Source organism: Kitasatospora sp. NPDC058048 (assembly GCF_042885555.1).
Classification (GTDB): Bacteria; Actinomycetota; Actinomycetes; order Streptomycetales; family Streptomycetaceae; genus Kitasatospora; species Kitasatospora lactacystinica.
The window spans coordinates 1-115,343 of sequence record NZ_JBHVRT010000030.1 but is presented as its reverse complement, the minus strand read 5'-3'; the positions used below and the strand labels follow the sequence as shown (position 1 = coordinate 115,343).

Sequence of the window (115,343 nt, the reverse complement as noted above, 5' to 3'; positions counted from 1 at the left end):
CGAGGCCCGGGCCGCCGCCACCCCCGACGCGCCGGCCGTGGTCTCGCAGGACGGCACCCTCAGCTACGCCGAGCTGGACTCCCGGGCCGAGCACCTGGCGGCCCACCTGGCCGACGCCGGGGTCGGCGCCGAGACGCCGGTGGTCCTGCTGATGGACCGCTCCGCCGACCTGCTGACGGCGATCCTCGCGGTGGCCAAGGCGGGCGGCACCTACGTCCCGCTGGACGACCGCCACCCGGCCGAGCGGCTGCGCGGGATCACCGCCGAGACGGCCGCGGCCCTCGTCCTGGTCGACCCGGCCCACCGCGACCACCCGCTGGCCGCCGACGCCCCCTGCCCCGTCCTGCCGCTCACCGCGGGCTGGTTCGACGGTCCGCGCGAGCGGCGCGCCCACCGGGCCGCGCCCCACCCGGAGCAGCTCGCGTACGTGATGTTCACCTCGGGCTCCACCGGGGAGCCCAAGGGCATCGCGATCAGCCACCGGGACGTGGTGCAGCTCGCCACCGACCCGTGCTGGCGGCACGACGAGGGCCTGCGGGTGCTGTTCCACGCGCCGCACGCCTTCGACGCCTCGACCTACGAGATCTGGGTGCCGCTGCTCTCCGGCGGCCAGGTGGTCGTCGCGCCGCAGGGCGACCTGGACGCGGCCGCCATCCGGGAGCTGGTCCGGGTCCACGCGCTCACCCACGTGCACGTCACCGCCGGTCTCTTCCGGGTCATCGCGGAGGAGGACCCGGACATCTTCGCCGGCGTGCGCGAGGTGCTGACCGGCGGGGACGTGGTCTCCGCCCCGGCCGTGCGCCGGGTGCTGGAGGCAGTCCCGGGCATCGCGGTGCGGGCCCTGTACGGACCGACCGAGACCACCCTGTGCGCCACCCAGTACCCGATGCCCGACGCCGCCGCGGTGCCGAGCACGGTGCCGATCGGGCGTCCGCTGGCCAACACCCGGCTGTACGTGCTGGACGCCGGTCTGCAGCCGGTTCCGGCCGGCGTGGCGGGCGAGCTGTACATCGCCGGGGCCGGCCTGGCCCGCGGCTACGTCGGCCGTCCGGCGCTCAGCGCCGAGCGTTTCGTCGCCTGTCCCTTCGACGGGCCGGGCAGCCGGATGTACCGCACGGGCGACCTCGCCCGGTGGACCGCAGAGGGCGTCCTGGAGTTCCTCGGCCGGGCCGACGACCAGGTCAAGATCCGCGGCTTCCGGATCGAACTCGGCGAGGTGGAGGCCGCGTTCACCGCCCACGAGGGCGTCGGCCAGGCGCTCGCGGTGGTCCGCGAGGACCAGCCGGGCGACAAGCGCCTGGTGGTGTACGCCACCGGCAAGGCCACCGACGGCGAACTGCGCGCCTTCGTCGCGGACCGCCTCGCCGGCTACATGCTCCCGGCCGCCGTGGTCGTCCTGGACAGCCTGCCGGTGACGGCCAACGGCAAGGTCGACCGCCGGGCCCTGCCCGCGCCCGAGTACGCCGGGGCGGCCGAGGGCCGCGCCCCGCGCACCGAGCGCGAGCGGGAGCTCTGCGCCCTGTTCGCCGAGGTGCTGGGCGTGCCGGCGGTCAGCATCGACGACCGGTTCTTCGACCTCGGCGGCCACTCCCTGCTCGCCACCCGGCTGGTCAGCCGCATCCGCGCCACCCTCGGCGCGGAGCTGCCGATCCGCACGCTGTTCGACGCACCCACGGTGGCCGCCCTCGCCGCCGTCCTGCCCGGCGGCGAAGCGGCGCCGGCACCGAAGAAGGCCCGCCCGGCCCTGCGGCCGATGCGCCGCCCCGGAACCCAGGCCTGACCGGCGGCGGGACGCGGGTCCGCCCACCGGTCCCACCGGTGGCGCGGCCCGCCCCCGCCGCACGACCGCTCCGCCCTACCGGACGGAGCAGCCCCACCAGCCACAACCGCCGTACGTCGCCAGTCGGAGGCAGACCTTGATCCCGTTGTCGTTCGCCCAGCAGCGGCTCTGGTTCATCGAACAGTTCGAGGGACCGAGCGCCCTCTACAACACTCCGTTCGCCCTCCGGCTGACCGGCGGGCTCGACGCCGCCGCCCTCGAAGGGGCGCTCGGCGACGTGGTGGACCGGCACGAGGTGCTGCGCACCGTCTTCCCCACCACCGACGGCCAGCCCCACCAGCACATCCTCGCCGAGGGGCGCCCGCCGCTGCACCGAGTGCCGGTCGCCGACGAGGCCGAGCTGCACGCGCTGATGCACGAGGCCGCCGGGCAGGTCTTCGACCTCGCGGCCGACCTGCCCGTCCGGGCCTGGCTGTACGCCCTGCCCGCGCCGGACGAGCACGTCCTGCTGCTGCTGACGCACCACATCGCCAGCGACGGCTGGTCGGTCGGCCCGCTCTTCCGCGACCTCGCCGAGGCGTACCGGGCCCGGCTGGCCGGCACCGGGCCGCAGTGGGAGCCGCTGCCGGTGCAGTACGCCGACTACACCCTCTGGCAGCGCGAGCTGCTCGGCGAGGAGGACGACCCGGAGAGCGTCGTCTCCCTGCAACTCGCCCACTGGCAGCAGGAGTTGTCCGGCCTGCCGGAGGAGCTGGCACTCCCGTACGACCGTCCGCGCCCGGGCCGGCCGAGCCGCCGCGGCGGCGCCGCCGACTTCGAGCTCGACGCCGAACTGCACGGCGCGCTCACCGAGTTGGCCTCGGGCCGGCACGCCAGCCTGTTCATGGCACTGCAGGCCGCGGTCGCCACCCTCTACACCCGCCTCGGCGCCGGCACCGACCTGCCGCTCGGCACCCCCGTCGCCGGCCGCACCGACGAGGCCCTCGACGACCTGGTCGGCTTCTTCGTCAACACCCTGCTGCTGCGCACCGACACCAGCGGCGACCCGAGCTTCCACGAGCTGCTCGACCGGGTCCGGCGCGCCAACCTCGACGCCTACGACCACCAGGACATCCCCTTCGAGCGCCTGGTCGAACACCTCAACCCCACCCGCACCCCCGCCCGCCACCCGCTCTTCCAGACCGTCGTCACCCTGAACGCGGAGCGGGCCGGCGACCTCGCCTTCGGCGCCGCGACGGGCACCCCGGTCGAGGTCGGCGAGGCGCAGGCCCAGTTCGACCTCAACTTCAACTTCGTCGAGCGGCTCGCCCCCGACGGCACCTGCCTGGGCGTGCGCGCCGCCGTCGACTACGCCGCCGACCTCTTCGACCACGCCACCGCCGTCGCCCTCGCCGAACGGCTGGTGCGCGTGCTGCGCGCCGCCGCGGCCGCCCCGGACGCGCCGATCGGCGGCATCGAGATCCTCGACCCGGCCGAGCGCGAGCAACTGCTCACCGGCTGGAACGGGCCGGCCGTACCGGTCGACGAGCGGAGCCTGCCCCGGCTGTTCGAGGCCCGGGCCGCCGCCACCCCCGACGCCCTCGCCCTGGTCTGCGGCACCGAACGGCTCGACTACGCCGAGCTGAACGACCGCGCCAACCGGCTCGCCGCCCTGCTGCTGGAGCGCGGCCTGACCACCGAACAGCCCGTCGCGGTCCTGATGGAGCGCTCCGCCGGACTGCTCACCGCCGTCCTCGCCATCGCCAAGGCCGGCGGCACCTACGTCCCGCTGGACGACCGCTACCCGCTGGACCGCCTCCAGCACATCCTCGCCGACACCCGTACCGGCCTGCTGCTCGTCGACCCCGCCCACCAGGGCCACCCGGTGCTCGCCACCGAGGGCTTCGCCACCGTCGAGGTCACCGCGGCGCTGCTCGCCGAGGCCCCCGCGGCGGGCAACCCGGACGTGCCGGTCCTGCCCGGCCAGCTGGTCTACGTGATGTACACCTCGGGCTCGACCGGGGTGCCCAAGGGCGTCGCCGTCACCCACCGCAACGTGGTGGACCTGCTGGGCAACCCGCACTTCCGGGCCGGGCACCACGAGCGCGTACTGCTGCACTCGCCCACCGCCTTCGACGCCTCCACCACCGAGATCTGGGCGCCGCTGGTCACCGGCGGGGCGATCGTCCTCGCCGACCCCGGCGAGCTGGACATCCGCCGCCTCGCCGAGACCATCACCACCCACGAGGTGACCCTGGTCCAGGCCCCGTCCGGCCTGCTGCGGCTGATGGCCGACGAGAACCCGGCCGCCTTCCGCAACGTCCGGCAGGTGTGGACCGGCGGCGACGTCGTCCCGCCGGAGTCCGTGCGCCGGCTCCACCGGGTCTGCCCGGACACCGACGTGGTCGCGGTGTACGCGCCCACCGAGACCACCGCCATCAAGACCACCTTCACCATGAGCCCGGGCGGGCCCGTCCCCGCCGTGGTCCCGATCGGCCGCCCGCTGAACAACACCCGGCCGTACGTGCTGGACACCGCGCTGCGGCCGGTGCCGGCCGGCGTGGCGGGCGAGCTGTACCTCGCCGGGGCCGGCCTGGCCCGCGGCTACGTCGGGCGCCCCGGCCTGACCTCCGAGCGCTTCACGGCCTGCCCGTTCGGCGAGCCCGGCAGCCGGATGTACCGCACCGGCGACCTGGTCCGCTGGACCGCCGACGGCGTGCTGGAGTTCCTCGGCCGGGCCGACGACCAGGTCAAGATCCGCGGCTTCCGGATCGAACTCGGCGAGGTGGAGGGCGCGTTCACCGCCCTCCCAGCCGTCGGCCAGGCCTTCGCCGTGGTCCGCGAGGACCAGCCGGGCGACAAGCGCCTGGTGGTGTACGCCACCGGCGAGGGCGATCCCGCCGAGCTGCGCGCCGCCGTCGCCGACAGCCTGCCCAGCTACATGCTCCCGGCCGCCGTGGTCGTCCTCGACGCCCTCCCGGTGACCGCCAACGGCAAGGTCGACCGCCGCGCCCTGCCCGCCCCCGACTGGACCGGGGCCGGCGAGGGCCGCGCCCCGCGCACCGACACCGAGCGGGCGCTGTGCGAACTGTTCACCGACGTCCTCGGGCTGGACCGGATCGGGATCGACGACAGCTTCTTCGACCTGGGCGGCCACTCGCTGCTCGCCACCAAGCTGGTCAGCCGGGTCCGTACCGCGCTCGGCGCCGAACTGCCCGTCCGGGCCCTGTTCGACGCCCCCAGCGTGGCCGCGCTGGCCGCCGTCCTGCCCGCCCCGGGCGCCGCCCGCCCGGCCCTGCGGCCGGTCGAGCGGCCCGAGCGCGTCCCGCTCTCCCCGGCGCAGCGACGCCTCTGGTTCATCGACCAGTTCGAGGGCCCGAGCGCGCTCTACAACACCCCGTGCGCGGTCCGGCTGACCGGCCCGGTCGACGCCGACGCGCTCCGCACGGCCCTGGCGGACGTGCTCGACCGCCACGAGGTGCTGCGCACCGTCTACCCGACCACCGACGGGCAGCCGCACCAGCTGCTCCTGGAGGCCCCCGAGCTCCCCCTGCACACCGTGCCGGTGGACGGCGAGGAGGAGCTCGCGCGGGCGCTGGCCGAGGCCGGCTCGCAGGTCTTCGACCTCGCCCGCGACCTGCCGGTGCGCGCCACCCTGCTCTCGCTGCCCGGCGAGGAGCACGTCCTGCTGGTGCTGATGCACCACATCGCCACCGACGGCTGGTCCGTGGTCCCGCTGCTGCGCGACCTCGCCGAGGCGTACGGGGCCCGCCTCGCCGGCGCCGCCCCCGACTGGCGGCCGCTCGCGGTCCAGTACGCCGACTACACCCTGTGGCAGCACGAGCTGCTCGGCACCGACGAGCGGCCCAGCGCCCTGCTGAGCGAGCAACTCGCCCACTGGCAGCGCACATTGGCCGACCTCCCGGAGGAGCTGACGCTCCCCTTCGACCGCCACCGCCCCGCCGCCCCCAGCCGCCGGGGCGCCGCGGTGGAACTCCGGACGGACGCCGCACTGCACGCCTCGCTGGCCGCGTTGGCGCAGCGGAGCCGGGCCAGCGTGTTCATGGTGATGCAGGCCGCGCTGGCCACCACCCTGAGCCGGATCGGCGCGGGCACCGACCTGCCGATCGGCACCGTGGTGGCCGGGCGCACCGACGAGGCGCTGGAGGACCTGGTCGGGTTCTTCGTCAACACCCTGGTGCTGCGCACCGACACCTCCGGCGACCCGAGCTTCCGGGAGCTGGTGGAGCGCGTCCGGGTCGCCACCCTGGACGCCTTCGAGCACCAGGACGTGCCCTTCGAGCGGCTGGTCGAGCTGCTCAACCCGGTGCGCTCGACCGCCCGCCACCCGCTGTGCCAGGTGATGCTGACCTCCGGCGGCGAGGCCGGGGGGATCAGCCTCGGCGGCCTGCCCGGCCGGGTCGAGCAACTGGACTCCGACCTCGCCAAGTTCGACCTGACCTTCGCGTTCAGCGAGAGCTTCGACGCGGACGGCGCGCCCGCCGGGCTGGGCCTGACGGTGGAGTACGCCGTCGACCTGTTCGACCGGTCCACCGCCGAGGCGACGGCCGCCCGCTTCGAGCGCGTCCTGCGCGCGGTGCTGGCCGACCCGGACCGGTCCGTGGGCCGGGTCGACGTGCTGGCGCCCGAGGAGCGCGAGCAGCTGCTCACCGGCTGGAACGACACCCGGGAGGACCTCCCGCCCGGCACCTTCCCGGCGCTCTTCGAGGCGCAGGCCGCCGCCCGCCCGGACGCCGTCGCGCTCTCCTTCGGCACCGAGCAGGTCACGTACGGCGAACTCAACGAGCGCGCCAACCGCTTCGCCCGGCTGCTGATCGAGCACGGCGCGGGCCCCGAGCGGTTCGTCGCGATCGCCCTGGAACGCTCGATCGAGCTGATCGTCGCCCAGCTCGCCGTGCTCAAGGCCGGCGCGGTCTTCCAGCCGCTGGACCCGCGCTACCCGGCCGACCGGATCGCCTACATGCTGGACGACGCCCGGCCCACGCTGGTCCTCACCAGCAAGGCGCTGGCCGACGGCCTGCTCGCCGACAGCACCGTCCCGCGGCTGCTGATCGAGGACCTGGACGCCTCCGGCCACCCGGCGCACGACCTCACCGGTACCGCGATCACCCCGCACTCGGCCGCGTACGTCATCTACACCTCGGGCTCCACCGGCCGCCCCAAGGGCGTGGTGGTCACCCACACCGGCCTCGCCGCCATGGTGGAGGGCCAGCGCCGGGGCCTGGCCGTCACCCCCGACAGCCGGGTGCTGCTGTTCGCCTCGCCGTCCTTCGACGCGGCCGTCTGGGAGCTGGGCATGGCCCTGCTCACCGGCGCCCGGGCCGTCCTCGGCGACGCCGACCAACTGCTGCCCGGCCCCTCGCTGACCGACCTGATCGCCGAACAGGGCGTCACCCACCTGACCCTGCCGCCGACCGCGCTCGCCGTGCTGGCCCCGGACGCGCTGCCGCAGGGCGGCACCCTGGTGGTCGCCGGCGAGGCCTGCCCGCCCGACCTGGTCGAGCACTGGTCGGCCCGGCTGCGGATGGTCAACGCCTACGGCCCGACCGAGTCGACCGTCTGCGCCAGCATGAGCAGCCCGCTCAGCGGCCGGACCGCCCCGCCGATGGGCCGGCCCGTGCCGGACACCCGGCTCTACGTCCTGGACGCGGCGCTCCAGCCCGTCCCGGCCGGGGTCGAGGGCGAGCTGTACATCGCGGGCGCCGGCCTGGCCCGCGGCTACCTCAACCGGCCGGGCCAGAGCGCCGAGCGCTTCGTCGCCGACCCGTACGGCACCCCCGGCAGCCGGATGTACCGCTCGGGCGACCTGGTCCGCCGCCAGGCCGACGGCACCCTGGAGTACCTGGGCCGCACCGACCACCAGGTCAAGATCCGCGGCTTCCGGATCGAGCCCGGCGAGATCGAGGCCGTGCTCGCCCGGCACCCCTCCCTCGCCCAGGCGTTCGTGCTGGTCCGGGAGGACCGCCCGGGCGACCGCCGGCTGGTCGGCTACGCCGTCGCCCGCCCCGGGCAGACGGTCGACCAGGCCGCCCTGCGGGCCCACGTCGGCGCGACCCTGCCGGACTACATGGTGCCCTCGGCGATCGTCGCCCTGGACGCCCTGCCGCTGACCGCCAACGGCAAGGTCGACCGCAAGGCCCTGCCGGCCCCCGACACCGCCTGGCTCGGCTCCGGGCGGGCGCCCGCGACGCCCCGGGAGGAACTGCTCTGCGGCCTGTTCGCCGATCTGCTCGGACTGGAGAAGGTCGGCGTGGACGACAACTTCTTCGAGCTGGGCGGGCACTCGCTGCTGGCCAGCCGGCTGGTCGCGGGCCTGCGCGAACTGGTCGGCGAGGGCGACGAGATCGGCGTCCGCACGCTGTTCGAGGCGCCGACCGTCGCCAGGCTGGCCGAGCGGCTCGCCCAGGGCCCGGCCGCCGAGAGCTTCCCCGTCCTGCTGCCGATCCGCACCCGCGGCTCGCGCCCGCCGCTGTTCTGCGTCCACCCGGCCGCCGGCATCAGCTGGGTCTACACCGGCCTGCTGCGCCACCTCGACGCCGAGCAGCCGATCTACGGACTCCAGGCCCCCGGCCTGGCCGACCCGACCGCGCACCCGGCCTCGGTCGAGGAGCTGGCCCGCACCTACCTGGCGCAGATCCGCTCCGTGCGCCCCGAGGGCCCGTACGCCCTGCTCGGCTGGTCCTTCGGCGGGGCCGTCGCCCACGCGATCGCCGCGCTGCTGCGCGAACAGGGCGAGGAGGTCCGGCTGCTGGCCCTGCTGGACGCCTACCCGGGCACCGGCGAGCCGGGGCCCGAGCAGTGGCGGGACGACCCGGCGCAGCTCGCGGTGATCCTCGACTCGCTCGGCCACCCGGCCGGGGAGATCACCGCCTGGCCCGCGGACGAGGACGGCTACGCCGCGCTCGTCCGGGGCGGCGAGGGCCCGCTCGCCGGCCTCAGCGGCGCCGGGGTGGCCCGGGTGGTCTCGGTCTTCCAGTCCAACGCCGAGCTGTCCCACGAACTCCCGCTGCCCGGCTACGACGGCGACGCGGTGTTCTTCACCGCCGCCAAGGACCGGCCGGCCGACGCCCCCGACCCGGAGAGCTGGCGCCCGCACCTGGGCGGTCGGCTCGACGTCCACGAGGTGCCGAGCACCCACGGCGCGATGACGGGCTCCGAGGCGCTCGCCGTCATCGGCCCGGTGCTCGCCGCCCACCTGACTCCCTGACCCGCCCGCACCACCGACTCGACACCCCTACCGACCGCAGGCGACCGACCTGCGCAACCACGCGGGCCGCACCCGGCCCGCCCACCGAGAAACGGACACCACCATGACCACTGCGGCCATCCCCGACACCTGGCGTGGCATCACCCCGTCGCCGATCACCTCGACCGACGCCTACAACGGCTTCATCGCCGCCAACGTGATCTTCGCGCTGGACCGGATCGGCCTGCTGGAGACGATCGGGCGCGGCGAGCCGCTCTCGGCCGCCGAGGCCACCGCCCGGGCCGGCGACACCGCCCGCACCGAGGCCGTGCTGCGCGCCGCCGCCGACTACGGCTACCTCAAGGCCGACGGCGACGCCTACCTGCCCACCGAGGCGGGCCTGGAGATCGCCGCCGCGCGCGGCTACTTCACCTGGGCCGTCGGCGGCTACCACGACGTGTTCGGCCGCGCCGGCCACCTGAGCGCCGGCACCCACCGCTACGACCAGGACGTCTTCCGCGACGAGGCGATGGTCGCCCTCGGCTCCGCCCAGTGCGACCAGTCGCTGTTCGCCGCGCAGCTGACCGACGTGCTCAGCGGCATCGACTTCCGCACCATCGCCGACCTGGGCTCCGGCACCTCCGCCCGGGTGCGCCGCGTGGTCTCGCAGCGCGAGGGCACCCGGGGCCTGGGCATCGACATCAGCCGCCCGGCCACCGACATCGCCCGCCGCGACATCATCGAGGCCGGCATGCAGGACCGGGTCACCGCCGTCCGCGCGGACGTCCTGGGCCTGCTCGGCACCCAGATCGACAACGACGCCGAGGCCGCCGAGGTGGCCGAGGTCGACACCGTGATCAGCTTCTTCCTGCTGCACGACCTGCTGGCCGACCCGGCCACCCGCTCCTCGATCTTCACCCGGATGCGGGAGGCCTTCCCGAAGGCCCGCACCTTCGTCCTCGGCGACACCATGCTGCGCGACCCGGGCACCTCCGACGGCGCCCAGCCGGTCTTCTCGGTCGGCTTCGAGCTGGCGCACGCGATGATGGGCGTCCCGCTGCACACCAAGGCCACCTACGAGACCCTCTTCACCGACGCCGGCCTGCGGATCGACCGCGTCGAGGCGCTGGCCACCCCGCACTCCTGGCTCTACGTCCTCCAGGCCGACTGATGGCCGCCCCGTCGACCGCCAGACACCTGCTGGCACAGAACGAGCACCCGTACCCGCCGCTGCCGTCGGTGCTGGCCGCGCTGGCCGAGGCCAGCGCCGACCTGCACCGCTACCCGGACTTCCGGCCGGAGCGGATCGCCGGGATCGTCGCCGACTGGCAGGGCGTCCCGGCCGGCCAGGTCGTGGTCGGCCACGGCTCGGCGGGCGTGGCGCTGGACCTCTTCCACACGGTGGTCGAGCCCGGCGACAACGTGGTGCACTCGGATCCCTGCTTCGACGCGTACCCGCTGTTCTGCGAGATCGCCCGGGCCGAGGCCCGGCCGGTCCCGCTCGGCCCCGACGCCCGGCACGACCTGGCGGCGATGGCCGAGCGGATGGACGAGCGCACCCGGATCGTCGTGCTGTGCAACCCGCACAACCCGACCGGCACGGTCTACTCCTGGGCCGAGCTGACGGAGTTCTTCCGCCGGGTGCCGTCCACCGCGCTGATCCTGCTCGACGAGGCCTACGTCGACTTCGCCCGGGACTGGCAGGCCCCGGACGTGCCGGCCCGGATCGCCGAGTGGCCGAACCTGGTGGTGCTGCGCACCCTGTCCAAGTCCCACGGCATCGCCGCGCTGCGGATCGGCTACGCGCTGGCGGAGGAGTCGGTGGCCCGGCGGGTGCGGGACCACCAGGTGCCGTACGCGGTGAACCGGCTCCAGGAGGCGGGCCTGCTCGCGGCCGTCGCCGCCGAGGACGAGATGGCGCGCCGGATCGCCGAGATCGCCGCGGAGCGGGAGCGCACCGAGGCCGAACTGCTGCGGCTCGGCTGGACGGTGGCGCCCAGCGTCACCAACTTCCTGTGGGTCGACGCCCCCGGCGACCAGCTCCCGCTGCGCGCGGAGCTGGAGCGCCTGGGCGTCGCCGTCCGGTACTACCCCGGCCGGGGCATCCGGGTCGCCATCGGCGAGAAGGACGCCAACGACGCGGTGATCGAGGGTTTCGCCGCCGTCGCACCGCTCGCCCCGACCCACCCCGTCGCACCCTGACCGCCCGGCGCCCTGAGCACCCCGCGTGCGTCAGGGCGCACCCCCGGCCCCCGGGGCGCCGGCGGGCGCCCCGGCACCGGCGCACCACCGCACGGCCCTGTTCCACCGCGCCACCGCACAGCCCCGCACCACCCCGTTCCACCGCACACCCCCGCACACCCCGAAGCGCCGTCGGCGCAGCGAAGGAACCGCCATGCACCCGCTGTTGGCCCGCCCGGAGTTCCGGCGCTACCTCGCCGGGCAGACCCTGTCCGTTCTCGGTGACAGCGCCCTCTCCATCGCCCTCGGCATCTGGGCCAAGGTGCTGACCGGCAGCAACTCCGCCGCCGGTCTGGTGCTGTTCTGCTTCTCCGCGCCCCTGCTGCTGCTGCCGCTCGGCGGCCTGCTCGCCGACCGGGTCCGGCGCAAGCCGCTGCTGGTCGGGGTCAACCTGGCGGTGGCGGTGTCGCTGCTGCCGCTGCTGCTGGTCGACGGCCGGGACACGGTCTGGATCATCTACTGCACCGCCACGGTCTGCGGTCTGGCCGGGGCCGTCCTGGCCCCGGCGCAGAGCGCGCTGCTGCGCAGCATCCTGACGGAGCGTCAGGACTTCGGCGCGGCGGCCGGACTGACCCAGAGCGCCCGGGCCGGCACCACCCTGGTGGCACCGCTGCTCGGCTCCGGGCTCTACGGCTGGTTCGGCGGGCACGTGGTGGCCGTGGCCGACCTCGCCGTGCTGCTGCTGGCGGCACTGAGCTTCCTCACCCTGCGGGTGGCGGAGGTCAAGCCGGAGCCCTCGGGCCTGCGTTGGCGCACCGAGGTGCTGGCAGGCTTCGTCCACCTGCGCGGTTCGGTCGGGCTGCGACCGCTGGTGGTGGCCACCGCCGGCGCCGGCTTCGTGCTGAGCCTGCTCCAGCCGGTGCTGTTCGCGCTGACCCAGCACGGGCTGCACCGCTCGCCGCAGTTCCTCGGCGTCCTGGAGACCACCGAGGCGGTCGGCGCGCTGGTCGGCTCGGTGGTAGGCGGTCTGCTGATCGGCCGGCTCGGACCGCGCCGGACGGTCATGGCGGGATCGGCGGTGTTCGGCCTCGGCATCGTCCTGCTGCTGGCCCCGTCGCTGTACGTGGTGTCGGCCGGCCTGGTGATCGCGGGCGCGGGCATCCCGGCCGCCCTGGTCGGGCTCGCCACCGCCGCCCAGGCGTCCACCCCGCCGCAGCTGATGGGGCGCGCCCAGGCGGCCGTCAACCTCTCGCTCACCGCGCCGCAGGCGCTGGCCGTGGGCGTCGGCTCCGGTCTGGTGGCCGCCCTGGACTTCCGGGTGGTGCTGGGCGTGATGGTGGTCGGCGCGCTGCTCGCGGCCGCCCATCTGATCGGCAAGCCGGAGGCCCCGACGGAGCCGCCGGAGCCCGAGGGCGCGTCCGAGGGCGACGGCCCGGCCGAGCCGGAGGACGCCAAGGACCTCCAGCCCACCTGACCGGCCCCGGCCGGCCCACCGGCCCGCCCGCCCGGACTCCGCACCACGTGAACGTCGCACCACCCGAACTCCCGCACCAGCCGAACGTCCGCACCGCCCGAACTCCCGCACCACCGCCGCGCGCACCCGCACCGCCGGGCACGTCCGCCCGCCCGATCGCCCCTCAGCACCCTCCCGTTCCTCCTCACGAGAGAGCTCCTCAGATGACCGACCGTTCCTCGCCCGCCGTCACCCCGATCCCCGTCGAGCTGGACCACGTCGAGTTCTACGTGGCCGACCTGGGCGCCGAGACCGCCAAGCTGACCACGGAGTACGGTTTCGAGCTGCTCGTCCCGCCGACCGAGCGCGGCGACAGCGCCGAGCGCTGCCTGTCCGCGCTGGTCGGCCAGTCCGGCATCCGGCTGCTGATCACCCAGCCGCTGGCCGCCGGCCACCCCGCCACCGACTACCTGGAGCGCCACGGCGACGGCGTGGGCGCCCTCGGCCTGCGGGTGCCGGACGCCACCGACGCGTTCCGCACGCTGACCGCCCGCGGCGCCGCCGCCCTGCGCGAGCCGCAGGCCGCGGACGGCTGCGTCACCGCGGTGGTCGACGCCTTCGGCGACGTGGTGCACACCCTGGTCGAGCGCGGCCCCGAGGTCCCCGCCGGCCGCATCCCCGGCCTGCCGGACCCGGCCGCGCCGACCGGCGAGGGCGAGGTCGGCCTGCACTCCGTCGACCACTTCGCGGTCCTCATCCCGTTCGGCGAGCTGCGCAAGACCGAGCACCGCTACCGCGAGGTCTTCGGCTTCCGGACGATCTTCGAGGAGCGGGTCGAGGTCGGCACGCTCGGCATGGACTCGGCCGTCGTGCAGAGCGCCGACCGCAGCGTCACCCTCACCCTGATCGAGCCGCTCACCGCGGACGCGGGCGGCCAGATCGCCTCCTTCCTGACCGGCCACGGCGGCGCCGGCGTCCAGCACGTCGCCTTCGCCGCCGAGGACGCGGTGCACTCCGTCGCCACCATGGCCGAGCGCGGCGTGCCGTTCCTGCGCACCCCGCAGACCTACTACGACGCGCTGCCCGACCGCCTGACGCCGCTGCGGCACTCCTTCGAGCAGCTGCGCGAGCTGAACCTGCTGGTCGACCAGGACCACGACGGCCAGCTGTTCCAGATCTTCACCCGCTCCCAGCACCCGCGGAACACCTACTTCTTCGAGGTGATCGAGCGCATCCGGGCCCGCAACTTCGGCAGCAACAACATCCGCGCCCTCTACGAGGCCGTGGAGCTGCAGCGCAACGCCGGCGAAGTGGCCGGATGAGCGCGTCCGTCCGAAGCGTTCCACCGGCCGGCCCGGCCGCCGGGCGCCCGGTGCTGTCCGTCGCCGAGTACGCCGACCGGGCCCGGGCCGCGCTCGCGCCCGAGGTCTGGGAGTGGCTGGAGGGCGGCGCGGAACGCGAACTGACCCTCGCCGCCAACCGGGCCGCCTTCGACCGGGTGGGCCTGGTGCCCCGGGTGCTGACCGACGTCAGCACCCGGGACACCGCCGCCACCCTGGTGCGCAGCCGGGCGGCCCTGCCGGTGGCGGTGGCGCCCGTCGCCTACCACCGGCTGTTCCACCCGGAGGGCGAGCTGGCCTCGGCCCGCGCCTGCGCGGCCGCGGGCGTGCCGTTCACCGTCGGCACGCTCAGCAGCGTCGGCTTCGAGGAGCTGGCGGGGACCGGCGCCACGCTCTGGTTCCAGCTGTACTGGCTGCGCGACCGCGGCCGGCTGCTCGACCTGGTCAGGGCCGCCGAGGAGGCCGGCAGCGAGGCCCTGGTGGTCACCGCCGACGTCCCGTACATGGGCCGCCGGCTGCGCGACGCCAGGAACGCCTTCGCGCTGCCCGCCGACGTCCGCGCGGCGCTGCTGGAGGGCGGCGCGGCCGGTCGGGCGCACGAGTCCACCGCCGCCGTCTCGGCGGTGGCCGCGCACACCGCCGAACTGCTCTCCCCCGGCGTCACCTGGGCCGACCTCGAATGGCTGCGCGGGGAGACCGAACTGCCGCTGGTGGTCAAGGGCGTGCTCGACCCGGCCGACGCGCGGCGGGCCGCCGGGATCGGCGCCGCGGCCGTGGTGGTCTCCAACCACGGCGGCCGCCAGCTCGACCGGGCCGTGCCCGCGGTGACGGTCCTGCCGGCCGTCGCCGAGGCGCTGGCCGGCGAGGACTGCCAGGTGCTGATGGACAGCGGGGTGCGCGGCGGCTCGGACGTGCTCACCGCGCTGGCCCTCGGCGCCTCCGGGGTCCTGCTCGGGCGCCCGCTGATCTGGGGCCTGGCGGCCGGCGGCGAGGCGGGCTGCACCGAGGTCCTCGACCTGCTCGCCGCCGAGCTGCGGCACGCGCTCGGCCTCGCGGGCTGCGCCGACCTGCGGGCCGCCGCCGAACTGCGCACCACCACCCTGCCCGGCACCACCTGGAGCACCCCGTGACCACCATCGCCGCACCGCACGACCTGCTGCTGGCGGGCCTGCACACCTCCCTCGCCGACCCGGCGATGACCTCGATGAACCTGCTCAACGAGATCTCCATCCGCTACCCGGAGGCGGTCTCCTTCGCGGCCGGGCGCCCGGCCGAGCAGTTCTTCGAGCTGGACGCCGTCCACCGCCACCTGGACCGCTACCTCGACCACCTGCGCACCGAGCGCGGGCTGAGCGAGGAGGCGGCCCGCCGCCAGGTGCTCCAGTACGGGCGGACCAAGGGGATCATCCACGACCTGATCGCCACCCACCTCGCGACGGACGAGGGCATCGAGGTGCCCGCCGAGTCGATCGTGGTGACGGTGGGCTGCCAGGAGGCGATGTTCCTGGTGCTGCGGGCGCTGCGCCGCGGCCCCGAGGACGTGGTGCTGGCCGTCTCCCCCACCTACGTGGGCCTGACCGGCGCGGCGCTGCTCGCCGACCTGCCGGTGCGGGCGGTGGCCGACGGCCCGGACGGCGTGGACCTCGCCGACCTGCGCCGGCGGCTGGCCGCCGCCCGCGCCGAGGGCCTGCGCCCGCGGGCGCTGTACCTGGTGCCGGACGTGGCCAACCCGAGCGGGGCCAGCCTGCCGCTGGAGCTGCGCCGGGAGCTGCTGGCGCTGGCCGCCGAGGAGGACTTCCTGCTGCTGGAGGACAACCCGTACTGCGTCTTCGCCGGTGACGAGCGGCTGCCCTCGCTCAAGGCGCTGGACACCGAGCGGCGGGTGGTCCACCTCGGCTCCTTCGCCAAGACGGCCCTGCCCGGCGCCCGGGTCGGCTACGTGGTGGCGGACCAGCTGGTGGCGGACGGGCGGGGAGGCACCGAGCTGTTCGCCGACCTGCTCGGCATGATCAAGAGCATGACCACGGTGAACACCTCGCCGATCGCCCAGGCCGTGATCGGCGGCGCGCTGCTGGAGCACGGCCACAGCCTGCGGGCCGCCAACACCGAGGTGGCCGCGCTCTACCGGCGCAACCTCTCGCTGGTGCTGGAGGGCCTGGCCGAGCGCTTCCCGCCCGGCAGCGGGGTGACCTGGAACGAGCCGCGCGGCGGGTTCTTCCTGGTGCTCACGGTGCCGTGCGTGGTCGACGACGCGCTGCTGGAACGCTCGGCCTCGGAGCACGGGGTGATCTGGACCCCGATGTCGCACTTCTATCCGGGCGCGGGCGGGGAGCACCAGCTGCGGCTCTCCGTCAGCCAGGTCGACCCGGCCACCCTGGACCGGGGACTGGACGGGCTGGCCGCGCTGCTCGCCGCGCAGTCCTGACCCACCCGGAGGGGCGCCCCGCCCGGGGCGCCCCTCCGGCGCGTCCGGACCCGGGCCCGAGGGCGCGCGTAACGACCGTCCCGATGTCTGATCCATCGTCAACTTCCGGACGAATGAGCCCCACCGAGGCCATCCCAATGGCCCGACCCTGCTGCACGACCTCGGAGTTTCGGCTGTCGACCGGTCAGTTCCGGCCGGAACCCGACGGGTTGACCACATCGTTATTGAAAGACCTCTCGACGCCTGGGTATGGTCACGAACTGTCGTGATCAAGTCAGCCATGAGGGGACGATCATGGACGAACCGAGGCAGCGCCCGGACACCGTGCGATCCGCACAGGGCGGCGGCCGGGGGTGGTCGCTCGCCCCGGTCGCGATGCTGCGCCACGCGGGCTACCCGCTCTCGCTGCTGGACCGCGTCGTCGACCGACCGACCGCCCGGGCCGCCGACACCGTCCTCGCCCTGCGGGACAAAGCCGTCGAACTGGGGCGGGAGTTGAAGGCCGCCCTGCGCGCGGAACAGGCCGGCACCCGGGGCGACCTCGCCTCCGGCGTCGGCATGCTCCGCCCCTTCCCGCCCGCCGACCTCGCCCGGCTCGAAGCCGAACTCGGCCCCGCCGCCCTGGACTCGGCCAAGCGCTACCAGGACGCGGTGCAGGCCCTGGACGGCCACTGGAAGGCCTTCGAACAGCAGCATGGCGCCGCCCTCGCCCGGGCCCGCCGGACCGTCGTGGACCTGTTCCGCGAGCCCTCCCTCCAGCAGGTCCTGCTGCTGTCCAACGACGCCCGCTTCGAGGAGTTCACCGCCTGGATCGCCGCCGGCGGCACCGGGTCGGACGGACACGTCAAGCGGATGACCGACCTGCTCGCCATGTACCTCCAGCGGGTCACCACCAAGAACGAGACCCACTCGCACTTCGGCCCCCTCGCCGTCGCCCGGGCGGCCCCCGAGGGCACCGCCGCCACCGGCATCACCTGGTCCACCGGCCCGCTGCGCCGGATCGCCCTGCTCAGCCACTGGGCGGGCGAGGCGATGGCCGAGGTCTTCAGCGCCCGGCCGGAGGCCTTCGAGACGGTGCGCCCCCGCCGGCGCCCGCTCGCCTTCGCCGAGGGCCCCCTGGTCCGGCTGTACGCGTTCGAGTCCACCACCGGCATGCCGGACGGCTGGCGCTTCGTCGCCGTGAAGTCCGACACCTTCGACACCCACCGCTCCTGGCTCTGGGAGCACTGCGACGGGGAGCGCACGGTCGCGCGGCTGCGCGCCGCCTGGGCCGAACGCCCGGACCGCCCGGCCGACCTCGACTTCGACCACGTGCTCGCCGAACTCGTCGACCAGGACTGGCTGATCGGACGCTGGGAGATCCCGATCGGGTCCACCGACGTGCTGCGCTCGCTCGCCGGTCACCTCGCCGACGACTCCCCCGACCTCGCCGTGGTGCGCCGCTTCGAGGACGGGCTGCGCCGCTTCGCCGAGGGCCCGACGGCGCGGCGCGCGGCCCTGCTCGGCGAGCTCAAGGAGGCCTTCGAGGAGGTCACCGGATCGGCGGCCAACCGCTCCGAGGGCCGGCACTACGCCGACCGGAGCATCCTCTACGAGGAGGCGTACAGCCCGGTCGAGGACGTCGTCCTCGGCCCGGACGTCACCGGGCTGATCGGCCGCGAGCTGTCCGCGGTCTACGACCTGACCCTGCTCGTCCCCCGGCTGCGGATCCGCCGCGAACTGGAGGTCCTGCGGCACTGGACGGCACGGCGCTTCGGCCTCGGCACGCCCGTACCGCTGCCGGACTTCTACGCCGCCTTCTTCGCCGACAAGCCGCGCCTCGCCGCGCGGTGCGAGGAGGTGGACCGGGAGATCGAGGCGCTCGACCGCGAGGTCGTCGCCCTGCTGCTGGACGGCGCCGAGGACGGCCGGCCCGAGAGCGTCGTCGACCGGGCCCGGCTGGAGGAGCTCCTCGCCCGCCACCCGGACACCCCGCCCGCGCTGTGCAACCCGGACGTGATGCTCGCCGCGCCGGACGCCGCCGCGATCGCCCGCGGCGACTTCCTCGCCGTGGTCGGCGACTGCCACGCCGTGCGCGAGGCGCTCACCCACTCCAGCTTCGCCCCGATGCTCCAGGCCGAGGCGCCGGAACTGCTGGACGAGATCCACACCCGGTACCGGGAACTGCTCGACGAGGACGAGGTGCTGGTCGACCTCTCCCGCTCGCACCCCGACAAGACCGGCGCCCAACTCACCTACCCCTGCCCGGACCTGGAGGTGTACGGGCTCTCCCCGAAGGCCCGCGGCGACGTCCTGCGGCCCGACCGGCTGTACCTGGTGGCCACCGCCGACCGGATGGAGCTGCGCGCCCACGGCCTGGCGGGCCGGCTGAAGCTGCTCGCCCCGCTGGCCGGCGGCCCCAGCATCCGCCAGGACCCGCTCTCCCCGTTCGCCTTCCCCCGGCACTTCGGCGGGGTCGGCATCCGCGACCGGGACCGCGACCACGTGCCCCGCATCCGCTGCGGCCGGATCGTGCTGCACCGGGAGCGCTGGCGCATCCCCGCCGAGGCGCTGCGCGGCTGGAGCCCCGGCGTCCACCGGTCCAAGGGCGACGCCCCCGGGTTCGCCGCCGCCCGCAGGCTCCGCCGCGACCTCGGCCTGCCGCGCCACGGCTTCCTGAAGATCCCCGGCGAGCCGAAACCGGTCTACGTCGACTGGGAGTCCCCCCTCATCGTCCGGCAGGTCCTCCGGCTCGCCCGGAGGACGGCCGTCCCCCTGGAGTTCAGCGAAATGCTCCCCGCCCCGGAGCACCTCTGGCTCGACATCGACGGAGAACGTCACACCAGCGAGCTGCGTTGTGCGGTCTTCTCGCGCCGGTCCCACTGAGTGCTCCACGTCGAGGACCCCACGCCCTCACCGACCGAAGGCACCGCTCATGACCAAGAGCTGCATCGTCCAGTTGCCCTTCCCCTCCAGCCACGACCCCGACCCGAACCTGTCGCGCTACTACGACGACTACGACCGGCGCTTCCGGGCCCTGCTGCCCGAGTACTTCATCCCGACCGACGGCCTGTGGGAGATGCCGCTGTGGGTCGCCCACCTGACCGCCCTGCTGAACACCGCGGGGCTCGACTCCGTCTTCCGCGACCTGTCCAGGACCCCGGCCGAGCCGGAGGACTGCGCCGAACCGCTGCTGGACGCGACCGCCCCCGGTGACCTGGTCCTGATGTCCCCGCTCGCCCAGAACCTCCGCCTCGCCCTGGAGGTGGCCAAGCGGCTGGAGCACGCCGGCCGGCGCGTCGTCCTCGGCGGGAACATGGCCCCGCTCGCCCCGGACGGCGCCGTGCACGCCGTGCACCGCGGCCAGCTCGACGCCGGCTTCGTGCGCCGCCTCGTCGAACTCGCCTCCGGCTCCGGCGGCAGCCTGGAGAAGCCCCTGCTGCCCGGCCTGGTCTCCGACCGGATCACCTGGGCGCCGGACTACCGCCACCTCGGCGGCTACCACGGCCGGGTCCCGCTGCTGCGGCTCAACGCCAGCCACGGCTGCCTGTACCAGTGCTCGTTCTGCGGCGACGCCTGGAGCAAGCAGCTCACCCTGGTCGCCAAGGACGCGCTCGCCCAGGAGGTGGACGAGCTGACCACCCGGTTCCCCGACACCCGGCTCTTCTACATCGGCGACAAGACCTTCGGCCAGTCCCGCGAGGCCGTCGGCAACCTGCTGGATGTCTTCCGCGACCGCCCCGGCTACCGCTTCATCGTGCAGACCCACGTGATGCAGGTGAAGGAGTGGATCGTCGAGGCCATGCTCGAACTCGGCGTCGTCGCCGTGGAGCTCGGCTTCGAGTCGGCCGACTCGCAGATGCTGAAGCGGCTCAACAAGCTCTCCCGCGGCCTGGACGACTACACTTCGAAGATCCGTCAACTCAGCGATGCCGGGCTGAAGATCGTCCTCAACATGATGGGCGGCCTCGACGAGGAGACGGAGGCCGCGCACGGCCAGACCGTCGCCTGGATGCGGGAGAACGAATCGGCGCTGTGGCTCTTCAACCTGTACAACTTCGTGCCGTACCCGCTCACCCCGGACTTCCCCAGGCTGCGCGAGCGCATCTTCAACTGGGACTTCGCCGACTGGCGGGAGGACGCCCCGGTCGTCTACCGGCCCCGGCACCTGTCCCCCGAGGCCAGCTGGGACCTGTTCCAGGAGAAGATCGCCGCCGCGCACGACGTCATCCGAACCCCGCTGCCCGCCGCCGCGCCCACCCCGCCCGCCGCGCCCACCGCACCCACGGCGCCCGGCGTGCCCGCCGCGTCCGCCGTGCAGGAGGACTGACATGACCGAGCTCCCCGACTTCGAAGCGCTCCGGAACAGCGTCAAGCCCGAGGACTTCGAGCAGGACCCGCTGCCGGGCTGGGCCGGCGTCGGCACCCTGTTCGGCGCCCCCACCACCACCGCCGACCAGGTGGACGTCGGCGAGACGGGCTGGGTGGCGTCCGGTGTGCCCTACGACGCCACCGCCAGCTCCCGCCCGGGCGCCGCGGAAGGGCCGCGGGCGATCCGCCAGGCCAGCCTGGTCTTCTCCAGCTACCTCACCAGCCTCGGCCAGTGGCGGATGCTGGACACCCGCACCGGGCAGACCTTCCGCTACCACGCGCCCAGCGTCGCGGACGCCGGAGACCTGCACATCTACCCGACCGACACGGTGAAGACCTTCCAGGCCGTCGCCGCCGAGAGCCGCCGCCTGAGCTGCAACGCCCCGCGCCTGATCTTCCTCAACGGCGACCACTCCTGCACCTTCCCCACCTTCGCCGGCTTCCGCGCCGGACGGCTCGACCGCGGCGCCGGCCGGGTGGGGTTCATCAACATCGACCACCACTTCGACTTCGGCAACTGGAGCACCCTGCACGGTCCGCTGTACCACGGCTCCAACTCCCGCCGGATCAGCGAGATCCCGGGGATGCGCCCGGAGGACATCGCCTTCGTCGGCGTCGGGGACGTCACCAAGTACGACCAGTTCCGCGGCCTGCTCGACAGCGGCTTCCACGTCGTACCCGGCTCCTCCATCACCCGGGACGGCGCCGCCGCGGCCCTGCGCCCGGTGATCGAGGACCTCGGCTCGCGCTGCGACACCGTCTACGTCTCCCTCGACATCGACGTGCTCGACAGTGCCGCGGCGACCGGCACCGGGCACGTCACCATGGGCGGCATCGGCATCGGCGACCTCCTCGACGTCTACGAGGAGCTGCGGGCGCTGCCCGTCGGCGCCGTCGACATCGCCGAGATCGCGCCCCGCTACGACCCGTCCGGCGGCACCGCGCAGATCGCCGCCCGACTGCTCTTCGAGTTCCTGTTCCGCACCGACGTGGCCCCGGCCGAACTCGCGCCCTGGGCCCCCGGCACCCCCTCCGCACCCCAGGAGCACCGGTGAGATTCACCTCCCACGAAGCGCGGTTCGACTGCACCCCGCTGCTCTCCGACGCCCCCGCCGAGCGCGAGCGGGCGCTGGACGCCCTCGCCGCCGAGGCCGTCGAGGTCATCCACCGGACCGGCTGGGCGGTCTTCCGGATCGGCCGGCTGCGGCTCGGGGTCGAGGACAGCCGGCGGCTGTCCACCTCCATCGTCGAACGCGTCCGCACCACGCTGATCGCCCGCGGCGCCCCCGCGCGGATGCGGCTGGAGGTCGACCGGGCGCAGCAGACCCACGTGCCCGAGGGCTTCACCACCCGGACCCTGCTGCCCCACCACGACGGCCAGCACTGCTCGTACCTGACGCCCAGTCTCCAGGACGACCCCGGCTGGGACCCGGCCCGGCGCACCTACGGCGACTCCGGGTACACCACCACCCCCGCGCACAAGATGTACCAGGGCATCTTCCTGCCCGAGGTCGGCGAGGGGCTGAGCGTCACCACGTACTACGACTGGCTCGGCGTGATCGACGACGTGCTGGAGCGGCGCGGCATCGACCGGGGGCCGGACCCCGCGGCCACCGCGGCGCGCTGGCTCGGCGGCAACCTGGCCCGCGGCCTGGAGCGCCAGCCGGAGCACGGCTGCGCCTACCCCTCGCTGGGCGCCATGCTCGGACTGGAGGAGCCGCTCTGGCACGGCCTGTCCTTCCACCACGGCGAGGCCGTGCTGACCAAGGAGGAACGTCGGCGCTTCCCCGCCGCCGTGCCGCTGGCCCACGGCTGTCCGTGCGGCGAGTGCCGGGGCGAGGCGGCCCGGCTCTTCTGCCACCAGGTGCTCATGGCCACCGGCCTGACCTGGGCGCGGTTCCGCCGCCGCTGGGAGGTGCTCGCCCCGGGCGAGCACTGCGACCTGCTGCTCGGCCACAACCTGACCATGCTGCACGGCGGCCTGGCCGGCGGCGCGGGGCGGATCATCGAACCGCTCTGCCTCGTCGTGGACGACCCGTCCGGCCCCGAGTACGAGCGCTGGCTGGCCGCCTCCTGGCGGCGCACCCTGCCCGGAGCCCGCTGATGCGGGGGGCCTGCTGATGCCGATCCAGCCGATGCGGGGGGCCTGCTGATGCGGGGCGCGCCCGCCACCCTGGCCACCCCGGTCGACCTGCACCTGCACACCCGGCACTCGGACGGCGACGAGGCGCCGGCCGAACTGGCCCGGCGGTGCGTCGAGGCCGGCCTGCGGGTGGCCGCCGTGACGGACCACAACACCCTCGCGGGCGTCGCCGCCTTCGAGCGGGCCGCGGGCGGGCGCCTCACCGTGGTACCGGCCTGCGAGATCACCACCAGCTGGCGCGGCGAGGAGACCCACTGCCTGGCCTACTTCGTCGACCCCGGCGACGAACCGTTCCGGCAGCGGATCGGGCGCGTCCACGACGCCGAACTGGCCTGGTGGCGCACCTGGACCGACCGGGCGCAGGCCCTCGGGGTGCCGCTCGCCCGGGCCGACGTCGAGCGGCGCCTCGGCGGCGACCGGGTCGCCTACGTCAACGACTACCTGGCCCTGCTGCTGGAGGCCGCCGAGGGCGACCCCCGGTTCGCCCCGTACCGCGAGGGCGACGACCGCTTCGCCCGCCTCGTCGCCGACTGGTGCCGGCCCGGCCGGCCGCTGCACGTCGAACACCCGGTCAACCCCGACCTGGTGGAGGTGCTGTCCTGGATCGAGCAGGCGGGCGGGGTCGCCGTCCTCGCCCACCCCGGCCCGCTCACCGCCGGCCTGGACACCCCGCAGTGCGCGGCGCTGCTGGAGCCGCTGCGCGCGGCCGGCCTGGCCGGGCTGGAGGTGTGGACCAGCTGGCACACCCCGGCCGACAGCGCCCGGCTCGCCGCGGCGGCCGGGCGGCTCGGCCTGGTCGCCACCGCCGGGTCCGACTACCACGGGGTGCGGGTCAAGCCCTGGGCGCCGAGCCCCGGCCTGCTGCCCGCGCTCCCCGCCGACCCGCTCGCCGTCCTGGACGCCCTGCACGACCGGCGTCCGCCCGTCCACTCGATTCCCAGGTGAGGCTGTGACCACCGTCAACGACCCCCGGACCAGCACCGCCGAGCCCGGTGCGCGCGTCGCCTGGCAGCTCGCGCCGGTCGTCGTGCTCCGCCAGGCCGGCTTCCCGATGGAGCTGCTCGCGCCCCTGGCGGACCCGGCCGCCGCCGAGGAGGCCCGCGAACTCGTCGCCCACGGGCAGCGGTTGAAGGCGCTGGCCGAGGAGTTCAAGGCCGCCCTGCGCCGGCACCCGGTGCCCGGCGCCGCCCGGCTCTCCTCCCCGGCCGGCTTCCTGCTGCCCGTCCCCGAGCCCGCGCTCGCCGCCGCGGCCGCCGCCGTACCCGCCGAGGCGGCCGCAACCCTGCGCGGCTACCAGGACGCCGCCCGGCACTTCGCCGAGGAGCAGACCCGCTTCGCCGCCCGGCACCAGGACCGCCTCGACCGGGCCGGGGCCGCCGTGGTCGAGGCCTTCGGCGACGAACGCCTGCGGCAGGTCCTGCTGCTCTCCAACGACTCCGCCTACCCCACCTTCGCCGCCTGGCTCGACGGCCACGACGGCACGACCGGCCGGCGCACCCGCAAGATGACCGACCTGCTCACCATGTACCTCCAACGGGTCACCACCAAGAACGAGACCCACTCGCACTTCGGCCCCTTCACCCCCGGCCGCCTCGGCACCGCCCCCGGCATCACCTGGACCGGCGAGCGGGAGCTGGAACGGCACGCGCTGTTCAGCCACTGGGCCGCCGAGAAGCTCGCCCAGAGCGCCGCCGCCGTCCCCGGCCTGCTCGACCACGCCCGGCCCCGGCGCCGCCCGCTGTCCTTCCTGCGCGACGGCCGGATCGACCTGTACGCCTTCACCACCCGCGACGGCCTGGACACCGACTGGGACTTCCAGCACCTCGGCGGGCGGCCGGTGGAACCGTACGAGGCCTGGCTGTGGCAGCACTGCGACGGCGAACGCACTCTGCGCGAACTGCGGCAGGCCTGGCAGGACGAGCTGCCCGGCCCCGGCCCCTTCGACACGGCACTCGCCGAACTCGCCGACCGCGAATGGGTGGTCGTCGAGTTCGAGATCCCGATCGGCGACCACCGGCCGCTGGCCGCCCTGCGCGAGCAACTGCTCGCCGCCCCCGCCGGACCGGCCGCCCCGCTGCTCGCCGCGATCGACGGCTTCGAGGCGGACCTGACCCGCTTCGCCAGGCTGCCGCTGCCCGAGCGCGCGGCCGCGCTCGCCGCCGGCAAGGCCCGGTTCGAGCAGCTGACCGGCGGCCCCGCCAACCGCAACAGCGGCCTGCACTACGCCGACCGCAGCATCCTGTTCGAGGAGGCCCGCGGCCGTCCCGCCGACCTGACCGTCGGCCCGGACCTCGCCCGCTTCATCACCGACGAGCTGTCCATCGTGTACGAGACCGTGCTGGCCGGCCCGCGCCTGCGGATGCGGCGCGAACTGGTCATCCTCACCCGGTGGGTGGCCGAGCGCTTCGGCCCCGGGGTGGAGATCCCGCTGGACGTGCTCTACGCCGAGTTCTTCCGCGACCGGGACGCCATCGCCCGCGAGTGCCTAGCCGTCGAGGCCGAACTCGCCGAACTGGACCGGGCGATCGGCGCCGCCCTGCTCGGCGGGGCCGCGACCGACCCGGACCGCTCCGAGGTCGTGGTGGACCGGGACCGGATGGCGGCCGTCCTCGCCGGCCGGCCCAGCAGCCCGCCGGCCGTCTGCGACCCGGACGTCCTGTTCGCCGCCGCCAGCCGGGAGGACCTGGCCGAGGGCCGGTTCACCGCCGTCATCGGCGACTGCCACGCGGTGCGGGAGGTCATCACCCACACCAGCTTCGGCCCGCTGATCCAGGAGCACACCCCCGAACTGCTCTCCGAGGTGTACCGCGGCTACCAGTCCCTGCTCGCGGACGACGAGGTCCTCGCCAACCTGTCCCGCGGCCACCCCGACAAGTCCTCCACCCAACTCGTCTACCCCTGCCACGACCTGGAGGTCTACGGCCGCTCCGCACAGACCCGCGACCGGGTCCTGCAGCCCTCCCAGCTGTACCTGGTGCTGCGCGGCGACCGGCTGGAACTGCGCGCCCGCGGCGTCGAGGGCCGGCTGCGGCTGATGGCGCCCCCGGCCGGCGGCCCGAGCATCCGGCAGGACCCGCTCTCCCCGTTCGCCTTCCCCCGCCACTTCGGCGGCGCCGGACTGAACGCCCCCCACCTCGCGCACATCCCGCGCATCCGCTGCGGCCGCGTCGTCCTGCAGCGCGAGACCTGGCGCATCCCCGCCGAGCGGCTGCGCGACACCACCGCCCTCGGCCGGCCGACCGGCCGGGACGACGCCGCCCGGTTCGTCGCCGCCTGCCGGCTGCGCGCCGAACACCGGCTGCCCCGGCACGTCTTCGTCAAGGTCCCCGGCGAACCGAAGCCGGTCTACGTCGACTGGGAGTCCCCCCTGCTGGTACGGCAGTTGGGCCGGCTGGCCGCCAGGGCCGAAGGCACCCTGGAGATCTCCGAGATGCTGCCCGCCCCCGACCAGCGCTGGCTGGAGGTGGACGGCCAGCGGTACACCAGCGAACTGCGCTGCGCCGTCTTCTCGGCGGGGGACGGCGCCGGCGCCTGGGACAGCGCGCCCGCCGGGCCGGAATCCCTCCCGGAGCCGCGCGGGTGAGCACCGACACCGCAGTCCGTCCCTCCTCCGGCTACCACCGGGTCATCGGCGCCGCGGCCTCCTCCGCGATCGGCGACGGCATGCGCTTCGCCGCGCTGCCGCTGCTGTCCACCGCGGTGCTGCACGACGCCTTCCAGGTGTCCGCCGTCACCGCCGCGACCACGCTGCCCTGGCTGCTGTTCGCCCTGCCCGCCGGGGCCTACGCCGACCGCTTCGAACGCCGCCTGCTGATGGTCCTCGCCGACCTGCTGCGCGCGGCGGTGCTGGTCCTCGCCGTCGTGCTGCTCGCCGCCGACCGGCTGACCTTCTGGCCCCTGCTCACCGCCGCCTTCCTGCTGGGCGTCGGCGAGGTGCTGTTCGACTGCGCGTCCTTCGCCCTGCTGCCGAGCGTCGTCCCCGAGGAACGCCTGGAGTCGGCGAACGGCCGGCTCTTCGCCGTCCAGACGATCGGCCGCGACCTGCTCGGACAGGTCGTCGGCGGCGTGCTGTTCACCGTGGGCCGGGCCGTTCCGCTGCTGATCGACGCGGTCTCCTTCCTGGTCTCCGCGGTGCTGCTGCGCGGCATCCGCGGACCCGCCCCTGGCCCCGCAGCCGACCCCGAATCCGGATCGCCTGCGGAGAAGTCCCGCCCCCGCCTGCTGGCGGACATCCGCGAGGGCGTCGCCTTCGTCCTGCGCGATCCGCTGCTGCGCGCCCTGACCGTCTCCGCCGGCGTCATCAACGCCGTCTACCTGGGCCAGATCGCCGTCTTCGTCATCCTGGTGCACGACGTGCTGGGCCTTCCGGACTCCGCGTACGGGGCGCTGCTGGCCGCCGGGGCGGTCGGCGGCGTGATCGGCAGCACGGTCGCGAGCCGGCTCTCCACGGCGATCGGCCGGGTCCCCGCGCTGGTCGGCGGCCTGGCAACGATGGGCCTCGCCGGCCTGGCGGTGGGGGCGACCGACCGGGTGTGGGTGGTGTCCGCCGCCTACTGCGCCACCGGCTTCGCCCTGATGGTCTGGAACGTCGTCGCCGTCTCGCTGCGCCAGACGATCATCCCGGACCGGATGCTCGGCCGGGCCACCGGCGTCTACCGGCTGTTCGCCTGGGGCACGATGCCCCTCGGCGCGCTGGTCTTCGGCCGGGTGAGCGCCTCCGCCGGGCCGCGCGCCGCCTTCGCCCTCGGCGGCGTGGTCACCCTGCTGACCTGCCTGCCGATCGCCTACGCCCTGCTGAAGGACAGCAGGGCGACCGACCGTCGCAAGACTCCCGAGGATGCGCAATGAGTGAGCGTTTCGCCGTACTGGACCGACTGGCCGAACAGTGGGGCCTGAGCGGCCTCGAACTCGTCGGCAAGGGACTGGAGTTCACCGTCTTCCGGGCCCTGGACCGGGACGGCGCGCCGGTCGCCGTACGACTCGCGCACCGGAGGTTCGACTCCAACGCCAACGATCCGTACGTGGACACCCGCGCCCTGCTCGTCCAGGAGCACGCCATCGCCCGGCACCTCGCCGAACACGGCCTGCCCGTCGCCCGGGCCCGGGAACTGGTCCTCGCCGACGACCCGAACTCCCCCGACGTGCTGCTCTCCGACTACGTCGACGACGACGGCTCCCCGCTCGACTCCCACGCCCTCGGGCAACTCCTCGCCCAACTGCACCAGGTGACGCCACCGAGGCTGCACCCCGTAGCCGCCGAGGGCGGCAGCACGCTCGACGTCCTCACCACCCGGATAGGCCGCCGCTGGGCCGAACTCGCCCGCCGCACCGACGACCTGCCCGAGCCCCCGGCCGCCGACCTCCTGGCCCGCCACCTCTCCTCCCTCACCGGGACCAGCCTGCTCCACCTCGACATCCGCAGCTCCAACATCCGCCGCCACCGGGGCCGCACCACCGCCCTCCTCGACTGGTCCAACGCCCTGCTCGGCACCCCCGCCCTGGAGTTCGGCCGCCTCGCCGAGTACGCCCGCTACCCGGAGAACGACCTCGACCTGGCCGCCCTGCGCGCCGGCTACGCCACCGTCGCCCCCGTCCCCGACGAGGACGACCCCTGCCTCCTCGCCTGCCGCCTGGACGCCGCCCTGATGCTCGCCCTGGTCTTCCTCTCCGAAGCCCCCGACCCCACCCGCGGCCCCACCGCCGCCACCCACGCCCGCGACCTGGCGCTGCGCCTCACCCACCCGTAACCGCCCGGGCCCTGACGCACTTGAAACGACGCAGTCTTACCACCGTGACTCACCTCAGCTCCTCAGATGTCGCCCTCACGTCACCGCGCCGTCGCAGACGTCCTCATGGGCCCTCCTGCCAAAACGCGGGTAGCCCCACCGAAGTTCTTCGGTGGGGCTACCCGCGGAAATCTCAGAAAACCCTTCCAGCCCCGCCGCGCCCGCAATAACGAGCGCGGCGGGCTACAGGAAGGCCGAGATCTCCACCAGAGCACCGTCATCCGAGACTGCGACTGCGATGTTTTCGCAACGCAAATACCGGACAGGCTCTCGATCGGAAAACACCAGACCGATCCGCTCTTCCGACTGAATAAATCCCAGCCCCTCAACCGAGGAAGCAATGGGACCGTCAAGCGTCACGCCGTCCGGATTCTCTTTCCAACCCCAAATGGATCGATCAAGAATCGGGGTTAGATTGTGATCCCCTCCATCAAGGGGGATCCTATTTCCCACTTCGACCCGCGGAGGGGCATCGATGACGACCAATTGGCCGAGCGCTCCGGAAACCGGGTCGATCTTCATCTCGACCTCGCCGCCGTTGATCCCAGAAACCCTGAGATACAAAGGCCGCCCCTGAATCCTAGGTTCCCAGGCAACCTTCATAGCGATCCAAGGATCGATCTCGAGATACGCACCTTCGCAGCCTGCTGCGCCAAGTACAGATATCACACAACTTACCAATCACTCCGTGTAAAGGGCATGAATCAGAGCGGGAAGTTGCCCAGGGTTGCGCGGTGCACTGAATTTCAGCTCCCAACCCCCCACAACCATCAGGGTCTCGTAGGGGAGTCCTCCCTTCCCCGCCTCACGCACCGCAGACTGCAGGCTCGCAAGCTGAGCCTGCGCAGCCATATCTATCTGAGCCTTTGTTGCACCACGCCCGGCCATCCCGGAGAGGTACTCCGCAATGTGCTCTGTTGCATTTCCATGCACCCACACCTGAACGTCACCCGCGGAGAACTCAAACGACCGGGGAAGCTGACTTCCGACATAATTTGGCTGAGTGGCCTTTATTTGATCCCAGACCGTTCCCGTTCCGCATCCACTGGAATTGTGGACCAGGACCGGGGTCGAGCCAGCCAGTACATAGTACGTGTGGAGGTCGTCGACGGTGAGGTTGTAGGCGGGCTGGAGGGTGTTCCAGTGCCGGACGCCGGCGATGCGCTGGGGCTGTCCGGTCGAGTTGCGCAGTTCGTCGCCCGCCTGGAGGTCAGCGGCGTCGACCCACTGCTGCCGACTCTCGGACCAGAAGGGGTGGTGATCCGTGCTGGTCACGGACTGCCCGGCACCCAGGGAGATGTCCGTGAAATCACGGTCATCCGGCGTGTAGATAGTGGCCGAGACCTTGCGGGGGCCGGTCACTCCGGTGGTGGGGTCGGTGGCGAGGACCTCGTCGCCGATCCGCACGGTCTCGATCACTCGAGTAGAGCCATCGAACATCAGAACGCGGGTGCCGGCCGGGAAGCTGTTCAGACCCGGGCACGACGAGGGGAGACGCCCGACGAGCTTCTTGATGAACTCGACGGCCTTCTCGCCCCAGGAGCCGAACTTCTTGGCCCACTGGGCGAACTTGGCCACCGCGGCGCCATCACCGATGAAGGGGATCGCGCCGATGCAAGAGGTGACTGCGTCGGTAGTGCGGCCCTCGACGGCGTAGTAGGCGCAGTTGACGAGGTCGGCGATGTCGGCGAGCCCGGGGGCAAAGACCCCGCCGGCGCCACCGATGATGTCGAGCGTGAAGTGGATGCTCTCAGAAATAATGTGGTAGAAGGCGTTGGCGTTGTCGTTGTCCGCCTTCTGCTTCTTGATCTCCTCCTCCATAGCCGCGATCGCATCCTGCTTCGCCTTCGCGGCTTGCTCCTCCAGCTCCTTCTGAGCTGCCACGCGATCTGCCTCGACCTGGGCGATCCGGGCCTTCTCCTCGGCCTCGTACTTGGCCTGGTAGTTCGCATGGGCATCGTCGGAGGCGGCCTGCGCGGCCGTCGCGTCCTTACCAGCCGCCTCTGCGGAAGCGCGGGCTTCGGCTGCGGAGTTGTTTGCGTCGCTTGCGGCCCACCGCGCCTCCCGTGCCGACCGCTCGGCCCGGTTGGCGGAGTAAACAGCGCTGGCGGCATCCCGGTTGGCGGAGGCCTTGGCTGCGCCGGCGGTCTTCGCGGCTGCCGCAGCCTTGGTGGCGTCGGCCTGGGCGGCGTCGGCGGCGGCCTGGGCCTTGGCGACGTGCTCGGCAGCGGTGTTGGCCGAAGCCTGAGCCGCGACCTCGTAGCCCTTGGCCTCGGTGGCGGCGTCGCGGGCGATGGCAGCAGCGGCCTGGGCCGTGGCCGCGTTCTTCTGGGCGGTCGCGGCGGCGGCAGTGGCTTCGGCGATCAGGCCCTTGACGTCCGCGACGTGGACAGCGGTGAGCCGGTCCTTCTGCTGGGCGGTGTACTGGCCTTCGGCCACGAAGGCGCGCAGGTCCTGAACGGGGCCTTCGAGGGCGATCTTCGCCGCGGCCTTGAGCTCGGGCTCGGTGGTCTGCGCGTCCTCAAGACGGGTGGCGGTGAGGCGATCGTCCGCGGCCTGGGCGTCCGACAGTCCCTTGCCGAGGAAGTCCCGTAGCGCGGCGGGGGTGTTGACCCGCAACGCGGCGTCGACGGCGGCCTTGACGGCCGGGCCGGCGTTGTCGCTGATGCGGGTGATCGTCAGCCGGTTGTCCGGCGCCGCAGCCTCGTCCTGACCGCTGGCCAGGAAGGCGCTGACCTGCGCGCCGCCGCCCTGAAGCGCCGTGTAGGCAGCGTCGCGGACCGCACCGTTTTCCGTGTTCGTGTAGACCGAGGTGGCGCGGGCGCGGGCGTCCTGCTCCCCAGCCTGCTGTCGGCCGGCCTTGAGGTAGGAGAAGACGGCCGCGTCCGAGCCCGTGAGAGCAGCTTCGGCTGCCGAGGCTCCCCACTCCCCGGAGATCTTGCGGGAGATCAGGGCGAGCTTGCGGCCGTCGGTGGCGACCTGGGCCGGGGTGGCGCCGGGCTGGTTGGCCAGCTGGGCAAGGCGCTCGGCCTCAGCCTTCGCCTTCTGGACCTCCTGGGCGGCCTGGTCGGTCTGCGCCTGCTTGTCGGCCTGGTCGGCCTTGGCCTTGCGGGCCTTCTCCACGGCCGCCGCGGTGCGGTTGGTCAGGTCCTCGGCCTCGGTGCGGCGGGCCAGGTCCTGGATCTCGTTGGCCTTGTCGACCGCGGTCTGGGCGTCCGCGGCGAAGCCGGAGGCGGCGTTCGCGTGGTCGGTGGACTCCTGCGCGGCGTTGCTGCTCTGACCGGCGTGGTCGGCGGCGGCACGGGCGGCCTGCGCCGCCGCGGCGGCGTGCTCGCCCGCGGACTTCAGGAGCGCCTTGGCGGCCTCGGCCTGCGTGGATGCCTCCCCGGCCAGCTGCTGCGAGGCGGCGGCGGCACGGCCGGCCTCGGCGGCCGCGCGGCGCGTCGCCGCCGCAGCCTGCTTGGCCTTCGCCGACTGGCCGCCGGCGCTGTCCGCGTAGGCACCGGCCTGCTCGGCCGAACCCGCCGCGGAATCCGCGTTGCCCTTGGCACTGAGCGCGGCACCCGCCGCGTCCTTGCTGCTCTTGGCGGCCTCGTTCGCCTTGACGAGCGTGGCGTTCGCGTCCGCGGCGATCTTGGACGCGGCGTCGGCGGCGTCCGCCGCCACCCGTGCCTCGTGCGCCTTGGTCGCGTCACCGGCCGCCGCGGCAGCCGCCGTCCGCGCGTTCGCCGCGGCGCGCTGGGCCCCTGCCGCCGCGGCGGCCGCGTTCGACGCCGCGTAGGCGGCCGCGCGTGCACCCGCGTTGGCCGCGCGGGCGGCCGCCATCGCCGTCTTCGCCGCGGCACCCGCGCGGTCGGCCGCACTGGCGGCGTCGTTCGCGGCGGCGGTGGCCTTGGCCGCGTCGTTGCCGGCCTGCTGGGTCTCGGACGCGGCCCGCGCGGCGGCCTCCATGGCCTTCTGCGCCTCGTGGACCGCCGTGTCCTTGGCCTCGATCGCCGCGGCCGTCTCCTGGGCCGCCTGGGCGCTCGCGTCCTTGGCCTGCTGCGCCAGCTGCGCGATGCTCGCGCGCTCCTGGTCACGGCTCTGCGCGATGTACCGGCCGACGGCGAGGAAGTCGCGCACGTCCTGGATCGTGCCGTTCAGCGCGAGACGCGCCGCGGCCTGGACGTTGGGGCCACCGGAGCTCAGGATCTGGACCAGCTTGACCCGGTCGTCGGCGTCCTTCGCCGGGAACTGGCCCTCGGTCAGGAACCGCTGCAGGTCGTCACTGGTGTTGCTGCGCAGTGCGGCGTCGCCCGCGGCCTGAAGATTCCGTCCGGCGCCCATCGCGGGGTCGGTGATCCGGGTGATCCACAGCCGCCGGTCCGCGTCGAGCGCCGCCTGCCAGCCGCTCTCCAGGAAGGCTCGTCGGTCCGCGGCCGTCCCCTCGATCGCCTTGTCGGCGGCCTCGCGAACCTTCGGCCCGCCCACGCTGGAGATCTGCGTGGCGGCGAGCAGGTCATCCGCACTCTGCGCCCCGGCGAGTTCGTTCTCAACGAACCGCTTCACGTCCTGGTCGGAGCCCGCGAGCGCGGCCTCCGCGAGTGCGTGGAGCCGGGGGCCGCCGTTGAGCCACGCCCGCACCGCACGCTCGCGATCGCTCGGCTGAACCTGCCCGGCGACCGGCCCGGTGGCGGCAGCGGCGCTCGGACCCGCCGCCCCCACCAGCCCCGCCGTGAGCGCGAGCGGCAACAGCCCCAGGGTGAGCCTGCCCAACAGCGGCGGCCCTCCCCTCCCTCGCCGTCGTGAGCGGGATATCGATTGGCGCACGGGAAACCTCCACTGTCGACGTCGGCCGTATCCCGGCCGGGGCGGAGCCACGATAAATGACGTCACATCAGAGCGTCCACGAATTCTGGGAGTTGCCGGGCAAAGCGAGCGCAATGAAACACCCGACGGCGAGCATAGCCAAGCAAATACAACCGCATCGCCAACAAGCACCCAATGACCTCGAAAGCGTGACATCTTGCCTGGCCAGTCCCCGAAAGCGGTTGTCCGGGCACCGGCCCGTCTGGTTCGATGGACCGGATTCCGCCTGCGGCTCCGACATCTGTGGCGCAGTCAATTCGTGTCATTCGCACCGACAATGACGTCGCGCCATGCTCGGTTGGTTCGCCCACCATTCAGGCCGGTCACCCGATTCCGCGGATCTGCCCATCAGGGCAACGCGAGATGAACGAAGAGGATTAGTCATGGCAAAGCGCATGTCCCGCTGGCTCGTTGGCGGCGCCGTCGCCGCGGCCGCCACGCTCGGCGTCACGGCGATCGCGTCCGCCGACGGCACCCCGGCGGACAACTCAGCCGCGCCGGTGGCCGTCGAGGACTTCATCCACCCCGGCCCCGCCCCGTACCCGAACGTGAAGCTGCTGCGCGGCGACGGCCACATCGTGCTGTCCGACTGCACCGTCGACGACCAGATCAGCGTGCTCAGCTGGGACCTGCCCAACGACAAGGGCAACCAGATCTGCTTCCGCGCCACCGGCACCACCGGCTACCTCGCCGTCGAGGTCCCCAACGTGTTCCGGATCCGCACCGACGACTACTCGGTCAACGCCAAGCTCACCAGCGAGGGCGTCTCCCAGAGCGTCGACATCGCCAAGGGCACCGCCGTCCCCGTCGGGATCGGCAGTGGCAGCGGCAACGGCAAGCCCACCACCCTGCTCGAACTGCGCGTCACCGGCTGACCCGCGCCGCCCCCGCTCCCCGCCCCCCTTCCCGATGGAGCCCCAGGTGACAGACAACCCCTCCCGCACCCGGAGGACCGCCCGCCGGTGGCTGGCCACCGCCGCGGTGACCGCCGCGGCCCTCGGCGGCGCCTCCGCGATCGCCGCCGCCGACACCACCCCCGCCGACAACTCCGCCGCACCGCCGGCCGTCGAGGACTTCTCCTACCCCGGCGCCGCCGCCATCACCAAGGTGAAGCTGCTGCGCGGCGACGGCCACATCATGCTCGCCGCCGACTGCTCGAAGTCCCAGATCCAGATCGGGACCCTGGCCCCGGGCAACCCGGACAACCAGATCTGCTTCACCGTCACCGGCACGACGGGATCTCTCTCCCTGCAGCTGCCCGACGTCTTCTTCGTGCAGACCAGCGGCGGCCGCGCGGTCCGCGCCGGCCTCACCGTCGGCACCTCCACCCAGACCGTCGACGTCCCCACGAACGGCTTCCAGGGAGTCGGCGTAGGCACCGGCGGCGACTCGGCCGCCCTCGTCGAGCTGACCGTCACCGGCTGACCACCACCACCCGCATCACCACCTCTCACGTTCGGGAGCCCACTCATGCCTCGCAACTCCTCGTCCCGCAACCTGCGGGCGGGCGCGCTGACCGCCGTCCTCGCCGCCGGAGCCCTGACGACCCTCGCCACGCCCCCGGCCGGCGCCGTGGTCGGCAACGCGGCCGCCGACGGGTCCTACGCCTTCACCGCGCGCCTGGCGATCGGCGACACCCTGCGCGCCTGCACCGGTGCGCTGGTCGACCGCAACTGGGTGCTGACCGCCGCGTCGTGCTTCTCCGACGACCCGGCGCAGCCGCAGGCCCTGGCGGCCGGCGCGCCGAAGTGGAAGACCGTCGCGACCGTCGGCCGCACCGACCTGACCACCACGGGCGGCAGGACCGCCGAGGTGTCCGAGCTGGTGCCGTACGCCGGCCGTGACCTCGTCATGGCCCGGCTGGCCACGCCCGTGGACGGCATCGCCCCGCTGGCGGTCTCCACCGCCGCGCCGACCGCCGGGCAGACGCTGCGCGTGCCCGCGTACGGCCGGACCAAGGACGAGTGGGCTCCGCTCAAGCTCCACACCGGCGCCTTCTCGCTCGACACGGTGAGCGCGACCGGCATCGGCACCACCGGTACGGGCGGCGCGGCGATCTGCAAGGGCGACACCGGCGCCCCCGTGATCCGCGAGACGGGCGGCAGGGCCGAGCTGGTCGCCGTCGCCTCCCGCTCCTGGCAGGGTGGCTGCCTGGGCGTGCCCGCCACCGAGACCCGCACCGGCGCCTACAACACCCGCGTCGACAACGTCGCCGGCTGGGTGCAGCAGACCCGGGCGAAGTCCCTGGGCTGGAAGACCCAGGCCCTGGTGCGCAGCGACGCCAACCTCTACTTCGCCAGCCGTCTCTACGACGGCACCTGGACCCCGTACGAGGACGTCCAGGCCACGGCCGGCAACATCGGCGGGGTGCGCGCCGTCGCCTCGGCCGGCATCAACGCCGACACCCACATCATCGCCCTGGGCGGCGACGGGCACCTCCACTACGCCATCCGCAACCTCGACGGCGGCTGGAAGCAGACCTTCGCCGACCTCAACGTCGCCCTCACGGACCTCAGCGGCATCACCCAGGTCTCCATCGCCTCCATCAGCGACAACCTGCACGTGGTCGTGGTCGCCAACGGCACCCTCTACCACTCCATCCGCAACGGCGCCGGCCAGTGGACCTCGTTCAACGTGGTCACCGACGTCACCGGCCCGCTCAACGGCATCACCGCCATCTCCGCCGCCGGAGCGTCCGGGGACGCCGGACCCGAACTGCACATCGCGGCCGTGGCCGGCGGAAAGGTCTACCACACCCTGCGCACCGGCTCCGGCAACTGGGGCACCTGGGGGGCGGTCTCCGAGGCCGCGGGCAGCACCGGCCCGGTGAGCGGCGTCGCCGTCTCCCGCCAGGGCAACGACCTCAACCTCGCCCTCATCGCGAGCGACGGCCAGTACCACACCATGCGCTACCTCAACCACACCTGGCAGCCCGTGACCTCCCTCGGCGGCGTCATCGGCAACGTCACGGGCACCAGCATCAGCGCCGCGCCCGTCGACACCGACGCCGTGTTCGCCATCGCCACCACGGACAACAAGGTCCTGCTCACCGCCCGCCACAACGACGGCACCTGGGCCGCCCCCGAGAACCTCGACCTCACCGCCATCCCGGGCAACCACACCGGCACCACGATCACCGGCACGCTCTGACCGACGCGCTCCGGCCGGCGTCCTCCGACCGGCGCGCCCTCCGCGCGCCGGTCCGTCGTGCGTCCTGGTGCGGGGTGGTGGTCCACTCCCGCGCCAGGGCGCGCGCGTCAGGAACTCCCGAGGGCCGGCCGTCCCCGACCGCACCGTCCGTCCCCGACCCGTCGCGTCCCTGCCCCGCCCCCGACCGCACCGTCGGTCCCCGCCCCCTCCCCGACCGCACCGACCGCCCCCGGAGGCGGCCCCACCCCTCCCAGCACGTGCCTCGACCACGGGAAAACGCCCTGCCGCAGCCCGTCGCCGCCCTGCCCTGTCATGCACAGGGGTCTGCAAGCGGCTTACAGGGCGTGCGTTATCGTCAGCCGTGAGCATTTTCCCCCGGCAACGACCAGGTTCCTCGGGCCGCCGCAAGTCCGCCAAGGGCGGCCGTCTCGCCGTCCTGGACGGCCTGCGCATCCTGGCCGCGCTGATGGTGGTCTTCCACCACTACATCGGCTACGGCGGCGGTACCAAGCCCGAGATCAGCGCCTGGGGCAAGCCGGCCGAGCAGGTGTTCCACCGCGCCTCCGCGCCCGCCGCGTACCTCTGGACGGGCATCTGCCTGTTCTTCGTGATCAGCGGCTTCGTGATCTGCATGAGCAGCTGGGGCCGTCCGGTGGGCGACTTCGTCCGCTCCCGGGTCATCCGGCTCTACCCCGCGTACTGGTTCGCCGTCCTGCTCACCACCGCGGTCGTGACGATGTGGCCGCTCGTGCGCCAGCCGCTCCCCTCGGAGCAGGTCCTCGCCAACCTCACCATGTTCCACGTGGGTCTGGGGATCCCGAACGTCGACGCCGTCTACTGGACGCTCTGGGCCGAGCTGCGTTTCTACCTGCTGTTCGCCATCGTGGTCTGGCAGGGCGTGACCTACCGGCGGATCGTGGCCTTCTGCTCGATCTGGACGGTCGCCGGCATCGTCTCGGCGAGCACCAAGTGGCCGGTCCTGGAGTTCTTCGCGATGTCGGACGTCTCCTCGTTCTTCGTCGCCGGCCTCGCGCTCTATTTGGTCCACCGGTACGGTCCCAACCTCATGCTCTTCGGCATCGTCGGGATCAGCTGGATCCTCTCGGTGCTCTACACCATCCAGCACCAGCACGACGTGAACACCGTCCTGGGCCGGCCCGAGCTGCCGACCTGGCCCGCCGTCCTGCTGACCACCCTCTCCTACCTCGTGATCACCGCGGTGGCCATGGGCTGGGGCTCCCGGATCCAGTGGCGCTGGCTCACCTTCGCCGGCGCCCTCACCTACCCCCTCTACCTCCTCCACGAGGCCATGGGCTGGACCGCCCTGCGCGCCCTCTACGACCACGGCACCAAGCCCTGGACGGCGGTCGCCATCGTCATCACCGGCATGCTCGTCGCCTCCTGGCTGGTCCACCGGCTCATCGAGAAGCCCCTGACGCCCCGCCTCAAGACGGGCATGACCAGGAGCATCGACCAGCTCCGCGCCGCCGAACCCCTCCCCCCGCAGCCCGCCCCACAGCCGGCCCCGGCCCCCGGCGTCCTGGAGACCGTCACCACCCCCTGGGCCACCGCCTTCACCCCCAGGGACACCCACCCGCCGCGGCAGCACACCCCCGACTCCTACTGACCCACCCCACCCCCGCGGCCCGACAGGGACCGGCGCCACCCGGCACCGGTCCCTGTCCGCATTTCCGCCGGCACCCAGGAGACCGACACCTCCCCGGTCACCGCCACCACCACCGCAGGCGTCACCGTCACGGCCTCGGACTCCTTCAACGCGGCGACACCGCCCTCGACCCTGCTGGTCGGCCTCGGCACACTGGCCCTGGTCTCCGCCCGTGCCACCCGCCGCTTCCCGAGGCCCCGCTCCGGCAGGCAGTAGACCGCACACCGACCGACGGAACCAGCCACGGGCAGCCCGGTGCCGGCCAAGGGGCCCTTGACCCCCAGCGGCAAGTCCGGAGACGGCGAGCAGGGCGCGGGGCTCGCAGATGGTGTCGGCCGACCGGCAGATGCTCTGGCCCGCGGGCATGGCGGGTGGTCCTGCCCCCGCCCTGGGCCAGGAGCACGGTCCTGCCCGGGGTCATCTCCCGGAGCCGACTCCCAGGTTCGGTCTCGTCCTGGGTGCGGACGAACTCCCCCACCTCTGAATGGTCCTCTTGACCAAGGCCGGAAATCACCGGAACGATCCATCCAGAGGGGTTCCTCCGTGTACGAGAACGCACCGCACAGCCGCGTCCAACGTTCCCGCCGGGGCGGCCGGCACCGGGCGGTGGCGGCCGTGACCGCCGTGGCCGCCGGTGTCGTGGTGGCCGGGGCGCTGGCACCGAGCGCGGCGTTCGCGGGCAGCAAGCCGGACGGCGTCCAGCAGAGCCTGAACGCGCTGGTGAAGGACGACGGCCTGCCCGCCGCGCTGGCCTCCGTGAAGGGCCGTGACGGCCGCACCCGCACGTACACCGCGGGCGTCGGCGACGTCGCCACCGGGGCCAAGCCCCCCGTCGACGGGCAGGTGCGGATCGGCAGCAACACCAAGACCTTCACCGCCGTCGTCGTCCTCCAGCTCGTCGCCGAGGGAAAGATCGGCCTCGACGAGCCCGTCGAGACCTACCTGCCGGGGCTGCTGCGCGGCGACGGCATCGACGGACGCAACATCACCGTCCACCAACTGCTCCAGCACACCAGCGGCCTGCCCGAGTACGTGGACAAGGACTCCATCCTCACCAGCCCGAACCGGTACTACGAACCGCGCGAGCTCCTCGACGCGGCCCTGGCCCGGAAAGCCCACTTCGCCCCAGGTACGCGCTGGGAGTACAGCAACACCAACTACCTGCTGGCCGGCCTGATCATCCAGAAGATCACCGGGCGGCCGCTCGGCGAGGAGGTCAACCGGCGCGTCGTCGACCGCATCGGTCTGCGCCACACCTACTTCCCGACCCCCGGCGACACCACCATCCACGAGGCCCACCCCAAGGGCTACAACCGGGAAGCCGACGGCTCGCTCCGCGACTACACGGAGCTGGACCCGTCCTGGGGTTGGGCGGCAGGCGCTGTCGTCTCCACCCCCGGCGACATCACCCGCTTCTACACCGCGCTCCTCGGCGGCCGGCTCCTACCCCCGGCGCAGCTCGCCCAGATGCGCACCACCGTCCCCGCCGACGAGGTGGCTCCCGGCGTCCGCTACGGGCTGGGCCTGGTGAGCCATCCGCTGTCGTGCGGCGGCGTGTACTGGGGCCACGGCGGGACCATCCCGGGCTACTACACCGCCGGGGGCGCCACCGACGACGGCCGCGCCGCCGGCATCGCGGTGACCGCGATCCCGGGCGACGAGGCCGAGCAGCACGTCAAGGCCACGGTGGACGCGGCCCTGTGCCGCTGACCCCGCGGACCCTCCCCGGTCCGGCCTGAGCATCCGCGATCCGCACGGGCACCACCAACGGGTTCCGCGCGCCCCGGCACGCCTCGGCGCGCGGAACCCGCCCAGCCCGGCAATTCCCCCTTCAGCAGAGGAGTTCCTCCGTGAACGAGCACACACCGCACAGCCGCGTCCAACGTTCCCGCCGGGGCGGCCGGCACCGGGCGGTGGCGGTCGTGACCGCCGTGGCCGCCGGTGTCGTGGCGGCCGGGGCGCTGGCACCGACCGCGGCATTCGCGGGCGGCAGGCCGGACAGCGTCCAGCAGAGCCTGAACGCGCTGGTGAAGGACGACGGCCTGCCCGCCGCACTGGCCTCCGTCAAGGACCGCGACGGCCGCACCCGCACCTACACCGCCGGCGTCGGCGACCTCGCCACCGGGGCCAAGCCCCCCGTCGACGGACAGGTACGCGCCGGCAGCAACACCAAGACCTTCACCGCCGTCGTCGTCCTCCAACTCGTCGCCGAAGGAAAGATCGGCCTCGACGAGCCCGTCGACACCTACCTCCCCGGCCTGCTGCGCGGCGACGGCATCGACGGACGCCACATCACCGTCCGCCAGCTGCTCCAGCACACCAGCGGCCTGCCCGACTACCTGGAAGCCCCGGCCCTCTCGGACGAAACCGCCCTGCAGTTCCGCTACTTCGAGCCCCGCGACCTCCTCGACGGCGCCCTCGCCCAGAAGGCCCGCTTCCCCTCGGGAACCAGCTGGGAGTACAGCAACACCAACTACCTGGTCGCCGGACTGATCATCCAGAAGGTCACCGGACGGCCCGTCGGCGAGGAGATCACCAAGCGCGTCATCGACCGCATCGGCCTGCGCCACACCTACTTCCCCACTCCCGGCGACACCACGATCCACGAGGCCCACCCCAAGGGCTACTTCCGCAGCTCGCCGGACGCGCCCCTGGTCGACTTCACCGACATGGACTCCTCGATCGCCTGGGCGGCCGGGGCGATCGTCTCCACCAACACCGACCTCAACTCGTTCTTCACCGCACTCCTCGGCGGCCGGCTCCTGCCCCCGGCGCAGCTCGCCCAGATGCGCACCACCGTCCCCGCCGAACTCCTGGGCCCGGGTGTCCGCTACGGTCTGGGCCTGCAGAGCAAGCCGCTCTCCTGCGGCGGCCTGGCCTGGGGCCACGGTGGCACCGCCCGCGGCTACCGCTCCCGCGGCGGCGTCACCGACGACGGCCGCGCCGCCAGCATCACGGTCACCACCGTCCCGTTCGAGGACGGCGCACAGCACATGGCGGCCGCCCTGGACGCAGCCCTCTGCCGCTGACCCACCCCTCGGGCCGGCTCCCGCGCGCGCGGGGCCGGGCACCGGACGGCCTCGCGGCTCGGGGCGGTTCGGGGCAACCGGCCCCGCTCCCCCGTGGACCCGGCACCCGGGCAGTTCCCGGGTGAGCCGCTCAGTCGCCTGGACCCCGTCGAGCACTGGCATCCGGATGTCCATCACCACGACGTCGGGTCGGTGCCGGTGCGCGAGGTCGACCGCCCGCTGCCCGTCGTCGGCCTCAGCGACCACGTCGAACGCCGGGTCGGGGACAGGATCAGGGCCAGGCCCCGCCGCACCAGCGGCTGGTCGTCCGCGATCAGTACCCTGATCCGCTCCGGGGTTTCCGTCATCCGGGCCGTTCCTCACCGTCGACCGGCGCCACCGGCAGGCTGGCCACCACCCGGAAGCCACCACCGTCCACACCGCCTGCCGCCAGGCTGCCGCCGTGCAGCGCGACGCGTTCGCGCATTCCGATCAGACCGTACCCGGTGCGGCCCGCCCTCGGTCCGGCCGCACCGCCCGCCGCCGCCAGGGCGCCCACCGGTCCTGAGCGAGGACCGGCAGGCCGCCAGGATCGACCTGTTCCTCACCGCGGACTCGCAGTCCCAGCAGGCCCGTGACCTGGTCTCCGGACCGATCCGCGCCGCCGTCGACCGCGACCTGCGGTTGGTCTTCCCCGTGGCGGCCGCACTCATCGGGGTGATCCTCCTCCTGCTGCTGCGCAGCCTGCTCGCACCAGTGGTCCTGATGCTCTCGGTCGGCCTCGGCTTCGCGGCCACCCCCGGCGCGGCAGCCCTGCTGTTCCAGCACGCGATGGGCAAGCCAGGCGTCGCCCTGCCCCTGGTCCTGTTCGTGGTCGCGCTCGGCACCGACTACAACATCCTGATCAGCGACCGGATCCGGGCGGAGACGGAACACCCCGGTCCGCCCCGGGCCGCTCCGGGGGCGGTTACGGTGCTGCCCATGCCCTCCCCCATGCTGGCCCCGGACCAGATCCTGCGCGCCGCCGCACTCGAAGCCGCTGGAACGGCGACGACGACGCCCTGGCCCGGGACGCGCCCGGCGAGCAGCCCCTCCCGGCGCTGATCGCCCAGTACGGCGCCCTCATCCTGGACAGCACTCTGCTGACCGCCACCGACATCCGCACCCTGCCAGAAACCGAACAGCAGGACACCATCGAGGAGTTCAACACAACCCTTGACGGCCACCCGACCGAACTGACCACCGCACCGCCCTGCCTGAAGGACCCGGGTCCACACACCCATCGGCAGCGCCGTGGCACTGTGGCGCGGCGCCCCGGAGAACACGGCTGGCCGGCACCGGATCGAATGGATCGTCAACGAGGACATCCTCCGGGACCGCAGCACGCGGCTGGCCGAGCTCTCCGAACCACGGGTACGCGAGGAGGCCGACCCGGTCGTCCCGCGAGGACGACTCCAACCCCGGGAGCTCCACCCAGTCGAACTGGATCTCCTCGCCCAGAGGCACCACCCAGTCCGAGAGAAGGGGAAGCTCATGGGACAGCGTGCGCAGCGTGGTCGGGTGTACCGGCGGTGTGGTTGTTCGGACGGGCACGGGAGGCAGTTGGGTCCGTGGTGTGTGCGGTTGTTGGAGGAGGCGGGTCACGGGTCGTGGACGTACTGCGTCGACCTGGCCCCCGAGGACGGGAAGCGAAAGACCCGCCGGCGCGGTGGGTTCGCCAGCCGAGCCGAGGCGGCCCGCGAGATGAGGGCGGTGCTGGACGGTGAGCTGCGCGGGGTGTACGAGGACCGGCGCGTCACGGTGGCGAGCTTCCTGCGACAGTGGCTGGAGGTGAAGAAGGAGGAGCTCGCGCCGAACACGTACGCCGGCTACGAGGCGTGCGTGGAGCGGGACCTGATCCCCGCCTTCGGCAACTACCGTCTCCCCGACCTGCGTCCCAAGCACATCGCGCGCTGGATCGCCGCCCAGCGCAAGGCCAAGCGCGGCAAGGTCACCCTCTACCGGATCGTCTCCACCCTGCGCAACGCCCTCAACCACGCGGTGCGGACCTGGGGGCTGCGCTACAACCCCGCCAAGCACTCCGTGCCGCCCAAGCCCCGCGCCGCCGAGCGCACCTGCTGGACCCCCGAGCAGGCAGCCACCTTCCTGCAGCACGGCGCCGAGCAGTACGCGGACCAGCTGACCGACCTGTTCGAGGTCATGCTCGGCACCGGCATGCGCCGCGGCGAGATCCTCGCCCTGCACTGGTCCGACGTCCACCTCATGGACCGCAAGCTCTACGTCCGCTGGACCCTGGCCGCCATCGACAACGGGAAGATCCACCTCCGCGAGCCCAAGACCGAAGCCAGTAGGGCCTGGATCAGCCTCTCCCCCAGAGTCATGGCTGCCCTCCATCGCCAGGCCGCGATCCAGATGAACGCCCACCCGGACGGCCGGCTGGACGGGCTGGTCTTCGCCCGCCCGGGCGGAACACCGCTGCGACCTCAGTGGGTCCTCGACCAGCTCCGCAAGCGCACCACCGAATTCGGACTTCCCCGCATCGGCCTTCACGACCTCCGCCACACCGCCGCAAGCATCATGATCGCCGAAAGCATCCCCATCGCCGTCGTCTCCAAGACCCTGCGCCACTCCACCATCGCCGTCACCATCAACCTCTACGGCCACCTCCTCAAAGACTCCGCCGACCAGGCCGTCCGGGCGCTCGCCTCCGCCCTCGACCGGGCCCAGGCACGCCAGCTCCGGGCTGTCCCCCGTGACGACGACGACCTGCCCCTCGCGGCGTAGCCGAGCTGGCGCCCACCAGATCTCGAGCAGGTCCGACAGGGCGGCCCACTGCCACACCAACCACAGAATGTGACCGCCTGCTGTCCGAAGGGATTCGGTGGCCCTTCGGTCAGCAGGCGGTTGTGACCGTCAGCAGCGGACAAAGCCTCAGTGAGAATCCCTCCACGCGGGTTTGCGATCCTCGGCCGCCCCGGAGGGCGACCGCCACCGGCGGGTGTGCCCGTGGGCGGACACCACCTGGGAGGTTGCGATCCTCGGCCGCCCCGGAGGGCGACCGCCACAGGAGGATCAGCGCGGTCGCTCCCGCGCCCGCGTTGTTGCGATCCTCGGCCGCCCCGGAGGGCGACCGCCACTGCCGACGGACGTCTTCGAGGCGTTCAAGCGGGAGCGGTTGCGATCCTCGGCCGTCCCGAAGGACGACCGCCACAGGGGCGTGGAACGGGCGGGGCTCCATGGCGGCGGAGTTGCGATCCTCGGCCGTCCCGAAGGGCGACCGCCACCCGCGGGCCCTTCGATGTTCTGGGTCATGTACGGATCGTTGCGATCCTCCGCCGCCACAAGGGGCAACCGCCACGGGCGCTCTTACCGCCGCGGCTGTTGCGCGCATACAGGTTGCGATCCTCGGCCGCCCAAGAGGGCGACCGCCACACGCCTACCTCACCTCCGGCTTCACCCTTGTGCGTGACTTTCGATCCTCGGCCACGCGAAAGGGCGACCGCCACCGGCACGCACGGCGAGCACGGGCCACACATAGGAAGGTTGCGATCCTCGGTCGTCCCAAGGGGGCGACCGCCACCTGTTCGTTGCCGCCGCCCCAAGGACCAGGAGACGCCATGGCGATACTCGGCCGAACCGGGGAGCAACCACCAGTGCGGAAGGTCGGAATTCAGGCGAACAATCTGGTCGGTGCTGCGATCCTCGGCTACCCCGGGGGGCAACCGCCACCTCCGGGGCGGACTGGCCACCCTTGAGGTGGGCGTAGTTACGATCCTCGGCCCCCGGGAGGACGACCGCCACATCGCCGAGGCGGTCAGCGAGTCGCAGTCCAGCGTGTTGCGATCCTCAGCCGCCCTGCGGAGGCAACCGCCATCGTGCTCATCGGCTGGCCTCCTTCTTCTGAAGCAGGGCGTTGCACCCTCGGTCGCCCCCTTCCGCCGGGGGACGACCGCCACCTATCTGCCGCCGGACGGCGTTTGGCTCAGTGATGCGTTGCGGTCCTCGGCCGCCCCGCAGGGGCGACCGCCTCGCCACAGTACACGGCTCGTCACGGCGTCGGAGGCGGAGTTGCGAGCCCCGGACGCTCCTTAAGGTGAGAGCCACCGGCACGCCGAAAATCCTTGCGATATCGGGGACTTGGTTCCGATCCTCGGTCGCCCCAAGAGGGGGCGATCGCCACTTCGTATGTTGAGTGAGAGACGGCAGAACGTCGGGTTGCGATCCTCGGCCGCCTTGAAGGGCGACGGCCACGGTCTCAGCCAGGCCCGGCGTGCCAGCGTAGCCGTGGTTGCGATCCTCGGCCGCCCGGGCGGGTGACCGCCACCAGGGCGGCGCGCCTGACTTCGCCTACATGCACGTGCAGTTGCGATCCTCGGCCGCCCCGGAGGGCGACCGCCACTGGCCAGCTGATCGGGGTGTACCAGGGAGACAGTCAGTTGCGATCCTCGGCCGTCCCGAAGGACGACCGCCACCTCCTCACGGATGACGTCGCCGTGCCAGTGTGCGAGTTGCGATCCTCGGCCGTCCCGAAGGACGACCGCCACCGGTTCTTGAACAGGTGGGCCTCGTCCACCTGGATGTTGCGATCCTCGGCCGTCCCGAAGGACGACCGTCACCTGGGCACAGGTCCGCTGGCCCCACCACTAGTGAGTGTTGCGATCCTCGGCCGTCCCGAAGGGCGACCGCCACCACCAGCCTCCACGGCCTGCGCATCGCCGGGAGCGTGTTGCGATCCTCAGCCACCCGAGAGAGCGACCGCCACGCCGCCCCCCCTCAGGCCGTACGAGGGCTACGGCTGGCGGTTGCGATCCTCGGCCCGTCGAAAGGGCGACCACCACTTGCCCCGTAGGCCGACCAGATCGGCGAGGTCCTGTTGCGATTCTCGGCCGCCGGGGGAAGGCGACCGCCACCCGGGGAAGCCGTCGTGTGCGGCTTCGATGGGTCGTGGTTGCGATCCTCTGTCGCCCCCGGGGAGACTGCCACAGCCGCACACCGACCGTGGCCGGCCGGGATCAGAGGTTGCGATCCTCGGCCGCCGCGAAGGGCGACCGCACTGCTCTCAACCTGGCGCAGCAACATGGGCTCGGACGTTGCGGTCCTCGGCGGCCCAAGAGGCCACTGGCCTGGCCGCGGCCCGAATGCGGTCCACTGTTGAGTTCTCAAGTTGCGGTGTTGCTGCCCAGGCTGTTCGGGTCTGGCTAGTCGACCAGTGCGGCCAAGGTGACTCCGTCCGGGACGTCTGCGTCGACGGTGACCTTGTAGTCGGAGTACGAGCGTGCCGCGGTGTGGCCGAGTGGGGTGACGTGCACGCGCTCCAGGAGCTTGTGGGCGGGGATTTGGCCGTAGGCGTCGGAGTGGCTGAAGACCCAGAGCCCGCGGAGGGCCATGGAGGCGCGGGCGGCGGCCCGGTCGTGTTCCAGCATCATCTTGAAGGCCTGCCAGAGGGCTTGGAGGTCATCTGTGGTGACGCCGGTCTTGGCGGCGAGCGGGGCGGAGAAGTGGCCGGCGCCTCGGTAGAGGCCGTAGGGGACGATGTTCTTGGTGCCCATTTCGGTCTGCTTGGTGGCCAGGTCCTCGACTCGGGTCGGGGTGACGCGGGTGATGGGGACTTCGATCGTGGTGACGGGGTCGATGGACCTGCTGAACGTGAGCTGCAGGGGGCCCTGGACGCGGCCGGCGGTTCGGTCGCGGTTCTTGCCGGTGGTCATGACGGCGCCCATCATGCGGACGTCGTAGAACGTCTGGCACATCCAGTCGCGGGCTTCGGACTCGTTGGCGGCGCCGCCGGTGTCGTAGGCGCGCTCGTGTTGGGCGTTGAGGGCGACTCCGGCTTCCACGTAGATGTCGTAGCCGGGGCGGCCGGCGTTCAGGAGAGCGATGGTGTTGCGGATCTTTCGCTTGAGGGCGACGTCGGTGACGTAGCCCTGCATCGTGATCGGGTCGGTGCGGGGGGCGCCGCCGTTGTCGGGGTCGCCGTTGGGGTTGCCGTCGACGATGTCGAAGAGGAACACGAAGTCGTGCTTGCGCGCGGGGTCGAGGTGGGTGGGGACGGTCATGGCGGGTTCTCGCTTTCTGCTGGGTGGGGTTGTCAGGCGGTTTCGGAGTCGGCCGGGGCGGATTCGATGAGGTCCGAGACGTCAAACAGCGCACCGGCCTCGATGTATTGGGCCTCGGCCGTTTCGGCTGCCTGTTCCTTGGCCGCCTTGTAGGCGAGTGCGGCGGTGATGTCGGCGGCTCGCTGGTGTTCGTAGCCGAGGACGAAGCGGCCCTGCTCGGGGATGGTGAGCAGCAGGGGGACGTCGTTGAGGTGTTGGTAGATGTCGCGCATGCGGGCTTCGAGGGCGTTGGCGGTGGGCTGGTTGCGGCGGCGGATGATGCGGAGGTGGTTTTCGGCGCCGGCGCGGAGGTTGGCGAGGACGGTGGCGGGGCTGCTCATGGCGGTGCCGAAGTATTTGTCGGTGATGGTGGTGTTGACGGTGCGTCCGGTGTCTTTGGCGGCGCGGCGTTGGACGGCGGCGAGGGTGGCGAAGAGGCGGCCGCACATGTAGGCGGGGTCGTCGGCGGTGAGGTCGAGGCCGGGCATGCCGTGCTCCTGGGTGTGGTGGCGGGTGAGGGCGAGGCGTAGGAGGGCGGTGCGGGGGCCGTCGATGCGGCGGTCGGCGCGGATGCGGGCGAGGAGCCGGGGGAGCATCCAGGCGGGGGGTGGTGTGCCGTGGAGGGCGCTGTGGAGGAGCGCTTCGTCGAGGCCATCGGGGATGGTCTTGGGGTGGTACTTCTTCTCGGCCTTGACCCATCGCGCGCAGGCGAGGGTGAGCCTCCAGAGCGGGTAGACCTGGTACTGGGGGCCGGCGCCCGGACCGGGGTGGTCCGCCGTGCTCTGGTGGGTGGTGTGGGGTGACCAGGGGTCGAGGTACTGGTGGTCGCGGAACCAGCGGCCGAGGCAGTCCTCGATGACGGGCAGGGGGACGTCGATCCAGTCGCGTACGACGACGCGTGAGGCGTTCGCGCCGAGGGTGGCGGAGTAGAACTTGTTGACGTCGGCGGAGTATTCGGTGGTCCCGGTGCCCGGTTTGAAGATCTTTCCGATGAGGTTGGCGACGTCTTCGGGTTGCGGGTCGTCCAGGGTGCCGAAGCCGTTGCGTTTGACGGGTTCGCGGGTCCACCAGACCGTCACCGCGGTGTCGGCGCGCCTGCGGTGTTTCGGGTCGGCGAGGAGTTCGCCAAGTGAGGTGGTGGCGGCCGTCCCGCACTTCTCGCACAGCGGAGTGGCGGCGAGACCGGCGGTGACGCCGGCGCGGCCTTGTGCGGCGGTGTTCACGCTGACGAGCTGGGTGCTCTTGGCCTGCTTGGCGGGGATGGCGCCCATGGCGATCGAGACCGGCACGGTGGCGAGCAGCGGGCGTTCGTGTCCGCAGACGAGGCACAGGCCCGTGTTGCCGGCTCCTTTGGAGTCGCTGACCTTGTCCGCCCAGAACTGGAGCGCGCTCGGGTGCTGGTGGGCCCATTGGCCGTCGACGCTGATGGCGACCAGGTCGCCGGCGGCCATGTCGGCCGGGGCCTTCGTGGTGGTGGCGAGGAAGCGGACGACGGCCTCGGCGGTGGGGTCGCCGGGGTTGGCGGCTGCCCACTGGCGGGCGAGGTCGGCGAAGGCCGTGCGGCATTTCGCCGCGCGGGCGGCGTCCTTGTCCTTGACCTCTCCGGTTTTGGGGTCGGCCTTCGGTACGCCGAAGACGTACTGGGCGTTGTCGGCGAGCAGGCAGGGTGCGATGGCGACCGTGCGGGTGGAGGTCGGCACGGCCAGGCGCAGCGCGGGCTGGCCCTTGGGCACTCGCAGGTCCTGGACCTGCGAGTGGTCGCCGTCGAGGAGTACGGCCCATTTGATCGTGGCCGGTTTCGTGTAGGACGGTTCCTGGTCGGCGACGCGTTCGGTGAGGCGTTGCAGCAGCATGGTCAGGCTCCGGTTCGCCAGGAGCCGGTGGGCATGTGGACCTCGTCGTCGCCCAGGGGGCGCCGCGGAACGTGGAGCACGCCGTTGTCCAGGCGGGCGCGGAACCAGTGGTAGGTCTCCTGGCCGCGGTCGCCGTACCTGATCGAGTGCAGCATCACGCCGAGTTCCTCGGTGCGTTCGATCGGGCTGGCCTTCGCATCGGTGGGGCTGCCGGGCCATGATCCGCGCGGGCCGAAGCCCGCAGAGAACTCGCGGCATCCGAGGAAGGGCTGGGAGAAGCACCCGCCGCGTTCGGTGCGGCGGCGCAGCTGCTCGCGGTATTTGGCGGCCGGTGCCTTGGCGTTGCGGGTCGGGACGATCTGGGTGTTCACGCGGTAGGCGACGTCGCGCAGCGCGACGGTGTTGCGCTGGTCGCGGTCGTGTTCGACGTCGTAGCGCTCCCTGTGGTCCGTGCGCAGGGCTTTGATGCGGGGTGCGGTGATGACGGACTTGACCTCGTTGCGTCGGATGTTGATCCAGTCGATCGGGGTGAGGACCTCGATCGACTGGATGACGTACGTCATCTCCGGTTTCCAGAAGATGGCGCTGAGTGCTCCGACGGCCGCGGAGGGCGTCATGACGGGGTAGCTGACCCGTTCGACTTTCAGTTCGGGTCGCGTGAAGCAGGCCAGTGGTCCCCACAGTTCGACGGTCACCGGCGGCTCCGGCCAGCGTGTCTGGGCATGGCTCGGCAAGGTAATCACCCTCTCCAGGGCAATGTGACGATGTGTCAGGCATGGACCGTAGCATCACTAACACACCCATGAAGCTGCTTCATGGGAGTGCTTGACAGCTTCGGCGGTGTCGTGTTTGCGACGACCTTGCCTGTTGCTGAATGTGTATCAGGGGTCACTGACAATGACGCCCCCGCCGGCGAGCCGACGGGGGCGCGAGCGCGCGGACAGACACCAACACGCCTATGTTTCGATCCTCGCCACCCCCTCGTGGTAGGGCGGCGCCACGCTGGGGAGCCTACCCAACCCGCACCCTCCGGCCGGGCTCTCCCCGCCGGTTGGCCTCGCGCTCAGGACGGGGAAGGAGCCCGAAGCGCCTGCGCATGTGACCAACAGCCTGCTCCTAATGGGAAGTTGTCGGGGCCGCCACAAATCGGCCGGCTACCGCTACCGGCTGGGCGGTTCGATGCCGCGCTGTGGGTGGTAGGGGCCGACCCACTCGAGGAGGTCGTCGACGATGAGCTTCGCGTGGCCGGCTGCCAGCGCTGCGTCCGCCTCGGCCCTGGGGATGCCGGCGATGTGGGGCTGCAGGACGCGCTGGGTCTCGGGCCCGCAGGGCTGACCCGCGCGGAACATGTCGATGGCGGCACGGGCCGCAGCCTGGTCCTCGGGCTTCAGGTCGGGCCGGACATGGACGACGCTCGCCGTGCTCTCGCCGATCATGACGAACTGCTCCGCAACGGCGGGGAAGTCGAGTTCCCGGCGCAGCGCCTCGATCGGGTTCCCGAGGTTGGCGAGGCCCTGGAGCCGGTAGCGGGTCCTGGAGTAGTGGGCGAGTGCGGTGAGGTTGTCCGGGTCGGCCTTGTCGGGGCCGTCACCGAAGCGGTTGGCGGCGATGCCGAGGGAGAGCATGTACGACGGGTCCGGGATCCTGCCGCTGTCGTGGGCTTTGAAGATGATGACCGTTCCGCGGTGCAGGTGGCCCTCGCGGTTGCAGCGGCCGGCCGCCTGCTGGAGGTTCTCCGGTGGGGCCCAGGCGCGGAAGACGATCGGGAAGTCGAGGTCGACGCCGGCCTCGATCAGCGACGTGGACACGACCCGGACACACTGCTTGGCGGCGAGGAGCGTGCGGATCTCCTCGATCGTCTCCCGGCGGTGTCCCGAGGTCATGCGGGTGGACAGGTGCAGGGCGCCCGAGGGAAGTTGCTGGTGGACGGTGTTGGCGTCGCGGGTGGTCGAGACGACCATCAGCACCTGCTCGTGCCGGGATGCCTCGCTGGCCATGGCGGCCAGGGTGGTGTCCTCGCGCCACTCGTAGCGGACGCGCTCGAGAGCCGAGAAGAGCGGCGCCGGGTCGGGGATGACGTGCCGGTGCCCGGTACCGTCGATGCTGCTGAACTCGGGCTGGGTCGCGGACGACAGCAGCACCGTCGTGCCGAACCGCTCGGTCAGACCCCTCAGTGCCGACAGGATGGGAACCAGCAGCCGGTCCGGCAGCGCCTGGACCTCGTCCAGGACGATCACCGCACCAGCGAGCCGGTGGAGCTTGCGCATCCTCGACGGCGAACGGCTGAAGAGGGACTCGAACAACTGCACCGTGGTCGTGATCACGAACGGCGCATCCCAGTTCTCCGCCGCCAGCCGGGCCCATCCCGCACGTTCGAGATCGACGGAGGAGTGGTGTTCGAGGACGTCCCGCTCGCCGAGCATCTTCCGGTAGACGGAGGCGTTCTGCTCGGTGATGCTGATGAACGGCACCGCGACGATGATCCGCCGCTGGCCGTTGCGCGCGGCATGGCGCAGCCCGAACGCGGCCGCGGCCAGGGTCTTTCCCCCGCCGGTCGGCACGTGCAGCCGGTAGATCCCCGGCTCGCCGTCCGCCGCAGCCACAGCCTGCTCGTAGATGCCCGTACGGATCCCGTCGATCCGCGACGGCTCCCGGCCGGCGAGCATGGCCTTCCGGGCCTCCTCGAACCGCTCGCCGAGAGCGGCCATGTCCGCGTCCGGGCGCACATACGGAACCCGGCCCAGGTGGTGCGCGCGGGTGTCCAGGCGATCGGCGTCGATGACGCAGCTGAACAGCATCCGGACCATCAGGTCGACATCAGCGAAGTCGCTGTCGCTGTCGGGGTCTGACAGCCACCGCGGCACCGCGATCCCCGCAGACTCGATCTCGGGAACCTCCGCCGCGACCCGGCGAATCGCCTCCTCCACAGCACCGGGCCGCGCCCGCAGCTCCCTCAGCAGAGCACGCATCTCACCCCAGGACCGCAAACCCCCGTGATGACCCTCCACCACCCCCGCAAGAGGCCCCGGCAAACACTGCGCCGCAAGACGGACCCCCGCCCTCTTGTGGTCGAGACCAACCGTCCCACCGGTACCGGCAACCTCCACCAGCCGGTCCTGCCACGCACACCCGCCCTTCCCCACATCGTGGACCAACGCCAGATACTCAGCCGCGGCAGCCATACCGAACACCGCACCGAACCGCGCAGCCAGTTCAGCCGATCCACGAAGATGATCACCCAGCAGATGCCACCGGCCAGCACCATTGGGCGAGTGGGCATAGAGAGGCTCGTCACGCATGACCCACAAGGCTACCCACCCGCCACGACACACGAGTTGCGACTGCGACCAGCCCCCGCATCAGGTCGCTACACAAGCTCAAACTCTCTAGAAAAGAAGTAGCCATCCCAGGTGCGGGCGACCACCACCGGTGATGCGCTCGCCCGCCCAGACAGCGACCACCACGTCAGCCTTGCGGCAGAGGGATACCGTTGCGATCCTCGGCCGCCCAAGAGCGCGACCGCCACCTCGCTGCGGTACGTCGCCGCCAGGATGTTGAGGGTGTTGCGATCCTCGGCCGCCCCGGAAGGCGACCGCCACGACGTCCCGGCACGCCCACACCCCCGGCGTGTCCGTGTTGCGATCCTCGGTCGCCCGGAGGACGACCGCCACCCTTGCGGTAGGCCGCGTTCTGCTTGGTGGAGACGGTGTTGCGATCCTTGGCAGCCCCAGGGGCATCCGCCACTACGGGACTCGCCGTCCAGGTGGTCCCTGGTCAGGTTGCGATCCTCGGCCGCCCCGAAGGGCAACCGCCACTTGAAATGCACGCCGGGCGACGGGAGATCCACATAGTTGCGATCCTCGCTCGCCCCGGAGGGCGAGCGCCACGAGGGTGGGTTCGAAGTTGCGGCTGCAGGGGAAGCGGTTGCGCTCCTCGCACGCCCCGAAGGGCGAGCGCCACGCCCGTCGCCGTTGAACTTGAGGCCCAGCTCGGAGTTGCGATCCTCGCCCGCCCCGGAGGGCGAGCGCCACATGCAACCGGGGGGACCGGACCGGGAGCACACCCTGTTGCGATCCTCGCCCGCCCCGGAAGGCGACCGCCACCCCCCACCTGAGGCATCAGCTCGAACAGAGCCTGGAGTTGCGATCCTCGGCCGCCCCCGAAGGGCGACCGCCATGCCCACCTCTCGCAGGACCCAACGCTGCTGTTCATGTTGCGCTCCTCGGCCGCACCGAAGGGCGACCGCCACCATCACGGAGCTGACGATCTTCGGGATGTTGTACCAGTTGCGATCCTCGATCGCCCCGGAGGACAACCGCCACTCTGACCGGCGCATTCCGCAGTCTGGACGACGTGCTTATTGCGATCCTCGCCCGTCCCGGAGGGCGAGCGCCACGGGTCGATGACCTAACTCCACTGGTGGGAAGCCAGGTTGCGATCCTCGCCCGCCCCGGAGGGCGAACGCCACTTCCCCGACGGCGAGGGTACCGACGATCTGGGCGATGTTGCGATCCTCGGCCGTCCCGAAGGACGACCGCTCAGCCCGGCGACGGCCGGCTCGACCCGTCCGAGCAAGAGTTGCGATCCTCGGTCGCCCCGGAGGGCGAACGCCACATCTTCTGCGCGTTCCGCCTGGTAGGCCAGTTCATGTTGCGATCCTCGCTCGCCCCGAAGGGCGAACGCCACAGCTGCCCGGCGGCCGGTTCAGCGGCGGACGACGCTGTTGCGATCCTCGCTCACCCCCGGGGGGCGAACGCCACGCGCGCGCATGGCGCGCACAAGACCCGGGAGAGGATGTTGCGATCCTCGCTCGCCCCGGGGGGCGACCGCCACGCTCAGGCAGCGTCGCGGTCTCGGCCACCGGGGCGTTGCGATCCTCGGCCGCCCCGGAGGGCGACCGCCACGCCATGGCCGCCTTGCCAAGCAGGCCCGTCTTAGCGTCGCGATCCTCGGCCGCCCCGGAGGGCGACCGCCACGTCCAGCCAGGCCCGGACCGGCGCCGCGAAGGGCGGGTTGCGATCCTCGGCCCGCCCCGAAGACTGCGACTCCGTCAGCGTGGACTGGTTGTACAGGTTGCGATCCTCGGCCGCCCCCGGGGGGCGGCCGCCACGCGCAGACCACCGTCAGCGTCGGGCCGTCCCCGAGGTCGCAATCCTCGGCCGCCCGGAGGGGCGACCGCCACGCCGATCGCCGTCGGATGCCCCCACCACCAGCGGGCGTTGCGGTCCTCGGCCGCCTGGAAGGGCGACCGCCACGCGGCACCCTCCGGGCAGTGCCCGACCGAGTCACTGACGTTGCTATCCTCGGTCGCCCCGGAGGGCGACCGCCACGCGGCCGGGGGGATCGTGCTGGGGGACAGCCCGGCGTTGCGATCCTCGGCCGCCCCGGAGGGCAGCCGCCACCGGAGCCGACCCAGTCGGACCTGCGCGGCAACCAGTGCGATCCTCGACCGTCCGCAGGGGCGACCGCCACCAATCCGGCGAGGGGTTTGGCAGCCAGCGGCACGGTGTTCCGATCCTCAGCCGCCCCAGGGGGCGACCGCCTCGGCGATCCTTTCCGGCGGGCGCTGGTTCCAGGAGTGGTTCCAACCCTCGGCCGCCCCGGAAGGCGACCGCCGCGGGCGCGGAGGCCAGCAGACTCTCGGCGTCGTCGAGTTGCGATCCTCGCTCGCCCCGCAGTGCGAGCGCCACCCGGCAATGGCGACTTACGTGGTCGACGTCTACGGGTTGCGATCCTCGACCGCCCCGAAAAGCGACCGCCACCAGGGGGACCGACACCAGGCCCGCGTTCCACTCCGGTGGTTGCGATCCTCGGCCGTCCCGAAGAGCGACCGCCAACATCTCGTGGGTGTTGCGCCGGGGCCCATAGCCCGGGTTGCGATCCTCGGCCGCCCTGAAGCGCGACCGCCACGGGCTCCCTCGCTGGACGTCTCGCCGCTGGTCAACCCGTTGCGATCCTCGGCCGCCCCGTAAGGCGACCGCCGCAGGCGCAGGACGTCGGCCACGATCGAGGCGTGGTCGTTGCGATCCTCGGCCGCCCCGGAAGGCGACTGCCACGTCCGTGCCCGCCCGCGCGGACTATCGCGGGAAGGTGTTGCGATCCTCGGTCGCCCCGAAAGGCGACCGCCACGAGTTCCTCGTCGTCCCACACGCCCAAAGCCACATTGTTGCGATCCTCGGTCGCCCCGGAGGGCGACCGCCACTTGGGGTCGAGGTGGCCGATGATGCGGGCGTTGCGATCCTCGGTCGCCCCGGAGCGCGACCGCCACCCCGTACGCCGACCCGGACAGCGGCGTCCTGCGCAAGTTGCGATCCTCGCCCGCCCCTGAGGGCGAGCGCCACAGCCATCTTGGCCGGCGGGCACTGGTTCCAGGACTGGTTGCGATCCTCGCCCGCCCCTGAGGGCGAGCGCCACCGGCGGCGCCGGCCAGGTCGTCATCAACATCACGAACAGGTTGCGATCCTCGGTCGCCCCGGAGGGCGACCGCCACCCTCAAAATGGCCAGCGACTTCGAGGCCAGCATGCAGTTGCGATCCTCGGCCGCCCCGAAGGGCGACCGCCGCTTGGCCATCTCCCCTGAATCCACCAGGTACGGCGGGTTTCGATCCTCGCTCGCCCCGGAAGGCGAGCGCCAGGTGTACTCCCCCACCGCATGCCGGTCTCGTCGGCACTACGATCCTCGCTCGCCCCGAAGGGCGACCGCCACCATCGCGGCCTCCCTACGGCTTCCTGGCGATCACAGCGTTGCGATCCTCGGCCGTCCTAGAGAACGACCGCCACCGGATGCCCTTGCCCATCTTGCGGCCGATGGACTGGTTGCGATCCTCGCCCGCCCCGGAGGGCGACCGCCACTCGGCGGTGCGGGACCGTCGACCGTGACGGTCCTGCTGTTGCGATCCTCGGCAGCCCCGGAGGGCGACCGCCACCTCGGCGCCGGTCATCTCCTTGACCATGTATCTGGCGTTGCGATCCTCGGTTGCCCCGAAGGACGACCGCCACTCGGGGTGGCGGCGAAGGTGGTCTATGCAGCCTCCGTGTTGCGATCCTCGGCCACCCCGAAGGGCAACCGCCACCCCGCATCCCACTGTTGTACGTCTCGTCGAGGGCGTCGTTGCGATCTTCGGCCGTCCCGGAGGACGACCGCCACTGGCAGAAGCGAAGACGCCGTGGTCGCTGACTCTCAGTGTTGCGATCCTCGGTCGCCCCGGAGGGCAACCGCCACTGGTCGGGCCCAGGCCGGTGCTGGCGGGGGTGAAGCCGTTGCGATCCTCGGTCGCCCCGGAAGGCGACCGCCACCACCCGTGCCGAGCACCATCTCGTGCGCGGCCGTGCCGTTGCGATCCTCGGCCGCCCCGAACGGCGACCGCCACCGGTCGCCGCGACCGCGTTCCTGGCGGTCCACGACATGTTGCGATCCTCGGCCGTCCCGAAAGGCCACCGCCACGGGCACCAACACCGGCGCGATGCCGCGTACCGGCGCGTTGCGCTCCTAGGTCGCCCCGAAGGGCGACCGCCACCCGCTCAAGCGCGCCAACCTGCTCCAGGCCCAGGAGTTGCGATCATCGGCCGCCCCGGAAAGCGACCGCCACCGGCCGTCGCCAGTGCCGGCCACGTTGACCTTGATGTTGCAATCCTCGGTCCCCACGAAGGGCGACCGCCACTGCGGGAGGCCAGCGAATACCCGTTGACCCAGTACGCGTTGCGATCCTCGGCCGCCCCAGAAGGCGACCGCCACGCGAACATCGTCGCTCTGAACGCCATCACCGAGGCGTTGCGGTCCTCGGTTGCCCCGAGGGCGACCGCCACCGCCAGCGTCACGTTCAATCTCGGGTCGGTCCCACAGTTGCGACCCTCGACCGCCACCCCGGAAGGCGACTGCCGCCGTATCGGCCAGCGCCGGGCCCAGGTTCCCGGTCACGTTGCGATCCTAGGTCGGCCCGAAGGGCGACCGCCACCCGCCGCCGAGGAGATCCTCGACCGCGTCGACGAGGCGTTGCGATCCTCGGTCAACCGTTGCGCAAGGTAGCCGTCCGCTTGTTCGCTCACGTCGTCGTTGCGATCCTTGCCCGCCCCGGAGGGCGAGCGCCACCTTGGTGGTGAGCTTGAGGTCGCCAGGGCAGTCGATGTTGCGATCCTCGCTCGCCTCAGAGGGCGAGCGCCACGAGGCCCATGTCGCCAACGAGCAGCGCGCCTTCGAGTTTAGATCCTCGGTCGTCCCGAGGGACGACCGCCACGCGTCGGTGCGGGGGATACTGTCCAAGTGGTGTCCGGGTTGCAATCCTCGGCCGCCCCGGAAGGCGAGCGCCACAGTCGACCTCGCCCTGCACGTCGTTCTCGGCATGCAGGTTGCGATCCTCGCTCACCCGGAAGACGAGCGCCACATCCGCACCACACTTTCCCGGCTAGTGCCGGGAGAAGTTGCGATCCTCGGTTGCCCCGAAGGACGACCGCCACGACATGCCTGCACCTGGGGATCGTCGGAACCCTCCCAGTTGCGATCCTCGCGCGCCCCGGAGGAGGAGCGCCACAACCCAGCCCCTGCCCAGCGTTTCCTCGGCGAGATGTTTCGATCCTCGGTCGCCCCGGAGGGCGAGCGCCACCCCTCAACACCACGACTGAGAACAGCCAGGCGCTGTGGTTGCAATGCTCGGGCGCCCCACAGGGCGACCGCCACTGGATGCCGAGGGCCTGGTACGCCCGGCGGGTGAGGTTGCAATCCTCGCTCGCCCCGAAGCGCGAGCGCCACCTTCCCCCATCCGCTCGCCCGTGGAGTTAGGGTCCTCGGCTGCCCAGAGGGCGACCGCCACCTCCGCACCGTCCCGATGGTGGCCGACGTCCATGGTGTTGCGATCCTCGCTCGCCCCGAAGGGCGAGCGCCACGGGGACCTTCTTCTCCCCATCCGCTGGATCCACCTAGTTTCGATCCCTCGCTCACCCCAGAGGGCAAGCGCGACGGGGCCTCGGCGGCCTTGACGGGCTCGCGGATCGTGTTGCGATCCTCGCTCGCCACGGAAGGCGAGCGCCACATCCGCACCACCCTCTCCCGGCTGGTACCGGGAGAAGTTGCGATCCCCGGTCGCCCCGGAGGGCGACCGCCACGTGCGGGGCTCGCCGTCCAGGTGGTCCCCGGTCAGGTTGCGACCCTCGGCCGCCCGAAGGAGCGACCGCCACGCGGCTTACAGACTGCCTCCGGCGGGCCACTTCCAGGGTTGCGACCCTCGGCCACCCGGAGGGGCGACCGCCACAGGGTCGTGATCACCGCGAGGCCGATCACGCCCATGGCGTTGCGATCCTCCGCCGCCCCGGAGGGCGACCGCCACGAGGACCGCGGCGAGCGCGGCCGTCTCGATAGCGGTGTTGCGATCCTCGGCCGCCCCGGAGGGCAACCGCCACAAGCGCCACCGCCTACCGAGCCCGCGAGGACTTCATGTTGCGATCCTCGGCCGCTCAGAGGAGCGACCGCCACCCTGGCGGACACGATCACGCAGGTGCAGGAGTACGAGTTGCGATCCTCAGCCGACCCGAAGGGCGACCGCCACGGCCTGCCCGCTCCGAATGATCCGGGTGCTGTGGGAGTTGCGATCCTCGGTCGTCCCGAAGGGCGACCGCCACGCGGCAGTGCTGCTGCGGCTTACCGCGGGCACCATGTTGCGGTCCTCGGCTGCCCCGGGGGCAACCGCCACCCGGGGTATAGGTGTCGCCGGCGCCGCACCCCGCGTTGCGATCCCCGGCCGCCCTGGAGGGCGACCGCCACAGGCATCCTTTGGAGGCAGGGTCAGCCCGTTCGTGGTGTTGCGACCCTCGGTAGCCCCGAGGGGTGACCGCCACGTCCGCTCGGGCAACGCAGTGATCGGCATCTTCGCGTTGCGACACTCGGCCGCCCCGAAGTGCGACCGCCACCCCTGGGCGGGGTCAGCGTAGCCGGTTCCACGATGGTTGCGATCCCCGGCCGCCCCGAAGGGCGAGCGCCACCCGTGTTGCCGCGGAATGCATGCAACGGACTGCTGAGTTGCGTTCCTCGTCCGCCCCGGAGGGCGAGCTCCACGCTCGGCGCGCCAGCGGCCTGGGCCGCCGTGGTCGAGTTGCGATCCTTGCTCGCCCCGCAGGGCGAGCGCCACTTCGACTTCGGTGACGGGACCGCGCCGGTCACGGTGTTGCGATCCTCGCCCGCGCCGGAGGGCGAGCGCCATCTCGGCGAACGGCGCCGGTCCCGAAGCGGTCCCGCCGTTGCGATCCCCGCCCGCCTCGGAGGGCGAGCGCCACGATGTACATCCCGGCGGCCGAGGCCCACCTGATCGGGTTGCGATCCTCGCCCGCCCCGGAGGGCGAGCGCCACCACGGCGGCGTCCGGGACGGGCGGCATGGTGTCGATGTTGCGATCCTCGCCCGCCCCGAAGGGCGACCGCCACCTGCCGTGCCTCGGCCAGCCTTTGCACCGTCAACTCCGTTGCGGTCCTCGGCCGCCCCGAAGTGCGACCGCCACTGCAGCTGCGGGTCCTCGTCGCGGCTGAGGTGCTGGGCGGTGCGATCCTCGGCCGTCCCGAAGAGCGACCGCCACTCGCCGTCAGGGCTGTCATGAGTACGTGTACTCATGAGTTGCGATCCTCGGTCACCCCGGAGGGCAACCGCCACAGCCGCGCCCCCGTACCACCGTGAGCGTGATGGTGGTTGCGATCCTCGGTCACCCCGGAGGGCGACCGCCACGTGCGGGGCTCGCCGTCCAGGTGGTCCCCGGTCAGGTTGCGACCCTCGGCCACCCGAAGGAGCGACCGCCGCTCCCGCGGATCACCGTCACCAGGCTGCGGGACTACCAGTTGCGATCCTCGGCCACCCGGAGGGGCGACCGACACCCATGGACGAGGACGGCTGCCGCGCCCCCGGGATGTTGCGATCCTCGGCCGCCCCCGGAGGACGACCGCCACACCCGCAGAGGCGCTGGAGGCCCGCCAGGCCTACGAGTTGCGATCCTCGGCCGCCCCGGAGGACGACCGCCACACCGACCGAGCAGCGAGAACTTGGGTTCTGATTCAGGATTCTGAGGCGTTTCGAGGGCACAGATGCGTCGGGATCGGACATTTTGCTTCGGTGCGGTCCGCGTGTCGCGTGCACACTTCGAGTTCCGAACCATGACCACCGCAGGCGGACAAGCGGCAGTAGGGCCCGGTCATGGGAAGTCTGATCGATATGGAGGAGTCAAGCAGCGAAGTAACGCCCCTGTGGGCACACAGCCGCAACCTATCAGGCCAGCGCCACACCCTGGAGGAGCACCTGCCCGGATCGGCCGCCCTGGCAAGGCAGTTCGACGCCGTCTCCGGCTCGGCAGCCGTCCATCCCGGGTAGTGGTCGGACGAACCCCGCCTGTGTGCGCCTCCGGCAGGTCAGCGATCATGGTCGCCGAGCAGGTGCCGGGCAACACCCGGATCGAGAAGTTCCGCCCTCCAGCCTCAAGCCCCAGTCACACCACGTCAGGCTGTGGACTGGCCGTCAACCTTGTACTCCTCGGAGGGCATCGAGTCCCATTCGGTGTTCGCGCCGTCGCGCGTCACCATGAAGAGCGGACGCGATCGGAGGACCTGCCCGACCAATTGCCCGCGCAAGACAACCCCGGGATCATCCGGTCCCGCGTAGCCCTCGGGCGTGTAGCGAAGATGCACGTCCATTGCCTCGGCATAGGCGATTGCGTCGTTCTCCAACTCCGACAGGTCCCTCCCGACCAGTGGGAGTCCGTCGTACGTGACCTGCGGACCGTGCATGGCGTCGGAAGCGATGCAGAACAACCCCACGGCTTGGCTCACATAGGCCATGACGGCAGGTGGGGAAGGAGCCACCCCGCCACGGTGGACCTCGACCTTCCAGGTCGGCGAGAAGATCGCGTGTTGCCGTGCGCACTCGCGGACCTTCGTCTGACCGAGCACCTCAGCCGCCGCGACCACTTCGTCGACGGTCATGCCGAACCGAAGCGGTCCGACGCCGAGAGCCGGCGAATAGGACCACTCGCCTCGTTCGGCGACTCCGGTCTTGAACGCCATAGTTGCTCCTCCAGAGACACCTGAGACCTGCAGCTGCCCATCATGCCAACCGCCGACCAACGGTCTACCAGGTGCCGCGCAGGTCACTCAGAGTGAGACCCATCTGGGCACGGCCGCGAATTCGCGACACCTCAACATGCGCGCCTACCAGTCTCGCCCCCGAGTACACCCAGCAGCGGCCACAGAGAGTATCGATCGCGTTGGCCTGCTGGGCGTACTGGCGACGGTTGATTACGCGAGCCCACCAGTACCGAGGCCATACGAGAACCGCGTCAGCACCCTCGCGCCGATCGAACCGTCAGCGCGTCAAAAGTCTTGACAGCAACCCGGACTCTTCGGTCCGTTCCTACCGGGACCCCGTTCCCGGCCGAAGGAAGCCCAGCAAGATCTGATGACTCCGACCGGACACGGCCGGCCAGCATCTAAAATTCCTCTCCAAGCCGCCGGAGAGGACACCTCGCGAGATGACGGACCTGGAAGACACGCCCCGCACTGCGACAGGCGACCCTGCCCCTTCCGCCCCGGCGCCGGAAGACGCCGACAGGTCCCTTCGCCAGCGCATCACCGACAGGTGGAACCGTCCCGGGTTCACCGGCAAGGCGAGCGTCATTCTCGGCGCGGCGGCGGTGGTAGCTGCGGCCGTCGGAGGCATCTACGCCCTCGTTAACCTCAGCGACGACGAAGACGACGACGGTCTCGGAGACCGGATCGCAGGCATCCTCAGCCCGACCCCCGCCGATGATGACACCTCCAACACCCAGGCCGCGGAAGAGCAAAAAGCGGACACCGCAGGGCAGGACGCCACCTCTCCCCGCTACACGACGCCCAGCTGGACGTCGAACGGGTACACCCAGAACCGCTGCCCCAACACCCGCAGGCACCAAGATGGGTGCGAGCACACATCCCAGGATGTGGCCAGCTCCACCAAGCGCCGGAGCAAGGACCTGTTGGCCGAGGACGACGACGAGGACGAGGACGAGGCGGCCTGAGGCGCCAGCCGGGCAGGGAACGGGCGAAGCCCCCAGCTGTTGGTTCGGGGGTTTCGCTGCGAGCGCCAGCCAGGATTGAACCTGGGCCCCCAACCGTCCCCGCGCGCCTGGCCCACCCTCCGAATCACCGGACACCCGCGCCCTCGATGTCCCCGCACGCAAGGGCCTGCACCCTCTCTACGGGATCGTTGCCGACGTCGGCACGGCCCAGGCGCGCAATCGACCTGCACTTCTCCTCGCCGTTCAAGGGAGACCCGCAGGCCATAGGGGCCGCCCCTCCTTGCCGCCGACCCCGCCACAACAGCTGGGCCTTCGCCGTCGACGCTCCCTCCGTCGACGGCCACCGTCGAACCATCCGCCACGCTGGCTTCCCCGACGAACTCGACGCCCGCATCGCCCTGCGACGCTTCAACGAGTCCCTGCCCCTCTGCGTCGTCACCGACCCGAGGCAGAGCACCGCCGACTACCTCACCAGCTGGCTCACCGAGAAAGCCTCCACCTCAAACCCACCACCATCGCCCGCTACCGCGACTACATCACCCAGGACCTCATCCCCGCCCTCGGCGCCATCCCCCTTGACGACCTCACCCGCCAGCAGCCCTCCCGGAACCGACCGAGAACGCCGCCGGGGGGGGAGCCGACGAGTACCGGCGCAAGAAGGCTGAGCCTGCCCATTGCCCCGGCCGGGGACCTCCCATCCGGTGACCTCTCGAGCACGCCGGTCTCCGTGACGCCCACGCACCGCCGGTCTCGCTCGAACCCGTCGAGGAGCCCGCCACCTAGGCTTCAAGCGCCTCTGCCGTTGAGGGGCTTCGTTCTCTCGCAGCGGTCGGCGCCTGCCAGTTGCACGGTCCGGCGCTCTCTGGCGATGCGTCAGAATGGCTCGACGCCCGGCGGCGTTGCCGAGCAGATCACCGGAGGTACGGATTCATGACCCGCTACTGCATCGATCCCGGGCGGCACGAGCTGATCGCGACCTGGGGAACCGGCGAGGGCGACATCGCAACCCCTGTCGCTGCGGTCCCGGCCGGTACGGACGCCGCCGTGCTGCTGGGCTTGGCCCGCGCCCTCACCCACCTGTCCGAGGCCGCGTGGCGTACCTACACCCACCCGGCCAGCGCCGCCGCGTCCACGGATCCCAACTCCGAGGGCTGGCGCCGTGAGGAGGAACGCAAGTCCTTCGACGAGGTCCCCGGCGCCATCACCCGGCCCAACCTCCCCCAGGACGGCATGCTCGACGTCGAATACAGCCCCCTGGTCGAGTCCGCACACCGCGCTGGCCGCGCCCTGCACGCCCTCGGCGACGCGGACCTCACCGATGCTGTCCTCGCCGAGACCGGCACCGAACTCGCCGCCGTGGAGAACGCCGAACTCGGCGACCTCACCGGCCGCGCCCGCCAGGCCGTCCTCCTCAGCCGCGAAGGCGCCTCCCCCGTCCAGGTCGCCGCCGCCGACCACCTCCTCGAACAGAACCCCTTCGGCCCCGGCGCACTGTTCACCGACATCGACCCCACCGCCGCCGCCGTCGCCGCAGCCCACTGGCTCGCAGCCGCCGCCGAGGTCACCGCCGAAGCCACCGGCCACACCCCCACCACCGTGCTCCTCGAAGCCGACAACATCGAAGCCCTCCCCCACGAAACCCCCACCCTCGTCCTCCAACTCCTCCAAGCCGGCGCCTCCCCCTACGACGCGGTCACCGGCCTCGTACGCCACGCCCTCCACATCGCCGACGGCCTCCTCCCCGACCCCGCCGCCCTGCGCGAACAACTCGACAACATCGACGACACCCTCGCCCAGCACGCCGGCCCGGACACCGACCCCGAGGACACCGGCCTGCGCCTGACCCCGCTCGACCCCCAACGCCCCGCCCCCGACCTCCTCGAAGACCTCCTCGCCGGCATCCACGGCTGCCACCTCCTCCACGACGAATACGACGATGAAGACGACCTCGACGACGACCTAGAGGACTGGAACGACGAGCACGCAGAACAGCGCCAGAACCGCATCCACAGCCACTTCGCCCAACTCGTCCGCGAAGTCGCAGCCGCCCACCACGACCGGCTCATCTGAATCGCCTGCCGCAACCACCCATCGCGGATCAAGGCACCCGGACTGGCTGTTCACACTGCGTAGCCGCGCCGGAGGGCAGGAAACACTCCCCTGCCGCCCGCGTGTGCCCCCAGGGCAAGGCCCCGGCTAGTCACGTACGGTGACGGTTTTCGCATGCCCACATCGACCATGACAGGTGCCACAGCAACCCGTTGCGCATCAGCGGATCCTCACCGTGAACCGCAGGTCAGAGCCCTACTTCCGGGCTGGTGATCGCATGGTGGTCGCAGACGATCATGCGGTCGCGGCGCGTGTAACCTCCGTGAACTGATCAAGAGCCACAACCACAGGAGGTACACGGAGTGCGCAGGTCAGGACGACCGGGCCGGGTCTACCGCCGATGCGGGTGCCGCGATGCCACCCGACGTCAGCTCGGCGCGAAGTGCCCACGCCTGGCCGAGCAGGATCACGGCACGTGGACCTTCGCCGTCGACATCCCCTCCCTCACCGGCCGCAGGCGCACCGTGCGGCGCGGCGGGTTCGAGGACGAGTGGCACGCCGAGACGGCACTGCGGCGCTTCCTCGAAGGGCGCCGGCTGGGCTTCGACGCCGACCCGCACGAGACGGTGGCCGCCTACCTCACCAAGTGGCTCAAGGGCATGGAGTTCCTGCTCAAGCCCACCACCTATGTCCGCTACCGCGCCTACGTGCTCGGCGAGTTGATCCCCGTGTTCGGCAAGATGCGCCTGGAGGAGCTCTCCCACGACCACATCGCCGCCTACACCCACCGGCAGCTCGAAGCCGGCCGCGGACGTCAGGCCGTCTACCACTGCCTGGCCACCCTCTCCAGTGCACTGGGCACGGCCGTTCGCACCCACCGCCTCCCCTACAACGCGGCCCAGCCCCTGCCCATGCGCAGGCCCCAGGCCGCCGAACGCGTCCCCTGGACCGCGGAACAGGCCGTCACCTTCCTCTCCCACTGCCGAAACGTCGACCCCGCCTTCGCCGACCTGATCGAGGTCATCATCGGCACCGGCCTGCGCAAGGGCGAGGCGCTCGGCCTCCAGCGCCCGTGCGTGCGGCTCGACGACCGGGTCATGTACATCCGCCACACCCTCTCCGCCATCGACAACCACGAACTCGTCCTGACCGCCCCGAAGACGAAGAAGAGCCGCAACTGGGTGCCCCTGTCCGACCGCGTCGCCGCCGCCCTCCAGCGCGCCATGGACCGCAGCACGGCCACCGTCAACGGCCACGTCTTCCAGGACACCGACGGCAAGCCCCTCCACCCCGCCGCCGTCCGCCGACGCTTCCACGAACTGCGCGAACAGGCCGGACTGCCGCACGTCACCATCCACGACCTGCGACACCTCGCCGCCACCCTCGCCCTGGAGGGCAACGTGCCCATGGCCGTCATCTCCAAGACCCTGCGGCACTCCACCCTGTCGACCACCGCGAACATCTACAGCCACCTGACCTGGGACGTCGCCATGGCCGCGGTCCACACCATCGAAACCAGGCTCCACCTCGCCGAGTCCCGCACCCACTTCGGCGTCGACGCCTTCGCCGGCCCCTTGCCGAACCCGCTGTTCAGCCACGCGGCCTGACAGCTGCGCGCTACAACCACCCCGGTCCACCCAGCCGCTCAGAACGCGCAAGGACCAGCTAAACGGCCGGAACCGCCGGTCCATCACTGCACCCGCTCAGCCCCGGAGCCACCACCACACCTGACGCCGCGGGCTCCCCAAGCATGCCCACTTCCGGGAACCCATGCCTGCTTCAACATGGGACAGAAACCCACTCAGCGAAGAACTACGCTCAGTCACACAATCGAACGGACAAAAGTCGCATATCGATTACATCCAAGCGCTCCACGCCCCTGAATGCGCCCCCTGGGATGATGCAAACGAGCGCCCGCAACCACACTGCGACCACCACAGCAGAAAGAGCGGGCACCTGGTTTCCCAAGTACCCGCTCTCACAACCGACTTCACAGTCGGGACGACAGGATTTGAACCTGCGACCCCTTGACCCCCAGTCAAGTGCGCTACCAAGCTGCGCCACGTCCCGTGGTCTCGGCGCCTGCAGCGGGGCCTGGGGGGCTCTGCTGTGGGCTTCTCGACCTTGTCTCCGGTTGTCCCGGCGACGTGGAAAACAATACAGCACGTCGGGGGGTGCTCGCTGCCAGGTTTGGGGGGTGGGTGGGTCAGGGGGTGGGGTGGCGGGCGTCGTAGGTGAGGAAGGCGGGGCGGCGGGCGGCGAGGAGGAGGACGGCGGCGACGCAGGCAAGGCCGCCGGTGATCACGGAGGTGGCGGGGTTGGTGAGGGCGGCGACGGTGCCGGACTCGAAGTCGCCGAGGCGGGGACCGCCGGCCACGACCACGATGAAGATGCCCTGGAGGCGGCCGCGCATCTCGTCCGGGGCCGCGACCTGCATCATCGTGTTGCGGAAGATCATGCTGACGGTGTCGGCGCAGCCGGCGACCGCGAGCAGCAGGAGGCCGAGCCAGAGGTTGTGGAGGGCGCCGAAGGCCGCGATGGCCAGGCCCCAGGCGGCGACGGCGGCGAGGATGGCGGCGCCCTGGCGGTGCACACGGCCGACCCAGCCGGAGAAGAGCGCGCCGATCAGTGCGCCGACGGCCGGGGCGGAGACCAGCAGGCCGACGGTACCGGCGTCGCCGCCGTAGAAGGTGACCGCGATGGCCGGGAAGAGGGCGCGCGGCATGCCGAAGACCATGGCGGCCAGGTCGGCGAGGAAGCTGGTTCGCAGGTTGGGCTGGTCGCGCAGGAAGCGGAGGCCGTCGAGGACGGAGGCGCGGCCCTTGCGCTCGCCGAGCGGCCGCATGGCGGGCAGGCGCCACATCGCGTAGAGGGTGCCGGTGAAGGCGACGGTGTCGATCAGGTAGGCGGCCTGGGCGCCGTAGGTGCCGATGAGGACGCCGCCGAGCATCGGGCCGACGGTGAGGCCGAGGTTCATGCTGACGGTGTTCAGGGCGTTCGCCGCCGGGAGTTGGTGGCTGGGCACCAGGCGGGGGATCATCGCGGACCGGGCGGGCGAGCTGATCGCGAAGAACCCGGCCTGGGCGGCGACGGCGGCGTACAGGACGGCGACCAGCCCGAGGCCGGCCAGTGCCTGCGCGGCCAGGGCGGCGGAGACGACGGCCAGACCGGCCGAGCCGATCAGGCCCAGCCTGCGCCGGTCGACGGTGTCGGCGATCGCGCCGCCGTAGAGGCCGAAGGCAACCAGCGGGACGAGGGAGAAGATGCCGACCAGGCCGGTCGCGAAGGCGGAGCCGGTCAGTTCGTAGACCTGGACGGAGACGGCGACGGCCGTCATCTGCTGGCCTATGGAGGAGATGGCCTGCCCGGCCCAGACCCGGCGGTAGTCGGGGTGGTCGCGCAGCGGGCTGAGGTCGGCGAACGCCCGCCGGTACCAGGGTGAGCCGGCCGCCGGTCCCGGCCCGGGTCCGTCCCCCGGCCCGGGATCGGGTTCTGACTCGGCGGCGGAGTGCGAGGAGGTAGAGGGGGCCGGGGAGGGCGTGGATGCCGAGGGGGCCGAGCCGTGCGAGGTGGACGGGGCGGGCGACGAGGACCGGGACGACGACGGGGACGGCGTGGAATGTTGATTCTTCGACATAGTCCCCCATGCTCCGCTCCGCCCCCGGACGGTCTCCCACCGGGGCCCGTGCCAGGGCCCGCCCGAGCCGGAAGACGCCCGAGCCGAACCGCAGCCCGGCCCCGGCCTCGCCCCGCCCGGGCCGCTACCGGCTCAGCACCTGCCTCTCCCCCGCCTCCACCGCGAAGTCCAGCCGGTTGCCCGGCGGCGGGAAGGGGCAGATGAAGTGGTCCGAGAAGGCGCACGGCGGCAGGTAGGCCCGGTTGAGGTCGAGGACGGTGCGGCCCTCGGCGTCGGGCGCCGGCAGGGTGATGAAGCGGAAGCGGTAGGTGTCGGTGCCGCTGGTCGCGTCGGCGATCACGCCGCTGAGCCGCTCGCCCGACCCGCTGACGGTCAGGGTGCGGTGCTCGCCCGCCACGGTGAAGGCGATCTGCCCGGAGACGGCCAGCGGGCGTTCCCGGCCGTCGGCGTTCGGGACGACGACCGACCGCGCGTCGTCGTCCTCGAACGGGGTGAAGACGGCGGGCACGGCCCACTCGGGCGCGTACGGGTAGGCGGAGATGCCGGCGAACGCGACCCGGCGGGGTGCGGCCGGGTCGAAGACCCGCAGGGCCAGCTCGCCCTCGCGCTCGATCGGGACGAGCAGCAGGGCGCCCAGGGTGGCGGTGTCAGCGGCCGGGTCGCTGTCCGGGCGGAGCAGCACCTCGCCGTCCACGGGTGCGCCGCCGTCGACCGTGATGCCGTCGGAGGCCGCGGCTCGGACCCGCACGCCCTCGGCGTCGGCCCACCAGCGCCCGGGCAGGCCGGGGATCTCGGCCGGCTCGGGCTCCAGCCAGTGGGTGCCGGTGAGTGCGAGCTGGCCGTGCTCCGCGCTCACCGACGCCGCCCGGCCGTCGCTCCAGTGCTTCCAGTCCTCCGCGGCTGTCGCCGTCATCGGTCCACCCTCCCGGTCGGTTCGCGGACGGCCCGCCGTTCGGGCCGCCCCTCTCGGTCATCCACAACACCGTCCGATCGGACGGATCATTCCTGTCGGCCCGGAACCGCCGAAACCGCAACACGGCGGCAACGCGCCGACACGCGGCACAACACGGGGCACGGAACCGGCCGCACACATCGCCTACCGGTCAGGTCACCTACCCGTCGCGGCGCTTCAGCGGACGGAACAGTCCCTCCTGCATCACGGAGACCACCAGCCGACCGTGCCGGTCGAAGATCTGTCCGCGCGCGAGGCCGCGCGCGCCGTGCGCGATCGGGGACTCCTGCTGGTACAGCAGCCAGTCGTCCGTCCGGAACGGCTGGTGGAACCACATCGCGTGGTCGAGCGAGGCCATGTCGAAGTTCCGCTCGCCCCACAGCGGCTCGACCGGGGCGCGGACGGCGTCCAGCAGCGTCATGTCGCTGGCGTAGGTGAGGGCGCAGACGTGGATCAGCGGGTCGTCCGGCAGTCGGCCGTTGGTGCGCAGCCAGACGCCGCTGCGCGCCTCGACGCCCTCCAGTTCCTCCTCGGTCCAGCGCAGCCGGTCGACGTAGCGGATGTCGAAGGGCTGGCGGCGGCTGATGAACGGGGGCAATTCGCCGAGCCGTGATCCGACCTCGTCCAGGGCGCTGGGCAGGTCCTCGGGGGCGGCGACGGCCGGCATCGGGTACTGGTGGTCGATGCCGCCCTCCTCGGGTCTGTGGAAGTCGGCGGTGAGCGCGAAGATCGACCGGCCACCCTGGATGCCGAGCACCCGGCGGGTGGTGAAGGAGCGGCCGTCGCGGATCCGGTCGACCTGGTAGACGATCGGCACGCCGGGGACTCCGGGGCGCAGGAAGTAGGCGTGCAGCGAGTGGACCGGGCGCGCGTCGTCCACCGTGCGCCCTGCCGCGACCAGTGCCTGCCCGGCGACCTGGCCGCCGAACGTCCGTTGCAGCGCCTCCTCGGGACTGCGCCCACGAAAGATGTTGAGTTCGATCTGCTCAAGGTCGAGCAGATCGACCAGGTCGTCGACGGGGGTACCCATGCGCACGCTTCCTCTCCGGACTCCGAATGCATTCTCCAGCTCACTCGAATTCTCCGGCGACCCGGGTCATTCCCGCGCAGCAGTCCGGAACCCCCGGTTCACTCGAACGAGTAGACGAGCGACGGCCCCGCTTCCCGGGGCTACTCCCCCAGTCCCGACTCCCGGACCGTGATGTTGAGCCGCCCGACCAGCCCCAGTGCCGGATCGGCCGTCCCCGGCAGCGTCCGCACCACCCCGTGGTACGCGAACCGGGCCGGACCGCCGAACACCAGCAGGTCCCCGCTGCGCAGTTCCAGGTCGGTCCACGGACGGGTCCTGGTCTCGGCGTTCCCGAGCCGGAAGACGCAGCCGTCGCCCAGCGAGAACGAGACCACCGGCGCGTCCGCCCGCTCGTCGCGGTCCTGGTGGAGCCCCATCTTCGCGCCCTGCGCGTAGTGGTTGACGATCGCGATGTCCGGCTCGTACGACGCCGCGCCCGCGATCTCCCCCAGTGCGGCCCCGTACGCCTCGGCGACGGCCCTGCGGGCCAACTCCCCGAGCAGCGGCGGGAACGGCTTGACGGGCGCACCGTCCTCGGCGACCCGCCGGTACCCGTACGGGTACCAGTGCAGGCCGAGGCTCACCATCCGGACGGACATCATCCCGCCGGTGGGCATCCGCACGGCGTGCAGGCCGGCCGGCGGGCGGGCCCACTCCCGGCAGGCGGCGACCAGGCGTTGCTGAGCGCCGAGGTCCAGCCAGCCGGGCAGCAGGACGGCGCCGGGGGCCGGTTCGGAGCGCTCGCGCCCGTCCGGGCACCCACCCGGGTCGCCGAACAGCTCACCCTGGATCACCCCACCATCGTCCCGCACCGCGCCGGCCCACGAACGCCGACGGCCGCTCCCCCGGTCGGCGGGAAGAACCCGCGGGACGGAGAAGCGGCCGTGGAAGCCGTGCACATCGACACATCGGTACGTCAGCACATCCGTACATCCGTACATCGGTACGTCAGCACGTCCCTATGCCCTGATGCCCGTACGTCGGCACATCGGTACGTCGGCACGTCGGTTCGTCAGCACCTCGACAGGTCGGCGCATCGCCGCCCGGTCGGGCACCGGCGCCGTGAAGCCCGGCAGCCGATGCCGGCTGCGCACGGGACCTCAGCGCTCGGGGAGACCTCAGATGCTGAGGGTCTGGCCCGGGAGGATCAGGTCCGGGTTGCCACCGATGACCTTGGCGTTGTTCTGGTACAGGTCGTGCCAGTCCAGGCCCTGCGCGGCGGCGATGGAGCTCAGGGTGTCACCGGCCTTGACGGTGTAGTCGCCCTTGGCGGCCGGCTTGGCGTCGTTCGAGCGGTTCCAGGACTTGGCACCCTGGTCGGCCTTCGGCGCGGACTTCTGGGCGTCGGCCTTCGGGGCGGCAGCCTTCGGCGCGACGGCGTCGGTCTTCGGCGCGGCCTGGGCCTTGGGGGCGGCCTTCGGGGCCTCGGCCGGCTTGGCGGCGGCCTTCGGGGTCTGCGCCGGCTTGGCGGCGGTCGAGCCGGAGGTGGAGCCCGCCGAGGTGTCGACGGCGGCCGGGGCGCCGCCCTTGGTCAGACCGGCCTTGACGGAGCAGACGGGCCAGGCGCCCGGGCCCTGCGAGGCGAGGACCTTCTCGGCGACGGCGATCTGCTGCGCCTTGGTGGCCTGGTTGGCCTGCGGGGCGTAGGCGGTGCCACCGAAGGCGGCCCAGGTGCTGGAGGTGAACTGCAGACCGCCGTAGAAACCGTTGCCGGTGTTGATGGCCCAGTTGCCGCCGCTCTCGCACTGGGCGACGGCGTCCCAGGTGGAGACGGAGGCGGCGGAGGCCGAGGTGGCCGTGACGAGGCCGGCCACCGGCAGGGCCGCGACAGCGGCGCCCGCCACGACCGCCATCCGAACGCGGTTGCGCTTGGTGACGGTGGAGGTGGTGGCAGCGGCGGTCTCGTTACGGAAGGTCATGGGGTTCCTCTCGACAGCCCCGGGCGGACATGCGGAACCAGGCCCCGGAAGGGGCCTCGTTCGCTTGCCGCGTCCGTCGGACGGCCGTGCACGTGTCGGACGTGCCGCTGCCGCCCCGGCCACCCAGCCGCTCGCCGACGACCTGTTCGAGCGATCGCGTCGGCGGGCACCTGCCGCACCCGGCGGACCGGGGGGCTGTGCGTCGGGGGTGAACCCGGGTGGCGCTCGTTGCGCCGACCAAGAAGCTACGAGCCGGTCGACAAGGAAGCCAAAACTTCAACGATTTGCCCAGCTCAGCCTGGGGTTACCGATGGTAACGACCATGCAATCGTGACCGAAATATCCGCTTTGGCCATTGATTCCTAGATCAAACATCAGTGCGGCGTGACCCACCTCACTGTTTGATTCCGGCAGTCCAGGCACCGACATCGACAGATTGCGACCACGGGAACACGCCACGCGGTCGGATCAGACGCAATTCCCGTCAGCCTCGACGGGCACCCGTGACGCCTGACACAAGGGCCCGTTGGGCATGGCGACCTCCCTGTGTCCGCTCCGAACCCCCATCCGCACCCATCCGAGGAGACCCTGTGCCGCGCATGCTCGACGTCAGCGACGAGGTCCGGTCCGAGATCGGCGACGACGAGGCCGACCGCCTGCTAGGCGGTGACCGCGCCCCCGACGGCTACGAGTGCACCTCCTGCCGGACCCCCGGCGACACGCACGTGGAGCCCACCAGCACCGTGCTGTTCGTCGGCGAGGAGACCGCCGTCCTCGCCTTCGCGCACGCCCGCTGCATCCCTTCCCAGGTGGTCCCGGTCTCCGAGGAGCAGCTGGTCGGCGCCGTCCGCAGCATCAGCCAGTCCCAGCACGGCGGCCCGGACCTGGCCGTCCCCGCCGCCGCGCCGGGCGCCCCCGCACCAGTCCCCACCTCCGCCCCAGCCCCCGCCCCGGCCGCGGCCGCGGCCGTGCCCGGCGGAACCGCCCCGACCCAGCCGGCCGCGCCCGGCCAGGCCGCCATCCTCGGCATCACCTGCGGGCTGGTGCTGCACGGCAAGGTCGGGCACGCCTCGCTGGTGGTCGAGCCGACCGGGCCGGTCGGCCGCCCCGGCAGCACCTCGGGCGAGGACGAGTTCCTCGACCTGCTCCACGACGCCGGCTTCCAGCCCGTCACCGACCTGGACGAGACCCCGGACCAGCTGCCCGGCTGGTCCGTCCTGGTCGCGATGGGCAAGCTGCACGCGGTCCTCCAGCCCGCCGCGGCCGGCGGCAGCACCGGGTGGTGGCAGGCGCACCAGCCGCTCCAGGTCACCGACGCCTGGCGGATGGCCGCGAACCAGCTGTCCGAGGTGACGATGTACGCCGTGCCGGCCGGCATGGTCGGACGCCAGCCCCGCGAGGACCTGCTGCGCCAGGCACTGGAGCGGGCGGTGGCACTGGGCCAGGTGGTCGCCGCCTCCCTCCCGCTCGCCGGCACCTGATCCGTCCCGGCGCCCGGTCCCGCCCGGTTCCGCCCCGTACCCGCCGGAAGGCGGCCTCCTCCCCCGTGGCCGTCTTCCGGCGGGCGGGCGCGCCCAGCGCCCTAGCGCCCCGATACGCCCAACACCCCGGCGCACCGCCCGGCCCGTACCCCGGCGCCCCCGCACTCCGCCCGGCGCGCCCTACCCCTCCACGCTCCGGCGTGTGGGCACGCCCACACCCCGGCGCCCCGCATCCCCCCGCCCCTCTCACTCGTTGGCTCCTACGTGTACAGCTACGACGTCTCCGCAGCCCCCGGCCGGTCCGCCACCGCCTCGCGCTCGATCCCGGGCATGCGCCCGTCGTACGACGCCGAGCACCCGCACTCCGCCACGCCGATCTACGACGAGCTGTACTCCGAGTACCGACGCCTCTTCCGTGCCCTGCCCGGCGACCGCTCGGGGGAGGAAGACCTGAAGTTCACCGGCTTCGCGGTCCGCGACAGCTACCCGGTGCTCGGCGAGCAGCGCCCGTACCCGCCCCAGCAGCAGGCCTTCCACACCCTCGCGGGCCAGGCGCCGGGCCTCCCCCAGTTCATGCCGAGCTCCCAGCACCACGGGTCCGGGCCAACCGGCGGCCACCAGCACGGACATGCCGGTGCCCAGCAACACGGCCACAGCGGCACCCACACCGGCAGTCACCACGGAAGTCACACCGGTGATCACAACGGCTCGCACACCGCCGGAAGCCACGTCGGCGGCCACGCCGGCGCCCACGCCGCAAGCCTCACCGCCAGCCGTCACCACGGCCACCCCGGCAGTCACTCCAGCAGCCACCCCGAGCCCACCGCCACCACCCCCACACCCGCCGGAAACGGCCCGGGCCACGCCACCGCAGCCCCGCCCCAGGAGCAACCCGCCCTCCCCGCCGCCCAGTTCACCAACGGTCAGGGCTGGGTCGCGGCCGGCTATCTGGGCTCGTCCCCGCACCCCACGCCGATGCCGATGCCGGTCCCCGCACCCCAGCCCCCGGCACCGCCCGCGCCCTCCCCGGTGATGGGTACGGTCTCCGGCCTCGCCCCCACCCGGTCCACCGGCGGCCGCCACCGCCAGATGCTCTCGCTGCCCCCTGGTCCCACGGTCGACCACCGCTGACGCCCGCCGGGCCCCGAGCGGATCCGAGCGGGGGCCCCAGGCCGAACCCGGCTGCACCAGGTCGGACGCGCCCCCGCGCCCCGAAAACGCCGGAGGGCCCCGCCACCACTGCGGCGAGGCCCTCCGGCCGTCGGTCGGCGCACCGACCACTCCTTGCTACCTACTACTACTTCTTCTTGCGCTTCTCCCGGACCCGCACCGAGATCGAGATCGGCGTCCCCACGAACCCGAACTCCTCACGCAGGCGGCGCTCGATGAAGCGCCGGTAACCGGCCTCCAGGAAGCCCGAGGCGAACAGCACGAAGCGCGGCGGACGGATGCCGGCCTGGGTGCCGAACAGGATGCGCGGCTGCTTGCCGCCGCGGATCGGGTGCGGGTGGGCGGCGACCAGCTCGCCGAGGAAGGCGTTCAGACGCGCGGTCGGGATGCGGGTCTCCCAGCCCTCCAGCGCGCTCTCGACCGCCGGGACGAGCTTCTCCATGTGCCGACCGGTCTTGGCCGAGACGTTGACCCGCGGGGCCCACTGCACCTGGACGAGGTCGCGCTCGATCTCGCGCTCCAGGTAGTAGCGGCGCTCCTCGTCCAGCTGGTCCCACTTGTTGTAGGCGATGACGACGGCGCGCCCGGCCTCGACGGCCATCGAGATGATCCGGGTGTCCTGCTCGGCGAGGGTCTCGCTGGCGTCGATCAGGACGACCGCGACCTCGGCCTTCTCCAGCGCGGAGGAGGTGCGCAGCGAGGCGTAGAAGTCGGCGCCGGCGGTCAGGTGGACCCGGCGGCGGATGCCGGCGGTGTCCACGAACTTCCAGGTCTTGCCGCCGAGCTCGATCATCTCGTCGACCGGGTCACGGGTGGTGCCGGCCAGCTCGTTGACGACGACTCGCTCCTCGCCGGCGACCTTGTTCAGCAGGCTGGACTTGCCGACGTTGGGCCGGCCGATCAGCGCGATGCGGCGCGGGCCGCCGGGTGCGGCGTCGCCGAAGGTCTGCGGCGGGGCCTCGGGCAGCGCGTCCATGACGGCGTCCAGCAGGTCGCCGGAGCCGCGGCCGTGCAGGGCCGAGACCGGGAACGGCTCGCCCAGGCCGAGCGACCAGAGGTAGGCGGCCTCGGCCTCGGTGGAGGGGCCGTCGACCTTGTTGGCGCACAGGACGGTCGGCTTGCCCGCCCGGCGGATGAGCTTGATCAGGGCCTCGTCGGTGTCGGTGGCGCCGACGGTGGCGTCCACCACGAACAGCACCGCGTCGGCCTGCTCGATGCCCAGCTCGGCCTGGGCGGCCACCATGGCGTCGATGCCGAGGACGTCGATCTCCCAGCCGCCGGTGTCGACCACCTTGAAGCGGCGGCCGTTCCAGCTGGCCTCGTAGGTGACCCGGTCGCGGGTGACGCCCGGCTTGTCCTCGACGACGGCCTCGCGGCGGCCGATGATGCGGTTCACCAGGGTCGACTTGCCGACATTCGGGCGGCCGACGACGGCCAGCACCGGCAGTCGGACGTGCTCGGCACCGTCCACGGCGTCGAAGCCGTCGAGGTCGAAGCCCTCTTCGGCGGCGAGTGCCATGAACTCGGCGTAGTCGGCGGCGTCCAGCTCACCGGGGCCGGTGGCGGCGTGCTCTGCGGTCATGTTCGTCTGTTCCGTTTCCCGGCCCGGCCCTTCCCAGGGGCGTGCCGTGCGTACCTGCCCCGCTCGGGGCAGCGCGATGGTTGTCTCCGCGGCACCTCGACGGCCCGCGGTTCACTTCGGTCGTTGGTCGGCCCGAGTGTGCTCGGACCGGTCCTGATCGGACCGGCGGCCGTCGGTCAGACCGCGGACAGTCCGGCCCGTTCCTCCACCAGTCCGGCGATCCGGTCGATCACCTGCTCCAGGGTGAGGTCGCTGGTGTCGACCAGGACCGCGTCCGCGGCCTGGGCCAGCGGGGCCGTCTTCCGGGAGGAGTCGGCGGCGTCGCGGCGGGCGAGGTCGGCGGCCATCGCGGTGATGGTCGCCTCCTCCACGCCCTTGGCGCGCAGCTCGGCCGCCCGGCGCGCGGCCCGGGCCTGCTCGGAGGCGGTCAGGAAGACCTTGACGGTGGCGTCCGGGAACACCACAGTGCCCATGTCCCGGCCCTCGGCGACGATGCCGCGCTCGGCGACCTCGGCGCAGCCGCGCTGCAGTTCCACCAGCCGGGACCGTACGGCGGGGACCGCGGACACGGCGCTGACCTTGGCGGTCACCTCGGGGCCGCGGATCGGGCCCGACACGTCCTGGCCGTCCACCGTGATGGTGGGGCCGTCGGCGTCGGTGCCCGAGACGATCACCGGCTTGCCGCACGCGACGGCCACCGCCTCCGGGTCGTCGACGTCGACCTCGTTGGCCAGCATCCACCAGGTCATCGCCCGGTACATGGCGCCGGTGTCCAGGAAGCTCAGGCCCAGCCGGGCGGCGACCGCCCGAGAGACGGTCGACTTGCCGGAGCCGGAGGGTCCGTCGATGGCGACGACGACCGGGGCGTGCGCTCGGTCGGCAGTGTCCACGGGGCGAACCTCTCTCGAAGCATGGGAGCCGGAGCCTGGGCAGGCGGACGGCCGGGGATTGTCTCCCTCAAGGTTAATGGACCGCCGCCGTGACACTCTCCGCCGCTGTCCGGCCCGACCGGTCGAGACGGACCGGGCAGCGTGAACCGGGTCGGCGTGAACCGGTCGACCTCGGCCGGTCGACACGGATTGGTCGGTAAAGACTAGTCGATACCGACCGGTCGACCCGGACCGGTCGAACTTCCAGCATGCCGGTACGCCGATACCCCGTGTACTGGTTGTACTGGTACACCAGGTACACCCGGTACACCGGGCACAGGCCGGGCCGCTCGCCGGGGAACGTCAGTCCCGGACGCTCCAGCCGCTCGCCCGCAGCGCCTTGGTCAGCCGCTTCACCGCCGTCGGCGCGACCGACAGCTGGACGAAGCCGACCTGCTGCCCGGTCGAGTGCTCGATGACGACGTCCTCGATGTTGACCCCGGCGTCGCCGACCTCCCCGAACAGCCGGCCCAGCTCGCCCGGCTGGTCGCCCAGCACGACCGCCACGGTCTCGTACCGGGTGGGCGGCGCCCCGTGCTTGCCGGGGATCCGGGCCTGACCGGTGTTGCCGCGCCGCATGACGGCCTCGATCCCGGCCGCTCCGGCCTGGCGCTCGTCCTCCTCGACGGCTTCCATGGCGCGCAGCGCGGTGACCGTCTCGGCGAGGTCGCGAGCGACCCCCTCCAGGACGTCGGCGACCGCGCCCGCGTTGGCGGAGAGGATGTCGACCCACATGCCGGGGTTGGAGGCGGCGATCCTGGTGACGTCGCGCACGCCCTGACCGGACAGCCTTATGGCGGTCTCGTCGGCGTTCTCCAGCCGGGCCGCGACCAGCGAGGAGACCAGCTGCGGGGCGTGCGAGACCAGGGCGACCGCCCGGTCGTGCTCGGCGGCGTCCATCACGATCGGCACCGCGCCGCAGAGCGCGACCAGCTCCAGCGCGGCGTTGAGCGTCTCGGTGTCGGTGTCCGCGGTCGGGGTGAGCACCCAGGGGCGGCCCTCGAAGATGTCGGCGCGGGCGGCCAGCGGGCCGGACCTCTCACGGCCGGCCATCGGGTGACTACCGATGTAGTGGACGGTGTCGCAGCCGAGCTCGGCGATCTCGCCGCTCGGGCCGGCCTTCACACTGGCGACGTCGGTGTACCAGTGCGCCAGGTTGCGGCGCTGGCAGTCGGCGAGCACCTTGCCGACCAGCGCGGGCGGGACGGCGATGATCGCCAGGTCCACCGGGCCGTCGACCGGGCCGGTGATGCCCGCGCCGAGCGACTCGGCGGTACGGGCCGCGTCCGGGTCGGCGTCCTCCAGATGGACGGTCAGCCCGCGAGCGGTCAGCGCGAGCGCGGCGGAGGTGCCGATCAGTCCGGTGCCGACGACGACGGCAGTGCGCATGGCGGGTCGCTCTCCTCATCACGAATCTCGACAGGTGCCGGGACCGTTCGGGAGCACCCGCGCCCCATCCTCCCTCATCCACCCCGCCGAAGTCCCCACCCACTGCCCGGCAACCCGAACGGCAGCCCCGGCAGCTTCCGGCACCGGCAACCGCCACGAACCCGCCCCCGTCCCACACAGTGCGCACGTCGGACCCGGAAATCCTGCGACGCCCGCCCCGAAGCGGGGCAGACTGGCCGCCCGGAGGAAGGCACCGGCTGCACGGAACCTGGGCAACGCAGAAGAAACGGACCGGCAGCGGAACACCGCACAACAAGCACCGCACCGCCGACGCCACGCGGCGGGGGAACACCTCGGGGAACACGCGAACGAAGGGGTTGCGCATGGACGATCAGCACAACGGCCGGAGCGGGCAGTCGAAACCGCCGGCCGTACCGGCCCACCCGTCGGTCCTGGACTCCGTCGTGGTGTACGCCGAAGGCGCGGTGTGCCGCCGACGGGCCACCGTCCCGGTCCCGCCCGGGGGACGGCTGCGGCTGACCGGTCTGCCCGCCGCCCTGGACGGCCGCTCGCTGCGCGCCCGGGTGCTCTCCGGACCGGTCGGCACCGCCGTCACCGAGGCCCGGCTGGAACTGCTCGCCGAACTCCGCGAGCCGGATGAACTCCCGGACCTGAAGCGGGCGCTGGACGAGGTCACCGAGCGCCGCAGCGCACTCGCCGAGCGCCACCGGCTGGTCCTGGCCTCGATCGCCGAGACCGCCGCACTGCGCGCCGTCCCGCCGCAGCGCCGACGCGACGAGCCGCTGCGCCGCACGCCCGCCGACGCGTGGCTGGAGCTCGCCGACTTCGTCGACGAGCGGCTGGCCCGGCTCCAGGAGCGCGCCGAGCAGCTCACCCGGGAGCTGGAACTCACCGATCACGAGCTCGACTTGGCCGCCGACCGGCTGGAACGGGCGTCCACCGCCGACCGGGCCGAGCCGATCGGCACCAGCACCACCGTCCTGCTCACTCTCACCACTCCCGGCACCACCGAGGACACCGCCCCCGGCGGTGACCGCCTCGACCTGGAACTGGAACTGGAGTACGGGGTCCCCGCCGCCCGCTGGGTGCCCGCCTACCGGTTGTCCTACCGGACCGGCTCCGACACCGCCCACCTGGTCCTGCGCGCCGCCGTCGCCCAGCGCACCGGCGAGGACTGGACGGGCGTGCGCCTCGCCCTGTCCACCGCCGACCTCGACCGCCGCACCGACCTGCCCCGGCTCGCCTCGCTGCGGATCGGACGCAGCCAGCCCGCCCCGCCACCCTCCGGCTGGCGCGAGCCCCCGGCCGGCCTGACCGACCTCTTCACCGGCTACGACGCGGCCGACGCCGACCGCCCCGCCCCGCACCACCGGCCCCACCTCACCGCATCCCGCCCGATCGGCGCCCCCGCCCCGACGCCCGTCTCCGCCGTCCCCGCCGCCCCTGCCACCCGCTCCGCCCGTCTCCGCGGCGGCGCACGTCCGGGCGGCCCCCGGGCCGAGGCCTTCGGGGCCGACGAGCAGATCGCCCCCGCGGCCGGCCCGTACGGCGGCGGCCTGCTGAGCGCCGACGAGCCGATGCCCCCTCCCCCGGGCGGCCCCGGTGGCTTCGCCGGCTACGGCGCCCCGCCGCCGCTCCTGTCCCCGGCCCCGGTCGCCGCCTACGCACCGCTGCCGCAGGCTCCGGGCGGCCTCCCGCCCGGGGAGGCCCGCCGCCGCGTCGGCCACGCCGCCCCACCGCCGCCTCCGCCCGGTCTCGCCCCGGACGCCACTCTGCTCGACTACCCCGACCTCGTCCTGGCCGGCCCGGAGGAGTCCCCCACCCGGCGCGGCACCCTGCACGCCCGCCCCGAACGGATCGAGCGCGAGGAGCAGGCCTGGCCCCTGCCCGGCGGCAGCGGTACCACGCGGCTGCGCACCCTCGCCCTGCCCCGGCACGCCGTCCCGCCCCGCGAGTCGGCCGGCTCCTTCGACCACCGCTTCGACGCCGCCGCCCCCGCCGACATCCCGTCCGACGGCACCTGGCACACCGTCACCGTCGGCGAGATCCCCCTCGCCGTCCGACCCGAGTACGTCACCGTCCCCGCCGTCGAGGAGAAGGTGTACGCGACCCTGGTGCTCGCCAACCGCACCGACCAGGCCGTCCTGGCCGGCCCGGCCGAGGTCACCGTGGACGACGAGTTCCTGCTCACCGGCGCCCTGCCCACCCTGGCGCCCGGCGGCACCCGGCGGCTGGGCATCGGCGTCGCCGAGAGCATCGAGGTGGCGCGCCGCACCGAGCTGCACGAGTCCACCACCGGCATGCTGAAGGGCAACAGCACCGTCCTCGACCACCGGGTGCACGTCCGGCTGGCCAACCGGCTCGCACGCGCCGTCACGGTGGAGGTCCGCGAGCGGGTGCCGGTCACCTCCGACAGCGAGATCCGGATCGAGGAGCGGGCCGACTGGCACGCCCCGACCGTCTCCGCACCGGACTGCCCGCCCAGCACCCGGCTCTGGCGCGTCGACCTGCCGCCGGGCGGGCGCACCGAGCTGGACGGCGGCTACCTGATCAAGATCCCGGCCGGAAAGGCCATCGTCGGCGGAAACCGGAGGAACTGAGCGATGACCGTCGAGACCCTTCCCCTTCCCGTCACCGCCGTGACCTGCCTGGAGGACCGCAGCCAGGTCGAGCGCACCACGACGGTCGGGCTCGCCGCGGGCGTGCAGCGGCTGCGCCTCGGCCCGCTCACCGCCCTCGCCGTCGACCGCACCCTGCGCGCCGAATCCGCCACCGACGGCGTCCGGGTGCTGGACGCCCGGCTGGTGCGCGACTGGACCCCGCGCGCCCCGCTGCCGCCCGGCCCGGAGGACTCCGAACTGCGCCACCGGCTGCACCGGCTGGACGCCGAGACGCGCCTGGCCGACCAGACCCGGGCCCGGTTGGAAGCCCGGCTGGCACTGCTCGCCCAGCTCTCCGCCGACCTGCTGCGCGAGATCGGCGAAGGCGCCGGCCTCGGCGAGCTCGAACCCAACCGCTGGGCCCGGGAGCTCGGCCGGGTGGACACCGAACGCGAGCGCTACGGCGAGGACCTGCGCGCCACCCACTCCCGGCTGCGCCGCCTGGAGCAGGAACGCTCACAGGCCCTGACCGCACTGGACCAGGCGGAGGAGGACCCGGCCGAGCTGACCGCCCACCTGGAGCTCACCGTCGAGGCGGCGCAGCCCGGCCCCGCCGAGCTGACCGTCTCCCACCTGGTGCCCTGTGCGCTGTGGCGGCCCTCCTACCGGGCGACCCTGGACGGCGCCGACCTGCGACTGGAGTCGGAGGCGGTGGTCTGGCAGCGCACCGGCGAGGACTGGACGAACGCCCGGCTCACCTTCTCCACCGCCCGCTCCGCCCTCGCCACCGCCCCGCCCGCGGTCGCCGAGGACGTCCTGGTGCTGCGCGAGCGCACCGACGAGGAGCGCCGCACGGTCGAGGTCGAGCTGCGCGAGGAGGCGGTCGCCATCCTGGGCGCGGACTCCCGGGTTCCGGGCGTGGACGACGGCGGCGAGGTCCGGGTGCTGCCCGCCCCCGCTCCCGCGACCGTGCCCTCCGACGGCCGCGCCCACCGGGTGCCGCTGGGTGCCTTCACCGGGCCGGCGAGCAGCGAGTACGCCTGCGCCCCGGAACTGTCCCCGCTGGTCACCCAGGTGGTCCGGTTCCGCAACACGGCCGGGCACCCGCTGCTGTCCGGCCCGGTCGAGCTGGTCCGCGGCAGCGGCTTCACCGGCCGCGGCGAGCTCCGCTTCACCGCCGCCGGCGCCGAGGCCGAACTGTCCTTCGGCAGCTCGGACGGCTACCGGGTGGTCCGGGAGACCGAGGAGCGCCAGGCCACCGCCGGCCTCACCGGCCGCCAGACCACCACCCGGACGGTCCGACTGCACCTGTCCCGCTTCTCCGGCCCGGAGGAGCGCGACGAGCGGATCGTCACGGTGCGCGAGCGGGTCCCGGTCAGCGAGGTGTCGGCGGTCGAGGTACGGCTGCGCAAGGAGGAGTGCGCCCCGGCGCCGGATTCCTTCGACACCGAGGGCATCGTCCGGTGGGACGTCCCACTCGCCCCGGGCGCCCGGCGCACCCTCACCCTGGTGTACGAGGTGTCCGCGTCCGCCAAGGTCGCCGGACTCTGACCGCTGCGGTCGGCACGGCGGACACCGCCGTGCCGATGACGGCCGCTCAGGACCAAACCGGAGACAACGGGTAGAAAAGGAAGCATGATCCTCCACCTTGCTCCCCTGGACGACTGGCTGGCCGACCCCGGCCGCCCGTACGCCACCGCGTCGCTGCTCACCGACGGGTTCATCCACTGCTCGGCGGACGAGCAGACGGCGCTCGCGGTGGCCAACGCCTTCTTCGCCGACACCCCCGAACCGCTGATGGTGCTGCTGATCGAGGAATCGCTGGTGGAGCCGATGGTGAAGTGGGAGGCCCCGCACGGCGCCCCGCCACCAGGGGCCACCCCCGGTGTGCTGTTCCCGCACATCTACGGGCGGCTGAACCGCACCGCCGTGGTCGGCCTGGAGAAGGTCGAGCGCGGCCCGGACGGCCGCTGGGCCGCGCTCAGCCCCTGGAGCTGACGGGGCACGACCGGGGAAAGTTATGACAATTCCCGGGGTTCACGCGAGTCTCGCGGTTCACGCCGCTCCGGGGGTTCACGCGAATCCCGGGGTTCACGCGGTTCCGAGGAGCGGGCAGCTCCCCCGCTCCCCGCCGTTCCCGCGGAACACAAGGAACTCATGAAACACGCGGAACACGCGATACACACGGAGCACGCGGAACACGCGGAACACGCGGAACACGCGAAATGTCATAACAATGCGAATGGCCACGACTCCAAGGACCATCGCGCCGTCACGACACCAAGAATTGTCACAACATTCCCTACAGCCACCCCCGCTCCCTGGCCGCCATCCCGGCCTGGAAGCGGGTGGTGGCGCCCAGCGAGCGCATCAGGCTCTGGAGGCGGCGCTGGGTGGTCCGGGCGCTCCAGCCGAGCGAACGGGCGATCGACTCGTCGGTGAGCCCGGCCGCCAGCAGGCCCAGCAGCTTGCGGTGGTCGGCCTCCGGTCCCGACGCCCCGTCCTCCGATCCGGCGTCCGCCTGCAACCGCACGGCCCGCTCCCACTCCGCCTCGAAGAGCGTGTCCAGCGCCTGGAGCAGCGCCGAGGGATGGATCACGTACGCGGCGTCCAGCACGCTGTCACCGACGCTGATCGGAATGATGGCCATCCGGTCGTCCGAGATGATCATCTTCATCGGTAGCGCCGGCCGGACCCGCGCCTCCTCGCCGTCCTCGACCCCGGCCAGGATGTTCTTCTCCAGCCGCCCCGGCCAGGCCACCGCCTCCCGGTCGTAGATCGTCCGGAACTTCACGCCCTCGCGCAGCCGCCGCCGCTGCAGGGGCATCGGCGCCACCGGGTCCTGGATGTACGGCGGACGGTCGAAGCCGCGCACCTGGTACTGGCTGGTCTCGGTGATGTGCTCCAGCCGCTGGGCGATCGCCTCGCCGCCCGTCAGCACCTCCACCGAGTGCGCCGGGTCGGTGTACCGCGAGGCCTCCCGGAAGGCGTCCATCAGCCGGTGCATCTCGGCCCGGGCGTAGCGGAGCTCCGACTCCCGGTGCCCGATCAGCGTGCCGATCGCGACGTCCGGCGGGACCGGCAGGTAGCGGTGCCGGTCCACCGGCGCTCGGGTGGCCATGCCCTGCTGCGCCAACCGGTCCAGTGCGCGCACGCTCTGCTGGAACGTCAGCCCGCAGCTCTCCGCCAGCTCCTCCGCCGTGGACTGCGGGTTGGCCACCAGTGCCGCGTAGACCTGCCCGTCCGGCTCCGCCAGTCCCAGCGCGCCGAGGGCCTGTCCGCCGGCCCGTCCCAGTGCTGCATCGGACACGACGCCCTCTCCCCCTGCTCGCCCGTTCCCGTTGGCTCGTTCCCGCCCCGACCCGCGCGCCCCGTGCTGGCGCAGTCCCGCCACGCCGCGGCGTGGTGCGCCGGTGGCCATCCTCGGCCACGGATCATGACGCTGACAAGGCCGTGACCAGCGGTTGCGTCCCGGCTCACACCACTCGTCCGGAACGTGGACGTCCGCAGCGCCCGCCCGCACACACCCCACACCTGGACACCCGCACACGGACACCCGCGCGCCCCGGCCCGGCATCCCCCGGGAACGCCGGAGCCCCCGGCCGCAGCAGGTGCGGCCGGGGGCTCCGGCAGAGCGGACGGGGACGGGCCTACAGGCCGACCTCGCGCATCAGCTGGCCGACCTCCGGGTTGGTCAGACGGCGCAGCCAGCCCGACTTCTGGTCGCCCAGGGCGATCGGGCCGAAGTGGGTGCGCACCAGCTTCTCGACCGGGAAGCCGGCCTCGGCCAGCATCCGGCGGACGATGTGCTTGCGGCCCTCGTGCAGGGTCACCTCGACCAGGTAGTTCTTGCCGACGTTGGAGATCACCTTGAAGCTGTCGGCGCGCGCGTAGCCGTCCTCCAGCTCCACGCCCTGGGCCAGCTGCTTGCCCAGGTCGCGCGGGATCGGGCCCTGGATCGCGGCCAGGTAGGTCTTGGTCACGCCGTAGCGCGGGTGGGTGAGACGGTGGGCCAGCTCGCCGTGGTTGGTGAGCAGGATGATGCCCTCGGTCTCGGTGTCCAGGCGGCCGACGTGGAACAGCCGGGTCTCCCGGTTGGTCACGTAGTCGCCCAGGCACTGGCGGCCGTCCGGGTCCTCCATGGTGGAGACCACGCCGGCCGGCTTGTTCAGCGCGAAGAACAGGTAGGACTGGGTGGCGACGGTCAGGCCGTCCACCTTGATCTCGTCCTTCTGGGGGTCGACCCGCTTGCCCTGCTCGGTGACGCGCTTGCCGTTGACCTCGACCCGGCCCTGCTCGATCAGTTCCTCGCAGGCGCGGCGGCTGCCGATGCCGGCCCGGGCCAGCACCTTCTGCAGGCGCTCGCCCTCGGGCTCGCCGAAGGTCTTGGGGAGCTTGACGGCCGGCTTGTCGTGCCGGGCGAGGACGGCGTCCTCGATCTTGGCCTGCAGCTCGCGCGAGCGCTGCGGCTGACGGCGCGGGTCGCCCGGGGCGCCCTGGCCCTCACGGCGCGGGCGCGGGGCCGGGCCGGGGCGCCGGCCGGTGTAGCCGCCGCGGGCCGGGGTGGCGTTGGGGCCGCCGCCGTACTCGGGGCGGTCGTACTTGCGCTCCTCGGGCCGCAGCGGGCGGTCCGGGTAGCGGCGGTCGTCACGCCGGTCGTCCCGGCGGCCCTCGCGCCGGTCGTCACGACCGTACGAGCCGCCGCGCGAGCCCGACCCCGAAGCGGAGCCGCCCCGGCCACCGCCGCCGTACGAGCCCGACCCCGAGCCGGAGCCGCCGCGGCCACCACCGCCACCGCCGCCGTACGAACCCCCGCGCGCGCCCGAGCCGCCACCGCTGCGGCTGCTGCCGCCGCCGCCGTAGGAGCTGCCGCCCCGGCCCCCGCCCTGCCCGCCGCGACCGCTCCCGCCGCCGCTGCTGTTCCTGCCGTTGCCACTGCTACGCATCAAAGTGTCCGTACGTCGTTCCGTCTGGGATGTGCGGTCGTTTCGGCCGACCTCACCGCCCCCTACCGATCGGGCCCGGCCCGATCGGCCTCGCCACTGCCGTCCGCGGCCTGCGCGGCAGCGGCGGCGACCGCCTCCGCGATCATCGTGCCCTCCAGGGACTCCGCTTCCACGTCGTCGACCTCGGGCAGGAAGGGAGCAAGCTCCGGCAGCTCGTCCAGGCCGCGGAGCCCCATCCGTTCCAGGAAGTAGTTCGTCGTCCGATACAGGATCGCACCTGTTTCGGGCTCGGATCCGGCCTCTTCCGCCAGTCCTCGCTGTACCAGGGTACGCATCACGCCGTCACAGTTCACACCGCGGACGGCGGAAACCCGCGATCTGGACACCGGCTGCCGGTAGGCGACCACCGCCAGGGTCTCCAGCGCGGCCTGGCTGAGCCGGGCCTGCTGGCCGTCCAGGAGGAAGCGGTCGACGGCCGCGGAACAGGTGTCCCGGCTGTAGAACCGCCAGCCGCCCGCGACCAGCCGCAGGTCGAAACCACGGCCCTGGGCCGTGTACTCGGCGGACAGCTCCCGCAGCGCGGCCGCCACCTCGGCCCGGGACCGCTCCAGCACCCCTGCCAGCCGCTCCTCCGCCACCGGCTCGTCGACGACCATCAGGACGGCCTCCAGCTCGGCCCTCAGCCCGGCGTCGGCGGCCCCTTCGGCACCGGAAGTCGGCTGGGCCGACTTCTGACGCACGAGACGGGCCTCCGCCACCGCCCCACCCCCCGCCGACACCTCGGGTACCGCGGGCCCAGCGGGCTCCACCGGCTCGGCCCGCTCCCCGGACTCCACCAGCCCGACCGGCGCCACACGCTCGACCGGCTCGACACCCTCGACCCGCTCGGTGCGCTGCACGGGCTCCGCGGGTTCCGCGGGTTCCGCGGGTTCCGCGGGCCGGACCGGGTCCACCGGCTCCGGCAGCAGCTCGAAGGCCGGTTCCAGCCACTCCTCGGCCCGCGGCTGCCCGGGCAGCCCCAGCGGGCGCCGCACCGGCCGCCCGTTCTCGTTCCCGCCGCTCATCGCCGCTCGCCCTCCTCGCCCTCGCCGACCTCGCCCGCCGGCCGGTCGAACTCGTCCGTGACCTCGACCGCCACCCGGCCCTCCTCGGCCACCCAGCGCACCACCAGCTCGCCGAGCGCCTCCGGCTGCTCGAAGGCGAGCACCCGCTCCCGGTACAGCTCCAGCAGCGCCAGGAACCGGGCGACCACCACCAGGTCGTCCGGCGCGTCCTCGACCAGCCGCTGGAACGAGGCCTCGCCCAGCTCGGTGAGCAGCCCCACCACCAGGGAGGCCTGCTCGCGCACGCTCACCGGCGGGGTGTGGATGTGGTCCACGTAGACGACCGGCGCAGGCCTGGGCGCCATCGCCTTGGCCGCCAGCTCGGCGAGCCGCTGGGGCCCGACGCCGATGACAACCTCCGGCAGCAGCTCCGCGTGCCGGGGCTCCAGGGCGGCGCTCCTGGGCCGGCGCAGCAGCTCGGCCGCCCAGCGTTCGCCGAACAGCGCGGCCGCCCGCTTGTACGCCCGGTACTGGAGCAGCCGTGCGAACAGCAGGTCCCGGGCCTCCAGCAGGGCCAGGTCCGCCTCGTCCTCGACCTCCGCCACGGGCAGCAGCCGGGCCGCCTTGAGGTCGAGCAGGGTGGCGGCCACCACCAGGAACTCGGTCGCCGCGTCCAGGTCCCAGTCCGGCCCCATCGCCCGGATGTACGCCATGAACTCGTCCGTGACGGTGGCCAGCGCCACCTCGGTGACGTCCAGCTTGTGCTTGGCGATCAGGCTGAGCAGCAGGTCGAAGGGGCCCTCGAAGTTGTCCAGCCGGACCCGGAAACCGCCCCGCGACTCGTTCTCGGCCGCGCTCACGGCAGTGGCGGTGGCCGTCGCACTCACGGCGGCAGCAGTAGCGGTCGCGCTCGCGACGGCCGCGGCCGGTGGCTCGGTGGTTCCGGAGGCTTCAGCAACTTCGGCGGTTTCGGCGACTTCAGCGGTTTCGGCGGTACTGGACATGGCGGTCCATCTTCACCCGCCCCCGCCCCAGGACCCGCCCCAGGGCCATCGACACGCCGTTCCACCGGGCCCCGGACCAGCCTCCGCCCGCCTTCCGCCCACTTCTCACGAGGCCTCCGCCCGGCGCACCCGGGCCCGTACGAGGCCCTCGACGCGGCAGCCGACCCGTGGACCGACCCCGGATCCCCGGGAACGCCCCTCCGGAGCCCGACACGGTCCTCGGGCGCCGGGATCCCGCCCCGGCCCCACCCCGCGCCCCTCGGCGCCTTCCCGGCGCCCCGCGCCCCCTCCGACGCCCGCGCGCCTGCGGTGCCGCGCCACCCGCCCGGCGGCCTCCCCACGCCGGGCCCGCGGCCCTCGACACCCGGCGGTACCGACCGCCCCCACGAAGCCGGCGGTACGGACCGCCCCCCTCGACGCCCGGCGCCAACGGCCGGCCGCCCTTCCGCGCCGCCTACCGGCCGCGCAGGCGCCGAACCAGGATCGAGGCCTCGCCGCGCTGCTCCAGGTCCGCCAGGACGACCGCGATGGCCTCCCGGACGATCCGCCCGCGGTCCACGGCCAGGCCGTGCTCGCCGCGCAGCACCAGCCGGGTGTGCTCCAGGTCCATGAGCTCCTCGGCGGACACGTACACCGTGATCTTCTCGTCGTGCCGCTCGCGCCCGCTGGGCCGGCGCGGCGCGCGGCCGCGCGGCCGGGCACGTCCGGCGGCACCGGGCTGCTCCTCGGCGGCGCCCTGGTGCGTCCGGGCCGCCGGGGCGGAACCGGCTCCGCGGCCGCCCTGGACGGTCTTCCCGGCCCCGGCTGCGCCTGCGGCCACGGGCCCGACGGTCGCGCCGGAGCGCTGGACGGGCGGCTGCGCGGGCGCCGGCACCGAGGCGGGCGCCTGCTGCCCCGGCGTCACCTGCCGGTCGTCCTGGACGCCCTGGGCGGATTCGGTGCCCTCGGCGCCGTCCGGCTGGCCGTTGACGGTCCGCGCGGTCTCCGGTCTGGCTGCCTCGGCGGCCGGACGCGGCGCGAGGGAGGGCGACAGCGCCATCCCTCCCGTGGTCCGGAACAGCTCGTCGGCACCCGGGAGACTCACTCGGCGGGGCGGCACCGGTCGAGCACCTCCCTGGCGAGCTGGCGGTAGGCGGCGGCACCGACCGAGTTGGTCGCGTACGTCGTGATGGGCTCGCCGGCGACGGTGGTCTCCGGGAAGCGCACGGTCCGCCCGATGACGGTGTGGAAGACGTGCTCGCCGAACGCCTCGACGACGCGCGCCAGCACCTCGCGGCTGTGCACGGTGCGCGAGTCGTACATGGTGGCCAGGATGCCGTCCAGGCGCAGCTCGGGGTTGAGCCGCTCGCACACCTTCTCGATGGTCTCGGTCAGCAGCGCGACACCGCGCAGCGCGAAGAACTCGCACTCCAGCGGGACGATCACGCTGTGAGCGGCCGTCAACGCATTGACCGTCAGCAGGCCCAGCGAGGGCTGGCAGTCGATGATGACGTAGTCGTAGTCGGGCAGCAGCGGCTTCAGGGCGCGCGCCAGCGCGGACTCCCGGGCCACCTCGCTGACCAGCTGCACCTCGGCGGCGGAGAGGTCGATGTTGGAGGGCAGCAGGTCCATTCCCGGGACCGCCGTCTTCAGCAGCACTTCATCGGCCGTCAGGCCCCGCTCCATGAGCAGGTTGTAGACGGTGACGTCGAGCTCCATCGGGTTGACGCCGAGGCCGACCGAGAGCGCGCCCTGCGGGTCGAAGTCGACGAGCAGCACCCGGCGGCCGTACTCGGCCAGCGCCGCGCCCAGGTTGATGGTCGACGTGGTCTTGCCGACGCCGCCCTTCTGGTTGCACATGGCGATGATCTGGGCGGGGCCGTGCTCGGCGACCGGCGCGGGGATCGGGAAGTACGGCAGCGGACGGCCGGTGGGGCCGACCCGCTCGCGGCGCTGCCGCGCGGCGTCGGGGGCCAGCGTGGCGGCGTACTCCGGGTCCGGCTCGTACTCGGCGTCCGGGTCGTCGTAGGCGCCGTAGGCGAACTCGCCGTAGGCCAGGCCGTAGGCCGCCAAGTCGGCGTCGTGATCGGTCACCGTGGTCACCTGTGCTGTGTTCTGGCGTGCTTCGAAAGTACGGAGTGCGACCGAGCCGACCTCGGCCGAGCCCACGGAGGGCTGCCGGGCCCCGGACTCCTCACTCGGCTGGCCGGCGGTGAGCTCCGCCAGTCCTGGCTGACCACCCCCGGGAGCAATTGTCGACTCATTCACAAGTCGTCTTACCTCCTTGGGTCATCCAGGACTCTATGTCGATTCGTCAGCGTGGCAGCATGCCGACGGTTTGCGACTCTAGGCCGTTCAAGGCGTTCGCAGCAACACAATCCACGGTAGTGGGCAGGATGTGTCGAGTATCGAGCGGGCTGCTGTCAAGGGATGAGAGGGTCACCGGCCCCAACGTTTCTGCGGGCGGGTGACGTGACCGACAGATATTGACGACAGAGCGACCTGCCCGGTCGACCCGCTGATCACGGGCACGGCGAAGCCCCCGGCCCGAAGGGATCGGGTCGGGGGCGAACGACCGCCGGGCGGTCAGGGGGTTCAGGCGAGCACGCTCTCCAGGGAGACCGACTCCAGGCCGAAGGCCTCGGCCACGGCCGGGAAGGTGATCTGGCCCTCGTGCACGTTCAGGCCCTTGGCGAGCGCCTCGTCGCGGCGCAGCGCCTCCTTCCACCCGCGGTTGGCCAGCTCCAGCACGTACGGCATGGTGGCGTTGGTCAGCGCGTAGGTGGAGGTGTTCGGGACGGCGCCCGGCATGTTGGCCACGCAGTAGAAGACCGAGTTGTGGACCTTGAAGGTCGGGTCGTCGTGCGTGGTGGCGTGCGAGTCCTCGAAGCAGCCGCCCTGGTCGATGGCGATGTCGACGAGCACGGAGCCCGGCTTCATGCGGGAGACCAGCTCGTTGGTGACCAGCTTCGGGGCCTTGGCGCCCGGGATCAGCACGGCACCGACGACCAGGTCGGCCTCCACGACGGCCTTCTCCAGCTCGAAGGCGTTCGACACGATGGTCTTGACCTTGGTGCCGAAGATGCGGTCGGCCTCGCGCAGCTTGTTGATGTCGCGGTCCAGCAGGGTCACCTCGTAACCCATGCCGACGGCGATGGTGGCCGCGTGCCAGCCGGAGACGCCACCGCCGATGACGACGGCCTTGGCCGGGTGGGTGCCGGGCACGCCGCCCGGCAGGGTGCCGCGGCCGCCGGCCGGGCGCATCAGGTGGTACGAGCCGACCTGCGGGGCCAGGCGGCCCGCGACCTCGGACATCGGGGCGAGCAGCGGCAGCGCGCCGTTCGGCAGCTGCACGGTCTCGTACGCGATGGCGGTGGTGCCCGAGGCGACCAGCGCGTCGGTGCCGGCCCGGTCGGCCGCCAGGTGGAGGTACGTGAAGAGGGTCTGACCCTTGCGCAGCCGGTGGTACTCGGAGGCGATGGGCTCCTTGACCTTCAGCAGCAGGTCGGCGGTGGCCCACACCTCGTCGGCGGTGGGGAGGATGGTGGCGCCGGCGGCCACGTACTCCTCGTTCGGGATCGAGGAGCCGACACCGGCGTTGTCCTCGATGTAGACCTCGTGTCCGTTACGGACCAGCTCATGCACGCCGGCGGGCGTGATGGCCACGCGGTACTCGTGGTTCTTGACCTCGCGGGGGATGCCGACCTTCACGGGTGAACACGTCCTCTTGCCATGGGGGTCCCGACCGGAGAAGACCGGTGGGCGACGCGCACGTGGGGAAGCCTCCGGGGCAGCCCGGGGCGGGATCGCTGCGCGACTGAGTCCGAGTGTAATGAAGCCCAGTCGGCGTGTCAGCCTTCCAAAGTGAATAATTTTCCCGCACACATTGGCAGGTTCGTAGGCTTCCCCTGCGACTTACCCGCCAAAGACGTCCCAACCGGGCATCTTCGACAATACCTCCGAAATGCCTATCACCACCCGGCATCCACGCGTTCCCGCAGGTCCGCGAGGGCCCCGCCGACGGCCTCCCGGCCCCGCTCGTCGCCCAGCCGGCGCAGCACCGCGAGCGCGGCCCGGTACTCCCGGTCGGCCTCGTCGAAGCGGCGCTGCGCGGTGTGCGCCTCGGCCACCCGGGCCAGCAGCCGGGCCTCGGCCGCGTGGTCCCCGAGGGCCTGCCGCAGGCCGAGCGCCCGCCCGTACCAGTCGGCGGCCCGCACCGCGTCGCCGAGCGCCCGGTGACAGTTGGCGGCGCTCTCCAGGGCCCGGGCGCAGAGCGGCTCGTCGTCGGCCCTGCGGGCGTGCTCCAGGGCGGCCCGGTAGTGGACGGCGGCCGGCTCCCAGCGGCCCGCCGAGGCCTGGAGGTCGCCCAGGTTGAGCAGCGCGGCCGAGGCCCGGCGGGGCCGGCCGGCGCGCTCGGCGACGGTCAGCACCAGCTCGTGCAGCCGGTAGAGGTCGGTGGGGGCGGCGGCTCCGGTCAGCGGCAGCGTCCGCAGCAGCGCGGTGACCAGCCGCCCGGCCGAACCGTCCAGGTCGCCCTGGCCGATCGCGTCGGCCACCGCGCCGAGCAGCAGCTCCCGCTCGCCGAGCAGCCACTCACGGGCGTGCGCGGCCGACCGCAGCCGCAGCGGGGCGGGCAGCGGCTCCGGGACGGGGCCGACCGCCGGGTCGAGCAGCGCGCGGGCCGACTCGGTGAGCCGGACCATCCGCTCCAGCAGCCGGGCCCGGGCGAGCTCGGTCTCGGTGGGCCGGTCCTCCTGCTCGCGCAGCCGGACCAGCCGGGGGTACAGCCGCCCGGGCACCCGGTAGCGCGCGGTGCCGTCGGCGGCCGGCGCCTCCTCGCCGAGCAGCTCCCGCTCGGCGAGCGCGGCCAGCGTCACGGCCGCGTCCGGTACCGGGCAACCGACCAGCGCGGAGGCGGTGCGCGGGTCTGCGGTCTGCGCCGGGGCCAGGGTGAGGGTGCGCAGCATCCGCGCCTGGGCGGCCGGCAGCCCGCGGTACAGCAGGGTGAACGCGCCGAGCAGCGGGTCGTTGTCGGGGACGGGCACCGGCTCGGCCGGCTCCGGGCCGGGCTTCACCCAGGCCGCCGGATCACCGGCCGACTCCCTAACCGCGGCAGCGGAAGCGGCAGCGGCACCGCGAGAGACAGCCGCACCGGCACCGGGAGCGGACTCACCGGCCCGGCCCTGCGTCGCCGCCGTCCCCGTCCCCGTCCCCGGGACCGCCTTCCCCGGGACGGGCTTGCCGGTCCCCTGCTTGCCCGACGGACCCGACGCCGCCCCGACCGCCCCGGTGGCCCCGCTCACCCCGGTGGCCCCGGTGGCCCCGGCCGGAGCAGCCCCGGAGGACCTCGCCGCCCGCTCCCGCTCCCCTTCCCTCTTCCCCGGTGTTCTCCCCGGCCCCTTCTGCTTCTCCCTCTGCTTCTCCCTCTGCTTCTCCCTCTCCTTTTCCTTCTGCCTGTCCTTCTCCTCGACCCCGGCACCCGCGGCAGGGTCCACCGAAGCCGCTGTGACCGTCGTCTCCTCCCCCACCACCCGGTTGAGCTCGCGCGCCGCATCGGTGACCGCGATCTTCGGGTTCCCGCGCAGCCACCCCGCCATCAGCCGCAGTGCGGCCGGCCGGGCGGCGCAGGCCTCGGCCAGGTCGGCACCGCCGACCGGGTCGCAGGAGATCCGGGTGCCGCCGACCAGGTCGGCCAGCAGCTCGCCGGAGGCCTGCCGGTCCAGCCCGCCGAGGATCACCGGGTCGATGTCCTCGATCCCGGTGAGCGGTCCGGCCGTGGTGGCGAGCACCAGACAGCCAGGCTCGTCGGTCAGCAGCGGCCACACCTGCCCGGCGTCCCGGACGTCGTCCAGCACGAGCAGCACCCGCAGCCCGGCGAGCGCCTCGCGCAGCGCCGCACAGCCCGGTTCGTCCCGCCCGTCCTCGCCGGCGCCGGGCAGCGGCACGACGGCCTGCGGGTCGAGCTGTTCCAGCAGCAGCCGGGCGGCCCGGGCCGGCGGCACCCGGCCGCCGTCCGGGGCGGACAGCCGTACGAACAGCACGCCGTCCGGGTAGTCGGCGGCGACGGTACGGGCGAAGCGGGCCGCCAGCACGGTCCGGCCGGAGCCGGGACGTCCGGCCAGCACCAGCACCGGGCAGCGTCCGCTCGCCGGGCGGGCGGCGGCCGCCCGCAGCGCGGCCAGCTCGGCGCGCCGCCCGACGAACAGCGCGGGCGCGGCCGGCAGCCGCTCAAGGCCCGGGACGGCCCCGGCGGGCGCGCCGGGGCCGGGGTCCATCGTCGCCGTCTTCCTCGCCACCCGTGCCACTCCCGACGTCATCACGCGCTCGGCATCCGACGCTCGGCATCCGGTGCCCAGCCTCCGGAGCTCAGCGGAGGCGGCCCGGGACGGGCGCCCTGTCTGCGAAGCGTAGTTCGACCGTCCGGCTCAGCCGAGGTGACATCCGGTCGTACGAATCGGCAAATCACCCCAACGACTCAACGCACGGCGGCCGGCCGTCCCCCGACCGGCCCTCTCGTCCCCCGTCTGCCATCCCGGACCCGGACCGGCCACCCCGCCCCGTCCGACCCCGCCCCCCGGAGCCCGACCGGCCGGCCCGGACCCCGACCGCTCGCCGTCCCGAACCTCGACGGGACCGCCTCAGGCCTCGAAGGGACGGGCCGGCCAGGGCGAGTCCGCCGGGCGCAGCGCGTCCAGCCCGTCCGGGCCGGTGAGCGCGGCGTGCACCGCGAGGGTGCCGGTGACCAGGGTCGGGTTGTGCAGCTTCCCGGCCTGGATCAGCCGGATCAGTTCCGGCACCGGCACCCAGGCGACCTCGATCTCCTGCTCCTCGCCCTCGGCCGCGTAGCGCTCGCCCTCGGCCGGCGCCAGGTCGGTGGCCAGGAACATCCGCAGCGCCTCGTCGGTGCCGCCCGGGGAGGTGTAGTAGTCGGCGAGGATCCGCCAGGTGCCGGCCTTGCAGTACGCCTCCTCGTACAGCTCGCGCTGCGCGGCGCGCCACGGGTTCTCGCCGGGCACGTCGAGCAGGCCGGCCGGCAGCTCCCACAGCCGCTGGCGCACCGGGTGGCGGTACTGGCGCAGCACCAGCACCCGCTGCTCGTCGTCCAGGGCGAGCACCGAGACGGAGCCGGGGTGGGTCTGGTAGTCGCGGCGCGCCCAGCTGCCGTCGGGCATCCGGACCTCCTCGCTGCGCACCCCGGTGACCTTGCCCTGGAACGGCGTTCCGCTCTCCCGGACCTCCCACTCCTCGGCCACGTCGAAGATCCCCTGGCGGCCCTGCTCGTCCATCGTTCTCCCCTTTTCGTCAGTACGACACAATCTAACGCCGAACGGCGGCCCCGCGGGAATCGCGGGGCCGCCGTCGGGTGAACGAGCGCTGTCGACGACCGCAGCCGACGACAGCCGACTGCGACGACCGGGGACTACTCGGAGGCCGCGGTCTTGATCTCGATGGCCGCCTTGACCAGGCCCGCGAACAGCGGGTGCGGGCGGGTCGGGCGGGACTTCAGCTCCGGGTGGGCCTGGGTGGCCACCAGGTAGGGGTGCACCTCGCGCGGGTACTCGACGTACTCGACCAGGTCGCCCTTGGGCGAGAGGCCGGAGAACACCAGGCCGGTCTTCTCCAGGTCCGCGCGGTAGGAGTTGTTGACCTCGTAGCGGTGGCGGTGGCGCTCCTCGACGTACTGCTCGCCGTCGTAGACCTCGCGGACGATCGAGCCCTCGGCGAGCTTGGCCGGGTACAGGCCCAGGCGCATGGTGCCGCCCAGGTCGCCCTTGCCGTCGACGATGGCCAGCTGCTCGGCCATCGTGGAGATGACCGGGTGCTTGGCGGCGGCGTCGAACTCGGTGGAGTTGGCCTCAGGCAGGCCGGCCAGGTTGCGGGCCGCCTCGATGACCACGCACTGCAGGCCCAGGCACAGGCCCAGCAGCGGGACCTTGTTCTCGCGGGCGAAGGTGATCGCGCCGACCTTGCCGTTGACGCCGCGGTCGCCGAAGCCGCCGGGGATGCAGATCGCGTCGACGTCGCCGAGCTGCGCCCGGGCGCCCTCGGGGGTCTCGCAGTCGTCCGAGGTGACCCACTTGATCTCGACCCGGGCGTTGTTGGCGAAACCGCCGGCGCGCAGCGCCTCGGTCACCGACAGGTACGCGTCCGGCAGGTCGATGTACTTGCCGACCAGGGCGACCTTGACGATGTGCTGCGGCTCGTGGACGCGGCGCAGCAGGTCGTCCCAGGTGGTCCAGTCCACGTCGCGGAACGGCAGGTCCAGGCGGCGCACCACGTAGGCGTCCAGGCCCTCGCCGTGCAGCACCTTGGGGATGTCGTAGATCGACTTGGCGTCGATGGCCGCGACCACGGCCTCCTCGTCCACGTCGCACATCAGCGAGATCTTGCGCTTGATCGCCTGCGGGACCTCGCGGTCGGCGCGCAGCACGATCGCGTCGGGCTGGATGCCGATGTTGCGCAGCGCGGCGACGGAGTGCTGGGTGGGCTTGGTCTTCAGCTCGCCCGAGGGGCCGATGTACGGCAGCAGGGAGACGTGCACGAAGAACACGTTGTCCCGGCCGACCTCGTGGCGGACCTGGCGGACGGCCTCCAGGAACGGCAGCGACTCGATGTCGCCGACGGTGCCGCCGACCTCGGTGATCACCACGTCGACGTCCTCGGTCGCCATCCGGCGGATCCGGGACTTGATCTCGTTGGTGATGTGCGGGATGACCTGGACGGTGTCGCCCAGGTACTCGCCGCGGCGCTCCTTGGCGATGACGGTCGAGTACACCTGGCCGGTGGTGACGTTCGCCGAGCCGTGCAGGTTGGTGTCCAGGAACCGCTCGTAGTGGCCGATGTCCAGGTCGGTCTCGGCGCCGTCGTCGGTGACGAACACCTCACCGTGCTGGAACGGGTTCATGGTGCCCGGGTCCACGTTGAGGTACGGGTCGAGCTTCTGCATCGTCACGCGCAGGCCGCGGGCCTTGAGCAACGCGCCGAGGCTGGAGGCGGTGAGCCCCTTTCCGAGAGAAGAGGCGACACCCCCGGTGACGAAGAGGTGCTTGGTCGTCACGGCGCGGCCGTTCGCTGCCTTGCCGGAATGGGGCTGTGCCAAGAGGGGGCTCCCGTGGGTCGCGTGTCGAAGCAGACGTGGGCGGGAGGCTCGGGGTTCGCCGGGCGACGGAGGCCGGCTCGGTGCGCGGCGCTCGTTGGGTCGTCGGTTCGGCTGGTCCGGGGCGTTTGATCCCGCCGGTCCACGGGATACCAGGGTATCAGCGACCGGACCCGAACGCCGTTCCGGGCCGAGCGCGCCTCCCCGGGGGCGCGCGCGCGGGGCGCACCACCGGCGCATCACGCGCCACAGATTTCACACCGGTCGCACAACCCGCCGGACCGGGCCAGAGCGCGGTATCCGTCCGGACCATCGCGGCTCATCCGGCCGGACCAGCCGGAGGTGATCCTTCCGGACCATCCTGCGCCGCGCCCTCGCGATGCACGGCATTTCCGCCGAATTGCGGCGCCACACCGGGCTGCGCCCGCGTGCTTCGCCCCTTTCGTCCGTCGTAAGCTGCTCGGACGCATCGCCGACAGCACGAGCACGCGGAGGGCGTGGGAGGGTCAGGACACTCCCGGTCCCCGATGCGCGACCGGACCTCCCCGTATTCCAGCCCATCCCCACCCACTCCAGGGGCTCGACCGAGCCCCGCGGACACTCCAGCAAGGCCTGCCACCACCCCCGGCAGGCCGGACGTCCCGGGGTGGACCTCCGGCCCCGCAGACCGCTCGCTCCCTCCGCTCGCCGATGCCCTGACCACATTGCGAACTGGAGATCCACGTGGCCGGCCGTATCGAGGACTACGCACTCATCGGGGACATGCAGACCGCTGCCCTGGTCAGCAGGGACGGGGCGGTGGACTGGCTCTGCCTTCCCCGCTTCGACTCGCCGGCCGTGTTCGCCGGCCTGCTCGGCACCGATGAACACGGCTTCTGGCGGATCGGCCCGGCCGAGGCCGTCCTGACCGAGGTCCCCGCACCGGCCGCCGCCACGCCCCCCGCCGACGCGGGCCGGGCCCGCATCGCCGACACCGCCGACCTGCGGGTGCCCCCGCCCACCGCCGCCGCCCCCGCCGTTCCCGCCGACCGCCGCCGCTACCGGGGCGACTCGCTGGTCCTGGAGCAGGAGTGGGACACCGACGGCGGCACCGTCCGGGTGATCGACTTCATGCCGCCGCGCCCGCTGGCCGGCAAGGACGCCGTCCCCCAGGTGATCCGGATCGTCGAGGGCGTCACGGGCACCGTGCGGATGCGCTCGGCCGTGCGGATGCGTTTCTCCTACGGCCGCATCGTGCCCTGGGTGCACCGCGTCGAACAGGCCGACGGCGGCCACCGCACCGTCGCCGTCGCCGGCCCCGACTCGGTCTGGCTGGACGGAGAGGCCGAGACCTACGGCCGCGACCTCACCACCTACGCCGACTTCACCGTCACCGCCGGCGAGCGGATCGCCTTCGCCCTCACCTGGCAGGCCTCCCACCTCGACCCGCCCAGGCCCCCGGACGCCGAGGGGATGCTCGACGCCACCGCCGACTTCTGGCACGAGTGGGCCGACCAGTGCACCTACCAGGGCCCCTACCGCGAGGCCGTGATCCGCTCCCTGATCACCCTCAAGGGCCTCACCTACGCCCCCACCGGCGGCATCGTCGCCGCCCCCACCACCTCCCTGCCCGAGGACATCGGCGGCGAACGCAACTGGGACTACCGCTACACCTGGCTGCGCGACGCCGCCATCACCCTCTCCTCCCTGCTGCGCACCGGCTACCGCGAGGAGGCCCGCGCCTGGCGCGAGTGGCTGCTGCGCGCGGTGGCCGGCGACCCGGAGAACCTCCAGATCATGTACGGCATCGCCGGCGAGCGCGAGCTCACCGAGTCCTCGCTGGACTGGCTGCCCGGCTACGAGGGCTCCCAGCCCGTCCGGGTCGGCAACGGCGCCGCCGGACAGCTCCAGCTCGACGTCTACGGCGAGGTCGTCGAGGCCCTGCACCTAGCCCACATGACCGGCCTGGTCCGCAACGACCACGCCCACCACCTCCAGCTGCGCCTGATCGACTACCTGGAGGAGCACTGGCAGGAGCCGGACGAGGGCATCTGGGAGGTCCGCGGCCCGCGCCGGCACTTCGTCCACTCCAAGGTGATGGCCTGGGTCGCCGTCGACCGGACCATCAAGCTGCTGGAGCAGACCCCCGAGGACGAGCCCACCGGCGGCCACCTGGAGCGCTGGCGCGCGCTGCGCGCGCTGATCCACGCGGACGTCTGCGAGAAGGGCTACGACCCGGAGCGCAACACCTTCACCCAGTACTACGGCGGCAAGGAGCTGGACGCCTCGCTGCTGCTGATCCCCCAGGTCGGCTTCCTGCCCCCGGACGACAAGCGCGTCATCGGCACCATCGAGGCGATCCAGCGCGAACTGTCCACCGAGGACGGCTTCGTCCTGCGCTACCCGACCCACGACGAGAGCGGCAACAACGTCGACGGCCTCTCCGGCCACGAGGGCGCCTTCCTCGCCTGCTCGTTCTGGCTGGCCGACGACCTCGCCATGATCGGCCGGGTGCAGGAGGCCCGCGAACTGTTCGACCGGCTGCTGGCGCTGCGCAACGACCTGGGCCTGCTCGCCGAGGAGTGGGACCCGCGGCTCAAGCGCCAGGTCGGCAACTTCCCCCAGGCCTTCAGCCACGTCCCGCTGATCGACACCGCGCTGCGGCTGACCGCCTGCGGCGCCGCGTACCTGTCCGCCCAGCCGGACGGCCCGGCCGCCGACCGGGTCGAACGGGCCACCGTCTGACAGGCCACGGTCCAGCGGGCCACCGTCCGGCGGGCCACCGCCCGGAAGCCGGTCTAGCCGCGCTGCACCAGCTCGTCGTAGGTGCTGAGCACCTGGGCGACGGTGGCGGCCTCGTCCGGCCAGGTCTCGGCCTGCTGCCGGCCGGCCGCCACCAGCTGCTCGCGGCGGGCCGGGTCGGCCAGCAGGGCGCGCACCGCGCGACCGAGCGCCGCCGGGTCGCCGGAGGGCACCAGTACGGCGGCGTCGCCGACCAGTTCGGGGATGCCGCCGACGGCGGTGGCGACCACCGGCACGCCGGCCCGCATCGCCTCCTGCACCACCAGCGAGCGGGCCTCCCAGCGGCTGGGGATCACCACCACGTCGGCGGCGGCCAGCAGGTCGGGCACGTCGGTGCGGTAGCCGAGCAACCGCACCGGCAGCTTCTCCGCGGCCGTCCGCTCGCGCAGCACGCCCGCCTCCGGGCCGTCCCCGGCGAGCAGCACCAGCGGCTCCGGGTCCAGCGCGGACAGCTCCCGGGTGGCGTCCAGCAGCACTCCGAAGGCCTTCTGCGGGACGAGCCGGCCGACCGCCAGCACCAGCGGGCGGTCCGGGTCCGCGCCGAGCAGCGCGGTACGGGCCTCGGTGCGGGCGAGCTGCCCGTCGGGCATCGGCGGGGCCGCCACCGGGCCCAGCCGGGCGTCGGTGGCGCCCAGTTCACGGGCCCGGGCGACGAGGTCGGAGGAGGCGCCGAGAACCAGGTCGGCGGCGCGCGCCACCCGGCGCTCCATCAGCCGCTGCAGCCGGCGCTCCATCCCGGTGGCCAGCAGCGCGTGGTGCGAGGTGACCACCAGCGGGGTCTCCGGGCGCAGGCCCGGGAAGCGGCCGGCGGTGCGCAGCGCCAGGTCGGACAGCAGCCCGGCGCGCAGCCCGTGGGCGTGCACCACGTCGGCGCCGGTGAAGGCCCGGCGCAGCTCGCCGATCGCGGTGGCGTCGCTGCGGGCGCCCGCAGTGGGGGTGATGTCGACGGTGTGGAACCTGGCACCCGTGCGGGAGAAGCCGAACAGCGCGTCCGCGCCGGCCGGCGCGCAGACCGTGACGTTCACTCCGTGCGCGACCAGGCCCTGGGCCAGGGAGCGCACGTGCGCACCGATGCCGCCGGTGCTGGCGGCCAGGACGAGTACCACGTGCAGCTGCCCCGGTTCGGGGACGGCCGCGGTGGCCCGGGCGGCGGAATGGTCCACGTCGTCTCGCATCCGACTCGATCAGGTTCGCGCGCCGCCTCGCGAGGATTGCCCGCCCGGCGGCGCTCGGGGCTGGAAAGCCAGTGTCCAGGCGCCACCATGCCAGGTCGGCGGCCCTCTTGGACAGTCGGCGCCACGGGGGCGCGTCGCCGGGGTCCGAGGGGGCCGCCGGCGCCGGCTAGCGGCGGCGCGGGGCCCGCGCGGCGGCCAACAGTTCCTCGGCGTGGGCGCGGCCCAGCTCCGAGTCCTCCAGGCCGGCCAGCATCCGGGAGAGTTCGCGCACCCGCTCCTCGTCGTTCAGCACCTTGACGCCGCTGCGGGTCACGGTGCCGTCGTTGGTCTTCACCACAACCAGGTGCCGGTCGGCGAACGCGGCGACCTGCGGGAGGTGGGTGACCACCACGACCTGGGCGGACTCGGCCAGCTTGGCCAGCCGGCGGCCGATCTCGACCGCGGCCTTGCCGCCGACGCCCGCGTCCACCTCGTCGAACAAGTAGGTGGGGACGGGGTCGGCGCCCGCGAAGACCACCTCGACGGCGAGCATCACGCGGGACAGCTCACCGCCGGAGGCGCCCTTGGCGATCGGGCGCGGCTGGGCGCCCGGGTGCGGGGCCAGCAGCACCTCCACCTCGTCCACGCCGTGCGGACCGTAGGCGACGGTGCGCCCGCCGACCTCGATCCCGGCCAGGTCGTCGACCTGGCCGATCGCGAAGGTCACCCGGGCGTGCGGCATGGCCAGCTCGGCGAGTTCCGCGGAGACCGCCTCGGCGAACCGTCCGGCCGCGGCGTGCCGGGCCCGCGAGACCTCGGCGGCCAGCTCGGCCAGCTCGGCCCGCAGCTCGGTCTCCCGGGCGCCGAGCTCGTCGATCCGGTCGTCGTCGCCGTCGAGTTCGGCGAGCCGCACCGCCCCGGCCTCGGCCCAGGCGATCACCTCGGCGAGCGAGTTCTCCTCGCCGCCGTACTTGCGCAGCAGCTGGGCCAGTACGGCCCGGCGGTCCTCGACGGCGGACAGGCGCACCGGGTCGGCGTCCAGGTCGTCCGCGTAGCCGGCCAGGTCGCCGGCCACGTCGGCGAGCAGGTAGCCGACCTCGTTGAGGCGGTCGGCCAGGGCGGCCAGCCGCTCGTCGTGGTGGCGCACGGCGTCCAGGGCCCGGCGGGACTGGGCGAGCAGGGTGCCCGCGTCCAGCGCCTCCGGGTCGACCGGGTCGCCGGCCAGGGCGGCGTGGGCGAGGGTCGCGGCGGAGGACAGCGCGTCGGCGTGGCCGAGCCGCTCGGCCTCGGCGGCCAGCTCCGCGTCCTCGCCGGCCACCGGTTCGGCGGCGGCGATCTCGTCCAGGCCGAAGCGCAGCAGATCGGCCTCCTGGGCGCGCTCGCGGGCCCGGGTGGTCAGCTCCTCCAGAATCGCGGAGACCTCGCGCAGGACGCGGTAGGTCTCCCGGTAGCGGGCCAGCGGCCCGGCCACCGAGGCGCCCGCGTACCGGTCCAGCGCGCCGCGCTGGCGGGCCGGGCGCAGCAGGCGCTGCTGGTCGGTCTGGCCGTGCACGGCGATCAGGTCCTCGCCGAGCTCGGCGAGCAGCCCGACCGGGACGGACCGGCCGCCGACGTGCGCCCGGGAGCGGCCCTCGGCGGAGACGGTCCGGCTGATCAGCAGCGCGCCGTCGTCCAGTTCGGCCCCCGCCTCGATCGCGCGGACCGCCGCCGGGGAGTCGGCGGGCAGCTGCAGCCGGCCCTCCACGACGGCGCGTCCGGTGCCGTTGCGCACCAGGCCCGGGTCGGCGCGGCCGCCGAGCAGCAGGCCCAGGCTGGTCACGACCATGGTCTTTCCGGCGCCGGTCTCACCGGTCACGGCGGTGAAGCCGGGGGCGAGTTCGACCACCGCGTCGTCGATGACCCCAAGATCCCGTATCCGCATCTCGTCCAACACGGAGACGACCTTACGAGGTTCCGCCCCCGGCGCGCGACGAGCGACAACGGCGCGCGGCAACTCCGTGCCCGGAAGTTCATCCCTTCCGGGGGTCCCCGGCGGCCACCGGCACGGTGCACCAGCGCAGGAAGAGCTGCGCCATCGGGCCGATGGCCAGCGCGTACGCGACGGTGCCGACCCCGGCGGTGCCGCCGAGCAGCACACCGGCGGTGAGGACCGTCACCTCGATGCCGGTCCGCAGAAGTCGCAGCGAACGGCCGGTGCGCCGGTGCAGGCCGGTCATCAGGCCGTCGCGCGGGCCGGGGCCGAGCCGGGCGCCGATGTAGAGGCCGGTGGCCAGGCCGTTGAGGACGATCGCCCCGGCCGACAGCGCGATCCGGACGGGCAGGGCGCCGGGCTCTCCGACGACCCGCAGGGTGAGGTCCATGGCCGCGCCGATCAGCAGCACGTTGGCGACGGTGCCCAGGCCGGGGCGCTGGCGCAGCGGGATCCACAGCAGCAGGACGAGGGCGCCGCAGATCGTCACCCAGGCGCCGACCGACAGCCCGACGGTGCGCTGCAGGCCCTGGTGCAGGACGTCCCAGGGGTCGAGGCCGAGGCCGGAGCGGAGCATCAGCGCCATGCTCACGCCGTACAGGACGAGGCCGGCGAACAGCTGCGGTATCCGGCGGCCGAGGGCGTGGGTGTCGCCGAACACCCGGACGGCGAGGCTCCGCCCGGGGGCCGGTGCGGGGGTGGTGGTGGCGGCCGATGTCGGTGTGGTCGTGGTGGCCAAGGCTTGCTCCTGCGGTGGTGCTGCACCACCGGGACTCCCGGTGGTGGCGGCCGGCACGGCCGCCCTGCCATGATGGCCAGTCCAAAGCGGCCTGCTCCAGGGCCAATCTCTAGCAAGTGGACTTATTCAGCCATGGTCGACTGGCACACCACCGTCACCCCGCCCGCCCTGGCGCGGCTGCTCGCCACCGCCCGGCTCCCCGAGCCGGCCGCCGCCCGCCGCCCCGCCTACCGCACCCTGGCCGGGCAGATCCGGCTGCTGGTCACCGAGGGCCGGCTGCCGGTCGGCGCCCGGCTGCCCGCCGAACGCGAACTGGCCACCGCCCTCGCGATGAGCCGCACCACCGTCGCCACCGCGTACGAGACCCTGCGCGGCGACGGCTACCTGCGCAGCCGGCGCGGCGCGGGCAGCTGGACCGCCCTGCCCGAGGGCGCCCCGCCGCCCAGCGAGGCCCTGCACCCCGTCCCCCCGGACGAGCAGAGCCGCATGCTGGACCTCGGCGTCGCCGCCCCGCCCGCCCCCCAGCCCTGGGTCGGCCAGGCCGCCGCCCGGGCCGTCGAACAGCTGCCGCACTACGCCGCCGGGCACGGCCACTACCCCACCGGCGTCCCGGTGCTGCGCGAGGCCGTCGCCCGCCGCTTCACCGAACGCGGCCTGCCCACCACCCCCGACCAGATCCTGATCACCACCGGCGCCATGGGCGCCCTGCACCTGCTCCAGCGGGCCCTGATCGGCCGCGGCGACCGGGTCGCCGTCGAGGCGCCCAGCTACGCGAACACCCTGCAGGCACTGCGGCTGGCCGGCGCGCGCCTGGTCCCGGTGCCGTACGCCTGGACTCCGCGGCCCACCTGGGACCTCGACGAGTGGCGGCGGGTGCTGCGCGGCGCCGGCCCCAAGGTCGCCTACCTGATCCCGGACTTCCACAACCCGACCGGCACCCTGATCGACGAGGAGCAGCGCCGCGAACTGCTGGCCGCCGCCCGGACCGCCGGAAGCATCGTGCTGGCGGACGAGACCACCGCCGAACTCGGCTGGGGCGTCCCGCCCTCCACCCCGCTGCCGCGCCCCATGGCCGCACTGGACCGCTCCGCCCAGGTGGTCACCGTCGGCTCGGCGGGCAAGCTGCTCTGGGGCGGTCTGCGGATCGGCTGGGTCCGGGCCGCGCCGGCGCTGGTGCGCCGACTGGCCACCGAGCGGGTCTACAGCGACGTCGGCACCCCGGTGCTGGACCAGCTGATCGCCGCCGAACTACTGGGCGAACTGCTGCCCGACGTCCGGGAGCACCAGCTGACCCGGCTGCGGGCCACCGCGCGGGCCTTCGCCGCCGCCCTGCCCGAACGGCTGCCCGACTGGAGCTTCACCATGCCGACCGGCGGTCTCTCGCTGTGGGTCTCCACCGGCGCCCTGTCCGGCGCCGCGCTGGCCCGGGCCGGGGAGCGCGGCGGGGTCCGGATCGCCTCGGGCAACCGCTTCGGCTCGGACGGCGCCTTCGAGCACCACATCCGTCTCCCGGTCACCGTGCCCGCCGCGACCGTCCCCGCCGCCGTCGAACGCCTCGCCGCCCTGGCCGCCCAGGCGGCGGCCGACGGACGGCTCGAACCGGCCGACGAGGCCCAGCCGCTGGCGGTCTGACGGCTCAGCCAACGAGGCCCAGCCGCTGGCGGCCTGACGGTGCGTCAGGGGCATGCGATCGGCCGGTGCGCGGCCCGGGGCAGGCGAAAGCCCCTGGCGCGCACCGGCCTCGGCGCATCCGGACCAGCCGCGGCCGACCGCCCGCCGGCCTGCCGGTCCGCCGATCTCCTGCTGAGAGGTGCTAGCAGTGGCCGGCCCGGCCGCGCCAACCCGTCACCGGCAGCGCGAACTTGGCCACCAGCCGGTCGGTGAACGGCGCCCGGTGCAGCCTCGCCAGCCGCACCGGAGTCCGGCCACGGCGGACCTCCACCCGCGCCCCGGCGGGCAGTTCGACCGAACGCCGCCCGTCGCACCAGAGCACACCGTGCGGGGTCTTGGGCTGCACCTCGACCGCCAGCACCGACTCCGGCGAGGTCACCAGCGGGCGGGCGAACAGCGCGTGCGCGGAGATCGGCACCATCAGCAACGCCTCCACCTCCGGCCACACCACCGGCCCGCCGCCGGAGAACGCGTACGCGGTGGAGCCGGTCGGCGTCGCGCACACCACGCCGTCACAGCCGAAGTTGGAGACCGGGCGGCCATCCACCTCGGTCACCACCTCCAGCATCCGCTCCCGCGCCGCCTTCTCGATCGAGGCCTCGTTCAGCGCCCAGTCCTCGTGGACCACATCGCCGTTGGTGCGGACGATGACATCGATCGTCATCCGCTCCTCGACCTCGTAGTCGGCATCCACCACCCGCTCCACCACCACGGCCAGGTCGTCCCGCTCGGCCTCGGCGAGGAAGCCCACCCGGCCCAGGTTGATCCCGAGCATCGGCAGCCCGTGCGAGCGCGCCAGCTCCGCCCCGCGCAGCAGCGTCCCGTCCCCGCCGGCCACCAGGATCAGCTCGCAGCCGTCCGCCGCCCCGGGGCCCTCCGCCACCTTCTCGACGCCCTCCGGCAGGTCCAGGTCGACCGCCTCGGCCTCCAGCAGTCTGATCCGAAGGCCCGCCTTCAGCAGCCCGTGCACCAGGGCCTCGACGCTGCGCAGCGCCGCCTCCCGGCCGGTGTGCGCGATCAGGAAGACCGTACGTTCTTCATCGCTCATGCCGCTGCCCTCTCCCTAACGCCTGCCGGGTCGCCCTTGGCCCCGGTGCGGCCGCGCCATACGGCATGACGGGCCGGACGCTCGCAAGGCACCCTACCGGGGCCCCTCGGCCACGGCCCGGTCCGCCTCCGCGGGGTCCAGCTGCGGGGCGTCCCGGCGCAGCCAGAGGAAGTACTCGACGTTGCCGGACGGCCCCGGCAGGGGGCTCGCGGTGACCGCGCGCACGCCCAGCCCGAGCTCCCACGCCTGCCCCGCGACCTGGCGCACCATCTCGGCGCGCAGCTGCGGGCTGCGCACCACGCCGCCGCTGCCCAGACGCTCCTTGCCGATCTCGAACTGGGGCTTGACCATCAGCACCAGGTCGGCGTCCCCGGCCGCGCAGGAGGCGAGGGCCGGGAGCACCAGGCCCAGCGAGATGAACGACAGGTCGCCCACCACCAGGTCCACCGGGGTGCCGCCGATCAGCTCCGGGGTCAGCTCGCGCACATTGGTGCGGTCCATCACGGTGACCCGGTCGTCGCTCTGCAGCGACCAGGCCAGCTGCCCGTACCCGACGTCCACCGCCAGCACCCGCGCGGCCCCGGCCCGCAGCAGCACGTCGGTGAAGCCGCCGGTGGAGGCGCCCGCGTCCAGCGCCCGGCGGCCCTCGACCACCAGGCCCTGCGGCACGAAGGCCGCGAACGCGCCGGCGAGCTTGTGGCCGCCGCGCGAGACGTAGTCGGGGTCGTTGTCGTCCTTGGCCACCACGACCGCCGCCGAGGTCTCCACCTGGGTGGCCGGCTTGGTCGCGGTGGTGCCGCCGACGGTCACCCGGCCGGCCGCGATCAGCTCGGACGCGTGCTCACGCGATCGGGCCAGCTTGCGGCGGACCAGTTCCGCGTCGAGTCGGCGTCGTGCCACTGCCACTGCTGTTCAGCTCCTACGGATCCTGCGGGTCATTCCTGATCGAGCGCGGCCAGTGTGTCGACCAGCCGCTGGTGAACATCTTCGTACACCGCGACGTGTGCCTCGGCCGGGACCCCGTCCAGAGCCTCCAGCCGGGCCAGGCCGGCGTCCACTCCGGGGTGGCCGGTGAGGACCGGCTCGACGCCCAGCGGCTTCACCAGGGCGATCATGTCCGACGCCCCGGCGTCCCGGACGGACTCGGGCGGTTCACTCGTCCCGGGCATCGGGCTTCTTCGTGCTGGTGGCCTTGCGGACGGTGGTCTTCCTGGTCGCGGCACGCTTCGCGGGCGTCCCGGACCGGGTGGCGGCCTCGGACCGGGCCTCGGTCTGCTTGGCGGTGGCGGTCTTCTTGACGGTCGTCGTCTTCTTCTTCGCGGTGGCCTTCCCGGCCGCCGTCCCCTTCCCGGCCGTCCCCGTCGTCGCCGGCTTCTCGGCCGCGCTCTTCCTCGCCGTGCTCTTCTTGGCGGCGCTCTTCTTCGCCGGGCCCTCCCCGGCGGAACTCTCCTCGGCCACGGGCGCCTCCGGCGGGACCGGGGCGGCCCGGGACACGGGCGGAACCGGTGGATCGACCTCGACCGGCTCGTCCACCTCCACCCGCTCGGCGACTATCGGCTCCCCCGTCGCCGGGACCGCCGAGCGCTCCTCCTCGAACTCCCAGCCGCGCCCGAACAGGTCACCGGCCCGCGGCGCCGGCACCGGCTCCTCGGCCTCGTACGACCCCGGCCCGGACCCGGCCACCGGGGCCTCCTCCTCGACCTCGCGCAGCTTGGTCTCCAGGTACGCCAGCACCACGCCGACCTTGGTCACCTGGTCGCCGACCTTCTCGAAGACCTTCTCCGCCTCGTTGCGCGCCACACCGACCGCCAGGTCCGCCCCGGCGCGCCCGGCGGTGACCGCCTCCCCGGCCAGGGTCTGCAAGGTCTCCACCGACGGCGGGAACTGACCACCCAGCCGACGCTCGACCTCGGCGACGTCCACCCCGGCCTTCTCCAGGATCGAGGTCGCCGTCCCGACGACCAGCTTGCCGACCTCCTCGACCACTCCGGCGGCGGTCTCCACCACTCCCCGAATCGTCCTCGGCAGCATCCGGGTGCCTCCCAATCGCGTACGCGCGTCGCTCCGTCGCCCTCAGTACCCGGGCCGTTCCGGGCACCCCACGGACGACGTCCGGGCACCCCACGGACGACGCTACCGCCAAAACCCGCCTGAGGTACCGTGGCCCGCAGTCAGCACCGTAGCGACCGGGGGAGGGAGCCGCCCCGTGGCGAACGCCGAGGAGTGCCGGGAGGCACTGGAGCAGCTCAGCCGGAACATGGCGAAGTCCACCGGCGACGTCCGCAAAGCCGCGGCCCTCGACCGTTCGCTCAGCTGCCGGATCACCGACCTCGACCTGACCTTCACCGGGCGACTGCACGACGGCCGGATCCAGGACATGGTGGTCTCCCCCGGCGCCCCGGCCGGGAAGGCGGAAATCCGGCTCACCATGACCAGCGACGACCTGGTCGCACTGGTTGGCGGGCGGCTCGGCTTCGCCTCCGCCTGGGCTAGCGGCCGGGTCAGGCTGGAGGCGGGCTTCCGCGACCTGCTGCGACTGCGCACCCTGCTCTGAGCCGGGCCGCCGAACCGGTCCCGAGTTCGGCCACCGGGCCCGTCCCGGATTCGGCCCGGATTCGGCCGTCGGACCCGGCGCTGCCGAGGGCGGCCCCGGGTCGACCGGCGACCTGTTCTCAGAACCCCAGATCGGCCAGCGCCTTGCGGCCGTCCACCGGCGCGCCGCCCGCGTCCAGCACCGACCACGCCGCCGCGCACAGCGCCCGCAGGCCGTCCCAGCGGTCCCCCGCCCCGGACAGCCGCAGCACACCGGCCTCGACGCCCGCGACCCAGCCGCCGCACCCGAAGCCGCCGTCCACGGCCGCCACCGCGGGGTGAGGGACGAGCAGTCCACGCAGGTCTGCGGCCAGGTAGGTCGGCCGGTGCTCGACCGGGGCCGCCAGCAGCAGCTCCGGCGTGGTCACCCCGGTGAACACCAGCAGGCTGTCCACCCCGCCGTTGAACGCGCCCTCGATGTCGGTGTCCAGCCGGTCCCCGACCACCAGCGGACGCTCCGCACCGGTACGCAGCACGGTCTCCCGGTGCATCGGCGGCAGCGGCTTGCCCGCCACCTCCGGCTCCACCCCGGTCGCCGCCCGCACCGCCGCCACCAGGGTGCCGTTGCCGGGCGCGATGCCACGGGCCCTCGGCACCGTCAGGTCCAGGTTGGACGCCACCCACGGCAGACCGCTCTGCACGGCGTACGAGGCCTCCGCCAGGTCCGTCCACCCCACCGAGGGGTCGAAGCCCTGGACCACCGCGAGCGGACCGTCGGCCAACGAGCGGACCGCGACCAGCCCCAGCTCGGCCAGCGCCTCCTCCAGTCCGAGCCCGCCCACGACCAGCACCTTCGAGCCGGCCGGCACCTTCTCGGCGACCAGCCGGGCGGCGGCCTGGGCCGAGTTGATCACGTCGGCCGGCTCGGCCGGAACGCCCAGCTCGGTCAGGTGCTCGGCCACCACCCGCGGCGGGCGGGAGGCGTTGTTGGTCACGTAGGCGAGCCGCATCCCGGCCGTGCGGGCGGCGTCCAGCGCGTCCACGGCGTGCTCGATCGCGTGCGCGCCCGCGTAGACCACGCCGTCCAGGTCCAGCAGCGCGGTGTCGTACGCGTCGGTCAGCGGCCGCTCGCTGCCGCCGGGGGCGGTCCGTCGCACGGGGGTGGCCGTCTCGGTCATGGCTGCGCTACCTCATTCACTGCGTCGTCGTTCACTGCGTCGTCCGCGCCGCACGTCCTCGTGCGGCGCGGCTTCCGTCACTCGTGCGTGGCGGAGCCCGTCACGGCGTCCGTCACCCGTCCGTCACGGCGTGCGGCCGGTCCTCGCGCCGGCCGGTCAGGCGCCGTCGTCGGCACCGTTGCCCGTGCCGGCGTCGTCCGCCGGCCCTCCGGTCGGGCCCTCGGCACCCGCCGGGGGCGCCGCGTACCCGGGTGCTCCCGGCAGCAGCGGGCCGTACGCCCCGGCCCGGGCCGCCAGGGTCGCCCGGGTCTGCCGTAGCGCCTGCCGGTAGTGGTCGCTCTCCGGCCGCATCGCCACGGCCAGCGCCAGGTGCTCGGCGGAGGTCTCGAAATCGCCCAGCCGGGCCGCCGCGACGCCCCACCCGAACTGAGCGTAGTCGTCCGCCGGGTCGGCGAGCGCCACGGCGCGGAAGTTCCCCAGGGCCGCCGCGTACGAGCCCGCGTCGAACTGGGCCCGCGCCAACGCCTCCCGGATGCTGCGCGAGTGCGGCTCGGCCGCCACCGCCCGGGCGAGCAGCTGCTCGGCGGCCGCCGGATGCCCCTGTGCGAGCAGCTGGGCACCCCGACGGAACCAGTCGTACACATCCCCGGCGGGCTCCCCGGAACGGCTCTGCCGCGGCACTCCGCCGGCCCCGGTACCGTCGACCCCCGCGCCGCCGCCCGGTGTTTCGTCGCCCGGTGCACGGCCCGGCATGCCACCGGCCGGAGCATCCCCGCGGGTGGCACCGACCGGCCCGACCGGTCCGCCCGACTCGACCGGGCCGCCGCCGTCCACCCGTTCCTGCCCGTCGTCCATGCCGTACCTCGCCCTCGGTCGCACACCCGGCCCACGACTCGGCACGGGCATTCCGATCTCTCAACAACGCGTACCCGGTTACGATGCCCAGAATGAGCACACCCAGTGCAGAAGACGGAGTCGAGACTCCCGAGGGCGGCCCCGGTGATCCCGGGCACGTCGCCACCGCCGGCCTGTCCCTGTCCCCCTTCCGCGGCCTGCGCTACGTCCCCGACCGGGTCGGCGCCCTGGCCGCGGTGATGTCCCCGCCGTACGACGTCGTGGATCCGGGCCGCCGGCTCGACCTGGAGACCGCCGACCCGCACAACGTGGTCCGGCTGATCCTTCCCAGGCCCGAGCCCGAGGACGCCGGCGACCGCCCCGACCGCGACACCCGCTACCGGCACGCCGCCCGGCTCCTGGCCGCCTGGCAGCGCGAGGGCATCCTGGCCGCCGACCCCGAGCCCGCGCTCTACGTCTACGAGCAACGGGTGCCGGCCACCGACGACTCCCCCGAACTGCTCCAGCGCGGCCTGATCGGCGCCCTCGCGGTGAGCGGCCGCGAGGGCGGTGTGGTGCTCCCGCACGAGGACGTGATGCCGCGGCCGGTCGCCGACCGGGTCGGCCTGATGCGCACCACCCGGGCCAACCTGGAACCGCTGCTGCTCACCTACCGGGGCAACGGCGGCGCCTCCGGCGTGATCGAACGGACGGTCGAGCGCGAGCCACTGCTCTCCACCGCCACCAGCGACGGCACCCACCACCGGCTGTGGGCGGTCACCGACCCCGCCGAGATCGCCGGGATCAGCCGCGACCTCGCCACCTGCCGGGCGCTGATCGCCGACGGCCACCACCGCTGGGAGATGTACCTGCGCCTCCAGCGCGAGCACCGCCACCTGCCGCGCAGCCCCTGGGACCGCGGCCTGGTACTCCTGGTGGACACCGCCCGCTACCCGCTGCGGGTCCGCGCCATCCACCGCGTGCTGTACCGGCTGCCGGTGGCCGAGGCACTGGAGCGGCTCGGCGACCAGTGGAAGGTCAAGGAGGTCCCCGGGCCGCTGTCCGCCGCGCTCCAGGCCCTCGCCGAGCAGAAGCGGCACGGCGGAAACGGCTTCGTCCTCACCGGCGGCGACGGCGTCTACTGGCTGCTCGGCGAGCCCGAGGAGTCCCTGCTCGACGCCACCGTGCCGCAGGGGCGGCCCGAGGAATGGCGCCACCTGGACGCCACCGTCCTGCACGCCACCCTGCTGGACCACACCTGGCACGTCCCCGACGGCCCGGACGACATCGGCTACCTGCACACCGCCGTGGCCGCCGAGCAGGAGGCCGCGCGCACCGGCGGCACCGCCGTCCTGCTGCACCCGGTCCGGGAGTCGGTGGTGAGACGGCTGGCCGAACAGGGCGTCACCATGCCGCGAAAGTCCACCTCCTTCGGGCCGAAGCCGGCCACCGGGCTGGTACTGCGCAACCTCGCGCTGGGCTGACGACGCCGCCGGCCCGGACACGGCCCGGAACGCCGTGAGGCCCTGCCGTTCCCCGGGATTCCGGGGAACGGCAGGGCCTCACGGCGTTGCCTGGGGAGCTGCTCAGCTCTTGTCGGCGGCAGCCTCGACGTCGGCCTTGGTGTCGGCCTTGGTGTCCTGGACCTCCTGGACGCGCTCGGGGACGACGCCGTCGAAGTCCTCGTCGATCTCGAGGTCGTCGGCGTCGTAGAACTCCTCGACGTCCTCCTCGTCCTCGAAGATCACGCGGTCGTCGGCGTTGTCGCCGCCACCGCGCTTCTTCGCCGGCGCATCCGTCGACTCGGTCTCGTCCTCGGCCAGCTCCGGGTCGAGCGTGTCGATGAACTCCACGCCGTCGATCTCGGCCAGCCGCTCCGAGGCGTTGGTGGTGCCGTCGGTGTCGGCCTCGGCGGCCTTGGCGAACCAGTCACGGGCCTCGTCGGCCCGGCCGGCCGCGATCAGGGCCTCGGCGTAGGCGTACCGCAGGCGCGCGGTCCACGCGTGCACGGCGCTGGAAGCCAGCTCCGGGCTCTGCAGCGTCACCACGGCAGCGTCGAACTGCTCCATGTCGCTGCGAGCACCGGCCGCCACGAGACGCATCTCGACCTGGCCGGCCTTGTCCAGCTGCTTCACCTCGGGCTCACCAGCCATCGCCAGCGCCCGCTCCGGGCGGCCCAGACCGCGCTCGCAGTCGGCCATCACCGGCCACAGGTCCGCCCGGCCGGTCATCCGACGGGCGGCGCGGAACTCGGTCAGCGCCTCGGAGTAACGCTGCGTCATGTACGAGGCGAAACCGGCCGCCTCACGGACCGCAGCCACGCGGGAGGCCAGACGGAGCGCGACGCGCGAGTACTGGTAGGCCTCCTCCGGCTCGCTGTCGAGCATGCGGGCCACCATCACCAGGTTGCGGGCGACGTCGTCCGCGAGAGTCTTCGGCAGGCTCTTGAGCTCCTGACGCACGTCCGCGTCCAGCTCGAAGCCGGTGATGTCCTCCGGGATCGGCAGACGCTTGACGGGCTCGTAGTTGCCCCGGCGGTCGTCGTAGTCCCGACGGTCACTGCCGCGGTCGTCACGGTCCCGACGGTAGCCGCCACTCGGGCGGTCGTCACGGCGGAAACCACCGCGGTCGCCGCCGCGGTCGTCACGGCGGAAGCCGCCACGGTCGCCACCGCGGTCGTCGCGGTCACGGCCGTAGCCACCACCGGAGGGGCGGTCGCCGCGGTCACGGTTGAAACCGCCGCCGGACGGACGGTCGTCACGACGGAAACCACCGCGGTCACCGCCACGGTCATCACGGTCACGGCCGTAGCCACCACCGGAGGGGCGGTCGTCACGACGCGGACGGTCGTCACGGTCGTCACGACGGAAACCACTCGGGCGGTCGTCACGGTTGAAGCCGCCGCCGGAGGGACGGTCGTCGCGACGGAAGCCGCCACCGGTCGGGCGGTCGCCGCGGTCACGGTTGAAGCCGCCGCCGGACGGGCGGTCGTCGCGACGGAAGCCACCACCGGAGGGGCGGTCGCCGCGGTCACGGTTGAAACCGCCGCCGGACGGGCGGTCGTCGCGACGGAAACCACCGCGGTCGCCACCACGGTCGTCACGGTCACGGTTGAAACCGCCGCCGGACGGGCGGTCGTCACGGCGGAAGCCGCCACGGTCGCCACCGCGGTCGTCGCGGTCACGGCCGTAGCCACCACCGGTCGGGCGGTCGCCGCGGTCACGGTTGAAACCGCCGCCGGACGGACGGTCGTCGCGACGGAAACCACCGCGGTCACCGCCACGGTCGTCACGGTCACGGCCGTAGCCACCACCGGAGGGACGGTCGTCCCGACGCGGACGGTCGTCACGGTCGTCACGACGGAAACCACTCGGGCGGTCGTCACGGTTGAAACCACCGGAGGGACGGTCGTCGCGGCGGAAGCCGCCACCGGTCGGGCGGTCGCCGCGGTCACGGTTGAAGCCACCGCCGGACGGGCGGTCGTCACGACGGAAACCACCACCGGAGGGGCGGTCGCCGCGGTCACGGTTGAAACCGCCGCCGGACGGACGGTCGTCACGACGGAAACCACCGCGGTCGCCACCACGGTCGTCACGGTCACGGTTGAAACCGCCGCCGGACGGACGGTCGTCACGACGGAAGCCGCCACGGTCGCCACCGCGGTCGTCGCGGTCACGGCCGTAGCCACCACCGGTCGGGCGGTCGCCGCGGTCACGGTTGAAACCGCCGCCGGACGGACGGTCGTCGCGACGGAAACCACCGCGGTCACCGCCACGGTCGTCACGGTCACGGCCGTAGCCACCACCGGAGGGACGGTCGTCACGACGGAAACCACCGGAGGGGCGGTCGTCGCGACGGAAACCACCGGACGAACGGTCGTCACGGCGGTCATCGCGACGGGCGCCGCCACGGTCGTTGGACCAGCCCCCGCGGGACCGGGGCTCGTAGCCTCGGCCGTCGTCCGATCGGCGCTCGGGACGGTCCTGGGGCTCGTTCGACATCGTGGTGACTCCTTCTGCTGCTTCAGCTCCACCGCGGACGGACGGAGCATGCGACTCTGCTCCCGCCACGCGGTTTCGACGCCGGCCTGCTGGCCTGCGTACCTTCTCCATTGTCCGGCATGCCAGGACCGTCCGCGTCTGGGCGGAAGTCCCGTTTTGCCGGTCTTCTTCACGTTCGCAAAACACAAAAAGGCCGCGGCCCCAGCGAATCGCTGGGGCCGCGGCCTTGAATAATTGTTCGGCGGCGTCCTACTCTCCCACAGGGTCCCCCCTGCAGTACCATCGGC

The 115,343-nt window shown here is 73.0% G+C and carries 73 protein-coding genes, 1 tRNA gene and 2 pseudogenes (1 of these 76 running past the window's edge); 37 read left to right on the top strand and 39 right to left on the bottom strand.

The window, feature by feature from the left end:
- The 16 genes and pseudogenes from ACFVVA_RS28255 to ACFVVA_RS28180 all read left to right on the top strand — a co-directional run.
- Nucleotides 1-1,780, top strand: the 3' portion of a protein-coding gene (locus ACFVVA_RS28255; RefSeq protein WP_387693631.1) for an amino acid adenylation domain-containing protein. Its footprint begins 7,982 nt before the window's first position; the window shows 1,780 of its 9,762 coding nt (coding positions 7,983-9,762); its start codon lies off the left edge, out of view; its stop codon occupies nucleotides 1,778-1,780.
- A 136-nt stretch (nucleotides 1,781-1,916) separates the two neighbouring features.
- A pseudogene (locus ACFVVA_RS28250) lies at nucleotides 1,917-8,987 on the top strand (amino acid adenylation domain-containing protein); the annotation flags it as partial.
- Nucleotides 8,988-9,090: 103 nt separating this feature from the next.
- Complete coding sequence (locus ACFVVA_RS28245) at nucleotides 9,091-10,137, top strand: class I SAM-dependent methyltransferase (protein WP_359909568.1); 1,047 nt, start codon at nucleotides 9,091-9,093, stop codon at nucleotides 10,135-10,137.
- Nucleotides 10,137-11,168 (top strand): pyridoxal phosphate-dependent aminotransferase, encoded by a 1,032-nt coding sequence (locus tag ACFVVA_RS28240; RefSeq protein ID WP_387693629.1) that lies wholly within the window; start codon nucleotides 10,137-10,139, stop codon nucleotides 11,166-11,168. The genes ACFVVA_RS28245 and ACFVVA_RS28240 overlap by 1 nt, the downstream gene beginning before the upstream one ends.
- Before the next feature lie 193 nt (nucleotides 11,169-11,361).
- The gene (locus tag ACFVVA_RS28235) at nucleotides 11,362-12,621 is read left to right on the top strand and encodes an MFS transporter (RefSeq protein WP_387693628.1); all 1,260 of its coding nucleotides are present in this window, start codon (nucleotides 11,362-11,364) and stop codon (nucleotides 12,619-12,621) included.
- A 203-nt stretch (nucleotides 12,622-12,824) separates the two neighbouring features.
- Nucleotides 12,825-13,922 (top strand): 4-hydroxyphenylpyruvate dioxygenase, encoded by a 1,098-nt coding sequence (gene hppD / locus ACFVVA_RS28230; RefSeq protein ID WP_387693627.1) that lies wholly within the window; start codon nucleotides 12,825-12,827, stop codon nucleotides 13,920-13,922.
- The gene (locus ACFVVA_RS28225; protein WP_380548029.1) at nucleotides 13,919-15,070 is read left to right on the top strand and encodes an alpha-hydroxy acid oxidase; all 1,152 of its coding nucleotides are present in this window, start codon (nucleotides 13,919-13,921) and stop codon (nucleotides 15,068-15,070) included. The genes hppD and ACFVVA_RS28225 overlap by 4 nt, the downstream gene beginning before the upstream one ends.
- Before the next feature lie 65 nt (nucleotides 15,071-15,135).
- A complete protein-coding gene (locus ACFVVA_RS28220; RefSeq protein ID WP_387693643.1) occupies nucleotides 15,136-16,365 on the top strand; it encodes an aminotransferase class I/II-fold pyridoxal phosphate-dependent enzyme in 1,230 nt (409 codons plus the stop codon).
- Nucleotides 16,366-16,659: 294 nt separating this feature from the next.
- A complete protein-coding gene (locus ACFVVA_RS28215; protein ID WP_387693626.1) occupies nucleotides 16,660-19,230 on the top strand; it encodes a lantibiotic dehydratase in 2,571 nt (856 codons plus the stop codon).
- Between the two features lie 49 nt (nucleotides 19,231-19,279).
- Entirely contained in the window at nucleotides 19,280-20,674 is a 1,395-nt protein-coding gene (locus ACFVVA_RS28210) for a B12-binding domain-containing radical SAM protein (RefSeq protein WP_387693625.1), read from the top strand.
- 1 nt (nucleotide 20,675) lies between these two features.
- Complete coding sequence (locus ACFVVA_RS28205) at nucleotides 20,676-21,770, top strand: arginase family protein (protein WP_387693623.1); 1,095 nt, start codon at nucleotides 20,676-20,678, stop codon at nucleotides 21,768-21,770.
- Nucleotides 21,767-22,819 (top strand): hypothetical protein, encoded by a 1,053-nt coding sequence (locus tag ACFVVA_RS28200; RefSeq protein WP_387693622.1) that lies wholly within the window; start codon nucleotides 21,767-21,769, stop codon nucleotides 22,817-22,819. Before ACFVVA_RS28205 ends, ACFVVA_RS28200 begins: the two co-directional genes overlap by 4 nt.
- A gap of 48 nt (nucleotides 22,820-22,867) precedes the next feature.
- Nucleotides 22,868-23,803 (top strand): PHP domain-containing protein, encoded by a 936-nt coding sequence (locus ACFVVA_RS28195; RefSeq protein ID WP_387693621.1) that lies wholly within the window; start codon nucleotides 22,868-22,870, stop codon nucleotides 23,801-23,803.
- Between the two features lie 4 nt (nucleotides 23,804-23,807).
- On the top strand, nucleotides 23,808-26,441 hold the full coding sequence (locus ACFVVA_RS28190; RefSeq protein WP_387693620.1) for a lantibiotic dehydratase: 2,634 nt from the start codon (nucleotides 23,808-23,810) through the stop codon (nucleotides 26,439-26,441).
- Nucleotides 26,438-27,706 carry an MFS transporter gene (locus ACFVVA_RS28185; RefSeq protein ID WP_387693619.1) on the top strand — a complete coding sequence of 423 codons (1,269 nt, stop codon included), beginning with the start codon at nucleotides 26,438-26,440 and terminating at the stop codon, nucleotides 27,704-27,706. Before ACFVVA_RS28190 ends, ACFVVA_RS28185 begins: the two co-directional genes overlap by 4 nt.
- Nucleotides 27,703-28,605: a phosphotransferase family protein gene (locus ACFVVA_RS28180; protein ID WP_387693618.1), complete on the top strand. Its 903-nt coding sequence runs from the start codon at nucleotides 27,703-27,705 to the stop codon at nucleotides 28,603-28,605. The genes ACFVVA_RS28185 and ACFVVA_RS28180 overlap by 4 nt, the downstream gene beginning before the upstream one ends.
- A 222-nt stretch (nucleotides 28,606-28,827) precedes the next feature.
- On the opposite strand, the gene ACFVVA_RS28175 is transcribed toward ACFVVA_RS28180, so the two are convergent.
- The gene (locus ACFVVA_RS28175; RefSeq protein WP_387693617.1) at nucleotides 28,828-29,313 is read right to left on the bottom strand and encodes a hypothetical protein; all 486 of its coding nucleotides are present in this window, start codon (nucleotides 29,311-29,313) and stop codon (nucleotides 28,828-28,830) included.
- 12 nt (nucleotides 29,314-29,325) lie between these two features.
- Nucleotides 29,326-33,399, bottom strand: coding sequence for a polymorphic toxin-type HINT domain-containing protein (locus ACFVVA_RS28170; protein ID WP_387693616.1), 4,074 nt, complete (start codon nucleotides 33,397-33,399; stop codon nucleotides 29,326-29,328).
- A 476-nt stretch (nucleotides 33,400-33,875) separates the two neighbouring features.
- On the opposite strand from ACFVVA_RS28170, the gene ACFVVA_RS28165 reads away from it, so the two are divergent.
- The 6 genes from ACFVVA_RS28165 to ACFVVA_RS28140 all read left to right on the top strand — a co-directional run bounded on the left by ACFVVA_RS28165 (nucleotide 33,876) and on the right by ACFVVA_RS28140 (nucleotide 41,337).
- Entirely contained in the window at nucleotides 33,876-34,367 is a 492-nt protein-coding gene (locus tag ACFVVA_RS28165; protein ID WP_387693615.1) for a hypothetical protein, read from the top strand.
- 46 nt (nucleotides 34,368-34,413) lie between these two features.
- Nucleotides 34,414-34,917 (top strand): hypothetical protein, encoded by a 504-nt coding sequence (locus ACFVVA_RS28160; RefSeq protein ID WP_387693614.1) that lies wholly within the window; start codon nucleotides 34,414-34,416, stop codon nucleotides 34,915-34,917.
- A gap of 45 nt (nucleotides 34,918-34,962) precedes the next feature.
- A complete protein-coding gene (locus ACFVVA_RS28155) occupies nucleotides 34,963-36,642 on the top strand; it encodes a S1 family peptidase (protein ID WP_387693613.1) in 1,680 nt (559 codons plus the stop codon).
- 361 nt (nucleotides 36,643-37,003) lie between these two features.
- Nucleotides 37,004-38,269 (top strand): acyltransferase family protein, encoded by a 1,266-nt coding sequence (locus tag ACFVVA_RS28150; RefSeq protein ID WP_387693612.1) that lies wholly within the window; start codon nucleotides 37,004-37,006, stop codon nucleotides 38,267-38,269.
- Nucleotides 38,270-38,914: 645 nt separating this feature from the next.
- The gene (locus ACFVVA_RS28145; RefSeq protein ID WP_387693642.1) at nucleotides 38,915-40,018 is read left to right on the top strand and encodes a serine hydrolase domain-containing protein; all 1,104 of its coding nucleotides are present in this window, start codon (nucleotides 38,915-38,917) and stop codon (nucleotides 40,016-40,018) included.
- A 140-nt stretch (nucleotides 40,019-40,158) separates the two neighbouring features.
- Nucleotides 40,159-41,337, top strand: coding sequence for a serine hydrolase domain-containing protein (locus ACFVVA_RS28140; protein ID WP_387693611.1), 1,179 nt, complete (start codon nucleotides 40,159-40,161; stop codon nucleotides 41,335-41,337).
- Between the two features lie 96 nt (nucleotides 41,338-41,433).
- Here the strand turns inward: ACFVVA_RS28140 and ACFVVA_RS28135 are convergent.
- Both ACFVVA_RS28135 and ACFVVA_RS28130 read right to left on the bottom strand, forming a co-directional pair.
- A pseudogene (locus ACFVVA_RS28135) lies at nucleotides 41,434-41,684 on the bottom strand (response regulator transcription factor); the annotation flags it as partial.
- Entirely contained in the window at nucleotides 41,681-41,803 is a 123-nt protein-coding gene (locus ACFVVA_RS28130; RefSeq protein ID WP_387693644.1) for a hypothetical protein, read from the bottom strand. The pseudogene ACFVVA_RS28135 and the gene ACFVVA_RS28130, both read right to left, overlap by 4 nt.
- Here ACFVVA_RS28130 and ACFVVA_RS28125 point away from each other — a divergent pair.
- Nucleotides 41,761-42,420 (top strand): MMPL family transporter, encoded by a 660-nt coding sequence (locus ACFVVA_RS28125; RefSeq protein ID WP_387693641.1) that lies wholly within the window; start codon nucleotides 41,761-41,763, stop codon nucleotides 42,418-42,420. The genes ACFVVA_RS28130 and ACFVVA_RS28125 overlap by 43 nt on opposite strands.
- Nucleotides 42,421-42,942: 522 nt before the next feature.
- Nucleotides 42,943-44,100, top strand: coding sequence for a tyrosine-type recombinase/integrase (locus ACFVVA_RS28120; RefSeq protein WP_387693610.1), 1,158 nt, complete (start codon nucleotides 42,943-42,945; stop codon nucleotides 44,098-44,100).
- A 2,414-nt stretch (nucleotides 44,101-46,514) separates the two neighbouring features.
- Here ACFVVA_RS28120 and cas7c read toward each other — a convergent pair.
- The 6 genes from cas7c to ACFVVA_RS28090 form a co-directional block, all read right to left on the bottom strand.
- Nucleotides 46,515-47,372 carry a type I-C CRISPR-associated protein Cas7/Csd2 gene (cas7c, locus tag ACFVVA_RS28115; protein ID WP_387693609.1) on the bottom strand — a complete coding sequence of 286 codons (858 nt, stop codon included), beginning with the start codon at nucleotides 47,370-47,372 and terminating at the stop codon, nucleotides 46,515-46,517.
- 32 nt (nucleotides 47,373-47,404) lie between these two features.
- Nucleotides 47,405-49,264 (bottom strand): type I-C CRISPR-associated protein Cas8c/Csd1, encoded by a 1,860-nt coding sequence (gene cas8c, locus ACFVVA_RS28110; RefSeq protein WP_387693608.1) that lies wholly within the window; start codon nucleotides 49,262-49,264, stop codon nucleotides 47,405-47,407.
- Nucleotides 49,265-49,266: 2 nt separating this feature from the next.
- Nucleotides 49,267-49,959: a type I-C CRISPR-associated protein Cas5c gene (gene cas5c, locus ACFVVA_RS28105; protein ID WP_387693607.1), complete on the bottom strand. Its 693-nt coding sequence runs from the start codon at nucleotides 49,957-49,959 to the stop codon at nucleotides 49,267-49,269.
- Between the two features lie 465 nt (nucleotides 49,960-50,424).
- Nucleotides 50,425-52,563: a CRISPR-associated endonuclease Cas3'' gene (locus tag ACFVVA_RS28100; protein ID WP_387693606.1), complete on the bottom strand. Its 2,139-nt coding sequence runs from the start codon at nucleotides 52,561-52,563 to the stop codon at nucleotides 50,425-50,427.
- Between the two features lie 3,420 nt (nucleotides 52,564-55,983).
- A complete protein-coding gene (locus ACFVVA_RS28095) occupies nucleotides 55,984-56,217 on the bottom strand; it encodes a hypothetical protein (RefSeq protein ID WP_387693605.1) in 234 nt (77 codons plus the stop codon).
- A gap of 4,512 nt (nucleotides 56,218-60,729) precedes the next feature.
- Nucleotides 60,730-61,293 carry a hypothetical protein gene (locus ACFVVA_RS28090; protein ID WP_387693604.1) on the bottom strand — a complete coding sequence of 188 codons (564 nt, stop codon included), beginning with the start codon at nucleotides 61,291-61,293 and terminating at the stop codon, nucleotides 60,730-60,732.
- A 464-nt stretch (nucleotides 61,294-61,757) separates the two neighbouring features.
- Between ACFVVA_RS28090 and ACFVVA_RS28085 the strand changes: the two genes are divergently transcribed.
- From ACFVVA_RS28085 to ACFVVA_RS28070, 4 genes are all read left to right on the top strand, one after another.
- Nucleotides 61,758-62,282, top strand: a complete 525-nt coding sequence (locus ACFVVA_RS28085; protein ID WP_387693603.1) for a hypothetical protein — start codon at nucleotides 61,758-61,760, stop codon at nucleotides 62,280-62,282.
- Between the two features lie 280 nt (nucleotides 62,283-62,562).
- The gene (locus ACFVVA_RS28080) at nucleotides 62,563-63,216 is read left to right on the top strand and encodes a hypothetical protein (RefSeq protein WP_387693601.1); all 654 of its coding nucleotides are present in this window, start codon (nucleotides 62,563-62,565) and stop codon (nucleotides 63,214-63,216) included.
- Nucleotides 63,213-64,352: a hypothetical protein gene (locus tag ACFVVA_RS28075; RefSeq protein WP_387693600.1), complete on the top strand. Its 1,140-nt coding sequence runs from the start codon at nucleotides 63,213-63,215 to the stop codon at nucleotides 64,350-64,352. The genes ACFVVA_RS28080 and ACFVVA_RS28075 overlap by 4 nt, the downstream gene beginning before the upstream one ends.
- Before the next feature lie 341 nt (nucleotides 64,353-64,693).
- Nucleotides 64,694-65,938, top strand: a complete 1,245-nt coding sequence (locus tag ACFVVA_RS28070) for a tyrosine-type recombinase/integrase (RefSeq protein ID WP_387693599.1) — start codon at nucleotides 64,694-64,696, stop codon at nucleotides 65,936-65,938.
- 389 nt (nucleotides 65,939-66,327) lie between these two features.
- On the opposite strand, the gene ACFVVA_RS28065 is transcribed toward ACFVVA_RS28070, so the two are convergent.
- From ACFVVA_RS28065 to ACFVVA_RS28040, 6 genes are all read right to left on the bottom strand, one after another.
- Nucleotides 66,328-66,401, bottom strand: a tRNA-Pro gene (locus ACFVVA_RS28065).
- Nucleotides 66,402-66,537: 136 nt separating this feature from the next.
- A complete protein-coding gene (locus ACFVVA_RS28060; RefSeq protein ID WP_387693598.1) occupies nucleotides 66,538-67,968 on the bottom strand; it encodes an MFS transporter in 1,431 nt (476 codons plus the stop codon).
- Nucleotides 67,969-68,092: 124 nt separating this feature from the next.
- Nucleotides 68,093-68,881 (bottom strand): DUF1684 domain-containing protein, encoded by a 789-nt coding sequence (locus tag ACFVVA_RS28055; protein ID WP_387693597.1) that lies wholly within the window; start codon nucleotides 68,879-68,881, stop codon nucleotides 68,093-68,095.
- Between the two features lie 199 nt (nucleotides 68,882-69,080).
- A complete protein-coding gene (locus ACFVVA_RS28050; protein WP_387693596.1) occupies nucleotides 69,081-69,950 on the bottom strand; it encodes an acyl-CoA thioesterase in 870 nt (289 codons plus the stop codon).
- Between the two features lie 140 nt (nucleotides 69,951-70,090).
- The gene (locus ACFVVA_RS28045) at nucleotides 70,091-70,780 is read right to left on the bottom strand and encodes an alpha-ketoglutarate-dependent dioxygenase AlkB family protein (RefSeq protein ID WP_387693640.1); all 690 of its coding nucleotides are present in this window, start codon (nucleotides 70,778-70,780) and stop codon (nucleotides 70,091-70,093) included.
- A 327-nt stretch (nucleotides 70,781-71,107) separates the two neighbouring features.
- A complete protein-coding gene (locus tag ACFVVA_RS28040) occupies nucleotides 71,108-71,908 on the bottom strand; it encodes a transglycosylase family protein (protein ID WP_387693595.1) in 801 nt (266 codons plus the stop codon).
- Between the two features lie 590 nt (nucleotides 71,909-72,498).
- Between ACFVVA_RS28040 and ACFVVA_RS28035 the strand changes: the two genes are divergently transcribed.
- Nucleotides 72,499-73,389: a hypothetical protein gene (locus tag ACFVVA_RS28035; RefSeq protein WP_387693594.1), complete on the top strand. Its 891-nt coding sequence runs from the start codon at nucleotides 72,499-72,501 to the stop codon at nucleotides 73,387-73,389.
- Nucleotides 73,390-73,653: 264 nt separating this feature from the next.
- Nucleotides 73,654-74,520: a hypothetical protein gene (locus ACFVVA_RS28030; protein WP_387693593.1), complete on the top strand. Its 867-nt coding sequence runs from the start codon at nucleotides 73,654-73,656 to the stop codon at nucleotides 74,518-74,520.
- Between the two features lie 166 nt (nucleotides 74,521-74,686).
- Here the strand turns inward: ACFVVA_RS28030 and der are convergent, their stop codons facing one another.
- The 3 genes from der to ACFVVA_RS28015 all read right to left on the bottom strand — a co-directional run bounded on the left by der (nucleotide 74,687) and on the right by ACFVVA_RS28015 (nucleotide 78,459).
- Nucleotides 74,687-76,141, bottom strand: coding sequence for a ribosome biogenesis GTPase Der (der, locus tag ACFVVA_RS28025; RefSeq protein ID WP_387693592.1), 1,455 nt, complete (start codon nucleotides 76,139-76,141; stop codon nucleotides 74,687-74,689).
- A gap of 176 nt (nucleotides 76,142-76,317) precedes the next feature.
- Complete coding sequence (gene cmk, locus ACFVVA_RS28020; protein ID WP_359899216.1) at nucleotides 76,318-77,031, bottom strand: (d)CMP kinase; 714 nt, start codon at nucleotides 77,029-77,031, stop codon at nucleotides 76,318-76,320.
- A 342-nt stretch (nucleotides 77,032-77,373) separates the two neighbouring features.
- Complete coding sequence (locus ACFVVA_RS28015) at nucleotides 77,374-78,459, bottom strand: prephenate dehydrogenase (protein WP_387693591.1); 1,086 nt, start codon at nucleotides 78,457-78,459, stop codon at nucleotides 77,374-77,376.
- 383 nt (nucleotides 78,460-78,842) lie between these two features.
- On the opposite strand from ACFVVA_RS28015, the gene ACFVVA_RS28010 reads away from it, so the two are divergent.
- From ACFVVA_RS28010 to ACFVVA_RS28000, 3 genes are all read left to right on the top strand, one after another.
- The gene (locus ACFVVA_RS28010) at nucleotides 78,843-81,080 is read left to right on the top strand and encodes a DUF4139 domain-containing protein (RefSeq protein WP_387693590.1); all 2,238 of its coding nucleotides are present in this window, start codon (nucleotides 78,843-78,845) and stop codon (nucleotides 81,078-81,080) included.
- Nucleotides 81,081-81,083: 3 nt separating this feature from the next.
- Nucleotides 81,084-82,631: a mucoidy inhibitor MuiA family protein gene (locus ACFVVA_RS28005; protein WP_387693589.1), complete on the top strand. Its 1,548-nt coding sequence runs from the start codon at nucleotides 81,084-81,086 to the stop codon at nucleotides 82,629-82,631.
- 84 nt (nucleotides 82,632-82,715) lie between these two features.
- Nucleotides 82,716-83,078 carry a DUF952 domain-containing protein gene (locus ACFVVA_RS28000; RefSeq protein WP_387693588.1) on the top strand — a complete coding sequence of 121 codons (363 nt, stop codon included), beginning with the start codon at nucleotides 82,716-82,718 and terminating at the stop codon, nucleotides 83,076-83,078.
- A 304-nt stretch (nucleotides 83,079-83,382) separates the two neighbouring features.
- Here ACFVVA_RS28000 and ACFVVA_RS27995 read toward each other — a convergent pair whose 3' ends face one another.
- From ACFVVA_RS27995 to ACFVVA_RS27950, 10 genes are all read right to left on the bottom strand, one after another.
- Complete coding sequence (locus ACFVVA_RS27995) at nucleotides 83,383-84,390, bottom strand: helix-turn-helix domain-containing protein (protein WP_387693587.1); 1,008 nt, start codon at nucleotides 84,388-84,390, stop codon at nucleotides 83,383-83,385.
- A 340-nt stretch (nucleotides 84,391-84,730) separates the two neighbouring features.
- Nucleotides 84,731-86,026 carry a pseudouridine synthase gene (locus ACFVVA_RS27990; protein ID WP_387693586.1) on the bottom strand — a complete coding sequence of 432 codons (1,296 nt, stop codon included), beginning with the start codon at nucleotides 86,024-86,026 and terminating at the stop codon, nucleotides 84,731-84,733.
- 62 nt (nucleotides 86,027-86,088) lie between these two features.
- The gene (locus ACFVVA_RS27985) at nucleotides 86,089-86,682 is read right to left on the bottom strand and encodes an SMC-Scp complex subunit ScpB (protein WP_387693639.1); all 594 of its coding nucleotides are present in this window, start codon (nucleotides 86,680-86,682) and stop codon (nucleotides 86,089-86,091) included.
- A gap of 404 nt (nucleotides 86,683-87,086) precedes the next feature.
- Complete coding sequence (locus ACFVVA_RS27980; protein WP_387693585.1) at nucleotides 87,087-87,956, bottom strand: segregation and condensation protein A; 870 nt, start codon at nucleotides 87,954-87,956, stop codon at nucleotides 87,087-87,089.
- A 571-nt stretch (nucleotides 87,957-88,527) separates the two neighbouring features.
- On the bottom strand, nucleotides 88,528-89,112 hold the full coding sequence (locus ACFVVA_RS27975; RefSeq protein WP_387693584.1) for a hypothetical protein: 585 nt from the start codon (nucleotides 89,110-89,112) through the stop codon (nucleotides 88,528-88,530).
- A gap of 41 nt (nucleotides 89,113-89,153) precedes the next feature.
- A complete protein-coding gene (locus tag ACFVVA_RS27970; RefSeq protein ID WP_030245868.1) occupies nucleotides 89,154-90,221 on the bottom strand; it encodes a ParA family protein in 1,068 nt (355 codons plus the stop codon).
- A gap of 426 nt (nucleotides 90,222-90,647) precedes the next feature.
- Complete coding sequence (gene ald, locus ACFVVA_RS27965) at nucleotides 90,648-91,763, bottom strand: alanine dehydrogenase (protein WP_387693583.1); 1,116 nt, start codon at nucleotides 91,761-91,763, stop codon at nucleotides 90,648-90,650.
- Nucleotides 91,764-92,023: 260 nt separating this feature from the next.
- The gene (locus tag ACFVVA_RS27960) at nucleotides 92,024-94,348 is read right to left on the bottom strand and encodes an AAA family ATPase (RefSeq protein ID WP_387693582.1); all 2,325 of its coding nucleotides are present in this window, start codon (nucleotides 94,346-94,348) and stop codon (nucleotides 92,024-92,026) included.
- Between the two features lie 342 nt (nucleotides 94,349-94,690).
- Nucleotides 94,691-95,338 carry an NUDIX domain-containing protein gene (locus ACFVVA_RS27955; protein WP_380348098.1) on the bottom strand — a complete coding sequence of 216 codons (648 nt, stop codon included), beginning with the start codon at nucleotides 95,336-95,338 and terminating at the stop codon, nucleotides 94,691-94,693.
- A 134-nt stretch (nucleotides 95,339-95,472) separates the two neighbouring features.
- Nucleotides 95,473-97,152, bottom strand: coding sequence for a CTP synthase (locus tag ACFVVA_RS27950; RefSeq protein WP_359899194.1), 1,680 nt, complete (start codon nucleotides 97,150-97,152; stop codon nucleotides 95,473-95,475).
- 720 nt (nucleotides 97,153-97,872) lie between these two features.
- Between ACFVVA_RS27950 and ACFVVA_RS27945 the strand changes: the two genes are divergently transcribed.
- Nucleotides 97,873-99,873 carry a glycoside hydrolase family 15 protein gene (locus ACFVVA_RS27945; RefSeq protein ID WP_387693581.1) on the top strand — a complete coding sequence of 667 codons (2,001 nt, stop codon included), beginning with the start codon at nucleotides 97,873-97,875 and terminating at the stop codon, nucleotides 99,871-99,873.
- Between the two features lie 53 nt (nucleotides 99,874-99,926).
- Here the strand turns inward: ACFVVA_RS27945 and ACFVVA_RS27940 are convergent, their stop codons facing one another.
- From ACFVVA_RS27940 to ACFVVA_RS27930, 3 genes are all read right to left on the bottom strand, one after another.
- Nucleotides 99,927-101,105: a glycosyltransferase family 4 protein gene (locus tag ACFVVA_RS27940; protein ID WP_387693580.1), complete on the bottom strand. Its 1,179-nt coding sequence runs from the start codon at nucleotides 101,103-101,105 to the stop codon at nucleotides 99,927-99,929.
- Between the two features lie 166 nt (nucleotides 101,106-101,271).
- Complete coding sequence (recN, locus tag ACFVVA_RS27935) at nucleotides 101,272-103,005, bottom strand: DNA repair protein RecN (RefSeq protein ID WP_387693638.1); 1,734 nt, start codon at nucleotides 103,003-103,005, stop codon at nucleotides 101,272-101,274.
- 88 nt (nucleotides 103,006-103,093) lie between these two features.
- Nucleotides 103,094-103,714 carry a YitT family protein gene (locus ACFVVA_RS27930; RefSeq protein ID WP_387693637.1) on the bottom strand — a complete coding sequence of 207 codons (621 nt, stop codon included), beginning with the start codon at nucleotides 103,712-103,714 and terminating at the stop codon, nucleotides 103,094-103,096.
- Nucleotides 103,715-103,924: 210 nt separating this feature from the next.
- On the opposite strand from ACFVVA_RS27930, the gene ACFVVA_RS27925 reads away from it, so the two are divergent.
- A complete protein-coding gene (locus ACFVVA_RS27925) occupies nucleotides 103,925-105,424 on the top strand; it encodes a PLP-dependent aminotransferase family protein (RefSeq protein WP_387693579.1) in 1,500 nt (499 codons plus the stop codon).
- 181 nt (nucleotides 105,425-105,605) lie between these two features.
- Here ACFVVA_RS27925 and ACFVVA_RS27920 read toward each other — a convergent pair whose 3' ends face one another.
- The 4 genes from ACFVVA_RS27920 to ACFVVA_RS27905 all read right to left on the bottom strand — a co-directional run bounded on the left by ACFVVA_RS27920 (nucleotide 105,606) and on the right by ACFVVA_RS27905 (nucleotide 108,518).
- Nucleotides 105,606-106,511, bottom strand: a complete 906-nt coding sequence (locus tag ACFVVA_RS27920) for an NAD kinase (protein WP_387693578.1) — start codon at nucleotides 106,509-106,511, stop codon at nucleotides 105,606-105,608.
- Between the two features lie 93 nt (nucleotides 106,512-106,604).
- Nucleotides 106,605-107,411: a TlyA family RNA methyltransferase gene (locus tag ACFVVA_RS27915; protein WP_387693635.1), complete on the bottom strand. Its 807-nt coding sequence runs from the start codon at nucleotides 107,409-107,411 to the stop codon at nucleotides 106,605-106,607.
- 35 nt (nucleotides 107,412-107,446) lie between these two features.
- Nucleotides 107,447-107,680 carry a hypothetical protein gene (locus tag ACFVVA_RS27910; RefSeq protein WP_387693577.1) on the bottom strand — a complete coding sequence of 78 codons (234 nt, stop codon included), beginning with the start codon at nucleotides 107,678-107,680 and terminating at the stop codon, nucleotides 107,447-107,449.
- A complete protein-coding gene (locus ACFVVA_RS27905) occupies nucleotides 107,664-108,518 on the bottom strand; it encodes a hypothetical protein (RefSeq protein ID WP_387693576.1) in 855 nt (284 codons plus the stop codon). Before ACFVVA_RS27905 ends, ACFVVA_RS27910 begins: the two co-directional genes overlap by 17 nt.
- A gap of 199 nt (nucleotides 108,519-108,717) precedes the next feature.
- On the opposite strand from ACFVVA_RS27905, the gene ACFVVA_RS27900 reads away from it, so the two are divergent.
- Nucleotides 108,718-109,065, top strand: a complete 348-nt coding sequence (locus ACFVVA_RS27900; protein WP_387693575.1) for an SCP2 sterol-binding domain-containing protein — start codon at nucleotides 108,718-108,720, stop codon at nucleotides 109,063-109,065.
- Between the two features lie 118 nt (nucleotides 109,066-109,183).
- Here ACFVVA_RS27900 and ACFVVA_RS27895 read toward each other — a convergent pair whose 3' ends face one another.
- The gene (locus ACFVVA_RS27895) at nucleotides 109,184-110,221 is read right to left on the bottom strand and encodes an HAD-IIA family hydrolase (protein ID WP_387693574.1); all 1,038 of its coding nucleotides are present in this window, start codon (nucleotides 110,219-110,221) and stop codon (nucleotides 109,184-109,186) included.
- 156 nt (nucleotides 110,222-110,377) lie between these two features.
- Entirely contained in the window at nucleotides 110,378-111,076 is a 699-nt protein-coding gene (locus ACFVVA_RS27890) for a tetratricopeptide repeat protein (RefSeq protein WP_387693573.1), read from the bottom strand.
- A 92-nt stretch (nucleotides 111,077-111,168) separates the two neighbouring features.
- Between ACFVVA_RS27890 and ACFVVA_RS27885 the strand changes: the two genes are divergently transcribed.
- Nucleotides 111,169-112,539: a DUF1015 family protein gene (locus ACFVVA_RS27885; protein WP_387693572.1), complete on the top strand. Its 1,371-nt coding sequence runs from the start codon at nucleotides 111,169-111,171 to the stop codon at nucleotides 112,537-112,539.
- Nucleotides 112,540-112,641: 102 nt separating this feature from the next.
- On the opposite strand, the gene ACFVVA_RS27880 is transcribed toward ACFVVA_RS27885, so the two are convergent.
- The gene (locus ACFVVA_RS27880) at nucleotides 112,642-113,562 is read right to left on the bottom strand and encodes a hypothetical protein (protein WP_387693634.1); all 921 of its coding nucleotides are present in this window, start codon (nucleotides 113,560-113,562) and stop codon (nucleotides 112,642-112,644) included.
- Between the last annotated feature and the right edge of the window lie 1,781 nt (nucleotides 113,563-115,343).

What these genes read in the sequence shown, in the direction of transcription:
- ACFVVA_RS28245 (WP_359909568.1), top strand. Translation starts at nt 9,091, where the DNA reads ATGACCACTGCGGCCATCCCCGACACCTGGCGTGGCATCACCCCGTCG.
- ACFVVA_RS28240 (WP_387693629.1), top strand. Translation starts at nt 10,137, where the DNA reads ATGGCCGCCCCGTCGACCGCCAGACACCTGCTGGCACAGAACGAGCAC.
- ACFVVA_RS28235 (WP_387693628.1), top strand. Translation starts at nt 11,362, where the DNA reads ATGCACCCGCTGTTGGCCCGCCCGGAGTTCCGGCGCTACCTCGCCGGG.
- hppD (WP_387693627.1), top strand. Translation starts at nt 12,825, where the DNA reads ATGACCGACCGTTCCTCGCCCGCCGTCACCCCGATCCCCGTCGAGCTG.
- ACFVVA_RS28225 (WP_380548029.1), top strand. Translation starts at nt 13,919, where the DNA reads ATGAGCGCGTCCGTCCGAAGCGTTCCACCGGCCGGCCCGGCCGCCGGG.
- ACFVVA_RS28220 (WP_387693643.1), top strand. Translation starts at nt 15,136, where the DNA reads ATGACCTCGATGAACCTGCTCAACGAGATCTCCATCCGCTACCCGGAG.
- ACFVVA_RS28215 (WP_387693626.1), top strand. Translation starts at nt 16,660, where the DNA reads ATGGACGAACCGAGGCAGCGCCCGGACACCGTGCGATCCGCACAGGGC.
- ACFVVA_RS28210 (WP_387693625.1), top strand. Translation starts at nt 19,280, where the DNA reads ATGACCAAGAGCTGCATCGTCCAGTTGCCCTTCCCCTCCAGCCACGAC.
- ACFVVA_RS28205 (WP_387693623.1), top strand. Translation starts at nt 20,676, where the DNA reads ATGACCGAGCTCCCCGACTTCGAAGCGCTCCGGAACAGCGTCAAGCCC.
- ACFVVA_RS28195 (WP_387693621.1), top strand. Translation starts at nt 22,868, where the DNA reads ATGCGGGGCGCGCCCGCCACCCTGGCCACCCCGGTCGACCTGCACCTG.
- ACFVVA_RS28180 (WP_387693618.1), top strand. Translation starts at nt 27,703, where the DNA reads ATGAGTGAGCGTTTCGCCGTACTGGACCGACTGGCCGAACAGTGGGGC.
- ACFVVA_RS28165 (WP_387693615.1), top strand. Translation starts at nt 33,876, where the DNA reads ATGGCAAAGCGCATGTCCCGCTGGCTCGTTGGCGGCGCCGTCGCCGCG.
- ACFVVA_RS28155 (WP_387693613.1), top strand. Translation starts at nt 34,963, where the DNA reads ATGCCTCGCAACTCCTCGTCCCGCAACCTGCGGGCGGGCGCGCTGACC.
- ACFVVA_RS28130 (WP_387693644.1), bottom strand. Translation starts at nt 41,803, where the DNA reads ATGCGCGAACGCGTCGCGCTGCACGGCGGCAGCCTGGCGGCAGGCGGT.
- cas7c (WP_387693609.1), bottom strand. Translation starts at nt 47,372, where the DNA reads ATGACCGTCCCCACCCACCTCGACCCCGCGCGCAAGCACGACTTCGTG.
- cas8c (WP_387693608.1), bottom strand. Translation starts at nt 49,264, where the DNA reads ATGCTGCTGCAACGCCTCACCGAACGCGTCGCCGACCAGGAACCGTCC.
- ACFVVA_RS28100 (WP_387693606.1), bottom strand. Translation starts at nt 52,563, where the DNA reads ATGCGTGACGAGCCTCTCTATGCCCACTCGCCCAATGGTGCTGGCCGG.
- ACFVVA_RS28095 (WP_387693605.1), bottom strand. Translation starts at nt 56,217, where the DNA reads ATGGTCAAGGAGATGACCGGCGCCGAGGTGGCGGTCGCCCTCCGGGGC.
- ACFVVA_RS28090 (WP_387693604.1), bottom strand. Translation starts at nt 61,293, where the DNA reads ATGGCGTTCAAGACCGGAGTCGCCGAACGAGGCGAGTGGTCCTATTCG.
- ACFVVA_RS28085 (WP_387693603.1), top strand. Translation starts at nt 61,758, where the DNA reads ATGACGGACCTGGAAGACACGCCCCGCACTGCGACAGGCGACCCTGCC.
- ACFVVA_RS28075 (WP_387693600.1), top strand. Translation starts at nt 63,213, where the DNA reads ATGACCCGCTACTGCATCGATCCCGGGCGGCACGAGCTGATCGCGACC.
- ACFVVA_RS28060 (WP_387693598.1), bottom strand. Translation starts at nt 67,968, where the DNA reads ATGTCGAAGAATCAACATTCCACGCCGTCCCCGTCGTCGTCCCGGTCC.
- ACFVVA_RS28055 (WP_387693597.1), bottom strand. Translation starts at nt 68,881, where the DNA reads ATGACGGCGACAGCCGCGGAGGACTGGAAGCACTGGAGCGACGGCCGG.
- ACFVVA_RS28050 (WP_387693596.1), bottom strand. Translation starts at nt 69,950, where the DNA reads ATGGGTACCCCCGTCGACGACCTGGTCGATCTGCTCGACCTTGAGCAG.
- ACFVVA_RS28040 (WP_387693595.1), bottom strand. Translation starts at nt 71,908, where the DNA reads ATGACCTTCCGTAACGAGACCGCCGCTGCCACCACCTCCACCGTCACC.
- der (WP_387693592.1), bottom strand. Translation starts at nt 76,141, where the DNA reads ATGACCGCAGAGCACGCCGCCACCGGCCCCGGTGAGCTGGACGCCGCC.
- ACFVVA_RS28015 (WP_387693591.1), bottom strand. Translation starts at nt 78,459, where the DNA reads ATGCGCACTGCCGTCGTCGTCGGCACCGGACTGATCGGCACCTCCGCC.
- ACFVVA_RS28010 (WP_387693590.1), top strand. Translation starts at nt 78,843, where the DNA reads ATGGACGATCAGCACAACGGCCGGAGCGGGCAGTCGAAACCGCCGGCC.
- ACFVVA_RS28005 (WP_387693589.1), top strand. Translation starts at nt 81,084, where the DNA reads ATGACCGTCGAGACCCTTCCCCTTCCCGTCACCGCCGTGACCTGCCTG.
- ACFVVA_RS28000 (WP_387693588.1), top strand. Translation starts at nt 82,716, where the DNA reads ATGATCCTCCACCTTGCTCCCCTGGACGACTGGCTGGCCGACCCCGGC.
- ACFVVA_RS27990 (WP_387693586.1), bottom strand. Translation starts at nt 86,026, where the DNA reads ATGCGTAGCAGTGGCAACGGCAGGAACAGCAGCGGCGGCGGGAGCGGT.
- ACFVVA_RS27985 (WP_387693639.1), bottom strand. Translation starts at nt 86,682, where the DNA reads ATGGTCGTCGACGAGCCGGTGGCGGAGGAGCGGCTGGCAGGGGTGCTG.
- ACFVVA_RS27975 (WP_387693584.1), bottom strand. Translation starts at nt 89,112, where the DNA reads ATGGCGCTGTCGCCCTCCCTCGCGCCGCGTCCGGCCGCCGAGGCAGCC.
- ACFVVA_RS27955 (WP_380348098.1), bottom strand. Translation starts at nt 95,338, where the DNA reads ATGGACGAGCAGGGCCGCCAGGGGATCTTCGACGTGGCCGAGGAGTGG.
- ACFVVA_RS27940 (WP_387693580.1), bottom strand. Translation starts at nt 101,105, where the DNA reads ATGCGAGACGACGTGGACCATTCCGCCGCCCGGGCCACCGCGGCCGTC.
- recN (WP_387693638.1), bottom strand. Translation starts at nt 103,005, where the DNA reads ATGCGGATACGGGATCTTGGGGTCATCGACGACGCGGTGGTCGAACTC.
- ACFVVA_RS27925 (WP_387693579.1), top strand. Translation starts at nt 103,925, where the DNA reads ATGGTCGACTGGCACACCACCGTCACCCCGCCCGCCCTGGCGCGGCTG.
- ACFVVA_RS27920 (WP_387693578.1), bottom strand. Translation starts at nt 106,511, where the DNA reads ATGAGCGATGAAGAACGTACGGTCTTCCTGATCGCGCACACCGGCCGG.
- ACFVVA_RS27910 (WP_387693577.1), bottom strand. Translation starts at nt 107,680, where the DNA reads ATGCCCGGGACGAGTGAACCGCCCGAGTCCGTCCGGGACGCCGGGGCG.
- ACFVVA_RS27895 (WP_387693574.1), bottom strand. Translation starts at nt 110,221, where the DNA reads ATGACCGAGACGGCCACCCCCGTGCGACGGACCGCCCCCGGCGGCAGC.
- ACFVVA_RS27890 (WP_387693573.1), bottom strand. Translation starts at nt 111,076, where the DNA reads ATGGACGACGGGCAGGAACGGGTGGACGGCGGCGGCCCGGTCGAGTCG.
- ACFVVA_RS27885 (WP_387693572.1), top strand. Translation starts at nt 111,169, where the DNA reads ATGAGCACACCCAGTGCAGAAGACGGAGTCGAGACTCCCGAGGGCGGC.